The sequence below is a fragment of the Marinobacter sp. DS40M6 genome (assembly GCF_028581595.1).
Taxonomy (GTDB): domain Bacteria; phylum Pseudomonadota; class Gammaproteobacteria; order Pseudomonadales; family Oleiphilaceae; genus Marinobacter; species Marinobacter salarius.
Genome location: NZ_JAFCAE010000007.1, coordinates 1 through 114,405 on the forward strand (window position 1 = coordinate 1; position 114,405 = coordinate 114,405).

General features: G+C 57.6%; 103 protein-coding genes and 2 tRNA genes (1 of these 105 only partly in view). 55 read left to right on the top strand and 50 right to left on the bottom strand.

Annotation, left to right across the window (positions count from 1 at the left end):
* Positions 1-44 precede the first annotated feature (44 nt).
* Complete coding sequence (locus JJO78_RS16795; protein WP_273624182.1) at positions 45-344, top strand: RnfH family protein; 300 nt, start codon at positions 45-47, stop codon at positions 342-344.
* 14 nt (positions 345-358) lie between these two features.
* Here JJO78_RS16795 and JJO78_RS16800 read toward each other — a convergent pair whose 3' ends face one another.
* Positions 359-685, bottom strand: a complete 327-nt coding sequence (locus JJO78_RS16800) for an outer membrane protein assembly factor BamE (RefSeq protein ID WP_007153121.1) — start codon at positions 683-685, stop codon at positions 359-361.
* A gap of 122 nt (positions 686-807) precedes the next feature.
* On the opposite strand from JJO78_RS16800, the gene fur reads away from it, so the two are divergent.
* A complete protein-coding gene (fur, locus tag JJO78_RS16805) occupies positions 808-1,218 on the top strand; it encodes a ferric iron uptake transcriptional regulator (protein WP_007153120.1) in 411 nt (136 codons plus the stop codon).
* Between the two features lie 105 nt (positions 1,219-1,323).
* Here fur and recN read toward each other — a convergent pair whose 3' ends face one another.
* Complete coding sequence (recN, locus tag JJO78_RS16810; RefSeq protein ID WP_041333796.1) at positions 1,324-3,003, bottom strand: DNA repair protein RecN; 1,680 nt, start codon at positions 3,001-3,003, stop codon at positions 1,324-1,326.
* A 246-nt stretch (positions 3,004-3,249) separates the two neighbouring features.
* On the opposite strand from recN, the gene grpE reads away from it, so the two are divergent.
* The 7 genes from grpE (at position 3,250) to greA (ending at position 12,937) form a co-directional block, all read left to right on the top strand.
* The gene (grpE, locus tag JJO78_RS16815) at positions 3,250-3,855 is read left to right on the top strand and encodes a nucleotide exchange factor GrpE (protein ID WP_036212177.1); all 606 of its coding nucleotides are present in this window, start codon (positions 3,250-3,252) and stop codon (positions 3,853-3,855) included.
* Positions 3,856-3,965: 110 nt separating this feature from the next.
* Positions 3,966-5,891, top strand: coding sequence for a molecular chaperone DnaK (gene dnaK, locus JJO78_RS16820; protein WP_036212180.1), 1,926 nt, complete (start codon positions 3,966-3,968; stop codon positions 5,889-5,891).
* 78 nt (positions 5,892-5,969) lie between these two features.
* Positions 5,970-7,100, top strand: coding sequence for a molecular chaperone DnaJ (dnaJ, locus tag JJO78_RS16825; protein WP_041333797.1), 1,131 nt, complete (start codon positions 5,970-5,972; stop codon positions 7,098-7,100).
* Positions 7,101-7,111: 11 nt separating this feature from the next.
* Positions 7,112-7,912 carry a 4-hydroxy-tetrahydrodipicolinate reductase gene (gene dapB, locus JJO78_RS16830; RefSeq protein ID WP_075194311.1) on the top strand — a complete coding sequence of 267 codons (801 nt, stop codon included), beginning with the start codon at positions 7,112-7,114 and terminating at the stop codon, positions 7,910-7,912.
* A 201-nt stretch (positions 7,913-8,113) separates the two neighbouring features.
* The gene (gene carA / locus JJO78_RS16835) at positions 8,114-9,238 is read left to right on the top strand and encodes a glutamine-hydrolyzing carbamoyl-phosphate synthase small subunit (RefSeq protein WP_083637121.1); all 1,125 of its coding nucleotides are present in this window, start codon (positions 8,114-8,116) and stop codon (positions 9,236-9,238) included.
* Entirely contained in the window at positions 9,238-12,453 is a 3,216-nt protein-coding gene (gene carB / locus JJO78_RS16840; protein WP_075194313.1) for a carbamoyl-phosphate synthase large subunit, read from the top strand. Before carA ends, carB begins: the two co-directional genes overlap by 1 nt.
* A 4-nt stretch (positions 12,454-12,457) precedes the next feature.
* Entirely contained in the window at positions 12,458-12,937 is a 480-nt protein-coding gene (greA, locus tag JJO78_RS16845; RefSeq protein ID WP_082040532.1) for a transcription elongation factor GreA, read from the top strand.
* 90 nt (positions 12,938-13,027) lie between these two features.
* Here the strand turns inward: greA and yhbY are convergent, their stop codons facing one another.
* Positions 13,028-13,339 (bottom strand): ribosome assembly RNA-binding protein YhbY, encoded by a 312-nt coding sequence (yhbY, locus tag JJO78_RS16850; protein ID WP_007153111.1) that lies wholly within the window; start codon positions 13,337-13,339, stop codon positions 13,028-13,030.
* A 164-nt stretch (positions 13,340-13,503) separates the two neighbouring features.
* Here yhbY and rlmE point away from each other — a divergent pair, with 164 nt between their 5' ends.
* The 14 genes from rlmE to pnp all read left to right on the top strand — a co-directional run bounded on the left by rlmE (position 13,504) and on the right by pnp (position 28,924).
* Complete coding sequence (gene rlmE, locus JJO78_RS16855; RefSeq protein WP_041333801.1) at positions 13,504-14,124, top strand: 23S rRNA (uridine(2552)-2'-O)-methyltransferase RlmE; 621 nt, start codon at positions 13,504-13,506, stop codon at positions 14,122-14,124.
* Positions 14,125-14,277: 153 nt separating this feature from the next.
* The gene (ftsH, locus tag JJO78_RS16860) at positions 14,278-16,221 is read left to right on the top strand and encodes an ATP-dependent zinc metalloprotease FtsH (protein WP_228210114.1); all 1,944 of its coding nucleotides are present in this window, start codon (positions 14,278-14,280) and stop codon (positions 16,219-16,221) included.
* 93 nt (positions 16,222-16,314) lie between these two features.
* Positions 16,315-17,148 carry a dihydropteroate synthase gene (gene folP / locus JJO78_RS16865; RefSeq protein ID WP_085679072.1) on the top strand — a complete coding sequence of 278 codons (834 nt, stop codon included), beginning with the start codon at positions 16,315-16,317 and terminating at the stop codon, positions 17,146-17,148.
* Positions 17,145-18,488: a phosphoglucosamine mutase gene (gene glmM, locus JJO78_RS16870; protein WP_075194316.1), complete on the top strand. Its 1,344-nt coding sequence runs from the start codon at positions 17,145-17,147 to the stop codon at positions 18,486-18,488. Before folP ends, glmM begins: the two co-directional genes overlap by 4 nt.
* A gap of 75 nt (positions 18,489-18,563) precedes the next feature.
* Entirely contained in the window at positions 18,564-19,322 is a 759-nt protein-coding gene (tpiA, locus tag JJO78_RS16875; RefSeq protein ID WP_199480558.1) for a triose-phosphate isomerase, read from the top strand.
* Positions 19,323-19,371: 49 nt separating this feature from the next.
* Positions 19,372-19,752 (top strand): preprotein translocase subunit SecG, encoded by a 381-nt coding sequence (gene secG / locus JJO78_RS16880; RefSeq protein WP_036212204.1) that lies wholly within the window; start codon positions 19,372-19,374, stop codon positions 19,750-19,752.
* A gap of 7 nt (positions 19,753-19,759) precedes the next feature.
* Positions 19,760-19,844 (top strand) — tRNA-Leu (locus JJO78_RS16885).
* 330 nt (positions 19,845-20,174) lie between these two features.
* The gene (gene rimP, locus JJO78_RS16890; RefSeq protein ID WP_036212208.1) at positions 20,175-20,636 is read left to right on the top strand and encodes a ribosome maturation factor RimP; all 462 of its coding nucleotides are present in this window, start codon (positions 20,175-20,177) and stop codon (positions 20,634-20,636) included.
* 42 nt (positions 20,637-20,678) lie between these two features.
* Positions 20,679-22,172: a transcription termination factor NusA gene (gene nusA / locus JJO78_RS16895; RefSeq protein WP_036212210.1), complete on the top strand. Its 1,494-nt coding sequence runs from the start codon at positions 20,679-20,681 to the stop codon at positions 22,170-22,172.
* Positions 22,173-22,189: 17 nt separating this feature from the next.
* Positions 22,190-24,751 carry a translation initiation factor IF-2 gene (gene infB, locus JJO78_RS16900; RefSeq protein ID WP_228210115.1) on the top strand — a complete coding sequence of 854 codons (2,562 nt, stop codon included), beginning with the start codon at positions 22,190-22,192 and terminating at the stop codon, positions 24,749-24,751.
* Positions 24,752-24,776: 25 nt separating this feature from the next.
* Entirely contained in the window at positions 24,777-25,214 is a 438-nt protein-coding gene (gene rbfA / locus JJO78_RS16905; protein WP_036207858.1) for a 30S ribosome-binding factor RbfA, read from the top strand.
* Positions 25,211-26,131, top strand: coding sequence for a tRNA pseudouridine(55) synthase TruB (truB, locus tag JJO78_RS16910; RefSeq protein WP_273624189.1), 921 nt, complete (start codon positions 25,211-25,213; stop codon positions 26,129-26,131). Before rbfA ends, truB begins: the two co-directional genes overlap by 4 nt.
* A gap of 91 nt (positions 26,132-26,222) precedes the next feature.
* Positions 26,223-26,492, top strand: a complete 270-nt coding sequence (rpsO, locus tag JJO78_RS16915; RefSeq protein ID WP_007153099.1) for a 30S ribosomal protein S15 — start codon at positions 26,223-26,225, stop codon at positions 26,490-26,492.
* 308 nt (positions 26,493-26,800) lie between these two features.
* A complete protein-coding gene (gene pnp / locus JJO78_RS16920; RefSeq protein WP_075194320.1) occupies positions 26,801-28,924 on the top strand; it encodes a polyribonucleotide nucleotidyltransferase in 2,124 nt (707 codons plus the stop codon).
* 200 nt (positions 28,925-29,124) lie between these two features.
* Here pnp and JJO78_RS16925 read toward each other — a convergent pair whose 3' ends face one another.
* The 3 genes from JJO78_RS16925 to JJO78_RS16935 form a co-directional block, all read right to left on the bottom strand.
* Complete coding sequence (locus tag JJO78_RS16925) at positions 29,125-29,994, bottom strand: alpha/beta hydrolase (protein WP_151983026.1); 870 nt, start codon at positions 29,992-29,994, stop codon at positions 29,125-29,127.
* Positions 29,964-31,829, bottom strand: coding sequence for an Lnb N-terminal periplasmic domain-containing protein (locus JJO78_RS16930; protein ID WP_151983025.1), 1,866 nt, complete (start codon positions 31,827-31,829; stop codon positions 29,964-29,966). Before JJO78_RS16930 ends, JJO78_RS16925 begins: the two co-directional genes overlap by 31 nt.
* Positions 31,830-31,927: 98 nt before the next feature.
* A complete protein-coding gene (locus tag JJO78_RS16935) occupies positions 31,928-32,392 on the bottom strand; it encodes a DUF3015 domain-containing protein (RefSeq protein ID WP_007153094.1) in 465 nt (154 codons plus the stop codon).
* Positions 32,393-32,719: 327 nt separating this feature from the next.
* Between JJO78_RS16935 and JJO78_RS16940 the strand changes: the two genes are divergently transcribed.
* Complete coding sequence (locus JJO78_RS16940; protein ID WP_036208584.1) at positions 32,720-33,160, top strand: hypothetical protein; 441 nt, start codon at positions 32,720-32,722, stop codon at positions 33,158-33,160.
* Positions 33,161-33,263: 103 nt separating this feature from the next.
* Here the strand turns inward: JJO78_RS16940 and JJO78_RS16945 are convergent, their stop codons facing one another.
* From JJO78_RS16945 to JJO78_RS16970, 6 genes are all read right to left on the bottom strand, one after another.
* Positions 33,264-33,965, bottom strand: coding sequence for an ABC transporter ATP-binding protein (locus JJO78_RS16945; protein ID WP_007153092.1), 702 nt, complete (start codon positions 33,963-33,965; stop codon positions 33,264-33,266).
* A 9-nt stretch (positions 33,966-33,974) separates the two neighbouring features.
* Complete coding sequence (gene livG / locus JJO78_RS16950) at positions 33,975-34,730, bottom strand: high-affinity branched-chain amino acid ABC transporter ATP-binding protein LivG (protein WP_036208587.1); 756 nt, start codon at positions 34,728-34,730, stop codon at positions 33,975-33,977.
* Positions 34,731-34,736: 6 nt separating this feature from the next.
* Positions 34,737-36,008 (bottom strand): high-affinity branched-chain amino acid ABC transporter permease LivM, encoded by a 1,272-nt coding sequence (locus JJO78_RS16955; RefSeq protein WP_075194323.1) that lies wholly within the window; start codon positions 36,006-36,008, stop codon positions 34,737-34,739.
* Complete coding sequence (livH, locus tag JJO78_RS16960; RefSeq protein WP_036208593.1) at positions 36,008-36,931, bottom strand: high-affinity branched-chain amino acid ABC transporter permease LivH; 924 nt, start codon at positions 36,929-36,931, stop codon at positions 36,008-36,010. Before livH ends, JJO78_RS16955 begins: the two co-directional genes overlap by 1 nt.
* A 161-nt stretch (positions 36,932-37,092) precedes the next feature.
* Positions 37,093-38,205, bottom strand: a complete 1,113-nt coding sequence (locus JJO78_RS16965; protein WP_075194324.1) for a branched-chain amino acid ABC transporter substrate-binding protein — start codon at positions 38,203-38,205, stop codon at positions 37,093-37,095.
* A gap of 164 nt (positions 38,206-38,369) precedes the next feature.
* Positions 38,370-39,215 carry a TPR end-of-group domain-containing protein gene (locus JJO78_RS16970; RefSeq protein WP_075194486.1) on the bottom strand — a complete coding sequence of 282 codons (846 nt, stop codon included), beginning with the start codon at positions 39,213-39,215 and terminating at the stop codon, positions 38,370-38,372.
* Positions 39,216-39,527: 312 nt separating this feature from the next.
* Here JJO78_RS16970 and JJO78_RS16975 point away from each other — a divergent pair, with 312 nt between their 5' ends.
* The gene (locus JJO78_RS16975; RefSeq protein ID WP_085679084.1) at positions 39,528-40,022 is read left to right on the top strand and encodes a MarR family winged helix-turn-helix transcriptional regulator; all 495 of its coding nucleotides are present in this window, start codon (positions 39,528-39,530) and stop codon (positions 40,020-40,022) included.
* A 146-nt stretch (positions 40,023-40,168) separates the two neighbouring features.
* Here JJO78_RS16975 and lon read toward each other — a convergent pair whose 3' ends face one another.
* On the bottom strand, positions 40,169-42,619 hold the full coding sequence (gene lon, locus JJO78_RS16980) for an endopeptidase La (protein ID WP_151983024.1): 2,451 nt from the start codon (positions 42,617-42,619) through the stop codon (positions 40,169-40,171).
* Positions 42,620-42,831: 212 nt separating this feature from the next.
* Between lon and JJO78_RS16985 the strand changes: the two genes are divergently transcribed.
* Together JJO78_RS16985 and JJO78_RS16990 are read left to right on the top strand one after the other, a co-directional pair.
* Positions 42,832-43,701, top strand: a complete 870-nt coding sequence (locus JJO78_RS16985) for a thioredoxin family protein (protein WP_136633514.1) — start codon at positions 42,832-42,834, stop codon at positions 43,699-43,701.
* A gap of 408 nt (positions 43,702-44,109) precedes the next feature.
* A complete protein-coding gene (locus JJO78_RS16990) occupies positions 44,110-45,000 on the top strand; it encodes a helix-turn-helix transcriptional regulator (protein WP_169052497.1) in 891 nt (296 codons plus the stop codon).
* A 68-nt stretch (positions 45,001-45,068) separates the two neighbouring features.
* Here the strand turns inward: JJO78_RS16990 and JJO78_RS16995 are convergent, their stop codons facing one another.
* Complete coding sequence (locus JJO78_RS16995; RefSeq protein ID WP_136633120.1) at positions 45,069-47,048, bottom strand: hypothetical protein; 1,980 nt, start codon at positions 47,046-47,048, stop codon at positions 45,069-45,071.
* A 190-nt stretch (positions 47,049-47,238) separates the two neighbouring features.
* A complete protein-coding gene (locus JJO78_RS17000) occupies positions 47,239-48,603 on the bottom strand; it encodes a KamA family radical SAM protein (RefSeq protein ID WP_151983022.1) in 1,365 nt (454 codons plus the stop codon).
* Positions 48,604-49,122: 519 nt separating this feature from the next.
* On the opposite strand from JJO78_RS17000, the gene aceE reads away from it, so the two are divergent.
* The 3 genes from aceE (at position 49,123) to JJO78_RS17015 (ending at position 55,056) form a co-directional block, all read left to right on the top strand.
* A complete protein-coding gene (gene aceE, locus JJO78_RS17005) occupies positions 49,123-51,801 on the top strand; it encodes a pyruvate dehydrogenase (acetyl-transferring), homodimeric type (protein ID WP_085679091.1) in 2,679 nt (892 codons plus the stop codon).
* Positions 51,802-51,811: 10 nt separating this feature from the next.
* Complete coding sequence (aceF, locus tag JJO78_RS17010) at positions 51,812-53,497, top strand: dihydrolipoyllysine-residue acetyltransferase (protein WP_136633976.1); 1,686 nt, start codon at positions 51,812-51,814, stop codon at positions 53,495-53,497.
* Positions 53,498-53,799: 302 nt separating this feature from the next.
* Positions 53,800-55,056 (top strand): NADH:flavin oxidoreductase/NADH oxidase family protein, encoded by a 1,257-nt coding sequence (locus JJO78_RS17015; RefSeq protein ID WP_151983021.1) that lies wholly within the window; start codon positions 53,800-53,802, stop codon positions 55,054-55,056.
* Here the strand turns inward: JJO78_RS17015 and JJO78_RS17020 are convergent.
* From JJO78_RS17020 to JJO78_RS17060, 9 genes are all read right to left on the bottom strand, one after another.
* The gene (locus tag JJO78_RS17020) at positions 55,039-55,983 is read right to left on the bottom strand and encodes a biotin-dependent carboxyltransferase family protein (RefSeq protein ID WP_151983020.1); all 945 of its coding nucleotides are present in this window, start codon (positions 55,981-55,983) and stop codon (positions 55,039-55,041) included. The two genes, JJO78_RS17015 and JJO78_RS17020, sit on opposite strands and share 18 nt — an antisense overlap.
* Positions 55,973-56,665, bottom strand: a complete 693-nt coding sequence (gene pxpB, locus JJO78_RS17025; protein WP_151983019.1) for a 5-oxoprolinase subunit PxpB — start codon at positions 56,663-56,665, stop codon at positions 55,973-55,975. The genes JJO78_RS17020 and pxpB overlap by 11 nt, the downstream gene beginning before the upstream one ends.
* Positions 56,662-57,396 (bottom strand): 5-oxoprolinase subunit PxpA, encoded by a 735-nt coding sequence (locus JJO78_RS17030; protein ID WP_151983018.1) that lies wholly within the window; start codon positions 57,394-57,396, stop codon positions 56,662-56,664. Before JJO78_RS17030 ends, pxpB begins: the two co-directional genes overlap by 4 nt.
* Before the next feature lie 30 nt (positions 57,397-57,426).
* On the bottom strand, positions 57,427-58,734 hold the full coding sequence (locus JJO78_RS17035) for a TRAP transporter large permease (protein ID WP_273624200.1): 1,308 nt from the start codon (positions 58,732-58,734) through the stop codon (positions 57,427-57,429).
* Positions 58,734-59,252 carry a TRAP transporter small permease gene (locus JJO78_RS17040; protein ID WP_273624201.1) on the bottom strand — a complete coding sequence of 173 codons (519 nt, stop codon included), beginning with the start codon at positions 59,250-59,252 and terminating at the stop codon, positions 58,734-58,736. The genes JJO78_RS17035 and JJO78_RS17040 overlap by 1 nt, the downstream gene beginning before the upstream one ends.
* 66 nt (positions 59,253-59,318) lie before the next feature.
* A complete protein-coding gene (locus JJO78_RS17045) occupies positions 59,319-60,284 on the bottom strand; it encodes a TRAP transporter substrate-binding protein (RefSeq protein ID WP_273624203.1) in 966 nt (321 codons plus the stop codon).
* 53 nt (positions 60,285-60,337) lie between these two features.
* Positions 60,338-61,153: a putative hydro-lyase gene (locus JJO78_RS17050; RefSeq protein ID WP_273624204.1), complete on the bottom strand. Its 816-nt coding sequence runs from the start codon at positions 61,151-61,153 to the stop codon at positions 60,338-60,340.
* A gap of 80 nt (positions 61,154-61,233) precedes the next feature.
* Positions 61,234-62,151, bottom strand: a complete 918-nt coding sequence (locus JJO78_RS17055) for a LysR family transcriptional regulator (protein ID WP_126811574.1) — start codon at positions 62,149-62,151, stop codon at positions 61,234-61,236.
* Between the two features lie 139 nt (positions 62,152-62,290).
* A complete protein-coding gene (locus tag JJO78_RS17060; RefSeq protein WP_273624206.1) occupies positions 62,291-63,427 on the bottom strand; it encodes a DcaP family trimeric outer membrane transporter in 1,137 nt (378 codons plus the stop codon).
* A gap of 206 nt (positions 63,428-63,633) precedes the next feature.
* Here JJO78_RS17060 and JJO78_RS17065 point away from each other — a divergent pair, with 206 nt between their 5' ends.
* From JJO78_RS17065 to astB, 6 genes are read left to right on the top strand one after another with little or no spacing between them, the layout of a single operon-like run.
* Positions 63,634-65,085 (top strand): exonuclease domain-containing protein, encoded by a 1,452-nt coding sequence (locus JJO78_RS17065; protein ID WP_273624208.1) that lies wholly within the window; start codon positions 63,634-63,636, stop codon positions 65,083-65,085.
* 49 nt (positions 65,086-65,134) lie between these two features.
* Positions 65,135-66,352, top strand: coding sequence for an aspartate aminotransferase family protein (locus JJO78_RS17070; RefSeq protein WP_085679127.1), 1,218 nt, complete (start codon positions 65,135-65,137; stop codon positions 66,350-66,352).
* Positions 66,353-66,402: 50 nt separating this feature from the next.
* Complete coding sequence (locus tag JJO78_RS17075) at positions 66,403-67,419, top strand: arginine N-succinyltransferase (RefSeq protein ID WP_085679131.1); 1,017 nt, start codon at positions 66,403-66,405, stop codon at positions 67,417-67,419.
* Positions 67,420-67,456: 37 nt separating this feature from the next.
* Positions 67,457-68,503 carry an arginine N-succinyltransferase gene (gene astA / locus JJO78_RS17080; RefSeq protein WP_085679134.1) on the top strand — a complete coding sequence of 349 codons (1,047 nt, stop codon included), beginning with the start codon at positions 67,457-67,459 and terminating at the stop codon, positions 68,501-68,503.
* Positions 68,504-68,508: 5 nt separating this feature from the next.
* Complete coding sequence (astD, locus tag JJO78_RS17085) at positions 68,509-69,984, top strand: succinylglutamate-semialdehyde dehydrogenase (protein ID WP_273624211.1); 1,476 nt, start codon at positions 68,509-68,511, stop codon at positions 69,982-69,984.
* 13 nt (positions 69,985-69,997) lie between these two features.
* Positions 69,998-71,338, top strand: coding sequence for an N-succinylarginine dihydrolase (astB, locus tag JJO78_RS17090; RefSeq protein ID WP_085679136.1), 1,341 nt, complete (start codon positions 69,998-70,000; stop codon positions 71,336-71,338).
* 21 nt (positions 71,339-71,359) lie between these two features.
* On the opposite strand, the gene JJO78_RS17095 is transcribed toward astB, so the two are convergent.
* A complete protein-coding gene (locus JJO78_RS17095) occupies positions 71,360-72,001 on the bottom strand; it encodes a TetR/AcrR family transcriptional regulator (RefSeq protein ID WP_273624213.1) in 642 nt (213 codons plus the stop codon).
* A gap of 163 nt (positions 72,002-72,164) precedes the next feature.
* Between JJO78_RS17095 and JJO78_RS17100 the strand changes: the two genes are divergently transcribed.
* Both JJO78_RS17100 and JJO78_RS17105 read left to right on the top strand, forming a co-directional pair.
* Positions 72,165-73,244, top strand: a complete 1,080-nt coding sequence (locus JJO78_RS17100) for an efflux RND transporter periplasmic adaptor subunit (RefSeq protein ID WP_228210130.1) — start codon at positions 72,165-72,167, stop codon at positions 73,242-73,244.
* Positions 73,244-76,273, top strand: coding sequence for an efflux RND transporter permease subunit (locus tag JJO78_RS17105; RefSeq protein WP_273624217.1), 3,030 nt, complete (start codon positions 73,244-73,246; stop codon positions 76,271-76,273). Before JJO78_RS17100 ends, JJO78_RS17105 begins: the two co-directional genes overlap by 1 nt.
* A gap of 2 nt (positions 76,274-76,275) precedes the next feature.
* On the opposite strand, the gene astE is transcribed toward JJO78_RS17105, so the two are convergent.
* The 6 genes from astE to JJO78_RS17135 all read right to left on the bottom strand — a co-directional run bounded on the left by astE (position 76,276) and on the right by JJO78_RS17135 (position 81,388).
* Positions 76,276-77,295, bottom strand: coding sequence for a succinylglutamate desuccinylase (gene astE / locus JJO78_RS17110; RefSeq protein ID WP_273624219.1), 1,020 nt, complete (start codon positions 77,293-77,295; stop codon positions 76,276-76,278).
* A gap of 38 nt (positions 77,296-77,333) precedes the next feature.
* Positions 77,334-78,056, bottom strand: a complete 723-nt coding sequence (locus JJO78_RS17115; protein WP_075194359.1) for an ABC transporter permease — start codon at positions 78,054-78,056, stop codon at positions 77,334-77,336.
* 3 nt (positions 78,057-78,059) lie between these two features.
* On the bottom strand, positions 78,060-78,764 hold the full coding sequence (locus JJO78_RS17120; RefSeq protein WP_036208713.1) for an ABC transporter permease: 705 nt from the start codon (positions 78,762-78,764) through the stop codon (positions 78,060-78,062).
* Positions 78,765-78,815: 51 nt separating this feature from the next.
* The gene (locus tag JJO78_RS17125) at positions 78,816-79,568 is read right to left on the bottom strand and encodes a transporter substrate-binding domain-containing protein (protein WP_036208715.1); all 753 of its coding nucleotides are present in this window, start codon (positions 79,566-79,568) and stop codon (positions 78,816-78,818) included.
* Positions 79,569-79,705: 137 nt separating this feature from the next.
* The gene (locus tag JJO78_RS17130) at positions 79,706-80,476 is read right to left on the bottom strand and encodes an ABC transporter ATP-binding protein (RefSeq protein ID WP_036208721.1); all 771 of its coding nucleotides are present in this window, start codon (positions 80,474-80,476) and stop codon (positions 79,706-79,708) included.
* Positions 80,477-80,629: 153 nt separating this feature from the next.
* Positions 80,630-81,388 carry an FCD domain-containing protein gene (locus JJO78_RS17135; RefSeq protein WP_273624224.1) on the bottom strand — a complete coding sequence of 253 codons (759 nt, stop codon included), beginning with the start codon at positions 81,386-81,388 and terminating at the stop codon, positions 80,630-80,632.
* A 250-nt stretch (positions 81,389-81,638) separates the two neighbouring features.
* Here JJO78_RS17135 and dctP point away from each other — a divergent pair, with 250 nt between their 5' ends.
* The 8 genes from dctP to JJO78_RS17175 all read left to right on the top strand — a co-directional run bounded on the left by dctP (position 81,639) and on the right by JJO78_RS17175 (position 90,088).
* Positions 81,639-82,778 (top strand): TRAP transporter substrate-binding protein DctP, encoded by a 1,140-nt coding sequence (gene dctP, locus JJO78_RS17140; protein WP_085681955.1) that lies wholly within the window; start codon positions 81,639-81,641, stop codon positions 82,776-82,778.
* Positions 82,779-82,876: 98 nt separating this feature from the next.
* Complete coding sequence (locus JJO78_RS17145) at positions 82,877-83,590, top strand: TRAP transporter small permease subunit (protein WP_036208727.1); 714 nt, start codon at positions 82,877-82,879, stop codon at positions 83,588-83,590.
* On the top strand, positions 83,587-85,125 hold the full coding sequence (locus JJO78_RS17150; protein ID WP_075194363.1) for a TRAP transporter large permease: 1,539 nt from the start codon (positions 83,587-83,589) through the stop codon (positions 85,123-85,125). The genes JJO78_RS17145 and JJO78_RS17150 overlap by 4 nt, the downstream gene beginning before the upstream one ends.
* Positions 85,126-85,144: 19 nt before the next feature.
* The gene (locus JJO78_RS17155; protein ID WP_007153417.1) at positions 85,145-85,570 is read left to right on the top strand and encodes a GlcG/HbpS family heme-binding protein; all 426 of its coding nucleotides are present in this window, start codon (positions 85,145-85,147) and stop codon (positions 85,568-85,570) included.
* A gap of 39 nt (positions 85,571-85,609) precedes the next feature.
* Entirely contained in the window at positions 85,610-87,082 is a 1,473-nt protein-coding gene (locus JJO78_RS17160; RefSeq protein ID WP_075194364.1) for an FAD-linked oxidase C-terminal domain-containing protein, read from the top strand.
* Entirely contained in the window at positions 87,075-88,139 is a 1,065-nt protein-coding gene (gene glcE / locus JJO78_RS17165; RefSeq protein WP_091644236.1) for a glycolate oxidase subunit GlcE, read from the top strand. Before JJO78_RS17160 ends, glcE begins: the two co-directional genes overlap by 8 nt.
* 196 nt (positions 88,140-88,335) lie before the next feature.
* The gene (gene glcF, locus JJO78_RS17170) at positions 88,336-89,544 is read left to right on the top strand and encodes a glycolate oxidase subunit GlcF (RefSeq protein ID WP_273624226.1); all 1,209 of its coding nucleotides are present in this window, start codon (positions 88,336-88,338) and stop codon (positions 89,542-89,544) included.
* Between the two features lie 94 nt (positions 89,545-89,638).
* Positions 89,639-90,088: a DUF4124 domain-containing protein gene (locus tag JJO78_RS17175; RefSeq protein WP_151983008.1), complete on the top strand. Its 450-nt coding sequence runs from the start codon at positions 89,639-89,641 to the stop codon at positions 90,086-90,088.
* A 6-nt stretch (positions 90,089-90,094) separates the two neighbouring features.
* On the opposite strand, the gene JJO78_RS17180 is transcribed toward JJO78_RS17175, so the two are convergent.
* The 5 genes from JJO78_RS17180 to JJO78_RS17200 all read right to left on the bottom strand — a co-directional run bounded on the left by JJO78_RS17180 (position 90,095) and on the right by JJO78_RS17200 (position 95,112).
* On the bottom strand, positions 90,095-91,066 hold the full coding sequence (locus JJO78_RS17180) for a calcium/sodium antiporter (protein ID WP_151983007.1): 972 nt from the start codon (positions 91,064-91,066) through the stop codon (positions 90,095-90,097).
* A gap of 276 nt (positions 91,067-91,342) precedes the next feature.
* Positions 91,343-91,418, bottom strand: a tRNA-Phe gene (locus JJO78_RS17185).
* 106 nt (positions 91,419-91,524) lie between these two features.
* Positions 91,525-91,797: an oxidative damage protection protein gene (locus JJO78_RS17190; protein ID WP_036208753.1), complete on the bottom strand. Its 273-nt coding sequence runs from the start codon at positions 91,795-91,797 to the stop codon at positions 91,525-91,527.
* Positions 91,798-91,849: 52 nt separating this feature from the next.
* Positions 91,850-92,914 (bottom strand): A/G-specific adenine glycosylase, encoded by a 1,065-nt coding sequence (mutY, locus tag JJO78_RS17195; RefSeq protein WP_151983002.1) that lies wholly within the window; start codon positions 92,912-92,914, stop codon positions 91,850-91,852.
* The gene (locus JJO78_RS17200; protein WP_151983001.1) at positions 92,911-95,112 is read right to left on the bottom strand and encodes an AsmA family protein; all 2,202 of its coding nucleotides are present in this window, start codon (positions 95,110-95,112) and stop codon (positions 92,911-92,913) included. The genes mutY and JJO78_RS17200 overlap by 4 nt, the downstream gene beginning before the upstream one ends.
* Before the next feature lie 185 nt (positions 95,113-95,297).
* Here JJO78_RS17200 and JJO78_RS17205 point away from each other — a divergent pair, with 185 nt between their 5' ends.
* From JJO78_RS17205 to hisF, 5 genes are all read left to right on the top strand, one after another.
* Entirely contained in the window at positions 95,298-95,759 is a 462-nt protein-coding gene (locus JJO78_RS17205) for an SRPBCC family protein (protein ID WP_075194381.1), read from the top strand.
* 113 nt (positions 95,760-95,872) lie between these two features.
* Entirely contained in the window at positions 95,873-96,466 is a 594-nt protein-coding gene (gene hisB / locus JJO78_RS17210) for an imidazoleglycerol-phosphate dehydratase HisB (RefSeq protein ID WP_085679165.1), read from the top strand.
* Positions 96,467-96,516: 50 nt separating this feature from the next.
* Entirely contained in the window at positions 96,517-97,158 is a 642-nt protein-coding gene (gene hisH / locus JJO78_RS17215) for an imidazole glycerol phosphate synthase subunit HisH (RefSeq protein ID WP_085679168.1), read from the top strand.
* Entirely contained in the window at positions 97,152-97,889 is a 738-nt protein-coding gene (hisA, locus tag JJO78_RS17220; RefSeq protein ID WP_036208766.1) for a 1-(5-phosphoribosyl)-5-[(5-phosphoribosylamino)methylideneamino]imidazole-4-carboxamide isomerase, read from the top strand. Before hisH ends, hisA begins: the two co-directional genes overlap by 7 nt.
* A gap of 8 nt (positions 97,890-97,897) precedes the next feature.
* Positions 97,898-98,671 carry an imidazole glycerol phosphate synthase subunit HisF gene (hisF, locus tag JJO78_RS17225; RefSeq protein WP_075194385.1) on the top strand — a complete coding sequence of 258 codons (774 nt, stop codon included), beginning with the start codon at positions 97,898-97,900 and terminating at the stop codon, positions 98,669-98,671.
* A gap of 9 nt (positions 98,672-98,680) precedes the next feature.
* On the opposite strand, the gene JJO78_RS17230 is transcribed toward hisF, so the two are convergent.
* From JJO78_RS17230 to gpmM, 4 genes are all read right to left on the bottom strand, one after another.
* Positions 98,681-99,490 carry a divergent polysaccharide deacetylase family protein gene (locus JJO78_RS17230; protein WP_151983000.1) on the bottom strand — a complete coding sequence of 270 codons (810 nt, stop codon included), beginning with the start codon at positions 99,488-99,490 and terminating at the stop codon, positions 98,681-98,683.
* A complete protein-coding gene (locus tag JJO78_RS17235; protein ID WP_036208773.1) occupies positions 99,487-100,887 on the bottom strand; it encodes a S41 family peptidase in 1,401 nt (466 codons plus the stop codon). The genes JJO78_RS17230 and JJO78_RS17235 overlap by 4 nt, the downstream gene beginning before the upstream one ends.
* Before the next feature lie 104 nt (positions 100,888-100,991).
* Positions 100,992-102,098, bottom strand: coding sequence for a murein hydrolase activator EnvC family protein (locus tag JJO78_RS17240; RefSeq protein ID WP_036208774.1), 1,107 nt, complete (start codon positions 102,096-102,098; stop codon positions 100,992-100,994).
* Positions 102,099-102,124: 26 nt separating this feature from the next.
* Positions 102,125-103,672, bottom strand: a complete 1,548-nt coding sequence (gpmM, locus tag JJO78_RS17245; RefSeq protein WP_273624233.1) for a 2,3-bisphosphoglycerate-independent phosphoglycerate mutase — start codon at positions 103,670-103,672, stop codon at positions 102,125-102,127.
* Positions 103,673-103,833: 161 nt separating this feature from the next.
* Here gpmM and JJO78_RS17250 point away from each other — a divergent pair, with 161 nt between their 5' ends.
* On the top strand, positions 103,834-104,250 hold the full coding sequence (locus tag JJO78_RS17250) for a rhodanese-like domain-containing protein (RefSeq protein WP_007153393.1): 417 nt from the start codon (positions 103,834-103,836) through the stop codon (positions 104,248-104,250).
* A gap of 142 nt (positions 104,251-104,392) precedes the next feature.
* Positions 104,393-104,893 (top strand): protein-export chaperone SecB, encoded by a 501-nt coding sequence (gene secB, locus JJO78_RS17255; protein WP_007153391.1) that lies wholly within the window; start codon positions 104,393-104,395, stop codon positions 104,891-104,893.
* A 58-nt stretch (positions 104,894-104,951) separates the two neighbouring features.
* Here the strand turns inward: secB and JJO78_RS17260 are convergent, their stop codons facing one another.
* From JJO78_RS17260 to JJO78_RS17285, 6 genes are all read right to left on the bottom strand, one after another.
* Positions 104,952-105,698, bottom strand: a complete 747-nt coding sequence (locus JJO78_RS17260) for a substrate-binding periplasmic protein (RefSeq protein WP_159265596.1) — start codon at positions 105,696-105,698, stop codon at positions 104,952-104,954.
* The gene (gene trmL, locus JJO78_RS17265; RefSeq protein ID WP_036208783.1) at positions 105,676-106,140 is read right to left on the bottom strand and encodes a tRNA (uridine(34)/cytosine(34)/5-carboxymethylaminomethyluridine(34)-2'-O)-methyltransferase TrmL; all 465 of its coding nucleotides are present in this window, start codon (positions 106,138-106,140) and stop codon (positions 105,676-105,678) included. Before trmL ends, JJO78_RS17260 begins: the two co-directional genes overlap by 23 nt.
* Positions 106,141-106,147: 7 nt before the next feature.
* On the bottom strand, positions 106,148-107,326 hold the full coding sequence (locus JJO78_RS17270; protein ID WP_036208792.1) for an acetyl-CoA C-acetyltransferase: 1,179 nt from the start codon (positions 107,324-107,326) through the stop codon (positions 106,148-106,150).
* Positions 107,327-107,416: 90 nt separating this feature from the next.
* Positions 107,417-108,163: a pteridine reductase gene (locus tag JJO78_RS17275; RefSeq protein ID WP_085679174.1), complete on the bottom strand. Its 747-nt coding sequence runs from the start codon at positions 108,161-108,163 to the stop codon at positions 107,417-107,419.
* A gap of 7 nt (positions 108,164-108,170) precedes the next feature.
* Positions 108,171-109,280: a multifunctional CCA tRNA nucleotidyl transferase/2'3'-cyclic phosphodiesterase/2'nucleotidase/phosphatase gene (locus JJO78_RS17280; RefSeq protein ID WP_085679177.1), complete on the bottom strand. Its 1,110-nt coding sequence runs from the start codon at positions 109,278-109,280 to the stop codon at positions 108,171-108,173.
* A 133-nt stretch (positions 109,281-109,413) separates the two neighbouring features.
* Positions 109,414-110,673, bottom strand: coding sequence for a conjugal transfer protein TraF (locus JJO78_RS17285; protein ID WP_193216602.1), 1,260 nt, complete (start codon positions 110,671-110,673; stop codon positions 109,414-109,416).
* A 255-nt stretch (positions 110,674-110,928) separates the two neighbouring features.
* Between JJO78_RS17285 and JJO78_RS17290 the strand changes: the two genes are divergently transcribed.
* Both JJO78_RS17290 and JJO78_RS17295 read left to right on the top strand, forming a co-directional pair.
* On the top strand, positions 110,929-111,471 hold the full coding sequence (locus tag JJO78_RS17290; protein ID WP_036208805.1) for an LPP20 family lipoprotein: 543 nt from the start codon (positions 110,929-110,931) through the stop codon (positions 111,469-111,471).
* A 14-nt stretch (positions 111,472-111,485) separates the two neighbouring features.
* Positions 111,486-112,682 carry a flagella assembly protein FlgT gene (locus tag JJO78_RS17295; protein ID WP_151982998.1) on the top strand — a complete coding sequence of 399 codons (1,197 nt, stop codon included), beginning with the start codon at positions 111,486-111,488 and terminating at the stop codon, positions 112,680-112,682.
* A 10-nt stretch (positions 112,683-112,692) separates the two neighbouring features.
* Here the strand turns inward: JJO78_RS17295 and JJO78_RS17300 are convergent, their stop codons facing one another.
* The 4 genes in view from JJO78_RS17300 to JJO78_RS17315 are tightly spaced (at most 40 nt apart) and all read right to left on the bottom strand, a layout consistent with a single transcriptional unit that may run on beyond the window.
* Complete coding sequence (locus JJO78_RS17300) at positions 112,693-113,154, bottom strand: SufE family protein (protein WP_151982997.1); 462 nt, start codon at positions 113,152-113,154, stop codon at positions 112,693-112,695.
* Positions 113,154-113,696, bottom strand: a complete 543-nt coding sequence (sufT, locus tag JJO78_RS17305; RefSeq protein ID WP_007153380.1) for a putative Fe-S cluster assembly protein SufT — start codon at positions 113,694-113,696, stop codon at positions 113,154-113,156. The genes JJO78_RS17300 and sufT overlap by 1 nt, the downstream gene beginning before the upstream one ends.
* Before the next feature lie 40 nt (positions 113,697-113,736).
* Entirely contained in the window at positions 113,737-114,090 is a 354-nt protein-coding gene (locus JJO78_RS17310) for a HesB/IscA family protein (RefSeq protein ID WP_007153379.1), read from the bottom strand.
* Positions 114,091-114,103: 13 nt separating this feature from the next.
* Positions 114,104-114,405 carry the 3' portion of an aminotransferase class V-fold PLP-dependent enzyme gene (locus JJO78_RS17315; protein WP_273624239.1) on the bottom strand. 952 nt of this gene lie beyond the right edge of the window, so the window shows 302 of its 1,254 coding nt (coding positions 953-1,254); the start codon falls outside the window, past its right edge; it ends in the stop codon at positions 114,104-114,106.

Here is a 114,405-nt window from a genome sequence, read left to right on the forward strand (position 1 = left end):
GGCCTTGGTTACCGGACTCCGATAGAGTTCGAAGGAATCAATTAATGGGGCGTGTCCATTTTATTGGGGGAAGTCCAGTGGCCTTTGCCAGGCCAGACAGGCAGGAAATCATCAGCTTGAGTGTCGAAGAGGGCACCACGGCTGTGGAGGCTGTGAAGCGTTCCGGCATTGTTGCCATATTTCCTGAGGTCGATCCGGAAAATGGCGATATGGGAATCTTCGGTAAGGTGATCAAGAATCCGTCCGCCCACGAGTTGCGGGACGGCGACCGGGTTGAAGTTTACCGGCCGCTGCAGATCGACCCCAAGCAGGCCCGGCTTAACCGGGCAAAGAAGAAGGGTTAAGGCTTGAGGCTGGCTCAGTAGGCGGGCGTTTCTTCCAGCAGCTGGGCTTCGTAATGGGAATACTGGTCGTTATCGTAGTAGACGATGACCCGTTGTTCCTTGATATCGCCACCACTGCGCTGGAAGGTATACACATAGTACTCCCGGGACGGATCGGCGGGGTTGGTCATCAGCGGGGTGCCCAGCAAGGAGTGGACCTGGCTGCGGGACATGCCCTCGGCCAGTGATGTCAGCTCTTCGTCGGTCAGTATGTTCCCCTGTTGTACATTGATCTTGTATACGCCTGGGAAAACACAGCCAGCCATGATGAGAGTTAGAATGAGAGCTGTGAGCTTTTGCATCGCCGGGGGAAATCCTCTATCTTGAAATCGCCTGCCAGGGGCAGGTGTGACACGGTCTGACCGTTAACATGCGGCTTCATCATACCGGAAGCCGTGAGGCACACCAAAGAGTGAATCGTAACATGTCATCCGAAAACACCGAATTACGAAAAGTCGGTCTTAAAGTCACTCTGCCAAGAGTGAAGATCTTCAATATTCTGGAGAACTCCGAGGAGCATCACCTCAGCGCCGAGGATGTGTACAAAAAGCTCCTCGAACAGGGTGATGACGTGGGCCTGGCAACCGTCTACCGGGTGCTGACTCAGTTTGAGGCAGCTGGCCTGGTTCTGCGCCACAACTTTGAAGGTGGGCACGCCGTTTTTGAGATGGCCGGCGACGATCATCATGATCACATGGTCTGCACTCAGACCGGTGAGGTCATTGAGTTCGTCGATGAGGTAATCGAAGAGCGGCAGCAAAAAATTGCCAAAGAACGAGGCTATGAGATTGTCGATCACAGCCTGATTCTTTACGTCAAACCCCTCAAATCCTGATAACTCAGGATTTGTTCCGGAAAAAAGAAAAAAAGGGGGCGGGGTTTTAGCCCGCCCCAACAACTCTCAGGATCGAGAGGGGAATACGCTTACCTTTCAAACTGTTCAGTGATGCGTAGCCTGGCCTTTCGTGAACATTTCGTGGGCATGGGCAATGGTGTGTTCGGTCATATCCACACCACCGAGCATTCTTGCCACTTCGCTGACCCTGCCATTGTCGTCCAATGACTCGATCTTCGAGTAAGTGGCGTCTGATTCCGTAAACTTGCTGACGAACAGGTGCTGATGGCACTGGGCCGCTACCTGGGCAAGATGGGTGACGCACAACACCTGTCCATTACTGCCCAGGCTGCGAAGCAAGCGACCAACCACTTCGGCGGTGCCGCCACCAATGCCTACATCCACCTCGTCAAAGACCAGTGTTGGTGTGGTGGAAGTTTGCGCAACCACCACCTGAATGGCCAGGCTGATGCGTGAGAGTTCGCCACCCGAGGCTACCTTGGCTAGCGGACGTGCGGGTTGGCCCGGGTTCGCGCTGACCAGGAATTCAATGTCTTCCAGGCCGTGGGGCGCAGGCTCGTCGCCTTTGTTGCGGCTCAGGTGGGTTACGAACTGGACCGCTGGCATGCTCAGTTGGGCGAGCTCCTCCGCGATGCGCTGATCAAGGTTGGCAGCAGCCTGTTGGCGTGCGTTCGACAACTCGGTGGCCAGGGTATTGAAGTGGCTTCGCTGTTCTTCCAGTTCCGCCTCCAGCTTCTCAACGCTGCCCTCGCCGTCGTCCAGCGATGCCAGTTCGGCACTCAGGCTCTGGTGGAATTCCGGGAGAGTCTCCGGTGTGATGCGGTGCTTGCGGGCCATCTGGTAAATGGCACTCAGGCGCTCTTCCACTTCGGCCAGTCGGGCTGGGTCGGCGTCGTAATCTTCCACAAAGTGGCGCAGGTTGTCGCCAGCCTCGGTGATCTGAATCTGGGCTTCATTCAGCATCTGGATGGTTTCCGTCAGTGCCGGTACCTCCACCGGCAACTGCTCCAGTTGCTGTAAAGCCTGGCGCACCAGATCCGCTGCGCTATTCTCATCTTCCGTGCATAGCAGGGTAGCCTGATGGCTGTTGTGTAGCACCGTGTCGGCATGGCTGAGCCGTTCCTGTTCTTTCTCCAGCTCTGCCTGCTCTCCGTCTTCCAGCGCCAGGCGATCCAGTTCTTCCACCTGGTAGCGCAGTAGCTGCAGGCGGGCTTCTGTCTCATCGGCATTCTGCTGGCGTTCGGTCAGCCGCTGGCGGGTTTTGTGCCAGGCTTTCCATGCATCCCTGGTTTGCTCTCCCAACGCTTCTGCGCCAGCGAACTCGTCCAGCAGTTTGCGGTGAGTCTCCTTGCGCAGCAGGGACTGGTGCTGGTGCTGGCTGTGGATGTCCATCAGGGCGCTGCCCAGATCTTTCAGGTGGGCAAGGGGGCAGGGCTGGCCGTTGATGTAGGCGCGAGAGCGGCCATCCTTGCTGATCACTCGGCGCAGGATGCATTCGTTGTCATCGTCGAGCTCATGGTTTTCCAGCCATTGCCGGGCTTCGGCAATGCGGGACACGTCGAAAGTAGCGGTAATATCGGCGCGTTTGGCGCCATGGCGTACGGCGCCAGCGTCGGCGCGCCCGCCCATGGCAAGGCCAAGGGCGTCCAGGACAATGGATTTGCCGGCACCGGTCTCTCCGGTCAGCGCCGTCATACCCTTTCCAAACTGAAGTTCGACCCGCTCGGCAATGGCGTAATTGGAAACAGTGAGCTGTGTGAGCATGCAGAGGTCCTCCGCTCAATTCCTGAATACTGTGATTACATACAGTGACTGTGAATATATACAGGGTTTTTCCTGTTTGCAAACATCGGCTGGCGAATTTGTGAATGAATGAGGTGCGCAACGGTTGAAACATCCGATACGGGCCCCATATCCGTTCGCAAACATGTTTTTTTCGGCCCATGGCGGTCGGAAACCAAACGTTAACCGGCCGGTCGTCTGGCCGCCGACGATCAAGCAGGAGTAGTCATGAGCGCTGACGAGAATCGTAACGAACAGGTGGAAGAAGAGTTGAAAGACACTGCGGAAGCCGCTCCCGAGGAAGAAACGGCGACGGAAGACAGTGCCGAAGCCGCTCCGGAAAGCGAAGTTGAGGCCCTGAAGGCCCAGGCGCAGGAGTTTCAGGAGCAGATGTTGCGTTCCCAGGCGGAGATGCAGAATGTTCGCCGTCGCGCTGAGATCGATGTGGAGAAAGCCCACAAATTCGCGCTGGAGAAGTTTGTGAAGGAGCTTCTGCCGGTCGCTGACAGCTTGGAAAAGGCGGTTGAAAGCACTGAGGGGCATGAAAGTGCCGGCGAACTGGTGGCCTCTATTCGTGAAGGGGTCGAGATGACTCTTAATCTGTTCATGGGGAGTCTCGGCAAGTTCAATGTGGTTCAGCTTAACCCCGTGGGTGAGCCGTTTGATCCCCAGCAGCACGAGGCCATGTCCATGGTGCCGGCACCTGATGCCGAGCCCAACAGTGTGGTGGCTGTGGTCCAGAAGGGCTACACCCTGAACGATCGCCTTGTTCGTCCCGCGATGGTGGTGGTCGCCAAGGCCGAAGACGCGCCAAAAATCGACGAGCAGGCTTGAAAAGCAGATTAAAGCGCCAATATAGCCAGTAAACAGGCGGCGCACCGGGACTCCGGGGCAACTTTCAAGGCAGCCGGAACTGAATTGAACAACCGAATTGGAGTAATTGCATGAGTAAGATCATTGGTATCGACCTGGGAACCACAAACTCCTGTGTAGCCATTATGGATGGCGACAAGGTCAAGGTTATCGAAAACGCCGAGGGTGATCGCACTACCCCGTCCATCGTGGCGTATACCGAAGACGGTGAAACGCTGGTAGGTCAATCTGCCAAGCGCCAGGCGGTCACCAACCCGAACAACACCCTCTACGCCATCAAGCGTCTGATCGGTCGTCGCTTTGAAGACGACGTGGTCCAGAAAGACATCAAGATGGTGCCGTACAAGATCGCCAAGGCAGACAACGGTGATGCCTGGGTCGAAGTGAAAGGCGAGAAGATGGCGCCGCCGCAGGTGTCTGCGGAAATCATCAAGAAGATGAAGAAAACCGCAGAAGACTATCTGGGCGAGAAAGTGACCGAAGCGGTTATCACCGTGCCGGCCTACTTCAACGACAGCCAGCGTCAGGCCACCAAAGACGCCGGCAAGATCGCTGGTCTGGACGTGAAGCGGATTATCAACGAGCCAACTGCTGCTGCGTTGGCCTATGGTCTCGACAAGAAGAGCGGTGACCGTACTGTTGCTGTTTATGACCTGGGTGGTGGCACCTTCGACATCTCCATCATCGAGATCGCCGATGTGGACGGTGAGCACCAGTTCGAAGTGTTGGCCACCAACGGCGACACCTTCCTGGGTGGTGAAGACTTTGACATGAAGCTGATCGAGTATCTTGCCGATCAGTTCAAGAAAGACAGTGGCATTGACCTGCGTGGCGACTCGTTGGCGATGCAGCGACTGAAGGAAGCGGCTGAGAAGGCGAAGATTGAGCTTTCCAGCAGCCAGCAGACCGATGTGAACCTGCCTTACGTGACGGCAGACGCCAGTGGTCCCAAGCACATGAACGTGAAAGTGACTCGTGCCAAGCTGGAGTCACTGGTTGAAGAGCTGGTCGAGCGCAGTCTCGCGCCGTGCCGCACCGCGCTGGAAGATTCCGGTGCCAAGATCGGTGAAATCGACGAAGTCATCCTGGTCGGCGGTCAGACCCGCATGCCGATGGTTCAGGAAAAAGTGAAGAACTTCTTCGGTAAGGAAGCGCGTAAGGACGTGAACCCGGATGAAGCTGTAGCCATGGGTGCTGCCATCCAGGCGGCCGTGCTCTCCGGTGATGTGAAAGACGTTCTGCTGCTGGACGTTACCCCGCTGACCCTGGGTATCGAAACCATGGGTGGCGTGGCGACACCGCTGATCGACAAGAACACCACGATCCCGACCAAGAAGTCGCAGACTTTCTCCACTGCGGATGACAACCAGACTGCAGTGACCATTCACGTGGTCCAGGGTGAGCGGAAGCAGGCGACACAGAACAAGTCACTGGGTCGCTTCGACCTGGCGGACATTCCGCCGGCGCCCCGTGGTACGCCGCAGATCGAAGTCACCTTCGATATCGATGCCAACGGTATCCTGAACGTGTCGGCCAAAGACAAGGCGACCGGTAAAGAGCAGTCCATCGTCATCAAGGCGTCTTCAGGTCTGAACGACGACGAAATCGAGAAGATGGTTCAGGACGCGGAAGCCAACGCCGACGAGGATCGCAAGTTCGAAGAGCTGGTCCAGGCCCGCAACCAGGGTGACGCGATGGTCCATACCGTGCGCAAGACCCTGGCCGATGCTGGTGACAAGGTGTCCGACAGCGAGAAAGAGTCTATCGAGGCTGCGATCAAGGAGCTGGAAGAAGCCCTGGCTGGTTCTGACAAGGACGACATCGAGGCCAAGACTCAGAAGCTGACGGAAGCGTCTTCTGAAATGGCCCAGAAGATGTACGCGGATCAGGCAGAGCAGGCGCAGCAGGCCGGGGGCGAAGAGTCTGCCCAGTCCGGTTCCAGCGACGACGCCGTTGATGCCGAGTTTGAAGAAGTCAAAGACGACGACAAGCGATAAAACTTAAGATCATCAGGCAGTTGGAAAACGCGGGAGCTCTTCCGCGTTTTCCTCGTTTTACCAACAGGGTTTTAGAGCATGGCCAAGCGCGACTATTACGAGATTCTCGGGGTGTCCCGGGAAGCGGATGAAAAAGAGATCAAGCGAGCCTACCGCAAGCTTGCGATGAAGTATCATCCTGACCGGAATCCGGATGATGAGGACGCCGATCATAAGTTCAAGGAAGCCAGTGAAGCTTATGAAATACTCTCCGATTCCTCCAAGCGCGCAGCCTACGACCAGTTTGGCCACGCCGGTGTTGATGGCTCTGCCGGCGGCGGATTCGGAGGAGGCGGCGGTGGTGCCAGCTTCTCCGACATTTTTGGCGATGTGTTTGGTGATATCTTTGGTGGCGGCCGCGGTGGCCGCAATACGCGCGGGGCTGACCTGCGTTACACCCTGGAGCTGGACCTGGAAGAGGCGGTAAAAGGCAAAACCGTCCAGATCCGGATTCCTGGCCACACCGAGTGCAACACCTGTGACGGTTCCGGGGCCGAGAAGGGCTCACGGCCGGAGGCTTGTGGTACTTGTAATGGCATGGGCCAGGTGCGGATGCAGCAGGGCTTCTTCACTGTGCAGCAGGCGTGTCCTACCTGTCGTGGTTCCGGCAAGATCATCAAGAACCCGTGTAAGAAGTGTCACGGTGCCGGTCGCATCCAGGAAGAGAAAACGCTGTCCGTCAAGGTGCCGCCGGGCGTGGATACCGGTGATCGTATTCGTCTCTCCGGTGAAGGCGAGATGGGTGTTGAAGGTGGGCCTTCCGGTGACCTCTATGTGCAGGTCGCGGTTCGAGAGCATTCCATCTTTACCCGTGATGGTCGCAACCTCTATTGCGAAGTGCCTATCAGCATCGTGGATGCCAGTCTCGGTGGCGAACTTGAAGTGCCGACGCTCGATGGTCGCGTTAAGCTGAAGATTCCACCGGAGACTCAGACCGGCAAGCTGTTCCGTTTGCGGAACAAGGGCGTTAGCCCGGTTCGTGGTGGTCCGTCCGGTGATTTGCTGTGTCGCGTGGTTGTGGAAACTCCGGTTAACCTCACCAAGCGTCAGAAAGAGTTGCTGGAAGAATTCCAGAAGACCCTGGACGGTGGCGATGGCAACCAGCACGGTCCGCGAAAAACCTCCTGGTTTGAAGGTGTGAAAAGCTTCTTCGACGAAATGAAATTCTGAGGGCAGACGTGATGAGGGTAGCAGTCATCGGCGCCGCAGGGCGCATGGGCAAAGTGTTGATCGAAGCCGTTGACGGAACTGAAGGCCTGGAACTTGGCGCGGCAGTCGTCGAGCCTGGCAGCAGTCTTATCGGCGCCGACGCCGGTGAAATGACCAGCATTGGTAAGACTGGCGTCAAGATGGCTGGCAGCCTCGCCGAAGTGAAGGAGGATTTCGACGTACTCATCGACTTCACCTTCCCGGATCTGACCCTGGAAAATGCGGAATTCTGTAAAACCAACGGCAAAATGATTGTGATCGGTACCACCGGCCTGACCGACGCCGAGAAAGAACAGCTCGCCGTTGCCGCGGAAAAGGCCCCGGTAGTGTTTGCCCCCAACATGAGTGTGGGCGTCAACGTCACCCTCAACCTGCTGCGCACCGCCGCTGCAGCCCTGGGTGACGACTATGATGTGGAAATCATCGAAGCCCACCACCGCCACAAGAAAGACGCGCCGTCGGGCACGGCATTGCGAATGGGCGAAGTTGTCGCCGATGCCCTCGGTCGAGACCTTAAGGAATGTGCTGTCTACGGCCGTGAAGGCTTTACCGGGGAGCGTACCCGCAAGGAGATCGGCTTCGAAACCATTCGGGCCGGCGATGTGGTTGGTGATCATACCGTTCTGTTCGCCACTGAAGGCGAGCGCATCGAAATTACCCACAAAGCCAGCAGCCGGATGACGTTTGCCAAAGGTGCGATGCGTGCGGCATTGTGGTTGGAAGGTAAGCCGGCCGGGTTGTACGACATGCAGGATGTGTTGGGGCTGAAGTAGCGACGAGTAAGATTTCGCGTGGACACAAACTGCCATATTTCGTACAATAAGGCGGTTTAACTGCACCAAGCGTAGCTTTGACAACGCTCAACAGAAAAAGCGGGACGGAGTTCAACTCCCTCTCGCTTTTTTGCGACCTGAATTTGCGCTTGCGTTCCTGTTCGTGACGAACCTGTACGCCACTCGATGAGGATACAAGCCTTGAGTACACCTGCCATCCTTGCACTCGCAGACGGAAGCCTGTTTTACGGCACCGCCATTGGCGCTGAAGGGGAAACCAGCGGAGAGGTGGTGTTCAACACCGCCATGACCGGTTATCAGGAGATCCTGACCGACCCGTCCTACTCCCGCCAGATTGTCACCCTCACATACCCTCACATCGGCAGCACCGGTGTGAATGAAGAAGACATCGAATCTGATCGCGTCCAGGCCGCCGGCCTGATAATCCGTGATCTGCCCCTGCTGGTGAGCAACTGGCGCAGCACCGGCTCGCTACAGGACTACCTGCGCGACAACAATATCGTCGGCATTGCCGATATCGATACCCGTCGCCTGACCCGAATCCTGCGGGATAAAGGGTCCCAGAATGGCGCCGTGGTCGCCGGCGCAGACGCCACGGCCGAGCGTGCTCTGGAGCTGGCCAACGCTTTTCCGGGCCTGAAAGGCATGGATCTGGCGAAGGAAGTCACCTCGGAAAAAACCTGGACCTGGAGCCAGAGTGAGTGGGATATCGAAAGTGGCTATGGCGAGCGCACCGAATCAAAATTCAAGGTCGTCGCCTGGGACTACGGTGTGAAGCTCAACATCCTGCGCATGTTGGCCAGTCGCGGCTGTGATATCACTGTTGTGCCAGCCCAGACCCCCGCTGCCGATGTGCTGGCGATGAATCCCGATGGTATTTTCCTGTCCAACGGCCCCGGCGACCCCGAGCCATGTGACTACGCCATCAGCGCCATTCGCGATGTGTTGGAGACCGACATTCCGGTTTTCGGCATCTGTCTTGGCCACCAGTTGCTGGCCCTGGCCAGCGGGGCCAAGTCCATCAAGATGGGGCATGGCCACCATGGCGCCAACCATCCGGTACAGAACATCGCCGATGGTACCGTGATGATTACCAGTCAGAACCACGGATTTGCGGTGGACGAAACCAGCCTGCCGGACAATCTGGAGGCGACCCATAAATCCCTGTTCGACGGTTCTCTGCAGGGAATCCGCCGTACCGACAAGCCAGCCTACAGTTTTCAGGGTCACCCGGAGGCGAGCCCCGGCCCGCACGACGTAGCGCCGTTGTTTGATGAATTTATCCGCCTGATGGAGGCACGTTGATGCCAAAGCGTACCGACATTAAAAGCATTCTGATCCTGGGCGCGGGCCCCATCGTGATCGGGCAGGCGTGCGAGTTTGACTACTCTGGAGCCCAGGCCTGTAAAGCCCTGCGTGAAGAGGGGTACCGGGTTATCCTGGTGAACTCCAACCCGGCCACGATCATGACCGACCCGGTAATGGCCGATGCCACCTACATCGAGCCTATCACCTGGAAGACCGTTGCCAAGATCATCGAGAAAGAACAGCCGGATGCATTGCTGCCTACCATGGGTGGTCAGACAGCCCTGAACTGCGCTTTGGACCTCGAAAAGCACGGCGTTCTGGCTGAGCATGGTGTGGAAATGATCGGCGCCAACGCCGACACCATCGACAAAGCTGAAGACCGTGATCGTTTTGACAAGGCCATGAAGAAAATTGGCCTGGAGTGCCCTCGCGCCACGATCGCCCATTCCATGGCGGAAGCCTGGGAAGTGGCCAACGACATCGGATTTCCCTGCATCATCCGCCCGTCCTTCACCATGGGTGGTTCCGGCGGCGGTATTGCCTACAACCGCGACGAATTCGAGGAAATCTGCACCCGTGGTCTGGACCTGTCGCCGACCAACGAGTTGCTGATCGATGAGTCCCTGATCGGCTGGAAAGAGTACGAGATGGAAGTTGTCCGCGACAAAAACGACAACTGCATCATCGTCTGCGCCATTGAAAACTTTGACGCGATGGGCGTGCACACCGGTGACTCCATCACCGTCGCGCCGGCCCAGACGCTCACCGACAAGGAATACCAGATCATGCGGAACGCCTCTCTGGCGGTACTGCGTGAGATCGGTGTGGAAACTGGCGGTTCCAACGTGCAGTTCGGCGTAAACCCGGACAACGGCCGTGTCGTCGTCATCGAAATGAATCCCCGGGTGTCGCGTTCTTCGGCGCTGGCGTCCAAGGCAACGGGTTTTCCGATCGCCAAGGTGGCGGCCAAGCTGGCGGTGGGTTACACCCTTGATGAACTGCGCAATGAAATCACCGGTGGTGTTACTCCGGCCTCGTTCGAGCCCAGCATCGACTATGTGGTCACCAAGATTCCGCGCTTCACCTTCGAGAAGTTCCCCCAGGCTGATGCGCGCCTGACCACCCAGATGAAATCCGTGGGTGAGGTGATGGCCATCGGTCGTACCTTCCAGGAGTCGCTGCAGAAGGCCATGCGTGGTCTGGAAGTGGGCTCCGACGGTTTTGAAGAGAAGGTCGACCTGAGCACCACCGACGGCCAGGAAACCCTCACCCAGGAACTGAATGTGCCTGGAGCCGAGCGCCTTTGGTACATCGGCGATGCCTTCCGAGCCGGGATGACCGTGGAAGAAGTGTTCAACAACACGCATGTAGATCCATGGTATCTGGTACAGATCGAAGACCTGATCAAAGAAGAGACTGCCCTCAAATCCGCCGGCAAGGCGGATATTGATCGCGATACGCTGTTCCGCCTCAAGCGCAAAGGGTTCTCCGATGCGCGCTTGGCCAAGCTGCTCAGCATTTCTGAAGTCAGCTTGCGCAAGCTGCGCCATGACCTGGACATTCGCCCGGTCTACAAGCGGGTGGATACCTGCGCGGCTGAATTTGCCTCATCAACCGCCTACATGTATTCGTCCTATGAGGAAGAGTGTGAGGCGGGTGCCTCTGATCGCGAGAAAATCGTGGTCATTGGCGGTGGTCCCAACCGCATCGGTCAGGGTATTGAGTTTGATTATTGCTGCGTTCACGCCGCCCTCGCTATGCGCGACGATGGTTATGAAACCATCATGATCAACTGCAACCCGGAAACCGTTTCCACCGACTACGACACCTCGGATCGGCTCTACTTCGAGCCCATCACCCTGGAAGATGTGCTGGAAATCATCCACGTCGAAAAACCCAAGGGTGTGATTGTCCAGTACGGCGGCCAAACCCCGCTGAAGCTGGCCCGTGGCCTGGAAGCGGCGGGTGTGCCGATTATCGGTACCAGCCCGGATGCCATCGACCGCGCCGAAGACCGGGAGCGTTTCCAGCAGATGATCGGCCGCCTCGGCCTGATTCAGCCGGAAAATGCCACCGTGCGCAGCCACGAAGAAGGCATCCTGGCGGCTCGCGAGATTGGTTATCCGCTGGTGGTACGCCCCTCCTACGTGCTGGGTGGTCGGGCCATGGAAATCGTCTATGACGAGGATGAGCTGGTTCGCTACATGCGCAATGCCGTGCTGGTCTCCAACGACAGCCCGGTGCTGCTGGATCACTTCCTCAACGCCGCCATCGAGGTGGACATTGACGCCATCAGCGACGGCAAGGACGTGGTCATCGGTGGCATCATGCAGCACATTGAGCAAGCGGGCGTGCACTCTGGTGATTCCGCCTGTTCCCTGCCGCCCTACACCCTGCCGAAAGACGTGCAGGATGAAATGCGCGAAGCGGTGCGGAAGATGGCCATTGAACTGGATGTTATCGGCCTGATGAACGTGCAGCTGGCCTGGCAGGGTGGCGAGATCTACGTGATCGAGGTGAACCCGCGAGCGTCCCGTACCGTGCCGTTTGTGTCTAAGGCCATCGGGGTGTCCCTGGCCAAGGTGGCGGCCCGTTGCATGGCTGGAAAGTCGCTGGCAGAGCAGGGCTTCACCCAGGAAATCGTGCCGACTTACTATTCCGTCAAGGAATCGGTGTTCCCGTTCAACAAGTTCCCGGCGGTGGATCCCATCCTGGGGCCGGAAATGAAGTCCACCGGTGAGGTGATGGGGATTGGTGACAGCTTCGACGAAGCCTTCGCCAAGGCGGCCCTGGCCTCCGGTGAGCGTCTGCCGGCCAAGGGTACGGCCTTCATGTCCGTGCGGGACGTCGACAAGCCCGGGGCCGCGAAAGTGGCGCAGGACCTGATTGACGCTGGCTTCAAGGTGATTGCTACCACCGGTACCGCCAAGGCGTTGAAACAGGCCGGGCTCACTGTTGATCGGGTGAACAAGGTTCGTGAAGGGCGTCCGCATATCGTGGATGCCATTAAGAATGGTCAGGTGCAGCTGATTATTAATACCACCGAAGGTCGCAAGGCGATTTCCGACTCGGCACAGATTCGCCAGTCGGCCCTGCAGACCAAGGTGACCTATACAACGACACTGGCGGGCGGCGAAGCCTTCTGCAGGGCCATTAAATTCGGCCCCGAGCGCACTGTGCGCCGCCTCCAGGATCTACACGCAGGAAAGTAAGACTATGGCTGACAGAGTACCCATGACAAAGGCGGGTGAAATCCGCCTACGTGAGGAGCTTCAGAAACTGAAGTCCGAAGATCGTCCCCGGGTGATCGCGGCTATTTCCGATGCCCGCGAACACGGCGACCTGAAAGAGAACGCGGAATACCACGCCGCTCGGGAGCAGCAGAGCTTTATCGAAGGGCGTATCCAGGAGATCGAGGGCAAGCTGTCCGCAGCCCAGGTGATCGACGTTAACACCATCGAAAACACCGGCAAGGTGATCTTCGGCACCACGGTGCGACTGCTCAATGTCGATACCGATGAGCAGGTCAGCTACCAGATCGTTGGTGAGGATGAGGCAGATATCAAGGCCGGAAAGCTGTCCATTTCCTCGCCGATCGCGCGGGCGCTGGTGGGTAAAAGCGAGGGCGACGTGGTTGCCGTGCGAGTGCCTTCGGGGACCGTTGAGTATGAAATCGAGCAGGTAGAGCACATCTGACATTCGTCGGATGCGGATTCTGCAAACAAAAAGCCGGCTGCGAATAGCAGCCGGCTTTTTACATTGTGCGGCTTTAGCGTGCTGACAGCGTCAGTGTTTCTGGCGCAGCAGGTTGGACAGCTTGGGGTTGGGCTTTTTCGCCCGGCGCAGGATCACGGCGATCTTGCCGATGGTCTGCACCAGCTCGGCACCGGAGGCTTCGCACAGGGCGGCAACGGCTTCCTGGCGGGTTTCGCGGTCCTGGCTGGCAACTTTGATCTTGATCAGCTCGTGGTCGTTCAGGGCCCGCTCGAGTTCCTCCTGAAGCCCTTCGGTCAGGCCCTTGTCGCCGACTATGATAACGGGCTTCAGGTTGTGGGCGATGCCCCGGTATTCCCGGCGCTGTTCCGGCGAAAGACTCATTATGTGATCTCTTTATGGGTGCGATTAATAAAACGTCAGCGGCGAAATGCTCGCCAATTCCGTATAATCGCGGGATTGTATCAGATCAATCGGCCGGTGAAATCGCCGTTACCACGTACCCAGATGATTGGAGGTCCAATTGGAGCGCTTTATGGAGGTAGGTCTTGGCTCGCTCGAAAACCAGTGACCGCTGGCTGAAGGAACATTTTGATGATGTCTGGGTCAAAAAGTCCCGGGAAGACGGCTATCGTTCGCGGGCCAGCTATAAGCTGATTGAGCTCGACAACAAAGACCGCCTGTTTCGGCCCGGGCAGACCGTTGTGGATTTGGGGGCCGCGCCTGGTGGTTGGTCCCAGGTGGCGGTAGAGCGGGTTGGTGACAACGGCACGGTGGTCGCCAGCGATATTCTCGAGATGAGCCCGATTGCGGGTGTGGCGTTCGTTCAGGGCGATTTCACCGAGCAGTCAGTGCTGGACGAATTGCTGGATTTACTGGGTGATCGCCGCGCTGACGTTGTAATTTCGGATATGGCACCCAATATGAGTGGTATGGCGGCAGTGGATATTCCTAACGCCATGGGTTTGGTGGAGCTGGCGCTGGATATGGCGCAGCAAGTCCTGAAGCCCGGTGGCGTGTTTGTCGCCAAGGTATTTCAGGGAGAGGGATTTGATGCCCTGCTGGCTGAAATGCGTAAAAGTTTTGGCACCGTTGTCAGCAGGAAGCCTGACTCCTCCCGTGCAAGATCGAGGGAGATTTACCAGGTGTGCAAGGGATTTAAGGGCTGACCCCGCCCCGGAACGGAATGACCGTGGGATTGACACCCCCGCAGTGGTCGATACGGATAGGCCGATTCTGGTGGACGGGCGTACAATTGGTGTAAGGTGTCAGAAAAGGCTTTCTCCTGACGGGGCGATCCTTCAATTCACAGGTGACGATCCTTGAACGATATGGCAAAAAATCTGGTTCTCTGGCTGATTATAGCCGCCGTACTGCTGATGGTGTTTCAGAATTTCACACCCACCACCAGCGGACAACAGGTCAATTATTCGCAGTTTGTGGAAATGGTGCAGGACGGACAGGTCCGTCAGGTCACCATTGATGGTCTGCAGGTTCAGGGTACCCGTGGTGACGGCTCCCAGTTCCAGACTGTCCGCCCACAGGTGTCCGACAACAAGCTGATGGATGATCTGCTGGCCAACAACGTGGAAGTCATCGGTAAGGAGCCGGAGCGTCAAAGCCTCTGGACTCAGCTGTTGGTGGCTGCCTTCCCAATTCTTATCATCATCGCGCTGTTCGTGTTCTTTATGCGGCAGATGCAAGGCGGTGGCGGTGGCAAAGGCCCCATGTCCTTTGGCAAGAGTAAAGCCCGCCTGATGAGTGAGGATCAGATCAAAACCACCTTTGGTGACGTTGCCGGTGTCGACGAGGCCAAGGAAGACGTCAAGGAGTTGGTGGATTTCCTGCGGGATCCCAGCAAGTTCCAGCGTCTTGGTGGCAGTATCCCCAAGGGCGTACTGATGGTGGGTCAGCCGGGTACCGGTAAGACCCTGCTCGCCAAGGCGATTGCCGGCGAGGCCAAGGTGCCATTCTTCTCAATCTCCGGTTCGGACTTCGTGGAAATGTTCGTGGGCGTGGGTGCCTCCCGTGTCCGTGACATGTTCGAGCAGGCCAAGAAGCAGAGCCCCTGTATCATCTTCATCGACGAGATCGATGCCGTTGGCCGCCATCGTGGCGCTGGCATGGGTGGCGGTCACGACGAGCGTGAGCAGACACTGAACCAGTTGCTGGTAGAGATGGACGGCTTCGAAGGTAACGAAGGCGTTATCGTGATTGCCGCCACCAACCGTCCGGACGTACTGGATCCGGCGTTGCTCCGCCCGGGTCGCTTTGACCGCCAGGTCGTTGTCGGGCTGCCGGACATCATCGGCCGTGAGCAGATTCTCAAGGTTCACATGAAGAAAGTGCCTCTGGCCGATGGGGTGGAGCCTGTGTTGATTGCCCGTGGCACGCCCGGCTTCTCGGGTGCTGACCTGGCGAACTTGGTGAACGAAGCTGCGTTGTTTGCGGCCCGTCGTAACCAGCGTCTGGTTTCCATGGAAGAGTTTGAGCTCGCGAAAGACAAGATCATGATGGGCGCCGAGCGCAAATCCATGGTCATGAGCGAGAAAGAGAAGCGTAATACGGCTTACCACGAGTCCGGTCACGCCATTGTCGGGCGTTTGATGCCTGAGCATGATCCGGTCTACAAGGTCAGTATTATTCCTCGCGGCCGCGCATTGGGTGTCACTATGTTCCTGCCAGAGGAAGACAAGTACAGCCACAGCAAGCGCTTCCTGATCAGTTCCATCTGCAGTCTGTTTGGTGGCCGTATTGCCGAAGAACTGACCCTTGGTTTCGATGGTGTCACCACCGGTGCTTCCAACGATATCGAGCGGGCAACCAGTCTGGCGCGTAATATGGTCACGCGTTGGGGGCTGTCGGAGAAGCTCGGCCCGCTGCAGTACGATACAGACAGCGAAGAGCCTTTCCTCGGCCGGTCTGCCGGCCAGGCGCAGACGGTCTATTCTCCGGAAACGGCGCAGCGTATCGATGAGGAAGTTCGCAACATCATTGACAGCTGTTATGAAAAGGCGAAGCAGTTGCTCGTCGATAACCGTGACAAGCTCGACCTGATGGCGGACGCCCTGATGAAATACGAGACCATCGACCGTCACCAGATTGATGACATCATGGAAGGTCGTGAGCCCCGTCCGCCGAAAGGTTGGGGTGATAGCGGTCCCTCCGGTGGTGTTCCGGCTGATGAGCCTGAGCAGGCGCCTGCTCCGAAGGGTTCCGACGACGGTCGCCAACCAGGTGTTGGTCGACCGGCCGGTGAGCACTGAGCCAGGCTGGATACTGATCCGATGTAGTTGAAGACTGAACGCCGCCCCTGACGGGGCGGCGTTTGTTTTTGCGGGTTGCAGAAAAGGTTATTTATGCAGATAAATTTCGCGGGCAGGGTTCTGGATATGTCTGGCTGCCACGTCATGGGGATTCTGAACGTGACGCCGGACTCCTTTTCGGATGGAGGTCGGTACAATACCGTTGAGATTGCCCTGGCAAGGGCCCGCGAGATGGTGGCGGACGGTGCGGCTTTTATTGATGTAGGTGGTGAGTCCACGCGGCCAGGTGCCACGCCGGTGTCTGTCGAGGAAGAACTTGAGCGAGTGTGTCCGGTGGTGGAGGCGATTGCCCGTGATTTGGACGTTGTCGTTTCGGTTGATACCAGTTCTCCCCAGGTTATGGCAGAGGTGGTGAAGCTCGGTGCCGGGATGATCAACGACGTCAGGGCGTTGCAGCGGGATGGCGCGCCCGAGGTGGTGGCAAGCGCTGGAGTGCCGGTGTGTGTCATGCACATTCAGGGTGAGCCGGATACCATGCAGGATGATCCTCGCTACCGGAGTGTGCGGCGGGAGGTGAGTTCGTTTCTTACCGAGCGAATGCGGGTGATAGAGAAAGCCGGTGTGCGGCCAGACAACATCATCCTTGATCCCGGCTTTGGTTTTGGCAAGTCTCCGCAGCACAACCTGCAGCTCTTGGCCTCGCTGGAACAGCTGCAGTTGCTGGGGCACCCGATTCTGGTGGGCATGTCCCGCAAGAGCATGCTGGGCCATATCACCGGTCGTGATGTCAGTGAACGCTTGCCCGCAAGCCTCGCTGCCGCGACAATATCCGCCATGAAGGGCGCATCCATCATTCGCGTCCACGATGTCAGGGAAACAGTCGATGCCGTTAAAGTGGTGACGGCAATGGAGGAAGCTGGACGATGAGCGACAGAAAATACTTCGGCACGGACGGTATCCGGGGTCGGGTGGGCGAATTTCCAATAACCCCCGAATTTATGCTGCGCCTGGGTTGGGCTGCGGGGCAGGCCTTCAAGCGGGATGGGCAGCGCAACAGTGTGCTGATTGGTAAAGACACCCGTCTCTCGGGCTATATGTTCGAATCCGCCCTCGAGGCAGGTTTGTCCGCGGCCGGAGTGGACGTGAAGTTGCTCGGGCCCATGCCCACCCCTGCGATCGCCTACTTGACCCGAACCTTTCGCGCCTCCGCGGGTATTGTCATCAGTGCGTCCCATAATCCGCACCACGACAACGGTATCAAGTTTTTCTCCCCCGCTGGGACCAAGCTGGATGATGCTCTGGAAGCAGAGATCGAGAAGTGGCTTGATAAGCCCATTGAGGTCTGCGGCTCGAAAGAGTTGGGCAAGGCGTTCCGGGTTGATGACGCACCAGGCCGATACGTTGAGTTCTGTAAGAGTACGGTACCCAACGAGTTTTCACTCGAAGGACTTCATATTGTCCTGGATTGCGCTCACGGTGCTACCTACCACGTCGCCCCGAAAGTGTTCCGCGAGTTGGGGGCGAAGATTTCCGTGGTAGGGGGCGAGCCTGATGGTCTGAATATCAACCTTAATGTCGGTTCCACTCACATGGGATCATTGAGCAAGGCCGTTCTGGAGAAGCAGGCTGATCTCGGGATCGCCTTTGATGGCGACGGTGACCGGGTGCTCATGGTGGATCGTGACGGCTCGGAAGTCGATGGCGACGAGTTGCTCTACGTGATCGCCGCGCAACGTCATGCCGCCGGAACCTTGAAAGGGGGCGTTGTGGGCACCCTGATGACCAATCTGGGCGTTGAGTTGGCGCTCAGGGAGCAGGGTATTGATTTCGAGCGTGCCAAAGTCGGCGACCGGTATGTCATGGAGCGACTCATCGACCGGGGCTGGCTGCTTGGCGGTGAAGGTTCCGGCCATATGGTCATCCGAGATTGCACCAGCACTGGTGACGGTATTGTGTCTGCGCTCCAGGTATTGTTGGCCATTCGTCGCGCAGGCAGTTCCCTGGCAGACCTTCGCCAGGGTATGAGCAAGTTGCCTCAGAAAATGATCAACGTGCGTGTCGACCAGCGTTTTGATCCCCTCGGGCGTGACGATATTGTCAGGGCAGTGGAGTCGGCGGAGGCCAGGCTGGGTGGCGGTGGTCGCGTGCTGCTGAGGGCGTCGGGCACCGAGCCTCTGATCCGGGTAATGACGGAAGGGCAGGATGAGGCACAAATCGTGAAAATTGCCGAGGAACTGGCTGTTGTGGTTGAGAATTCCCGGGCATGATTTTGTGCTTAGGGGCAGTTGTCTGCTGTAAAAGACTGCTGTATAGTTCGCCCTCCCTTGAATCAGGGATTTTTTATGCGCCGTAAGATTGTCGCCGGCAACTGGAAAATGAACGGGTCGAAAGACTTGGTAAGCAATCTGGTTGGTCAAGTCCGGTCCGAATTAGCATCGTTTGATAATGGTGTGGAGGCTGTTATTATTCCTCCCGCCCTGTATGTTGGCGATGTTGCTGAGCAGGCTGGCGATAAGCTGGCTGTTGGTGTTCAGAATGTAGCGTGCTGGGATTCAGGCGCCTACACCGGGGAAATTTCCGCGGCGATGGCAAAAGATTGCGGCTGTGGTTTTACCTTGGTCGGGCATTCGGAGCGCAGGCAGCTCTTCGGCGAAACCGATGAGCAGGTTGCCACCAAGGTCGGGCAGGCCCTGACGTCAGGGTTGGTCGCTGTTGTTTGCGTTGGCGAGACCCTCGAAGAACGTGATGCGGGCAAGGCTGAAGGTGTCGTGTCGCGACAGGTTCGCAAGGCCCTCGTCGACGTTGGCAGTGAGTCATGGCAGCAGGTTGTGATCGCCTATGAGCCGGTTTGGGCCATAGGGACGGGTAAAACCGCCACCGCTGATGATGCTCAGGCCATGCATGCCGCTATCCGCGATGTGTTGAAGTCCCTTGGGGCTCCGGCGGATGAGATATCGCTGCTTTACGGCGGCAGTGTAAAAGCGGATAATGCCGCGGCGCTTTTTGCTCAGCCGGACATCGATGGCGGGTTGATTGGTGGCGCGTCATTGGATGCAAACGATTTTGTAAGTATTTGCCGGGCGGTGCCAGGCAAGTCCTGAGCGTTAAAGGTTCGCGAAAGCCATTAGCAAGAGTCATTAGAGAGTCATTATGGATTGGGTCGAAACACTGGTTGTCGTTCTGCACGTGCTCATTGCGGTGGCGCTGGTGACGCTGGTCCTGCTCCAGCAGGGTAAGGGTGCCAATGCCGGTGCTGCATTTGGTGGCGGCGCCTCCCAGACCGTGTTTGGCAGCGAGGGCAGCAGTAGCTTTCTGACCCGTGCCACAACTTTGCTGGCTATCGTATTTTTTGTAACGAGTTTTTCGCTGGCTGTATTTGCCAAGCAGCGTGCCGAAGTGGCAGGTGAGGCGGGTATTCCTGTAGTCCAGGAGTCACCGGCCGAATCGGATGCCGGGCAGGCTGAGGGTGAATCAGCGACAGAAGGCGAAGACGGGCGCGGGGATGAAAATAAACTCCCCGAGCTCGAGTAAAGGTGCTGCCCAGGTGGTGGAACTGGTAGACACGCTATCTTGAGGGGGTAGTGGCGAAAGCCGTGCCGGTTCGAGTCCGGCCCTGGGCACCATATAAGAAGAAAAACGGCTTGGATTTACCAGGCCGTTTTTTTTGGTCAGTCCTTGACCAGTAAGGCCGGCGTCTCTATACTCCGGCGGATATTGGAGCGGGCTCCGGGCACAGTTTGCCCTGCCGGTTCCAGGCAGGCCAGGTGTCTGTCAGCAGGGGGTGTTTAGATTGCTTTTCCCCTGTGAGTTCTTGCAACAAAGGGCCCCACTTTTTAGGGGCTTTTTGATTAAGGGGCCTGGCGCATCAGGCCCTGGTGCATAAAAAGGGCTGATCAACAGCCCTTTTTTTGTTTTTGGGGTCGGAAAAATCGAGTAACGGAGACGGGATAACCTTGTCAGCCAAGTTGAAGCAGCTGGAAGAATTGCTCAGGCCCATTGTGGAAGGCCTGGGTTACGAGTTTTGGGGCATTGAATTTCGCTCCCAGGGACACCATTCCCTGTTGAGAATTTTTATTGACGATGCTGAAAACGGCATCGGCATTGAAGACTGTGAGAAAGTCAGTCGCCAGGCCAGCGGCGTAATGGATGTGGAAGACCCCATTCAGACGGAGTATACCCTGGAGGTATCTTCTCCGGGCATGGACCGGCCGTTGTTCCGTCTGGAGCAATATGAGGCATTCGCAGGCCACCAGGTCCAGATCAAATTACGAATGGCATTTGAGGGGCGTCGCAAGTTTCAGGGCCTGATTAAAGGCATTGAAGGTGAAGACGTTGTCGTGGTTGTTGATGATCACGAATACCTGTTGCCATTCGATAGCATCGAGAAAGCCAACATCGTTCCGGTATTTGAGTAAGTCAGTGGACGCAAAGTTTATTTTTAAGGGCAGGGCAATCCAATGAGTAAAGAGATCTTGCTGGTGGTTGAATCCGTCTCGAACGAGAAAGGTGTCGAGAAGGACGTGATCTTCGAAGCAATCGAGCTGGCACTCGCCACCGCTGCCAAAAAACGCTACGACGACGAGGAAGCGGACATCCGCGTTTCCATCGATCGCCGCACCGGCGAATATGAAACGTTCCGTCGCTGGCTGGTGGTTGATAACGATGCGGTTCCTGCTTTGGGCACCGAGCTGACCATGCAGGAAGCGGAAGAAATCGACAAGAGTCTGCAGCCCGGCGATATCCACGAAGAGAAAGTGGAATCCGTTGCCTTCGGCCGTATTGGTGCCCAGGCAGCGAAGCAGATCATATTCCAGAAAGTGCGGGAAGCCGAGCGCACCAAGATTGTCGACAGCTACCGGGATCGCGTAGGTGAGCTCGTCTCTGGCACCGTAAAGAAAGTGACACGTGACAACGTCATCGTGGATCTGGGTGCCAACGCCGAAGCCTTGCTGCCCCGTGAACACCTGATTCCCCGTGAAACGTTCCGGATGGGTGATCGTGTGCGCTCTCTGCTGCAGGAAATCCGTACCGATCATCGCGGCCCGCAGCTGATTCTGAGCCGTACCGATCCGCAGATGCTGATCGAACTGTTCCGCATTGAGGTGCCGGAAATCGCGGAGGAGCTGATTGAGATTCGTGGCGCAGCCCGGGACCCAGGCTCCCGCGCCAAGATTGCGGTCAAGACCAACGACCGCCGGATTGATCCGGTGGGTGCCTGCGTGGGCATGCGTGGTTCACGAGTACAGGCAGTTTCCAACGAGTTGGGTGGCGAGCGTGTGGATATCGTGCTGTGGGACGACAACCCCGCGCAACTGGTCATCAATGCCATGGCGCCGGCGGAAGTGGCGTCCATCGTCATGGACGAGGATCGCCATACCATGGAAGTGGCAGTAGCTGAGGACAATCTGGCCCAGGCGATTGGCCGGAATGGTCAGAATGTTCGGTTGGCGACGGATCTTACCAGCTGGACGCTGAACGTCATGACAGAAGAGGAAGCGGGTGAGCGTCAGGAGCAGGAGTATAATTCTCTGCTCGAGCACTTCACCGGCAATCTGGATGTGGACGAAGAATTTGCAGGTGTCCTCATTGAGGAAGGGTTTACCTCCATTGAGGAGGTAGCGTACATCCCCATGGAAGAGATGCTTGCCATTGACGGTTTTGATGAAGAAACCGTGACCGAATTGCGTCGCCGTGCCAAGGATGCCCTGTTGAATCAGGCCCTGGCCAGTGAAGAGGCGCTAGAGGGCGCTGAGCCCGCAGAAGATCTTCTCGCAATGGACGGTATGGATCGTGGCCTGGCTTTCAAGCTGGCCGGTATGGGGATTCGTACCATGGAAGATCTTGCAGAGCAGTCGGTTGACGACTTGCTCGACATTGAAGGAATGGAAGAAGAGCGTGCCGGCCAGTTGATTATGGCAGCACGCGCCCCCTGGTTTGAAGACCAGGCTTAATCGGGAGGAGGACCAGTATGGCTGATGTAACGGTAAAACAACTGGCCGCAGATGTAGGCGCTCCCGTGGATCGTTTGCTGCGACAGATCGTGGAGGCTGGCCTGAAAGCCCGCTCCGAAGGGGATTCTGTTACCAGTGATGAGAAGCAGCAGTTGCTGACCTATCTGAAAAAGAATCACGGTGAGAGTGAGGCTGAGCCCAAGAAAATCACTCTTAAGCGCAAGACAACAACCACGCTGAAAGCGGGCCGTACCAAAACGGTCAATGTTGAGGTTCGCAAGCGCCGTACGTATATCAAGCGCGCCGAGCTCGAGCCGGAAGCGGCGAAGCAGGAAGAAGCTGCCGAGCAGGCGGCTGCGGCCCCGGAAGAGGCCCCAGCGACAGTCGCGGCTGAGCAGGCACAGCCTGCGGATGCGCCGAAGCCGGAAGCGCCGGTGTCAGATTCTCCGGCTGAAGAGCCGGCTGCTGACGAAAAACCGACTGAAAAAGCTCAGCCGGAAGTGGCTGCCGAGCCGGAACAGTCACCGGTTCCCGCGCCGGAAGACATGCCGATTCCGCCGCCTGAAGAAGGCGAAGGCAAGGATCGAAAACCGAAGAAGAAGAAGGAAAAGGCCCGCGAGCGCGGTGATGAGCCCGAAGAGGGTAAGCCCAAGAAGAAGTCCGCAGGGCATCGTGGGCCGCGCAGCCGTCCGGTGGAAGAGCCTCTGATTATCAATGAAGAGGAAGAAGACACCACGCTGCGCAAGCCGCTCCGTGCGAAAAAGAAACCCAAAGAAAAGCGTCATGCTTTCGAGAGGCCGACCAAGCCAATGGTACGAGAAGTCGATATTCCCGAGACGATCACAGTGGGTGATCTTGCCCAGCGGATGGCGGTCAAGTCAGCGGACGTCATCAAGAAACTGATGGGCATGGGGGTAATGGCGACAATCAACCAGGCTCTCGATCAGGAAACCGCTGTTCTGGTGACTGAGGAACTCGGTCACAAAGCCAACACGGTGAGTGAAGATGCGTTCGAGGAAGAGGTTCTGAGCGAATTCTCCTTTGAAGGCAAGGAAAAGACCAAGCGTGCGCCGGTTGTCAGTGTGATGGGTCACGTTGACCACGGTAAGACCTCGCTGCTGGATTACATTCGCCGCACCAAGGTGGCGTCCGGCGAGTCTGGGGGTATCACCCAGCACATCGGTGCGTACCACGTTGAAACCGACCATGGCATGGTGTCCTTCCTGGATACTCCGGGCCACGCCGCCTTCACGGCGATGCGTGCGCGGGGTGCCCAGTGCACCGACATCGTTATCCTGGTGGTGGCTGCCGATGACGGCGTTATGCCGCAAACCAAGGAAGCCGTGGATCACGCACGTTCCGCCGGCGTTCCCATCGTCGTTGCCATCAACAAGATGGACAAGGAAGAGGCCGACCCGGATCGTATCAAGACCGAATTGGCGGGTATGGAAGTTATTCCGGAAGACTGGGGCGGTGACGTTCAGTTTATCCCTGTATCCGCCCATACCGGTGACGGCATTGAAGACCTGCTTGAGGCACTGCTGCTGCAGGCTGAAATCCTTGAGCTCGAGGCCTCTCCGGATGCACCTGCGAAGGGTGTAGTGGTCGAATCCAGCCTTGAGCGTGGTCGCGGTTCCGTGGCTACCGTACTGGTGCAGAACGGCACGCTCCGTCAGGGCGAGATGGTGGTGGCTGGTTCCTTCTTCGGTAAGGTTCGCGCCATGACCGACGAGGCCGGCAAGCAGGTCAAAGAAGCCGGGCCTTCCATTCCGGTGGAAATCCTGGGCCTGAATGGCACGCCGAACGCTGGTGATGAGTTCTTTGCCGTGGCTGATGAGAAGAAAGCCAAGGAGCTGGCGGAATTCCGCCAGTCCCGCGAGCGGGAGCAGCGTCTGCACAGGCAGCAGGCTGCGAAGCTTGAGAACCTGTTCGAGAATATGGGCAAGGACGAGGTCAAAACCCTCAACGTGGTGCTCAAGACCGACGTTCGTGGTTCCCTGGAAGCCATCACCAAGTCGCTGCAGGATCTTGGTAACGACGAAGTACAGGTCAAGATCGTGTCCTCGGGCGTTGGTGGTATCGCAGAGACGGACATCAGTCTGGCCATGGCGACCAACGCGGTTATCTTCGGCTTCAACGTGCGTGCGGACACCGCGTCCAAGCGTCTGGTGGAGCAGGAAGGTCTGGATCTGCGCTACTACAGCATCATCTACAACCTGATTGATGATGTGAAAGCAGCTCTGACCGGCATGCTGGCGCCGGAATTCCGCGAGGATATCGTGGGCATTGCCGATGTGCGTGATGTGTTCCGTTCGCCGAAGTTTGGCCAGGTGGCTGGCTGTATGGTCACCGAGGGTAACGTTTACCGCAACAAGCCGATCCGTGTCCTGCGTGACAACGTGGTTATCTTTGAAGGCGAGCTGGAATCGCTGCGCCGCTTCAAGGATGACGTACCCGAAGTCCGCAACGGTATGGAGTGTGGTATCGGCGTTAAGGGCTACGACGTGAAGGTCGGCGACCAGATCGAGGTATTCGATCGCGTTCGGGTTGAGCGTAAGCTTGAGTCCACCGGCGCGTGATGCGCCTGAGATTAAAGGAAACCTGATGCCAAGAGAGTTCAGCCGGATTGATCGCATCGGCGATCAGATGCAGCGGGAGCTGGCCCAGCTCATCCAGCGGGAGGTCAAAGACCCGCGGGTGGGCATGGTCACGGTGAATGCCGTCAAGGTGAGCCGTGACCTGGGTTATGCAGACGTTTACGTATCGCTGCTGACCACCGAAGAGCTGACCGAGGAGTCGCCGCAGGTGCGGGATTCCCTGACAGTGCTGAATAAAGCGGCTGGCTTCCTGAAAGGGCAGGTCGGCCGTGCCATGAAATTGCGGGTGACGCCCCAGTTGCGTTTTCATTTCGATACGTTGCTTGGGCACAGCCGTCACATGGACAATCTGATTCGGGAAGCGGTTGGCGACAAGCCAGTGGTTGACCGTGACGACGACGCCCGCAACGACGGGGCGTCTGATGATCCGGAGCAAAAGGCTTGAGTCGACGTCGTAAAGGCCGCGATGTTAACGGCATACTGGTGATCGACAAGCCGATGGACATTACGTCCAACGGCATCCTGCAGCAGGTAAAACGCCTGTTCGGGGCGGCCAAGGCCGGTCACACCGGTGCGTTGGACCCGCTGGCCACCGGCGTGCTGCCGTTGTGCTTTGGTGAAGCCACCAAGTTTTCCCAGATGATGCTGGACAGCGACAAAGCCTACATCGCCACCGCTCGCCTGGGTGTCCGTACCGAAACCGGGGACAGCGAAGGTGCCGTGGTTGCTGAGAAACCGGTGCCCTCTGGGCTCGATGCCGATGCCCTGGAGCCGGTGTTGGAACGCTTTCGTGGCGATATCCAGCAGGTTCCCTCCATGTACTCCGCGCTAAAACACAAGGGCAAACCGCTCTATGAATACGCGCGCGAAGGTATTGAGGTGGAGCGTCCGTCGCGCCCGGTGACCATCTACGAGTTGACGCTGCTGGAGGTGCGCGAGACCGAGATTGATATCGCGGTAAGTTGCACGAAAGGCACTTACATTCGTTCGCTGGTGGAGGACATTGGCGAGGCGTTGGGTTGCGGTGCCCATGTGACGGCACTGCGCCGCACCATGGCCTCCGGCTTCACGCTCGCGGATGCCCGTGAGGTTCCAATGCTGGAGTCCATGCGCGAAGAAGGTGAAAGTCTGGATGGCCTGCTGGTGGCCCCGGATGCTGCTCTGTCCATGTTCCCGGAGCGGGATCTGGAAGGCAGTTCGCTGGTGTCGATATTGAACGGACAACCAGTTAGAATATCGGGTCAGCCCGCGGAAGGGTTCGTTCGCCTTTATGGCAACGGGCGTTTTGTCGGGCTGGCGGAAGGATTCCCGGAGGGGGAGGCGACCAAACTGGTGCCTCGTCGTCTGGTGAAGAGTGGCTGATAGCCCTTTGAGGGTTATTGCCAGTTAGCCGGGCTGTAGAGATGCGTGGTTCGGCCGAATTCGATAGCATCGCGACAATGAGGTGAGTTTTATGGCACTTTCTGCCGACGAGAAAGCACAGATCGTTAAGGATTTTCAGCAGGGTGATGGCGATACCGGTTCTCCTGAAGTTCAGGTTGCACTGTTGAGCCACAACATCAACAAGCTGCAGGATCACTTCAAGACCAACAAGCAGGATCACCATTCCCGCCGTGGTCTGATCCGGATGGTTAACCAGCGTCGTAAACTGCTGGATTACCTGAAGCGTAAGAACGCAGACCGCTACCTGGACCTGATCCAGCGTCTGAGCCTGCGTCGCTAATCCGGTTGTACTTAACGGCCGGCGGGGCTTTGATAGCCCCGCTGGTTGTGCCTCTCTCCTGCATCGTGTCTGTCTGTGAACCCTGAAGGAACTCCCTGTCGTAACGGAAAGCTGAAATTGATAGCAGGTTGTTGAAAAGCCCGGTTTAGCCAGGTGGCTTACGCCCCGGGGTTTTGCAACAGCCTGTTAGCTTTCAGACGGGCTACCCTTCAGTTCATCACTTCAGACGATGTTGCAGTTATAGCGGATAACTCGCAGGGGCGAGTTGTCCGGGTCAACCAATTGAAATGATGAATTCAGGAGTTACCGTGGATCTCAATCCCGTTAAAAAATCGTTCGAACTCGGCGGCAAGACCGTCACCATTGAAACCGGTCGCATCGCCCGCCAGGCCACCGGCTCTGTGCTGGTCACCGTAGACGACATTTCGGTACTGGGTACCGTGGTTGCGGCCAAGGAAGCCAAGCCGGGCCAGCCGTTTTTCCCGCTGACCGTCAACTACTTCGAGAAAACCTACGCTGTGGGCAAAATCCCGGGTGGTTTCTTCAAGCGTGAAGGCCGTCCGTCGGAGAAGGAAACCCTGACGTCTCGCCTGATTGACCGTCCGATTCGTCCACTGTTTCCCAAGGGATTCATGAACGAAACCCAGGTCATCACGACGGTCATGTCCTCCAGCAAGAACCAGGATCCGGATATTGCCGCCATGCTGGCCGCTTCCGCCGCCCTGTCCATCTCCGGTATCCCGTTCGATGGTCCTATCGGTGCATCCCGCGTCGCATACACCAATGAGCGTGGCTACTTCCTGAACCCGACCTTTGAAGAACTGGAAACCTCCCTGCTGGACATGGTGGTTGCCGGTACTGAAGACGCGGTTCTGATGGTTGAATCCGAAGCCAAGGGCCTGACAGAAGACCAGATGCTGGGTGCCGTGCTCTTCGGGCACCAGGAAATGCAGACAGCGGTTACCGCGATCAAGGAATTTGCCGCTGAAGTTGGCAAGCCTCGTTGGGAGTGGCAGCCAGAAGCAGAGAACACTGAGCTTCTGAACGCTGTAAAGGCTGACTTTTCGGCCGATATCGAGCAGGCCTATGGCATCCGTGACAAGATGGAGCGCTATGCCCGCTTGAGCGAGATCAAGTCCGCTGCCGTTGAAAAACTGGCCGGAGAAGAAGAAGGCCAGCCGGCGGAAGACGAAGTGAAGAAGTACTTCGCCAAGGTTGAGAAGACCATCGTTCGCCAGCAGGTTATCGATGGCAAACCTCGTATCGACGGCCGCGACAACAAGACAGTTCGCCCGATCGAAGTGGAAGTTGGCGTTCTGCCCAGCACCCACGGCTCCGCCCTGTTTACCCGTGGCGAGACCCAGGCCATCGTGACCACCACGCTCGGTACCGCGCGTGACATGCAGATCATCGATGCCCTGGAAGGTGAGCGTAAAGACCCGTTCCTGTTCCACTACAACTTCCCTCCGTACTCCGTTGGCGAAGCTGGCCGTGTGGGTACGCCGGGTCGTCGTGAAGTTGGTCACGGCCGTCTGGCCAAGCGTGGTGTGGCAGCGGTTATGCCCACCATGGAAGAATTCCCGTACACCATCCGTGCGGTATCTGAGATCACTGAATCCAACGGTTCCAGCTCCATGGCGTCTGTCTGTGGTTCCAGCCTGGCACTGATGGATGCGGGCGTGCCCATCAAGGCGCCGGTGGCCGGTATCGCCATGGGTCTGGTCAAGGAAGGCGACCAGTTCGCGGTTCTGACCGATATCCTGGGTGATGAGGATCACCTCGGCGATATGGACTTTAAAGTGGCGGGTACCTCTGAGGGTATCACTGCTCTGCAGATGGACATCAAGATTCAGGGCATCACCGACGAGATCATGGAAATTGCGCTGGATCAGGCCAATGCAGCACGTCTGCACATCCTGGGTGAGATGGCCAAGGTTATCTCTGCGCCGCGCAAAGAGCTTTCCAGCCGCGCGCCGAGCATTACGACCATCAAGATCAACCCGGAGAAGATCCGCGACGTTATCGGCAAGGGCGGTTCCACTATCCGCTCCATCTGTGACGAGACCGGTGCTTCCATCGATCTGGATGACGATGGCAACGTGAAGATCTATGCCGACAATCAGGATGCGGCCAATGCTGCGATGAAGCGGGTGATGGAAATCACTGCGGAAATCGAAGTAGGCGCTATCTACAGCGGTCGCGTTGAGCGCATCGTGGACTTCGGTGCCTTTGTTAACATCCTGCCTGGCAAGGATGGTCTGGTGCACATTTCCCAGATCTCCGAGCGTCGCATCGAGAACGTGACTGACGAGCTGAGCGAAGGTCAGGAAGTTCTGGTGAAGGTTCTGGATGTGGATAACCGTGGACGCGTGAAGCTGTCCATGAAGGAAGTGAAGGAAGGTGAGCAGCCGACGGATCTGTCCGCGCTGTAAGGCTCTGCCTTCGACAAAAGCCCGCCGCTCTCCGGAGTCTGGCGGGTTTTTTTGTTTTCAGGCCTTCAACTCTTGTGAAGCGCCCGTCGCAGACAGGCTTTCAAAACACGCCACGTAAATACGTCCCTGTAGGGCTCGGTCGCGCCATCCCTGGCGCTCCACGGTTTTGCAAGCCTATCTGCGACGGACGCCCAGGCTATTTACTCGCCTTCCATAAATTCCAGAACTTCATCCTGATAACCCGGAATCACAAATGTTGAGGCGTGGGGCGTATCCGTCTGCAAGAACGTTTTGGGTTCTTCTGCTGCCTCGTACAATCGCTCCCCGTGGTGAAACGGGATAATCCCGTCCCGAACACTGTGAATCACCATCACTGGAACCGGGCTGATATCACTGATGCGTTCGTAAGCCTCGTATTCGTCAGTGATCGTCCAGCTCAATGGAACCTGCAGTGGCCAGGTGAGCCAGAAGTCGCCGAGTTTTTCACGGGCAATGGCGCGGAAGCCGGAGAAGGTGCCGTCGAGGATCACGCCGTCCAGGGGTGGTTGTTCGTCTCGCTTTACCCATTCACTGGCCAGGGCGGTTCCCAGTGCGCCACCCAGACTCTGGCCCAGAAGGAACAGGGGCTGGCTCTGTACGTCCGGCTGGTCAACCAGCCATCGCAGGCCGGTCTCTGCGTCGTGCAGGGTGCCTTCTATGTCCGGTGCGCCGGTGGAGCGCCCATATCCCCGGTAGTCGATCAGGAAGACGTTGTAGCGTTTCTCAGGGAGCCAGGCGACGTTCATGATGTGGCTGCTGATGTTCTGGGCGTTGCCGTGAAGAAAGTAAACGGTACCTTTTGGTTCGGAGCTGGCGGGGAGCCACCAGCCGTGGAGGGTTTCTCCGTCGGGGGTTTCCACGAACACATCTTCGAATTCCAGGTTCAGGCGGTCGGGAGTGATGTAGGTGACCTGGTCCGGATAGAAGAACACGCTGCTGCAGCCGGTCTGCAGCAGCAGGGTAAACGCGGCGGTGAGGCCGGCCAGTGTTCTCAGAATTGTCAGAAGTAGGCGTGGAGTCCGAGTTGCCATGTGCTGCGGTACCTGTCGTAGTGGTCTTCACGGCTGAATTTTCCGAACAGACTAAAGTCCCGTTCGAGGTGCCAGTTGCCTTCCAGGTAGGCCTGATCCTGTCGGTGTTGGCTGCTGACGATCCAGGCTTTGGTTTTCACGCCGCCCAGAACGCTGAACTGGTTGTTCTGATGCAGTATACCCAGGTCGGCGCCGGGGGCGGCGTCGTAGCCGCGTCGCAGGTCGTCGTCGATTTCCAAGTCGGCAGTGGCCATGGCGAAGGCTTGGGTGCCGGGTGCCAGCTGCCAGCTGCCACCGGCGCCGCCCTCCAGATAGGGGGTGAATACGCGGTTGGTTTCGGTGTCAGTGCGGCGGCCGCCGAAGCCGACTTGCCAGGACAGCGGCGAGAAGAACTGGTTGCGCGGCGAGAGTGAGCGGATTTCCACGCCGGTCAGCTGTTCAATCTGTACTTCGTTGTTGTCCGTGTACAGGCGGGCATCCAGTCGTAGGAACTGGAGCTGTGCTCCGCCACGGTAGCCGGCGGGTGGGTCAAGTATATCGTGATAGGCGGGGCGTAACGTGAGTTCGCTGAAGTTGCGGTCACCCATGCGCCCGCCGCTGACGCTGGCGCGAAAGGTGTCATGGCCCTGGTCGTCCCGGATGGCAGGCTCAGGGGGGCTGTCCTTTATCGCGACTCCGCGGATCTTGCTGCGTTCCCTTAGCAGGTCATGGGAGAGTGGGGCTGCATGTTCCCTGGGCCAGCCCTCGGCTTCGCTTTGGTAACGAACATAATCGTAGGTGGCGTCCAGCACCCGCGCACGCGGTTCATCGTTCAATGCCTGTACCTCGGGTGCATCGGCATCCACATAGCCGTTGGCGATGGCGGCGGCGAGTGTCTGATGGTCGTCGGGCAGGGCGTCGATGCGGTGGCTGACGTTGGTCGCCGCAGACGGGCGGTAGTAGACGGAGTCGACAAGTCCCTTGTCGACAACCCATCGCACCGTGTCTGAGGGAATGGCATGGGTGCCGACTTCCCCCAGCAGGTCGGTGCCGGGCCGGGCGACGTCGATCAGGGCCAGCAGGCGGTAGGCGCAGTTCTCGTCAAAAAAATAGTAATCGAAATTGCGCTCGCGTATCTCCCAGGTATGGGCGAGCATCATGTCCACTTCCGACTGGGTGAGGTTGAGTGTGTACTCCCACAGGTCCCGGTGCTCAATGTCGGAATAGAGGCGAATTTTTTCATAGTAGGGCTGGATGGAGGTAATGCCCGGGTAGCCACCAAAAATGCCCTTATAGGCGAACAGAATTTCGCTATCGTGGGCGGCCGCATCGGCGGCGTAAGAGATGGTGTTGGCCAGGATCAGGTTCGTTTCCTCGTCTTCCCTGGGCGGGTCCAGTCGCAGGAACGTATGGCCAAACATGGACGACGGACTGTTCAGGTAGGACGCGGCAAATACCAGTGTCACGGTTTCGGTATTCAACTCGTCGCTCCACTCCTCGAAAGCGGGGCAACTTGCGGGTTGCCCGGGCAGGTCCAGTTGTGCCCTTAGCCAGCGGTCCCGTGCCGGGAAGCGGCAGCGCGCGTGCTCATTCCCGCCTCCGGGCTGGGTGATGGCCGCGACTGTGGCTTCCATTTCCGCCTTTGGTGAGGTTTTGCCATTATCGCTGAGGTAGAAGGCATCGTCGTCCGCCTGACCGGTGTAGCCGTCGCCGAAGCGGTCGGGTTGGTAATGGAGCAGGGTCAACCACGCAGGATTCTGATGTAGGTTTCCGGTGTCGGGGAGCGATGTTGCAAATGCATTGAAACAGGATGCCAGCCATATAGGGGCCAGCGCGAACCGAAGCAAAGTGCGCATGGATGGTCAGTCAATTCCGGGTTAGGCGACGGGTGGATGGTGAGAAATTCGTTGCGCCGTCCATGGCGCGCAAACTCCTTTTTCTTCGCGCCCGAAGATCAGGCGGCTACGTACTTGCTCAGCGTATCGTTCTGCTCCAGCAGGGCTACGATGGCATCGACAGCCTCGCCAGAGGTGGTGTCGGACGATGGGAAGATGGTTGCGAAATTATCCTGCAGAACTTTGCGGAAAGAGTCGCGATCCGCTTCGTCCACACCCAGCAGTACGGCCAGGGTGTCCAGGTTTTCGCCGGAGCCACGGGACATGTCGCGGGCAACTTTATCGATGTTGCTGTCCATGTACATGGCCATGGATTGCACGGACTGGTTGGTCTGACAACCCAAGGTACCGGTGGTCATACCAAACGTCTGGTTACCGAAAGTACCGTTGGTGGTTGCCGCCAGAACGTGGGGGGCGATGCCTGACTGTCCTTTCCAGATCATTGCACCAACGCCGCAACCAGGCTGAGCGAAGGCTAGGGTAGAAGCACCCATGAGCAGTGCACCTGCGATGAGTTTTTTCATTATCCACTCCTTGTTTGATTTAGCTGTCGTCGCAAACGCGCCATGCCCACCTGAAAGGGTCCCGGAGCCGGCGCGCTAACGGCCCTGACTGATTTCCCGTGGAGACAGGTCGACCGTTGACTCTGAGTATAGTTGAAATATCAGGAAGGCAAATTACAAAGGCGCTGAGTGATTGATTTGGCCCGCAAAGTCAAAAATGTGATCACGTGTTCATATTTCTAAATCGGCTAAAAAATGTTCTTTTGTAATGATCTTGTTATATAGAACTTGTTTGGGTATAGTGCGCGCGGCCATGAAGGCTTGTACACAACACATGGAGATTGAGTTTTGAAAAAAGTTCTTGTCGCATCATCACTGATTCTTGCTGGCGCACTGACTGGCTGTTCCTCACTGAACACCAGCGCTCCCTCCCTGCCGCTGTCTGGCTCCGTTGCTACCGACGTTAAGGCTGACATCGAAGTAGGCGAGAAGATCACCGGTCAATCCTCTGCAACCAAGGTTCTGTTCTTTACCCTGGGCGCTGAAACTGAATACGCTGATGGCGTTGCCTACTCTGCCGGTGGTAACGGTGGAAGTGCACTGCCTTTCGCTCTGCCGAACCCGGTTGAAGCTGTTAAGGCGGCTGCTGCCTACAACGCCATTCAGGAATCCGGTGCTGACGTGATTGTCGCTCCGCGTTACACCGTCAAGAAAGACGATTACGTGGTATTTGGAACCATCAACGTATCCGTTGAAGGTTACAAGGGCACCATCAAGAGCGTTAAGTAAGCGATTGCTTGATGCCAGGTGTTACAAAAAAGCCGGAACATGACACCATGTTCCGGCTTTTTTGCGTTTAGGTACGCCGTTCTAGCGGTGGGTGGCTATCTCATCAACCACCGAGGTAGGCATTCTGAACGTCCGGGTTGGCCAGCAGGTTTTTCCCGGTATCGTGCAGGCGGATACGTCCGGTTTCCAGCACGTAGCCTCGGTCCGCCAGGTTCAGGGCCTGATGCGCATTCTGTTCCACCAGGAACACGGTAATCCCTTCCTCGCGCAGCTTTCCGATGATCTCGAAGATCTGTTTGATCACCAGTGGAGCCAGCCCGAGGGAGGGCTCGTCCAGGATGATCATGTTCGGTTTGCTCATCAGCGCCCGCCCGATGGCCAGCATCTGCTGCTCGCCGCCCGACATGGTGCCGGCACGCTGATGTTCCCGCTCCTTCAGGCGCGGGAACAGTTCGTAGACGTGGTCCTGGCTTTTGCGGATTTCCGACTTGGTGTTGAAAAAACCGCCCATGTGGAGGTTCTCTTCAACGGTCAGGCCGGAAAACACGCGCCGGCCTTCGGGCACGATAGCAATGCCCGAGCGCATGATGTTCGATGTGAGATCACGGGTGATGTCCCGACCCTGGAGAATCACCCGGCCAGAGGTGGCCTGGGGATTCCCGCAGACGGTCATCAGCAGCGTGGTCTTGCCGGCGCCATTGGCACCGATCAGCGACACGATCTCACCTTTCTTTACTTCAACAGAGACACCGTGAAGTGCCTCGATCTTGCCGTAATGGGTATGGACGTCTTCTAGTACAAGCATGGTTATTCCTCAGGCCTCACCCAGATAGGCTTTAATGACATCATCGTTGCGGCGAATCTCATCCGGTGTGCCGCTGGCCAGGGGGCGCCCCTGGTTGATCACATTGATACGGTCAGAGATATCCATCACCAGGCTCATGTCGTGCTCAATCAGCACCACAGACACGTTGTAGTCTTCCTTCAGACTGATAATCAGCTGGTTCAGGTCTTTGGTTTCGGCCGGGTTCAGGCCTGCAGCGGGTTCATCCAGCATCAGTAGCTTGGGTTCGGTCACCATGCAGCGGGCGATCTCAAGACGGCGCTGCTGGCCGTAGGCCAGGTTGCCGGCTTCCCGGTTCGCCATATCCGTCAGTCCCACCCGGTCCAGCCAATAGGCGGCGCGGTCCAGCGACTTTTGCTCTTTCTCCCGATAGTTCGGGGTATTCAGTATGCCGGAGAGCAGATTGGTGTTGAGATGGCGATGTTGCGCCACCAGCAGGTTCTCCACCACCGTCATACGGCTGAACAGACGCACGTGCTGAAAGGTTCTGACCAGGCCAAGGCGGGAAATCTTGAAGTCCGGCTTACCCTGGATTTCACCTCCCTGGAACAGGATCTTGCCACCAGTGGGCTTGTAGAAACCGCTCATGCAGTTAAACACGGTGGTTTTGCCGGCTCCGTTGGGGCCGATGATAGCCACAATCTCATGTTCCTGTACGTCCAGCGACACCTGATCCACCGCCAGGAGCCCGCCAAAGCGCATCGACAGATTCTGTACTTCAAGCATTATCCGTCACTCCTGCTTTTTCAGTTCAATGTGGATGCGTCGCATGGGCAGCAGGCCCTGCGGGCGCCAGACCATCATCAACACCATGGCCGCGCCGAAGATCAACATCCGGTACTCGGAGAACTCCCGTGCCAGTTCCGGCAGTATGGTGACCGCGATCGCAGCGAGGATGACTCCCATCTGGGAGCCCATGCCGCCCAGTACCACAATCGCCAGAATGATGGCCGATTCCAGGAACACAAAGGATTCCGGGCTGATAAAGCCCTGCTTGGAGGCGAACACCGTACCGGCAAAACCGGCGAAGAAAGCACCGATGGTAAAGGCGGAAAGCTTCACCGCAGTTCGGTTCAACCCCAGGGATTTGGCTGCAATCTCGTCTTCGCGGAGGGCTTCCCAGGCGCGGCCTACCGGCATCCGCATCAAGCGGCGAATAGCGATAGCGGTAATGACGGCCAGTACCAAAGCGATCAGGTACAGGAAGATCACCTTGTGCTCACCGCTGTAGGCGATGCCGAAGGTTTCATGGAACGACGTATTGCCTTCCTCCTTCACCCGGCGGCCGAATTCCATGCCAAACAGAGTAGGGTCGGGAATGCCGCCGATGCCATTGGGGCCGCCCGTCAGGTTGGTCATGTTGTTCAGCAGGATGCGGATGATTTCGCCAAAACCGAGTGTGACGATGGCCAGGTAATCCCCTCGCAGTCGCAACACCGGAAAGCCAAGTACCAACCCGAACAGGGCCGCAAGCAGGGCACCGATCGGCAGGGCAAACCAGAATGAAACGCCGTAATACTGAGACAGCAGGGCAAAGGTGTATGCACCCACGGCGTAGAAAGCGACGTAGCCCAGGTCCAGCAGGCCGGCGAGGCCGACAACCACATTCAGGCCCAGGGCCAGCATGACGTAGATGAGCACCAGGGTAGCCAGATCCACCGCGCCACGGGAGGCGATAAAGGGCCAGATAAGGGCGCCTATGATCATCAGCGTGAGCAGGGCCGATTCCAGTTTCAGCCGCTTGCTCTGCTCCATGGGCTTGCGGTTGGCCAGCGGGTTTGCTGCGGGCAGCTGCCGCAGTGAGCCCATCAGATTGTCCCGGAACAGCTGGAACAGGAAGACAATAACCGCTGCCAGCAGTACGCCGATGACGGTAGACGTTTTGGCCCCTTCAAGGGTAACCGTAGTGCCTTCGCTGGCCAGGTTGAATCCCAGAATGGGGTACGAAATGATCAGGGTGACAATGGCGCAAAACAGCGCGTGTTTCAGGTTATGAGCAGCCATCAGATCTTTTCAACCTCCGGTTTGCCAAGCAGGCCGGTGGGTTTGAACAGCAGGATCAGGATCAGCAGTCCGAAGGAGACAACGTCCTTGTATTCGCCACTGAGGTAGCCGGAGGTCATGCTCTCGGCAACCCCGAGAATAAGCCCCCCAAGCATGGCACCCGGAATGCTTCCGATGCCCCCCAAGACGGCGGCCGTAAACGCCTTCAGTCCCGCAATGAAGCCAAACAGCGGATCGATGGAGCCGTAGTACATTCCCAGCAGAAGGCCTGCGACCGCGGCCAATGCAGCACCAATGACGAATGTGGCTGAAATGATGCGGTTGGTGTCTATGCCCAGCAGGTTGGCCATTCCAAGGTCTTGGGAAACGGCCCGGCAGGCGCGGCCGATGCGGGAGCGGGATATGAACAGGGAGAGTATTGTCATGCAGATCAGTGTGGTGATGAAGATGGTGACTTGCATGTAGGAAATCGAGGTCTGGAACGAATCTTCGGCACCGAACCGGAATCCGCCTTCAATCAGCGCAGGGAAACCGATGTTGCGTGATCCCTGGGCCAGGTGGACGTAGTTTTGGAGGAATATGGACATGCCGATGGCGGAGATCAGCGGAATCAGGCGGTGCTTTCCTCTCACAGGGCGGTAGGCCACCCGTTCCACGGCCCAGCCCATGGAGCTGGAAACGATCATTGCGCAGACCAGCGCCACGATCAGTATCAGTGGCAGCCAGGCGATACCCAGTGCGGCAAGGCCGGTAATGGCGATCAGGGCCGTGTAGGCGCCGATCATGTAAATTTCACCATGGGCAAAGTTGATCATGCCGATGATGCCGTAAACCATCGTGTAACCGATGGCGATCAGGGCGTAGGTGCTCCCGATCGTCAGCCCGTTAATGAGCTGCTGAATAAAATACAGGAGGTCTTGCATCTGTGTGGGACTCCGATAGCCTGCCCCTTCCTCTGCACACAGGCACAGCCCGGGGTACCGGGGGGACCGAATACAGGATCAACAGGGGCCTAGAAAAACACCTTCTCCCGGATCGCGGTGAGAAGGTGCTCTCATAATTACCGTTTGTTAACGATTGCGGCTTAGTTTACCGGAGTTTTGCTGCCATCTGAATGCCATTCGTAAACAACAAACTCAAACGATTCCATATCGCCTTTGTTGTCGTACTCAACGGTACCGATTGGCGTCTGGAATGTGCCTGCGCGCAGCGCTTCGGCCACATCGAACGGGTCCGTTGATTCGGCGGCTTCAATGCCATCGGCAATCAGCTGTACAGCGGTGTAGGAGGTCAGTACGAAAGGACCGGACGGATCTTCGCCTTTATCTTCAAAGGCCTGAACCAGTTCCTGGTTTTCGTCTTTTTCATCGAAGCTCGGCGGCAAGGTAACCAGCAGCCCTTCGGCTGCCTCGCCGGCGATGGTGTTGATGTCTTTGTTGCCCACGCCTTCCGGGCCCATGAACGTGGCGTCCAGGTCAGCCTGTTGCGCCTGGCGCAGGATCAAACCGAGTTCCGGATGGTAGCCGCCATAATAGACGTAGTCCACATCAGCCTGCCTGAGCTTGGTCACCAGCGATGAAAAGTCCTTGGCACCAGCGGTAATGCCCTCAAACATGGCCACTTCAACACCGGCTTCTTCGAGGGTGTCACGAACGGCGGTCGCAATGCCTTCACCGTACTGTTGCTTGTCGTGAACAACGGCAACACGCTCGGGCTTCTGGCTGATCAGGTAATTGGCGGCAACCGGGCCCTGCATGCTGTCCAGGCCGATAGTGCGGAACACCAGCTCATAGCCACGCTCGGTAATGTCCGGGCTGGTTGAGGCTGGCGTCACCATCAGGATGCCTTCGTCCTCGTAGATGTCGGAAGCGGGCTGGGTGGAGCTGGAGCAGAGGTGCCCGACCACGAAGCGCACGCCTTCGTTGACCATGTTGTTGGCAACTGAGACGGCCTGCTTGGGATCACACACGTCGTCCTGTTCGACGGCTACAAGTTTCTCTCCCATAACACCGCCATTGGCATTGATCTGTTCGATCGCCATGCGGGCGCCGGAGAATTGCATATCACCGTACTGGGCGACAGGGCCGGTCATAGGCCCCGCGATGCCGATTTTGATTTCGGCAGCGGCTTGGCCGGCGCCCATTACGGCAATGGATGTTGCAACAGCGGATACGAGTTTCTTGACTGGTGTTCTCATTGGGTCTGTCCTGTTTTGTGTCAGGGTTTTTCTTATGGTCTCAGCGATGTAAACAAACACCACACCTGCCGCCTTGTCAAGCAGGCAGTGCCAGTGAATGTGACGGAACGCCGACAGTTGTTTTTCCAATCATAGGCGAGCAAAGAGCGTGCCGGCCTGTCGTGTCAGACGTCAGACTGCTCCCCGTCGTCCGGGAAAATCAGTTTCCGGAAACTGTCGTGATCCCTTAACTGTTCAAAGCTGGGGTCAACGGAGGCGTCGTCCTTGTACGCTTCAGAGATATTAATCGCCTTTTGCAGCGTCGTCACGGCATCGTCCCAACGACCGATCTCGGCGTAGGCGCAGGCCAGCTGATAGTGCGCATGGCCGTTTTCAGGGGCCAGTTTCAGGGCGCGCTGGCAAAGACTGATGGCCCATAGTGGCTCCTGCATTTCCAGCACAGCATCGGCCTTGTAGCTCAGCGCTTCCACGTCGTCAGGCCGAAGATCCAGGATCGTATCGTAGGCAGAAATCTTATTCTGCTGGGAGGTTTCCTGGCTGGCCTTTAGCCAAAGGGAGTGCACTTCGTTGGTGCGTTCGATCTCGGCCTGGTTCTGATGAATGATGTCGGATTTCTGCCTTAACTGGTCCTCGATGAATTCCAGGCGCTTTTCATATTCAACGACGAGTTCATTGACCCGCTTCTCAGCAAGGCTGGTGAGCTGGTTGCGCATGTCGCGAATCGAATTCCAGCCAATGACCACGAGAATGGAGGTGGCGCCAGCGATCAGGTAGAAGAAGTAGGTAACGGTGTCGGTGGCGTACGACATGGTTTTGTCGGCCACCGAGAGTTCTTTGTCGACAACCTTCTCGATCAGCTCGGCGCGGGTGTTCATCATTTCCTTGCGCAGTGCTTTGGTTTCCTCCAATAGATACAGCTCAACAAACGGCGTGTACATGGGTTCTTCCGCAGTGTCGATTCGCTGCTGGACATCCTCGGCGGTAAGGTTATCGCCGGGCTCCTGAGCCATGGTGGCAGAACTGAATAGCAGTGCGATCAGGCATGAAGCGAGGGCGGTTGTCAGGCGCTTCCTGAAAGAGCTTTGCGGAAGAAAACTGTGTGCTCGGGTGTTCATTGGGTCGTGTCCGTTTTGCGGAAATTCAACAAGGGGGTGACCTTAGCATAGTGGTTGGCGGAAAAAATGCTGAAATTCGTAAAAGCACTGGCAGGTCAGATCTATACATGCTGAGGGACGTGGGTACTACTGCTTGCAATATTCTGAACAAAGACCTCTAATGCTTAGTGTTATAAATAATTTGGCAAATCGAAGCGGAGTGGTGCGTTGAACAATTACGAAGAGGTTTTGGTGGCGTTGCGTCGGGTGATTCGAGCGACAGACCTGCATTCCAAACGCCTTAGCAAGCATGCGGGGCTGACGGGGCCACAATTGCTGATTATGCGCAGCATCCGTGACCTGGGCGAGGTCACCATCGGAACCATTGCCGACAAGGTGAGCCTGAGCCAGGCAACCGTGACCACGATTCTTGACCGGCTGGAGCATCGTAAGCTGGTCTACCGTGTTCGCAGCACTCAGGACAAGCGTAAGGTTCACGCCCACTTGACGGAGGAGGGCGCGGATATTCTGGCCCGCGCGCCGCAGCCGCTGCAGGAGGATTTCATCAAGAAGTTTCAGAGTCTGGCTGAGTGGGAGCAGACGATGATTCTGGCGTCGCTTCAGCGGGTGGCCAATATGATGGACGCTGATGATATTGATGCGTCGCCGGTTCTGGATGTGGGGCCGGTGTTGCGTGAGGATGGGTGGAAGGCCAAGGCCTGAGTTTGGCGCTGGCCTCTGGGGTGCCTGGTTTGGGGGTGGTGATACATTTTCTTTGGAAAAAGAACTCGCTGCGCTCGGACACCTTTTTCTGGCAGAAAACGTATCACCACCCCCAAACCGATCTTACCTTTTGAATACCGCCGAATTTAGTGTACGGACGAGCCCTTGTTCGGCTTGTTCCCGAAACACACCTGGAATACATCGCTGTAGTGCTTGGCGAAGTTTACTGTCAGTCCTTCCTTCAGGTATTCAGGCAGTTCCTCGTAATCCCCCCGATTCGCCTCTGGCAGGATCAGGTTGCTGATTTTCTGGCGTCTGGCCGCGATGACTTTTTCACGGATGCCGCCAACCGGAAGCACCTGGCCGGTGAGGGTCAGTTCGCCGGTCATGGCGAGATTCTGCTGTGGTGATTCGCGGCGGGCGATGGACAGCAGGGCGGTGGCCATGGTGACGCCGGCGCTGGGGCCGTCCTTGGGGGTGGCGCCTTCGGGGACGTGCAGGTGCACGAAGGATTTGTCGAAGAAGGTGGGGTCACCCTTGAATCGCTTGAGGTTTGAAGAGACAAAACTGTAGGCGATTTCGGCGGACTCTTTCATCACGTCACCCAGTTGCCCGGTGAGTTTGAAGCCACGCTGACTGCTGTGGATGCGTGAGGCTTCGATGCTCAGGGTGGCGCCGCCCATGGCGGTCCAGGCCAGGCCGGTGACTACACCGGTGCCTTTCAGGGATTTCTCTTTGCGGAAGGCTGGCTGTCCCAGGTAGGTTTGCAGGTCGGAGACGCCGACCTTCACGGGCTCGTTCGGCTCTTCCAGCAACCTCACAATGCCCTTACGGATGACTTTGTGCAGCAATTTTTCCAGGCTGCGGACGCCCGCTTCACGGGCGTAGCCTTCGATGATCTGTTTAATGGCGGCATCAGTGATGTTCATCTGCTTTTTCAGCAGGCCGGCTCGTTTCAGTAACCGGGGCATCAGGTGATGCTTGGCGATGGCAAGCTTTTCTTCGGTGATGTAGCCGGACAGCCGGATGACGTCCATGCGATCCAGTAATGGCCTTGGGATCGTGTCAAGCTGGTTGGCGGTACAGATAAACAGGACCTTGGACAGGTCCATGCGCACGTCCAGGTAATGATCCAGGAATTCCCGGTTCTGTTCCGGGTCCAGTGTTTCCAGCAGGGCGGAGGCTGGGTCGCCCTGGAAGGAGGCACCGATCTTGTCGATTTCGTCCAGCATGATCACCGGGTTGGACACCTTCGAGTCTTTCAATGCCTGCACGAATTTGCCAGGCATGGCGCCGATATAGGTGCGGCGGTGGCCCTTGATTTCAGCTTCGTCACGCATCCCGCCCACGCTGAATCGATAGAACTCACGTCCGAGGGCGTCGGCGACGGAATGGCCGATGGAGGTTTTACCCACGCCAGGCGGGCCCACCAGCAGGAGGATGGAGCCGCTGACTTCGCCCTTGAAGGTGCCTTCGGCAAGGAACTCGACGATACGGTCTTTCACGTCGTCCAGGCCATCGTGGTCACGGTCCAGGATGCGGCGGGCTCCGGTCAGATCGAAATGATCCTCCGAAGTCAGGCCCCAAGGCACCTGGGTCAGCCAGTCCAGGTAGTTGCGGGTAACGCCGTACTCCGGTGAGCCCTGCTCGAGTACCTGCAGTTTCTGAAGCTCGTCGTCAAAGCGTTCCTGAACCTGTTCCGGTGGGTTAAGGCTTTCCATGCGCTCGCGAAAACGCTCGGCGTCGGCGGTTTTATCGTCCTTGGCCATGCCCAGTTCGCGCTGGATGACCTTGAGCTGTTCTTTCAGGAAGAACTCACGCTGGTGCTTTTGCACCTTCTCGTTCACTTCTTCGCTGATTTCGCTCTGCAGGCGGGCGACTTCCTGTTCTTTCGCCATCAGCAGAAGTACTTTCTCCATGCGCCTGAGCAGAGGCACGGTGTTGAGTACTTCCTGCAGTTCCTGGCCCGGGGCGCTGGTCATCGAGGCACCAAAGTCCGCCAGGGGAGAGCTGTCATCCGGCCCGAATCGGGACAGGTATTGCTTCACTTCCTCTCCGTAAAGCGGGTTTGTGCGCAGAAGCTCCTTGATGGAGCTGATGATCGCGAGGGTATAGGCTTTCAACTCGTCGGCGGCTTCTTCCGGCTCGTCCGGGTATTCCACTTCTACCAGGTAGGGCGGCCGGCGCCGAAGCCATTGGGTAATGCGAAAACGCTGCAGGCCCTGGGCAATGAACTGGACTTTGCCGCTTTCGCCCTGGGCGTGATGGACGCGCACAGCGCAGCCTACGGTTTCCAGTTCCTCGCTGCCGGGAATGCCCTGTTCAGGATCGCTGTCTTCCACAAAGCATATACCCAGTACCTTGTGGTCGGTTTCGCCTACACGCTTGAGGGTTTCCTGCCAGGGGTTCTGGTTAACCACAATCGGCTGCACCTGGGCGGGGAAGAACGGCCTGTTCGACACCGGTAACACGTACATGCGGCGGGGCATCTGCTGTTTCGGCAGCACCAGGCTTTTGCTGTTCTCGTCCTTGCCGATGTACTCGGTCAGATCTTCTTCGGGAGCATCAAAAGAGTCGTTGCGGTTGTCGTCGTTCATGCCGTACACGCATCCTCCAGGAAATTTGATCCGGGCTGTCGCCCCGGCCCTATTGCCTATGTAACGGCAAAGGGGATTATTTCAAGGCAGGTGGCGGTAATTGCCGTTATCGTGCAGAGCCTGCGGCAAAACCTTGAATTTCGGCTCTTAGCCCCCATCACCAACAACAATCCGTTAATGACATTTCAGGAAATCACTTTCAGGTGCCATCCATGAGCAACTCGCCGTACGTTTTCGAAGCCACCATGGACAACTTCCAGCAGGATGTGATGGAAGCGTCCTCCAAAACGCCCATATTGATTGACGTTTGGGCGGAGTGGTGCGCCCCCTGTAAGCAGTTGATGCCGTTGCTGGAAAAGCTGGCGGATGAGTATAAGGGCGGCTTCATGCTGGCCAAGGTGAACGCCGACGAGCAGCAGCAACTGACCGGCAGCCTGGGTGTGCGCAGCCTACCCACCGTGATCCTTGTGAAGGATGGTCAGGCAGTGGACGGCTTTAATGGTGCCTTGCAGGAGAGCGAGATCCGCAAGGTCCTCGACAAGCACATTGAAATGCCGGAAGACGAAGAGGCCCCTTACGATAAGGCTCACCGACTATGGGAAGAAGGTGATGTGGAAGCTGCACTGGCCGTGTTAACCGAGATGAATCGGAGCGACCCGGATGATCTGAAGGTACTGATCGACCTCGCGCAACTGAAGGCGGAGCTGGGTGATCTGGAAACCGCCGAGCAGGTACTGGAAAGCCTGCCGCCGGAAGAAAAGATGCAGCACCAGGCCAAGCAGCTTGCGGCCCGGCTGAAATTCCTCAGAGCGTCAGCAGAACTGCCCCCCATCCACGAACTGGAAGATGCACTGGACAAAGACCCGAAAGATCCTAATGCCCTGCACTTGCTGGCGTTGCATCACATCCTTCAGGAAAACAACGCCGAAGCGATGGAATTGCTGATTCGCCTGATGCGGGTGGACAGTAAGTACAAGGATGAAGTGGCGAAGACTACGTTGATTGAGCTGTTCGACAAGCTGGGAAATAATAACCCGGATGTGCGTACCTATCGGCGCAAGCTATATACGTTGATGCATTGATTACGGTCTTTGCTGAATCGGGCATTCGCACGAAAATGGCCTCCTTCTCATGGCTGAGTGCCCGTTTTCACTACACATTTTCCTGCGATCTTCCTATAGTGATTGTTGCTGGATTGACCAGAACAATCCTACCAACGGAGAAAGCAGGAAAGCTTGATGTCCCTTCAACAGCAAGAAAGAACGTCAGCGGCAGACACGTTTCTAGCAAATGAAGCTGCTCTGATTCACTGCCTTTATCAATCACTGCAGAATCAGACCGGATTTCATGATTTCCTGGCGATGCTGATGGTCTCTGTGAATGGTTGTGCAGCCCAACTCTCGTTTGTACGCAGGTCGCCCCGAGCAATTGAGCATATCTGGTATGCTGGATTGTCCGATGAGTTCATCGGATGGTATCTGGATAACAATATGATTGCCCACGATGCCGTGACCAACTTTGCCATTACTCAGGCACCCGGCACTTTCCACTCGGCCCTGCCCCTTATTGAAGACGGCCCGCCGGGCGATCAGTACGACCGCTGGGAGTCCGATCACAGCATGCTCGATTCTGCATGGCTGGTTGTCGATGCCTCAGATACACACATCGTGATGCTGACTGTGCAGCGCACAATCGCTCAGGGGGCTTATCTTCCGTCCGAGCTTGAGGCGATGGATCGTCTGATTCCCTTTATCCGTCAGTCCGTCAGCCTGGCTGAGACCTTTCATCAGAATGTACATTCCGAAAAGGCGCTGTCGACGTTTATTGAGCTAGTGTCGGGCGCTGCGTTTGTTCTGAACAGTCGTGGGCGCCTGATGGTGTCGAATCAACGGGGGGAGGAATTTCTGGCTACGGACCGAACCATCATGTTGCGGCAGCAGCGCTTTACGTTCGACGACGAGATTGCCCAGAAAACCTTTTTCCGAACCATTACACGGGTCGCCCGAGCGGACCTGGATGGCAATACCTACGAGCCGGAAACACTCGTTGTCCCTCGTTTGGAGAGAGCGCCTTTGCTGATGACTCTGCGTCCTCTTGAGCACAGCGAGTTCCTGACAGGCGGTGTGCTGGTATCCGTGATTGATTCAGAGTCGAGAGCGTTTCCTGATGAGGCGACGATTCGGCAGTACTTCTCTCTGACCGGAGCGGAAGCGCAGTTGTGCAAGGATTTGATTACAGGCATGAGCTTGAAGGATATTGCGCACCGGCGCCACAAAAGTGAGGCAACGGTCCGAAGCTATCTGAAGCAGGTTTTCCTGAAAACTGGGCAGAGTCGGCAGGGCCAGCTCATCAGCACTATTCTGTCATCGCTGCTGCGGTAAGGTAGGCGGGGGAGTCGGTTGTAGTCGCTGGTGAGGGCAGGAAGGCCCCGCCCTACACCAGCACTTGATCATTCGCTGGTTTTGATCAGAACAACCAGGCCAAGTTCATCTGGGTCTTCGTTGGTTTCCTGCCACTTCAGGGTGAAGATACCGAGGCTGGCGTCTTCGTTGAAGAAGCCGTCCAGAACGGTGGTTCCATCAGCGCCGGCAATCGTTATTGAGGTTTTTCCGGCGCCGCCGAGAGACACGACTGCCTGCGTTTCGACGGTATCTGTGGTGACGTTGATGTCGCCGGCCAGGCCGGATTTTCTAACTTCGAAGAACGCACCGCCGATGGTGCCGGCCGTTTCTGATGTCATTGTGAGGTAGGTGTTGAACTTACTGGAGGACATCAGAAAGTCTTCACCACTGCCCAGTTTCATGGACGTCAGAAGCATGCGGTACTGGTTGCCGGTAACCGTCGGTGCTGTTTCTGGCAGCTTGACCAGGAGGGTTTGGCTGGCCTCCGCGTTGTATTGGTCGCCTTCGGCCTCGGCGAAGGCCATGAAGTTAAACGCGTCGTTGATGAAGCCGTCTGCGGGCTCGCCACCTGCTGATGTAATGTCTCCATTTGCGGTAATTGCCAAGGGTTGGTCAACCTCCGCAGCTTCAGACAGGGAGCTGTATGTCGGGCCAGTAGCCTCCAGGCCGATCTGGTGGCCGCTGACCTGGCCATAGTCGTACGTACCGTCGCCGCCGAAACTGAGGATGTTGGTCTCCGTTGCCAGTTCCGTGACCCCTCCGGCCAACCAGGATTCCACAAATACCCGACCAAAGTTTCCGGTCAGATCCGAGTTCTGGAAAGCCTCGGGCTGACGGCTGAATACCTCAAGTGAACGGAATACTTCGTCACCCGTTTTTTGTTGGGGCTCGACGGCATCCTTTTCGCCATCACTGTTTGAGTCGACAGTTGCGTAGCGCACAGCCGCTTCATTGGATAGTACGAAGAAGAGGCCGGTATCTGTCACTTGCTGCAGGTTATAGGTATGGGCGGGATAGCGCCAACCATGGTCGCCACTGATTTCCTCCTCGAATTCGCCGGAGATCGACAGAATGCCGCTGTCGGTGAGGGTCGCAGGAAAGCTTTCGTCAATGTCTTCCGAGCCAACTTCGTAATAGACGCTGCTCTGGTTCAGTGCCGAACCAGACAGGCTGCCATAGGAGCTATCCTCGGCGATGTGGGTCACCGAAATGCTTCCGTTCCCGTTGTTGGTGAAGCTGAAAGTGCTGGTCCACAAGTCGTTGGCGTAGGTGCCAATCTCATTGTTCTCGCTGTCGTGGAGCGCGAAGGAGAAGGCGGCACTACGATAATTGCCGGTGATAGCAGAGCCATCGCCTTTGTCGGATTTGGCAACCGCCACTTCGTTCTCGACGAAGTCACCGATAACGTCTTCCAGTGCAGCAAAAGCCTGTTCAAGGTTTGCCGAGTCAGACAGTGAGAGATCAAATTCTTCGACACTGCCTTCAAGTTTTACAACGTCGGTCACCACCAGTTGATCCAGCTCAGCGCCCTGGCTGATGAACTTTCGGAGTACAAATTCGGAAACTGGAGAAATATCAACGTCCTGATCCACTACCTGTGCTCGAAGGGCGGTGTCGTTCTGCCCGGTGATCCGAACAATCAGGTTTCCGGCCAGGTTGACGTTTTGAGGTAACGTAAGTTCGTAGTCGCCGGTGATTGAGGTCACGGATGTTGCCAGCACTTCTCCAACCTGGTTTCCTTCGTTATCCACACGAATAAGTTCAACCGTCGCACCTTCAATCGGGTCCAGGCCTGTGACGGCGGCTGCGGCCGGTGAAATAAAGAAACTCAGGGCGAATTCGATGGCACCGGGTGGGCTCTCGAATGCAACTGTTGCGGCGGGTGCCGAGGCAGTACCAGAAATTGAAACGTCGGAAGTGTTGCTATTCTCTGATGCATCGCTGTCACTTGATGACCCGCCACAACCGGCGAGCAGGAGTGAGGAGGAAAGAGCGCTTGCAAATGCAATGTGGTTTATTTTTTTCACTGAAGACTCCTAAACAAACAGCCAGTTTGGTGAGGCTTGAGACTAGCATTAGGCTTGTCAGGAAAACGCCCTCATATGGGGGTAATTCGGTGTTCGAAGGTAGTGCAGAGTTATGGAGGTGCGGGGAGGGCTAATGGTTTATGTCCAAGGCGCCGGCACGGCGACGCCTTGGCTCGGTGAGAGAAAGATGTTAACCGTTTCCCTTCTTCATTTCTTCATACTCATCCTCAAAGAAGAACTTATCTTCCCCAAGGGCTGGTTCCAACTCATGCAGCCAGGTGGCGGTTTCGCTGTACTTGGCAAAGAACGGGCGCTGCACCCAGTCCGGGTTGCGGGCCTGGATGAACCGGAGCACGAACACTTTCTCGCCGTTGATCTCGGTGATGCCCTGTACCTCAACCTTGCCGGGGCCAGCGCTCATTGACGGGCCGCGGGCGGTGCGAGCCAGGCCTGAAACCTGCTTGATGGCTTCGCGGTAGATATTGAACGCTTCTACCAAAGGCACTTCGAAGTAGTTCTTGGCGCCGGTGTCCCGCTCCACAAACATGTAGTAAGGGATGATGCCCAGCTGTACTTCCTTGTCCCACAGTTTTGCCCAGTCGTCGGCATTGTCGTTCACATGCTTGATCAGTGGGCCCTGGGCGCGGATTTCAGCACCGGTGGCACGCAGGCGGCGGATGGCTTCTTCCGCGATATCGGTGGTGATTTCCTGCCAATGGTTGTAGTGCGCCATGATGGCCACGTGCTTGCCGGCATCCACAAGGCGGGCAAACAGATCAATCAGTTCGTCTGCATCCTTGTCGGTCACAAAACGGTATGGCCAGAAGGTCAGGGCCTTGGTGCCGATGCGAATGGTCTGGATGTGATCAAACTCCGGCTGCAGAAGAGGCTCCAGGTACTGGACCAGATTCTTGGTTTTCATCACCATGGGGTCGCCACCGGTGACCAGCAGGTCACTGACTTCGGTATGCTCCTGCAAGTAGCCGTGAAGCTTTTCTGCTTCGGTGCTGGCCATCTTCAGGTCCTTGTCGCCCACGAACTGAGCCCAGCGGAAGCAGAAGGTACAGTAGGAGTGGCAGGTCTGGCCCTGGGCCGGGAAGAACAGAACGGTTTCACGGTATTTGTGCTGAACGCCGTCCAGGACTTCGCCGTTCAGTTCCGGCATGTTCATTTCCATCTGGCCGGCCGGGTGCGGGTTCAGCTCGTCGCGAATTTCTTTCGCCACTGCCTGGATTTCTTTCTTCTCCGCGCCTTCACGATGCATCTTTGCCATGCGCTCGTAATGCTCGTCCTTCAGCATGCCCTTCTGGGGAAACACCAACTGGTAAAGTGGGTCGTTCGGCACCTTGTTCCAGTCAATCAGCTCATTGATCACGTATTCGTTAACGCGGAAGGGGAGTACGCTGGCTACCACCTTCATTTCAAACAGGGTCTCTTCAGGGAGATTCTGGATAACGTCAATTTTATCGAGCTGGCGGTCTGTGTAGACCTTGAAGCGCCGCTCTTCGAACTCGGCGGTTGGAATCCGGTTCGGGAACGTGACGATGGAGTTCATAGATCGCCCTCTTTGGTTGTGAGCCATATTCTGGAGGGGTGGAGATTGCCACCACTCCGCTGGTCAAAAAACGGGCAGGCGAGTATACATAAATCTAAAAGTATTTTCAGGTCTAATCAAATTGATAGGAAACCTACGACCTTGGTCTGAATATGCTTGTTTGGGAGAGAAAAAGGCGCCATTCTTACGTAAGTAACCGAAATAGTCCGACAGGCAATGGTGAATTTTCCTCAAAAATTGAATTTTCATACCGAAATGTAGTAAAAATACTACTTAATCGTCGGTGTGGTTTGTGCCGGTGTGTGAGTGATACCTGAATTCGCTGACCAAAAGCCAAGTGACTCAAGGGCGCTTCACGCAGTAAAACTGGCGATCGTGTTCTATGCTTGTTCAAGGTAACGGGCAGGCAGATACCCATAATAAAACGCTCTGCATTCCATCGCAGCTTATCGATATTGCAAGGCGCTCAGCCGCTGATCGTGGCGCGCTCTGCACTTTTTAATGCCAAGGGGAGGTTTGATGTACCAGGACGATGATCCCATAGAGACCAGTGAATGGCTGGATGCGCTGGAGTCTCTGATCGAACAGGAGGGCGTTGATCGCGCCAAGTACATTCTCGAAAGGCTCTCCGAACGAGCCAGCCGCGACGGCACTGAGTTGCCTTATTCCATCACGACGCCCTTCCGCAATTCCATTCCGGTGACCCAGGAAGCCCGGATGCCGGGCGATTTGTTCATGGAGCGCCGTATTCGTTCGTTGATCCGTTGGAACGCCATGGCCATGGTGCTGCGGGCCAATCAGCGCCCGGGTGATCTGGGCGGGCACGTGTCATCCTTCTCTTCGGCGGCGACATTGTACGATGTTGGCTTCAACTACTTCTTCCACGGTGGGGATGAGAAGCGCGAATCGGATCTGGTGTATTTCCAGGGTCACTCCTCACCAGGTATTTACGCCCGCTCCTACCTGGAAGGGCGTTTTAACGAAGATCAGTTGGATAAATACCGGGAAGAGGTGGACGGTGAAGGTCTGTCTTCCTACCCCCACCCCTGGCTGATGCCGGATTACTGGCAGTTCCCAACGGTGTCCATGGGCCTTGGGCCGATCCAGGCCATCTATCAGGCTCACGTGATGAAGTATCTACATAGCCGCGAGCTGATCGACATGGGCGACCGCAAGGTCTGGTGCTTTGTCGGGGATGGCGAGTGCGACGAGCCCGAAACCCTGGGTTCCATCTCTGTGGCTGGCCGCGAAAACCTGAGCAACCTGATCTTTGTCGTTAACTGTAACCTGCAGCGCCTCGACGGCCCTGTGCGTGGTAACGGCAAGATTATCCAGGAACTGGAAGGCGTATTCCGGGGAGCTGGCTGGAACGTGCTGAAAGTGGTCTGGGGCCGCATGTGGGATCCGCTGTTCGAGAAGGATCAGGACGGCCTGATGCAGCGCGTCATGGACGAAGCCGTTGACGGCGACCTGCAGAACTTCAAGAGCAACGGCCCGGCCTATACCCGTAAGCACTTCTTCGGCAAATACCCGGAGTTGTCCAAGATGGTGGATAACCTTACCGACGAGGACATCAACAAGCTTAACCGCGGCGGCCATGATCCTTACAAGGTCTATGCGGCCTATCATCACGCTATCCATAACAACGGTGGACGGCCGACGGTGATTCTGGCCCATACCATCAAAGGTTATGGCTTTGGTAACGCCGGCGAAGCGCAGAACACAGCGCACTCGCTCAAAAAACTCGATATCGAGCAACTGAAAGCCTTCCGTGACCGCTTTGCGGTGCCGCTGAAGGACGAAGAGCTCAAGGACGTGCCCTATTACCGGCCGGCGCCGGACAGCCCGGAAATCGTTTACATGAACAAGCGCCGGCAGGAACTGGGCGGTTTCTATCCCAAGCGCCGTAAGGACTGTCAGCCACTGCAGACGCCGCCGCTGGACACCTTCAAGAACTTGCTGGAAGGCTCCAATGGTCGTGAAATCTCTACGACCATGGCATTCGTGCGACTGCTGACGGCTCTGACCAAGGATAAGCGCATCGGTAAACGGGTGGTTCCGATCGTACCGGACGAGGCCCGTACCTTTGGTATGGAGGGTATGTTCCGTCAGTTGGGTATCTACACCTCTGAAGGCCAGAAGTATGTGCCGGAAGACCGTGACCAGATTATGTACTACAAGGAAGACAAGAAAGGTCAGGTGCTTGAGGAAGGGATCAACGAAGACGGTTCCATGGCAGCCTGGATGGCAGCAGCGACCTCCTACAGCACCAACAACTTCCCGCTGATACCGTTCTACATCTTCTACTCCATGTTCGGTTTCCAGCGCGTGGGCGACCTGGCCTGGGCGTCGGGTGACATTCAGGCCCGCGGTTTCCTGGTGGGTGGTACCGCCGGGCGAACAACGCTGAACGGTGAAGGCCTGCAGCACCAGGACGGCCACAGCCATATCCTGGCCCAGACCATTCCCAGCTGTAAGGCCTATGACCCGGCTTACGGTTACGAAATGGCCGTGGTGGTTCAGCATGGCATCAAGGAGATGTTTGAAGACAATCAGAACGTCTTCTACTACCTGACCATTGAAAATGAAAACTACGAGCAGCCCGCCATGCCGGAAGGCAAGGACGGCAAGAGAGTTGAAGACGGCATCATCAAGGGTATGTACCTGCTGGATTCCGTTGAAACCAAGGGTCGTAAGAAAACGCCACGGGTTCAGCTGATGGGCTCCGGTGCCATCCTTAACGAGGTGCGCGCGGCTGCGGAACTGCTGAAAGAAGACTTTGGTGTTGCCTCTGATATCTGGAGCGTGACCAGCTTCAACGAACTGGCCCGTGACGGCCTGCACATCGAGCGCTGGAATCGCCTGCACCCGGACGATACGCCCAAGAAGTCGTACATCACTCAATGCCTGGAGAAGCAGCAGGGGCCGGTGGTGTCGTCCACCGACTACATCAAGCTGTTGTCTGAACAGGTGCGGGCGTACATTCCGAAAACCTACCTGACCCTGGGCACCGATGGTTTCGGCCGCAGTGATACCCGCGAGAAATTGCGGAGTCACTTCGAGGTGGATCGTTACTACGTGGCGGTGACCGCGCTGGCAGCCCTGGCAAGGGATGGCGAAGTCAAAAACGACGTGGTTCTCGAGGCTATGCGCAAGTACGGAATCGATCGCAACAAAACGAACCCGGTGCTGAGCTAAGGAGACCGCCATGAGTGAACAGGAAATCAAGGTTCCGGATCTCGGCGGTGCAGACGAGGTCGAGGTTATCGAAGTGCTCGTCAGTAAGGGAGATTCGGTCGAGGAAGAAGATCCGATACTGACGGTGGAGTCCGATAAAGCATCGGTAGAACTGCCGTCACCGGGTGCCGGAAAAATTACCAAGATCACCGTCAAAGTGGGTGACAAGGTCAAGGAAGGCGATGTCGTTGGCATGATGGAAGTCAGTGGCGACACTGGTGGCTCGGATGACGACAAGGATTCTGGCGAAGACGCCAAGTCCGATGAGAAAGACGAGGCGGAAGCCAAGTCGGACGACAAAGAAGCCAAGTCTGAAGAGAAAAAGCCGGCACCGAAGAAATCCGGCGGTTCCCGTAAGGAAACCGTGAAGGTGCCCGCGCTGGACGGCTTCGACAATGTGCCGGTGATCGAGATCAACGTCAGCGAAGGTGATGAGGTTGAGGCGGACGATGCACTGGTGACCGTGGAGTCCGACAAGGCCACCATGGAGATTCCGTCTCCCTATGCCGGCAAGATCGGCAAGATTCTGGTGTCCGAGGGCGACAAGATCTCCGAAGGTCTCGATCTGGTTGAAATGACCATCGTGGAAGAGGGTGGCGACGAAGGCGAAGAGGACGCGTCGTCCGAGGCGTCTGAGTCTTCCAGCAAGGAAAAGCAGGAAGGTGAGCCTGAATCGAAAAGCAAGCCTTCCGATCCCAAGCCGGTGCAGCCCTCGGCAACCTACGAGCCACCGGCTCCGGGTGCCAAGGTTCATGCTGGACCGGCGGTGCGCAAGCTGGCCCGTGAATTCGGCGCGGATCTGACTCGCATCAAGGGTTCCGGCCCGAAGAGTCGCATCCTGAAAGACGATGTCCAGGCCTACGTGAAAAGCCAGCTGCAGCAGACGCAGCAGGGCAGCACGGTGGCTGGTGGCGGTGGCGCCGGTATTCCTGGCGTGAAACTGCCGGACTTCAGCCAGTTTGGTGAGATTGAGCGTGAATCCATGTCGCGCATGATGTTTGCCACGGCGAACAATATGCAGCGTAGCTGGCTGAACGTGCCCCACGTCACCCAGTTCGAGGACGCGGATATCACCGATATGGAAGACTTCCGCAAGGCCCAGAAGGCGGCCGGCGAGAAGAAGGGGGTGAAGATGACACCGCTTCCGTTCCTGCTAAAAGCCTGCGCCACGGCGCTGGCGGAGTTACCGCAGTTCAATGTGTCGCTGGATATGGACCGCAAGGAAGTGATCCACAAACAGTACATTCACATTGGTATTGCAGTGGACACGCCTCACGGGCTGATGGTGCCGGTGATCAAGGATGTCGACAAGAAAGGGCTCTGGGAGCTCGCGGCGGAAAGCGCGGACCTGGCGCAGAAGGCGCGGGACAAGCAGCTTAAACCGGCCGAAATGCAGGGTGCCTGCTTTACCATCACCAGCCTGGGTGGTATCGGTGGCACGGCGTTCACGCCTATTGTGAATACGCCGGAGGTGGCGATTCTTGGTGTCTCAAAAGCGGCGATGAAGCCGGTCTGGGATGGCAAGGATTTCCAGCCGCGGCTGATGCTGCCCCTGTCGCTGTCCTATGATCATCGAGCGGTGAACGGGGCAGATGCGGCTCGGTTTACCTCGGTGTTGAGTCAGTTGTTGGGGGATATTCGGTCCCTGCTTCTTTAAGGCTGGCAGTTCTGTTCCGTGGCCTTCGGGCTGCGGAGCGGTCGCGAGGCCGGTCAGGTTATTCAGAACACGCCCGTGGATACGTCCCTATAGGGCTCGGTCGCGCCATCCCTGGCGCTCCACGGTTCTGAATAACCTGACCGGCCTCGCTTGTTTTGGCTTTGTAGACATCTTCTGTTTTCTTACTGACTTGTATGTCACCGCAACTGGTGCGGCATTCCGGCCAATGCAGCCATTCTGTTTACTCGCCATGATCGGATCTCGTCCTTGGAAAATTCCAGGCATCCTACGGAGACCGATCAATGAATCCTGCCGAACTGCTTTCCCAGCCTCTAGCCCTGAAAAACGGGGCGGTGATACCCAATCGATTTGCCAAATCGGCCATGAGCGAAACTCTTGGAACCATGGATAACCGTGTGACGCGGGATCTGCCACGGCTTTATGGCACTTGGGCGGATGGCGGGATCGGGTTGTCGATCACCGGGAATGTGATGATTGATCGGCGACATATTGGTGAACCAGGGAATGTGGTGCTGGAGGATGAGCGGGATCTGGACCTGTTGCGGGAATGGGCGGGGGCTGGCTCACGCAATGGGTGCCAGCTGTGGATGCAGCTCAACCATCCCGGTAAGCAGAGCCCGAAAATGCTGAACAAGGCGCCGGTGTCGCCCAGTGCGGTTCCGTTCCGCAAGGAGTTACAGGTCATGTTTGCCACGCCTCGGGCGCTGGAAGTGTCGGAGATTGAGGAGATTATCCAGAGGTTCGCCAACAGTGCGGCGATTGCAGAGAAGGCGGGCTTTTCCGGGGTTCAGATTCACGGCGCGCACGGATATCTGGTGAGTCAGTTTTTGTCGCCCCACCATAACGTTCGGGAGGACGAGTGGGGTGGTAGTCCCGAGAATCGGATGCGGTTTGTGGTGGAAGTGTACAAAGCCATCCGCGCGGCGACCGGCGAGCAGTTCAGTGTGGGCATCAAGCTAAATTCGGCGGATTTTCAGAGGGGCGGTTTTACCGAGGAAGAGTCGTTAAAGGTTATCGAGACCCTGGCGGAGCTCGGCATTGATCTGGTGGAGATTTCCGGTGGCAATTACGAAAACCCGGCGATGGCGAAAGGTGCCAAGGGTGTGAATGGCGCGAAGGCCAGCACCGTCGCCCGGGAGGCGTATTTCCTGGAATTTGCGGAGAAGGTGCGCAAGCGGGTGGACGTGCCGTTGATGGTAACCGGTGGTTTCCGCACCGAGTCAGGCATGGCGGAAGCTGTGGCATCGCGGGCTACAGATCTGGTGGGCCTGGCGCGGCCACTGGCGGTGGAGCCGGACTTCCCGAGACGCATTATGGCAGGGCAGGCATTTACCAGTTCCGTGAAACCCATTCGCACCGGCATTCGCTTGATTGATGAGATGGCGCTGATGGAAGTGAGCTGGTACACCCGGCAACTCGGGCGCATGGGTAAGGGTAAGGCACCAAAGAAGCACGACCGGGGTGTGCTGTCTTTGATGGAGGTGCTGGCGGTGATGACGTCGCGGGGCGTGCGTACCCGGCTACGGGCCGGCGAGTGATGTTTTGAAGGTTTCCAGCTTGTGGTTGAAAATCGCGCGTTGGGCTTCGGCCTCTGCGACGTCCGCAAGATAAAAACGGATCCGTGTCCCGGGCCCACGTTGCGCCAGTCGGCCAGCATCCAGGGCGCTCAGGCAGCCTATTTTTGGGTAGCCGCCGATGGTTTGCCGGTCTTTCATCAGGACGATCGGCTGGCCGTCACTGGGCACCTGAATGGCACCATAGGCGATGCCTTCGGAGATGATGCCGTCCAGCTCAGAGTGTATAGGGTCGCCGGTTAACCTATAGCCCATGCGATCGATTCGCTGGCTGACCTCGTAACAGCCCGTGAAGAATTTCATACGCTCACCAGCAGAGAAGTGCGCGTATTGGTAGCTGGGTATCACACCGATGTGGAGGTCCTGGTTATAGTCCGGAATTTCCCCGGCTGGCAGGCTTGCCATGGTCTTTGGATGGCTGCGGTCAAAACCGATGCAGTCGCCTTTGGTCAGCTTTTGCCCACGTCCATCCAGTCCTCCAAGGCCTTCGCGCACGACGGTGGCGCAGCTACCCAGTTTCACGGTGGGCTTCAGTCCCCCGGCGATGGCAAGGTAGGCCCTTAGTCCGGCCACCGGCATGCCGAATTCGATACGGTCTCCCCGGTGGATTTGATAGGTATGCCAGGGTGCTGCCGCCTCTCCATTGATCTGTGCTCCGAGGTCCGCACCCGTGAGCGCGATGCAGGTATCCTCATGGGCCAGCAGGCTCAGTTTTCCAATATTGATCTCGATCTGCGCTGCCTCCGGTGGATTGGCGAGCAGGCGGTTGGCCCAACGAAAGGCATGCTCGTCCATGGGGCCGCCGGTGGTCACGCCAATGTGTTGATAGCCGTACCGGCCAGGGTCCTGCAATAAGGCCAGCATACCGCCATCCAGAACTTCAAAACTCATCGAGGTTGCCTCCGAGGTCCAGATACTCCTGGCGGTCAATCGACCGGAACCGCACCCTATCCCCTACTGATACCAGTGCCAGGGAATCGCTGTCCCAATCGATCATTCTTTGAGGTGTGCGACCGACTATCTGCCACCCGCCCGGCGTGGCGCTGGGATAGATGGCGGTCTGCGAGCCGGCAATGCCAACGCTCCCGGTGGGTATTTTCTGTCGGGGCGTGGCTTTGCGGGGCAGGGCAATTCGTTGGTCGGTAATGCCAAGGTAAGCGAACCCCGGGCTGAATCCGATGGCGTAAACGCGGTAGGTCTGCTCACTGTGGATGCGCACCACTTCGTCCCGGCTCAGCCCGGAATAGTCACACACCTCGTCCAGGTCCAGGCCTACTTCGTCGCCGTAGTAGACCGGCAACTCAATGGTGCTGGAAGCGCTTTCATCCGGTGCCTCCTGTTCGCCCTGGCTCAGTGCCTTGCGCAGCCGGGATGCGATGCCGAAGCGGTCGGTCCTGTCGGCGTCATAGCAAACCAGCACGGAGGTATACGAAGGCACCAGGTCAATCACCAGGTCCGACAGGTTCTGGCGAATGGCCTCCGTGGCCCGCTTGACCTGGCCGGCGATGTCATCGCTGATACGGTCACCAAAATAGACGATGCACGTACTTTCGTTGACGGCTTCAATGATCATAGTGACTCAACGACCTGCCGCATGTGCCTGGCCGCCTCTACAGCATGCTGGCTGTCACCATGAATGCAGAGAGTGTCGGCCTTTATCGGGATACGTTTGCCGGAAATCGACGTGACGCTGCCTTCGGTGATGATCTGTGTTACCTGCCTTTCTATGGCTTCCGGCGTGTCGTGAACCGCGTTCTTCACCGAGCGTTTAACCAGACGGCCTTCGTCGCTGTAGGCACGGTCGGAAAACGCCTCGAACCACACGTTGATGCCAGCGTCAGCGGCCAGCGCCAGAACTTCGTCGGCATCGGGTGTTGCCATGACTACCAGGGGGCAGTGGGGTGCATAGTTGCGTACCGCAGCCATCACCGTTGCCAGGGTTGTGCGGTCTACTGCCATTTTGTTGTAGAGCGCGCCGTGGGGTTTGATGTATTCGATGGCTGTGCCGTGGGTGCGGCAGATGCCGTCCAGCGCAGCGATCTGATACACCAGCAGGGCCTGGAGTTCTTCGGGTGCAAACTCCATGTCGCGCCGGCCGAAACCCAGCAGGTCCGGATAACCCGGGTGCGCGCCGATGGTGACCTTCTCGGCAATCGCGGTTCTGACGGTGCGGTCCATGGTCAGCGGGTCTGAGGCATGGAAGCCGCAGGCAATATTGGCCATATCAATGTAGGGCATGACCTCGGCATCCATGCCTTTGGTCCAGCTACCGAAGCTCTCGCCCATATCGCAGTTGAGTTTCATTGGTTGTCTCCAGAAACAAGTGAACGTGCGCTAGCCTCGGCTCATGGTCTGAGGGAGGTAGGTGACAATTTCCGGGAACCAGCCGATCAGAAACAGTGCCGCCATGATCAGCAGGAAAAAGGGTAGCGCGGCCCGGGCAACGTAGAGGATGTCTTTCCCGGTCAATGCCTGGATCACGAACAGGTTAAAACCCACCGGCGGTGTGATTTGTGCCATCTCAACCACCAGAACGATAAAGATGCCAAACCAGAGCATGTCGATGCCGGCCTGCTGGACCATGGGCATGACCACAGCGACGGTAAGAACCACCACGGAAATGCCATCCAGGAAACAGCCCAGTAGAACGAAGAGGGCCGTCAGGCAGACAAGCAGTTCGAAAGAAGAGAGCGACATGCTGCCAATCCATTCCGCCAGCTCTCTTGGAATGCCGAGAAAGCCCATGGACAAGGTGAGAAAGTGTGCGCCCACCAGAATCAGGCCAATCATGCAGGAGCTTTTGACCGCGCCCAGCAGGCTTGCCTTGAAACTGTCGGCGTTCAGGGACCCGGTGACAGTCGCCAGCAGCAGGGCGCCAAAAACGCCGAGTGCGGCAGCCTCGGTGGGTGTGGTAAAGCCGGCATAAATCGAACCAAGCACAAATACAATCAGGCCCACAATCGGCAGCAGCATTCGCAGCGCCTTGATCTTGGCTGAGAACGAGATGTGCTCTTTCTTATGCTTGGGCATCTCATCCTTGTTCAATGCTGCCCATACCATGGTGTAACCCATGAACATGACCACCAGCATGAGGCCGGGCAGGGCGCCGGCGATAAACAGGCGGCCGATGGACACCTCAGCCGCCACGCCGTAAACAATCAGAATGATGGACGGCGGTATCAGCAGCCCAAGGGTGCCCGAACCGGCAAGGGTGCCAACGGCCATGCGGTCACTGTAACCCTGAGCCTTGAGCTCGGGCAGGGTCATGCGGCCAATGGTGGCTGCCGTGGCGGCAGACGAGCCGGACACCGCGGCGAATATACCGCAGCTGAGAATGTTTACGTGCAGCAGCTTGCCCGGTAAACCACCCATCCAGGGTGACAGTCCCTTAAACAGGTCCTCGGACAAGCGAGTACGGAACAGAACCTCGCCCATCCAGATGAACATCGGCAGTGCGGTCAGAGACCAGCCGGTGCTTGCGCCCCAACTGGAGGTTGCGAACAGAAGGCCGATCTGGTCGTTGCCGGACAACAATAGCCCGAGGACGCCAATGCCGACCAAGGTCAGTGATACCCAAACACCAAGCGCGAGCATCAATATCATGGAGGCAGCGAGGGCGATGGAAAGCAGCGTGGTATCCATCAGATTTCCTCCAGATTGACGTCACTTTCGTGTTGTTGGTAAGAAGGCACACGTTTTCGTAGTACCGCGATCAGGTCGTCCAGGATCGCGATAGTAAGCGCTAACGTGCCCAGCCCAACCGGGATCTGAGGGATCCAGAGCGGAATGGGAATGTAGCCGTGTGAGACCTCCTCGAAAACGTAGGACTCCCAAACCATGTGCCAGCAGTAGAAGGTCATGAAGCACGCAAGGCCGAGGCCAAGGATGAGTACCGCCAGTTCCTGAACGAACCGCGCCCGGGGGGACCATTTCTGGATAACCAGGGTTACCCTGATATGGCCACCTTCATGGAAGGTGTAGGCAAGCCCGAAAAACGTAGAAGCAGCGAGAGCATACCCGGACACGTTTTCAGCGGAAGGAATGATGAAGCCGAACAGCCGGCCGACAATCTGCACCAGGATCACAACCATGATCAGTGCAATGCAGAACCCCGCTGCGTAACCAGATGCCAGGTAAAACTTGTTTCGAAGGGTACTCATGGAAGATGCCTCCCAAGGCGGCTTTCCCGCTGGAATGCCAGGGGAAAGCGTCTTGTGAATGGATCGTTAACGGTAGTTTTGCAGAATAGCGCCAACTTCCTTCGGAGCTTCTTCTTCCCATTCCTGGATCATGATGTCGCCGATCTTCTGGAATTCCTGCATCAGCTGTTCGGATGGCTCGGATACTTCAATACCATTCTCTGCCAGCGTCGCCGTGTCTTCGGCGGCGGTTACACGAACGCCCTCCCAGCCCTTCATTTCGGCTGCCGCGGCGGCGTCGAGAATGACCTGCTGTTGTTCTTCGCTCAGGCGGCGAAAGGCGCGCTTGTTGACGACGACAACGTTCTTGGGAATCCAGGCTTTGATGTCAGTGTAGTGAGAGAGGTAATCCCAGGCCTGGCCGTTGGCGCCGGTGGATGGCGAGGTAATCATCGCGTCAATGATGCCGGTACTGAATGCCTGGGGGATCTCAGGTACCTGAACGGTGGTCGGGGTGGTGTTCATGAGATCAGCCAGCCGTGAAGTGGACGGGCTGTAAGCGCGCATCTTCAGACCTTCCAGGTCGCTCATGGTGTTGACCGGAGCCTTTGTGTACAGGCTCTGGGCGGGCCATGGCACCGTGTAAAGCAGCTTCATGCCCTCTTTGTCGAGTTGTTTTTCCACCTCGGGTTTTGCGGCTTCCCAGAGCCGTTTTGCATCCTCAAAGCTGGTTGCCAGAAACGGAATGTTGTCGTGTTTGAACACCGGATGGGTGTTGCCCATGATGCCGATGAAGATCTCCCCCAGCTGAACCTGTCCTGTGCGGACGGCCCTCGGGATTTCCGGATGTTTAACCAGTGAGGCGCCGGAGTGGACGGTGATGGCTATGTCGCCGTCGGTGCCTGCCTTGATGTCTTCAGCAAACTCATAGGCGATTTTGGTTGGCAGGTTCGCATCGCCGTAGGGCGTTGGCATGTGCCATTGGGCAGCGTTGACTGCGGTGGTGAAGAAAATCCCTGCCATCAGGGTGGCTGTCGCAAGTTGTTTGAACATATCGATTCTCCCGTTCTTTTGTTGTTGTTGCTTTGGTCATCAATTGGCAGTTGCTAAAGCACCGCCAGTTCTTCGTTGAGCCGCTCGGTGAGCAGCATTTTTCCCGGTACGTGAGTGATCGCGATCGGGGGGCGTGCGTTCTCCAGGGCAACCTGCGGCGTCACGCCACAGGCCCAGAAGACGGGTATCTCGTCACGGCCGATGGTGACGGCGTCGCCAAAATCCGGAGCGTGGATATCGTTGATTCCTATCAGGGCCGGATCCCCGATGTGCACCGGCGCCCCGTGCGCTTTGGGTAGCCGGGTGGTGATCTGAATCGCCCGGATAGCATCGGCAGCTTTGAACGGCCTCATGGAGACCACCATGTCGCCGTGGAACCGGCCGGCCGTTTGGGTGGCAATGTTCGAGCGATACATGGATACGTTCTGCCCCTGCTCGACGTTCCTGATGGACAGGCCGGCACGGACCAGCGCATCTTCGAACGAGAAGGAGCAGCCGAGTACAAACGTCACAAAATCGTTGCGCCACACATCACGAATGTCAGTGGCGGTCTCAGCCCGTTCACCATTGCGGAAGATCTGGTACTCGGGGATGTCGGTTCGGATGTCCAGATCACGCCCAAGGCCCGGCAGCATGGGGTCACCGGTCTGGGAGACGCCAATCAGGGGGCAGGCGACAGGATTGTTCTGGCAAAACAGAAGAAAATCGTTCGCCCAGTCCGCCTGCAGGATGACGACATTGCCCTGAACCAGGCTCTGTGCCTTGCCGCTGGTGGTTCCGGTATGGGAACCGGAACGTATGTGCGCGCGTAGTTCAGATACCTGGTCAAGCAGGCCTGTTTTGAAGTCTGAATAATCGCCGGTCTGCATCTCGGCTACCCCTGATTGAATTTGTTATGTGGTTATGGATCAGGTTATTCCTATTGGCGAAAAAGTCTAATTATGGTTTTTTACGTTTGGTGATAAGTTTCGGTGATGTCAGGTTCCACGTACTGTTTCGAAACGTTGACCGCCAGGTTGGCGGCCAGTTCGGCTATCGGGTTAAACGGCACGCTGGGGTACGAGGCTGTGAATGCCAGTTGTGATGGTGTCCAGGCGGCATCCAGAGTGATCAGGCGCCCGCTTTTCAGGCCGTCAGATATCACGCTCATCGGTAGTGCCGACACACCAATGCCATCCAGCGTCAGCCGGCGACATGCTGCCAGTGAACTGGATGAATAGAAGCGTGCGGGCAGTTCGTCCAGTTCGCTGAATTTCTGGCTGATTTCGGCAAACGGCTTGGTGTTTCTGGCGTAGGTAATGATGGGCCACTGGGCCAGTTCCTCGAGCTCCAGTTTTCGGTCTGGCAGTTTCAGCGAGGGACTTGCGACCCAGATCAGCGGGAAGCTGCACAGGTCCAGGTTTTCAATTTTGGGTTCGGAAACCGGACCCATCAGGAAAGCGAGATCGAAGGTCCGGTCCATCAGGCCGGTGCGGAGGTTCCCGGTGACGTCGACCGTGATCTCCACGTCCAGGTTTGGCGTGTTTTCGTTCAGCTTGCGGAAAAAGTATGGCAGCCAGGAGTGAACGATGGTCTCGGAAACGCCAAGCCTCAAGATGCCGGACAGCAATGCGACCCTGTCGGCTCGTTTGCGCAGCTGCTGCGACATGGAGACGATTTTTTCGGCGTAGGGCAACAGCTCCTGCCCCCTGGTCGTCAACATGGTGCGGCCGGAATCCCGCTCAAAGAGCTGAACGCCCAGTTCTTCTTCAAGCGCTGCTATTCGATTGGATATCGCGGGTTGCGTGGTGTTTTGCCGCTCTGCCGCCTTGCGAAAACTTCCGAGGGTGGCTACCCAGATAAAAGTTTCCAGGCGTTTAAAGTTCATGGGCGCCCTTTGTGTTGGATAGCGGAATACCTTTCGACGTTGAGTGGGGCTGCTAGCTGAAGTTTAGTTCAGAATACGAAAGGCATAAAAAAACCCCGGCACGTGGCCGGGGTTTCCGTGTTGCTAACTTCTGATTAAATCAGAAGCTGTATTGCGCAGCGAACAATACTCGGCTCGCGTCAGTTGAATCGCCTGCTACGGTTTCCTGATCGAAGTAGCCGTATTCGACGCCCATCATCACGTTTTTAACCGGCATCCACATGTAGTTAAGGAACATGTTCTGGTTTGTTTCCGCATCTGCATTGGTCGTAGCGCCGTCTGCAATTGCGTCATCAAGATCCAATGTGGTGGTGCCGTAGCCAAGGTTAATGTTGCGACCACCGCCGAGTTCCATGCTAACGCCGAGAGAGCCGCCGTAACCTGTGATAGTTTCTAGGCTGTTTCCGTCAACATAAGCACTTGGGCCAAAGTAGTTGCTGCCTGAGCGCCAAAGGTAACCGTTTGCACCATCGGTGTAGTTAATCGCACCTTGTACGGAGAACATGTCGCTCAGTGCGAGTTTTGCCGCACCGAAAACTGCATAACCCACGGCGCTATCATCGTTGTTGCCATCATCAGCAGTTACTTGGCTTACAAGTGCAGCTGCCGAGTATGAAAGCGCGTCTGCGGAGTCTTGAAGGCGGGCGGTAAACGCTGGGGCTGAGGTGCGAGTGTTGCCACCGGCACCCAGGACACCTTGCGAACTAGGGTCTTCGAGGGAGAACGAAAGTGCCCCAGTGGTATAGCGAATCTGCTCTGTGCGATCTTGGCTACCTGCCGTACCCGCAAGGCTATCGAAGTCAAGTGTCGGGGTGTTGCCTACGAAACTTGTGAAGTTAGACCAGTTGCGACCCGCCATCAAGCCTTTATACTCGCCATAGGCATGGCGCATGCGCAGACTGCCGGCTCCATTACCTGAACCGCGGAAGTCACCTTCAACGGTAATAGAGACTCCAGAGGAGTGCTTAACTTTGACACCCAAGCGACTTTGTTGAACGTCAGCGCCGAAGTGACCGGTTACATCCTCATTACTTGATTGCGCAAATGTACCAGCTCTGGTTGATACAGCGCGATCGGCGTCAAAGTCATAGCTCATGTTGAGTCGAGCGTAACCATAAAGGCTAGCTTCAACGTCATCACCCGCATTTAAAGTGAGTGCATTCGCCTGCGCAGCTACCCCCAGAATTGCTACCGCAGCCGTTGAACGAATTGCCATTCTTAATTTGTTGCTTTGCATCTTTGTTGTCTCCACACATTATTTTTGTTGGACCCACTTCAAAGTAGTTACGAACTCATGACATTTCAAATAAATTCTTGCATTAATTAGACGAATGTCTATGCAACGAAATCGCCGGTTTAGGGGAACTTTTTGAGGGTTGTGTTTATTTCCTTCTTCCAGTAAGGCAGAACATCGGTTATTTCCAGCGGTGCGTACCTGGTGCTATGACGAAAAATACTCAGATTCTCGGCTCGGCCACGTTTGCCTTTCTTGATATTGAAACCACGGGCGGCAACTCCTCCCACGATCGAATCACGGAAATTGGTATCCGTTTCTGGCGAGCGGGGGAGGTGGTTGGCGAGTGGCAAACCCTGATCAATCCGGAAACCCGGATTTCCCCCTTTATAGAGAGCCTGACCGGTATTTCCGACGCCATGGTGGCGGATGCGCCAGTGTTTGAAGACATTACCGGGGTGTTAGAAGAGCAACTGAAAGACACCATTTTCGTGGCCCATAATGCGCGGTTTGATTACGGATTTATCAAGGCCGAGTTCCGGCGGCTGGGCTTGCTGTTCTCAGCGAAAGTGCTCTGTACCGTTAAATTGTCCCGCACGCTGTACCCCGGTTTCCGGCGCCACAATATGGACGCGTTGATTGAGCGTCATCATCTGGAACAGGTGCAACGACATCGCGCGTTGGGGGATGTCTCCGCGATGATGGCGTTTTTCGAGCATGCCTTGGCTGAGAAAGGAAACGATGCCATGGAAGCGGCCATCCGCAATTTACTCCAGAGGCCCAGCATTCCGTCCAACCTGCCCACCGATGTGCTTCAGGATCTTCCGCGTGGGCCGGGAGTGTATCGATTCTACGGTGAAAACGACGCTCTTCTGTACGTAGGTAAAAGTACTAACATTGCCCAGCGTGTGGCCTCTCACTTCTCTGGTGACCACAATTCCAGCCGCGGCATCCGCATGTCTGAGAGTCTGCGACGGGTGGACTGGACAGAAACCGCTGGCGAGCTGGGCGCGTTACTGCTTGAATTGAAGCAAATAAAGCAGTTGAAGCCACTGTTTAACCGGCGTTCCCGGGCAGCGAAGAATCTGGTGAGCATTGAGCTGGCGGAGAATTCGTCGGGGTATCTGCAGGCGCGCCTGGTGTGGGAGATTGAACCGCACCGGCTGGGTGACTATTTTGGTTTGTTTCGCAGCAAGAAAGACGCCGAAAAGGCACTCAGTGGCATCGCCGCGAAGAACGATCTTTGCAACAAGTTACTGGGGCTGGAACCCGACGGTGATGGCCCTTGTTTTCAGCGTAGCCTGGGTCGCTGTAGAGGCGCCTGTGACGGCGGTGAGGATGTTGTCCGCTACAATTTGAGAACCCAGATTGCGTTCCACGGACTACGGTTGAAAACCTGGCCCTGGAAAGGGCCGGTCGGAGTTGTGGAGCACAATGTCAGAACCGGCAGGACCGATATCCTGGTGGTGTACAACTGGATGCACGTGGCCACGCTGCAGGGGATGGACGAGATTGACGGACTTTCTTTGCGCGACCAGGCCGTCAATTTCGACCTGGATTCCTACAAGCTGGTGGTCAAAGCCCTGATGGGGCAGGATGGGCGCTCGCTGAAAGTGATAGAGCTGGATGCGGTGGGCGCGCCGGATGTGCTCATGCCCTGAGTGGCGTATGATTAACTGTATCTTTTCACGTTTTGTTTGAGAGACACCGATGAACAGAGAACCTGTCAGCCGTGAGTTATTCGATGAGGTAATGGTCCCCAACTATGCACCCGGGTCTGTGATTCCCGTCAAGGGTGAAGGCTCCCACGTTTGGGATCAGGAGGGTAAGGAGTACATCGACCTGGCGGGTGGTATTGCGGTGACCTGCCTCGGTCATAATCACCCCGGCCTTGTGGGCGCGCTGATGGAGCAGGCCGAGAAAATCTGGCACCTGTCCAATGTCATGACCAACGAGCCCGCCCTGCGGTTGGCCAAGACCCTGTGTGATCTGACCTTTGCCGAGCGTGTGTTCTTTGCCAATTCCGGTGGCGAGGCTAACGAAGCCGCGTTCAAGCTGGCCCGTCGCTATGCCTGGGAACATTTCGGCGCGGAAAAAAATGAAATCATCTCCTTCAAGAGCTCGTTCCACGGCCGCACCCTGTTTACGGTCAGCGTCGGTGGTCAGCCCAAGTACCTTGAAGGTTTTGAGCCTGCGCCAGGAGGCATTCATCACGCCGATTTCAACGATCTTGAGTCGGTCCGGAAACTGATCTCCAAGGACAAGACCTGTGCGGTGGTGGTAGAGCCTATTCAGGGCGAAGGTGGCGTCATGCCCGGCGATCCTGAATTCCTCAAAGGCCTGCGCCAGCTCTGTGACGAAAACGATGCCTTGTTGGTGTTCGATGAAGTTCAGTCCGGCGTAGGCCGTACCGGGCACCTCTATGCCTACCAGATGTATGGCGTAACGCCGGATATCCTGTCCACGGCCAAGGGGCTTGGCGGTGGCTTCCCGGTGGCGGCCATGTTGACCACGGAGAAGGTAGCGAAAAGCCTGGGTATCGGTACCCATGGCAGTACTTATGGCGGCAACGCCCTGGCGTGTGCTGTTGCCCAGCGGGTAATTGATACGGTGAGCCAGCCGGATATCCTCAAGGGCGTTGCGGCGCGTTCGGAGCGCCTGCGGAAGGGGATGATGGACATTGGTGAGCGCTACGGCATCTTCAGCGAGGTTCGTGGTTCTGGCTTGCTGCTCGGCTGTGTACTGACGGAAGAGTGGAAAGGCAAGGCGAAGGAGTTTCTCAATGCCGGCCTGAACGAAGGTGTGATGGTGCTGATTGCCGGCCCGAATGTCGTGCGTCTGGCGCCGTCACTGATCGTTCCAGAGCCTGATATTGATGAAGCGCTGGCGCGGTTTGAAGCTGGTGTGAAAAAGGTTTGTGGTCAGTAGCAGACGTTAATCCGCGACAGTAACCACAAGCATGATGACAGGAGCCGCCTATGTGGCTGGTACGTCCGGCTCAGCCGGGTGACCTGAACGACATACTCGACATCGCCGGGGGCCAGGGCCCCCGGATGTCATCCACCCTGCCCAAAAAAGAGGACGCACTGTCCACCAAGATTGATCAATCCACCCGCTCCTTTACCGGCACAAACAAACCCGACGAACCCAAGCGGTTCCTGTTCGTACTGGAAGACACCCGTACAGGTAAGGTGCAGGGCGTATCGGGTATCGATGCCCGGGCGGGTAATGGGCAGCCGTTCTACAATTACCGTCAGGACGCACTTATCCATGCCTCCCATGAGCTGGGCGTTTCGCGCCGGGTGGAGGTTCTGTACCCATCCCATGCGCTGACCGACCACACGCTGTTGTGCTCCTTCGCCATCAGGCCGGAGCTGCGTGGTACTGACGCCTTCGAGCTGCTGTCCCGTGCCAGGATGCTGTTTATCGCCAGCCATCGCTCGCTGTTCACGGATAAGGTGGTTGTGGAGATACAGGGTGTGCAGACGGAAGACGGCGAGGTGCCGTTCTGGGACAGTCTGGGGCGGCATTTCTTTAATATGGATTTTGAAACCGCGGACCAATATTCCGGGTTGTTGAGCAAAACCTTTATTGCAGAACTGATGCCACCCAACCCGATCTACGTCACGCTGCTCAGCCAAGCCGCTCAGGATGCGCTAGGGCAGCCTCACTCACAAACCCAGGCGACGTACGAGTTACTTCAGCGCGAAGGGTTCCGGGCGGGATGCTATCTCGATATCTTCGATGCCGGGCCGGTACTGGAAGCTCGCACCGATGCGCTCAGGTCTGTTGTGACCAGTCATCCGAAAACCCTGCATGCCGCCCATACTGACGATGGCGAAACCTGCCTGATTTGTGGTGGTGAGGGCGGGGATTTTCGTAGCACACTGACCCCGCTCGCGGAGAGCCTGCAGGACCAAGTGAAAGTGTCGCCGAAAACCTGGGAATACCTGGGCCTGAGCTCCGGTAACACGGTACGGGTGACACCATTATGAACAGGGCAAGCACAGCAAGCACAGACAGGAGGCCGGAATGCTGGTAATCCGACCCTTGCAGGAGAACGACCTCGACGCCCTGTACGCCATGGCCCAGGGCGCCGGAAAGGGACTGACGACATTGCCCGCGGATAGGGCACTGCTGGCAAGGAAGATCCAGCATGCGCAGGAAACCTTCAACCAGCGCTGCGCACCAGAGGCTGGCTTGTACCTGTTCGCTCTCGAGGATACCGAGCTCAAACAGTGTGTGGGCATCAGCGGCATACAGGCGCGAGTGGGCCTGGATGAAGTGTTCTATAATTACCGACTGAGCGTGACGGTGAATGCGTCCCGCGAGCTGGACGTGCATGTGCGCACCCCGACGCTGCACCTGTCCAATGACATGACCGGTACCACAGAGGTGTGCTCTCTGCTGCTTTCGAGCTCCCATCGGGGCGGTGGCACCGGCCTGCTGTTGTCCCGCTGCCGATTCATGTTCCTGGACGACTTCCGCTCGCATTTCTCCGAAAAAGTCTTCGCTGAAATGCGGGGAGTGTCCGACAGCAACGGCCAGAGCCCGCTGTGGGATGCTCTTGGGAGCAAGTTTTTTGACATGGAGTTTAGTGAGGCAGACATGTTGTCGGGCCTTGGCAATAAATCGTTCATTGCTGAACTGATGCCCAAATACCCCATCTACCTGCCGATGTTACCGGACGCTGCACGGGCCGTGATTGGTCGCGTGCATGAAAACACCGCGCCGGCGCTGAAAATGCTGCAGGCGGAAGGCTTCAACTTCAATGGCATGGTGGACATCTTCGATGGTGGCCCGGCGGTTGAGGCTTTTATTCACAGTATTCGTACCGTGCGCGAAGGTATAAACCGCCACGTTATGATCCGTAAGAAGCCGCAGGTGACGGATGTCCCGGCGGAGCAACAGGTAATGATATCCAACCGCTCGTTCCGGGACTTTCGGGTAACCACCATACCGGCCGAGTGCATAGGACTCGATACTGTCAGTATTCCGGCCGATGTGGCCGAGGCGCTGGAAGTAGAATCCGGAGACCTCGTGCGGCTGGCCCCTTTGAAAGATACCGGAAGGAGGTAATGACAATGGCAAACCTGACAGGTCAACTCTTTATTGATGGACTCTGGCTGGAAGGCCATGGCGACTTTTTCGAATCCCTCCAGCCGGTCACCGGAGAGACGGTCTGGGATGGCGTCAGCGCCAGCATTGAAGACGTGGACGCCGCCGTGCGTGAAGCCCGTTCAGCGTTTATCCACTGGCGCAAGCGCCCATTCAGTGAGCGCCAGGCCCTGGTGGAAAAGTTTGGCACGCTGCTGGAGGAACACAAGGAAGAGCTGGCGCACCAGATCGGCTCGGAAACCGGAAAGCCCCTGTGGGAGTCCCGCACCGAAGTGGCAGCGATGATAGGCAAGATCGGAATCTCCGTTGCCGCCTATCACGACCGCACCGGCCACTCCGAATCCGACGTTGCTGGCGGCCATGCTGTATTACGGCATCGCCCCCATGGCGTGGTGGCGGTGTTCGGCCCCTATAATTTCCCCGGGCACCTGCCCAACGGGCATATCGTGCCGGCGTTGCTGGCGGGCAACACCGTGGTGTTCAAACCCAGTGAACTGACCCCCGGTGTCGCCGAGCTGACCGTGAAGTTGTGGGAAAAGGCCGGCCTTCCTCCCGGCGTCATCAATCTTGTGCAGGGGGCAATGCCGACCGGTAAATCCCTGTCGTCGCATCCGGGCGTTGACGGGCTGTTCTTCACCGGCAGTTCCACGGTAGGGCACCTGCTGCACAAGCAGTTTGGTGGTCAGCCCGAGAAGATCCTGGCGCTGGAGATGGGCGGCAACAATCCGCTGATCGTCCAGAATGTGCATGACCTGGATGGCGCGGTGCATCACGCCCTCCAGTCCGCCTTCTTGTCAGCGGGTCAGCGTTGCACCTGCGCACGTCGTTTACTGGTACCAAAGGGTACCAAGGGCGACCAGTTTCTGGAGCGCTTTGTTGAAGTGGTCAGCCGCATCACCGTGGGCGATTTCGATGCGGAGCCGCAACCGTTCATGGGGTCGGTAATTTCGAAAGAAGCGGCCGACAAGCTGTTGGCGGCTCAGAACAGCCTGGTGACGAAGGGTGGGCAATTGCTACTGGAGATGCAGAGTCTGCGGGAAGGCACCGGCCTGTTGTCACCGGGCATTGTGGACGCAACCGGCCTGGACCTGGTGGATGAGGAATTCTTCGGACCGTTGCTGACAGTTTACCGCTACAAAAGCTTTGACGAGGCCCTGGAGCTTGCGAACAACACCCGCTATGGACTCTCTGCGGGCATCCTGACCGATGACCACAAACTCTACGAGCGACTGACGGACGAAGTGCGCGCGGGCATCGTCAACTGGAACCGGCCGTTGACGGGCGCCAGCAGTGCCGCGCCGTTCGGTGGTGTCGGGGCCAGCGGCAACCATCGCCCCAGTGCCTACTACGCCGCCGATTACTGTGCCTGGCCGATGGCCTCACTGGAGGCGAAGAAGAGCGAAGTGCCGGACAGCCTGGCACCCGGGTTAAATTTCGACTGACGGAAGACGAGTCATGGCCAAGCACGCAGTAGAAGCCAATTTTGATGGCCTGGTAGGGCCTACCCATAACTACGCCGGGCTTTCGTGGGGCAATGTGGCGTCCAAGTCCAACGTTCGCTCGGTGTCCAATCCGAAGGAAGCCGCCCTGCAGGGACTGGCGAAAATGAAGCGTCTGGCGGATCGCGGTTTTGTCCAGGGTGTTCTGCCGCCCCATGAACGCCCGCATATTCCGACCTTGCGGGCATTGGGGTTTACCGGTTCGGACCGCGACGTTCTCAGCGCGGCCGCCAAACAGAGCCCGTCTATCCTGGCTGCTGCCTCGTCGGCGTCTACCATGTGGACGGCCAATGCCGCTACGGTTTCGCCGAGTGCGGATACCTCCGATCACCGCGTACATTTTACGCCGGCGAACCTAAGCGCCAAGTTCCATCGCTCTATTGAGCATGTGGTCACCGGCCGGGCACTGAAATCCATCTTCGCGGACGACGCCTGGTTTGCACACCATCCGGCGCTGCCGTCGGTCAGCCAGTTTGGTGACGAAGGCGCCGCCAACCACACCCGTCTGTGCGGCGGGTATGGTGAGCCGGGCGTTGAACTGTTCGTTTACGGCCAGATCGCCTTCAACGAACAGGCCCCGGCCCCGAAGCTGTATCCTGCACGCCAGACACTGGAGGCCTCCCAGGCCATCGCCCGCCTGCATGGCCTGAAAGACAGCCATGTGGTGTTCGCCCAGCAAAACCCGGCCGCGATTGATGCCGGGGTGTTCCACAACGACGTTATCGCCGTCGGTAATGGCAACGCCCTGTTCTACCACGAGCTGGCGTTTCTGGATGAAGAAACCGTGCTGGCTGATATCCGCTCGCGCCTGACAGGTGCGGAACTGGAAGCTGTTCGTGTCACCAGTGAGCAGGTGCCACTGGAGGATGCTGTGGCCTCCTACCTGTTCAACAGTCAGTTGCTGAATACGCCTGATGGCATGATGCTGGCGGTGCCGGGTGAATGCCGTGAAATTGCGTCGGTCAGCCGCTATCTGGACGAGTTGGTGAACGACTCGGGGCCGATTACGTCGGTGGAGGTCTTTGACGTCAAACAGTCCATGCGCAACGGTGGCGGGCCGGCATGTTTGCGTTTGCGGGTGGTACTGAACGACGACGAACTCAAGGCCATGCACCACGGCGTATTGCTAACCGACTCCCTGTATGAACGCCTGACTACCTGGGTCGAGGCGCATTACCGGGAGGAGTTGTCGCAGGAGGATCTGGGCGACCCGATGCTGCTTGACGAAGTCCGTAAGGCTCTGGATGAGCTGACCGGGATTCTTGGGCTTGGGTCTATCTACGATTTTCAGCTCTAATCCGGTTATCGTCCTCTTTTCTCAGGACGAGATAGAGGACGTCAGCATCTCCATAGTATGACGGATCAGTGATTCCTCAGAAAAGTTGTCCTCAAGGTCGCTCTCAGTTATTTCGCTCTGGCATAGCATGATGACGCCATGGAGGGCGCCACGGAGGTAGAGCGCGGTTTCAACTGGATTGTGGATACGCTCGCGGTTCATGGTGCCGTCTTCCAGCCCCAGGTGTATCGCACCGACCATCAGCTCCATGGTTTCTGCCTTGCAGCCAAACATCTCGCCTGCCAGCTCATCATCTGCGTCTGCCATCGTCGTGGAGGCTGTTGTCAGTGCGGAGAAGTAATCCGGCTGCTCGCGGTAGAAGTTGTAATAGGCCACTCCCATGGCGGATATCTGAGCCAGCCCGGTGTCCGCCGTCTGGCGAGCCTCCTCGAAGCGGCGGCAAAGGCTGTGGCCGGCACGAAGCATGATGCCGCGCTGGATCGCCGCCTTGTCCTTGAAGTACACGTACAGCAATGCACGGCTGAGCGCGGCCGTGCGCGCGATGTCGTCCATGGATGTGCGCTCGTAGCCCTTCTCCGAAAACACCAGTTCCGCAGCATCCAGAATGCTGTCGTACCTGGCCTGCTTCTCTTTCTCTCTACGGGTTTTTAACGGCTCACTCATAGGGGGTTCCGGGTAATGGAGACTGCCATCTCATGATACATGGTTAGGGATGAAATCCGATTATTGACAAATTGTCAAAGAATGACATTATGTCTGATAATGAACTTTTGTCCACCGGATGGATGATGAAAAACACCGTGACCATGGAAGAGAGGACTTCTCAATGAACATCGCCCGGCGCTCCGCCATCGTTTCCCTCTTGGCCGCTGCAAGCCTCCTTGTCAGCGCCTGTAAATCCAGTGAACCGGCGCCTGAACAGGGTGCTGCCCCGGTAACAGTGCGTGCTGCCGAGGTGACGGGCGGCCAGACGGAGGGCGTTTCGCTGCGCTTTTCCGGTATCGTCCGGGCGGCCCAGCGGGCAACGCTGACGTTCCAGGTGAGCGGCACCCTTCGAGAACGCGCGGTTGAACTGGGGCAGACCGTCAAGACCGGTGACCTGCTGGCGCGGGTATATAACCCTGCACTGGAACCGGCGCGGGATTCCGCAGCCGCCCGGCTGGACGAACTGAGAACCCAATATGATCAGGCCAAACGGGAATGGGAACGCTCCCGTCAACTGCACGAGCGCGGGGTCGTTTCGGAGCAGGGACTTGAGCAACTGGCTTCCCGGCGGGACAGCCTGAAAGCCAGTATGGCAACGGCCGAAGCATCTCTTGCCGAGGCCACACGCTTACTGCGAGAGAGTGAACTGAGGGCGCCGTTCGACGGCCGGGTTGAAGCCTTGCTGGTGGAGCGGGATGAGTTTGTGGCCTCCGGCCAGCCGGTGATGCGTCTGTCGTCCCCGGAGGGACGCGAAGTGGAAGTGCGGGTACCGGCGTACATGCTCAACCATGTGTCGCTGTCGCAACTGCTGCCGGTCTGGTCGGTGCAGGATCGCAACCGTGCGCCAGTCACCGGCTCCATTGTGGAAATTGCCCAGCCCGGAGGTGTTCGCGGCGAGCTCCATCCGGTATTGGTCAGCCTGCCGGCAGATACCCTCGAACCCGGGGAGCCGGTGGAAGTGGGTATTACGCCCCGTGAAACCGTGGCCACGACGGTGCCGTTGTTGTCGGTGATGAAATCCAACGGAGGCGCCAGCGTGTTCCGCATTTCCGATGGCGTTGCCCGCCGTGTGCCGGTGACGGTGCAGCGGATTATCGGTGAGCGTGTAGTGGTGGATGCCTCCGATCTTAGCGCTGGTGATCAGGTGGTCTTTGCCGGCATGACCCGTATTTCCGACGGTGATGCCGTGGAGGTGCGCTGATGTCACTGCGCCTGCTGAACTTTCAACGCTTGCTGGGCATGGTGGTGACCATGCTGTGCCTCCTGGGGATTGCGGCCTACAGCACCATGCCGCGCCAGGAAGATCCTTCATTTCCCTATCGCGCCGGTCTGATTAGCATCAACTACCCAGGCGCCAGCGCCGAAGCCGTTGAGCGGTTGGTACTGCAGCCATTGTCGGACGAGTTGCGCCAGGTGGAGGAGGTCGATTACACCCAGGCCACTGCCCGCACCGGTGTGGCGATTTTCAACGTGCGCCTGAATGACACCATCTACGATACCGATTCCGCCTGGGATCGTGTCCGCCAGGCCATGGATCGGGCGCGCCTGGATTTTCCCGATGACGTCGGCCAGATGGTGCTGGACGACCGCCTGATTGATATTCCTGCCATTATTCTTGCGGTCAGCGGTTCTGGTTCGGTTACCGAACTGAGCGACGTGTCAGAGCGCCTGAAACAGAATCTGGCGGACATTTCCGGCGTGTCCCGTATTGAACTGGAGGGTGACGCGGACGAACAGATCACCCTGGCGCTGGACGACGCAGCTATGTACCGGCTGGGCATTTCCCCCGCGCGCGTGCTGGACACGTTGGCGCGCCGCAACCAGACCACGCCGGGCGGTTTTGTTATCGCCGACGGTCGTCGTCTGTCGGTGTTGCCAAACAGCGAATTCACCAGTGTGGATGCCATTCGCGCGACGCCCATTGAACTGCCGGACGGCTCCCAGGTGCCCCTCGCCGCGGCTGCTGAAGTCTGGCGTGGCCCAGCGGAGCCCCGGCAACCGGAAGCCTGGTACGACGGTGAACGGGTGGTGCTGGTTTCCATGATCATGGAGGAGGGCAGTACCGACGCCATTCGGTTTGGCGAACGTGTGCGGGAACGGCTATCGACGATCCGTGACGAGTTCGCTCCTTACGACATCCGGGAGATGTTCTTTCAGCCCGATAAGGTGGAAGAGCGGCTCGACAACCTGGCCTGGAGCCTGGTGATGTCCGTTATCATCATTGTGGCCGTGGTGTTCACCGGTATGGGAATCCGCATGGGGTTGCTGGTGGCGTCGATCCTGCCGATGGTGGCGTTGATCAGTATCGGCCTTTATGACTTGGGGGGTGGTGTACTGCACCAGATTGCTGTCATCGGCATGGTGATTTCCCTCGGTATCCTGATCGACAATGCCATTGTGATTGTCGAGAGCATCCAGGGATACCTAGATGACGGCATGCGACGGTTGGACGCCCTGAAGCAATCTGTAAAAGAGCTGGCGGGGCCGTTGGGAGCCTCCACGGGTACTACCATTGCGGCGTTCATGCCGTTGTTGCTGTCCAAGGGTGGGACGGCGGATTTCACCCGTGGTGTGCCGGTGATGATCATGCTCACCCTCTCCGTCAGTTACCTGCTGGCTGTGTCCGCTGTACCACTGCTGGCGGCCCGCTTCCTGAAACCCCGCAAGACAGACGCGCGCGAAGACAAGCTGGTTGGGCTTTCTCGTTTTCTCGGCGCCCTGGTGGCGAGGCGTCCGGGCACTTTGATCCTTGCGGGTACGGCGCTGGTGGTGTTCAGCCTGTCACTCACGCCATTCATGAAACAGCAGTTTTTCCCCAACGCGGATCGTCCCCAGGTGGTGGTTGAGCTTTACATGCCCGAAGGCACGGACCAGGAGCGCACGTCCAGTGTGGCGGCCGACCTTGAGCGTGCGATCCGCACCCGACCGGAGGCCCTGGAGGTGCATCGGTTTGTTGGTTTTACCGGCCCCAGCTTCTATTACAATCTGCAGCGCGAGCCCCAGGCGCCGAACCGCGGGCGAATCGTGGTATCAACGCCCACCCTGGAAGACACCACCGGCCTGGTACAGTGGATTCGCGACTACGCTGGGCACGAAATGCCGGAGTTGCAGCTAACGGCGGGAATCTTGGGGCAGGGGCCGCCACGGGCAGCGCCGGTGGAAGTGCGGGTTTATCATGCCAACGACGACACCCGCGCGCGTGCCGTGGAACAGGTGTTCTCGGCGCTACGCAGCGTTAAGGGCACAGTAGATGTGCGCCACAACCTGGATATCGGCGTACCGAGCATTGCCATCAATGTGGACGATGCCAGCGCGGCCCGTTACGGCCTGAACCGTGCCGATGTTGCCCAAAGCCTCTATGGTCAGAGCTTTGGTGTGGTGGCTGAACAGTATCGCCAGGAGGAGGATCCGATTCCCCTGGTGTTGCGTTCCCGGGAAGGCACCAGCCTGTCATTGCCACGCTTGTTGTCGGTGAATATCTACAACGATCGGGGCGACGCGGTGCCTCTCTCCGCTATTGCCTCGGTGGAAACCTCCTGGCAATCGGCAGCCCTGTTCCAGCGTAATGGCACCCGAATGAACACCGTCTGGTCGAACCTGATGGCAGGTTACAGCTTCAGTCAGGTCCTGGAAGGACTGGAAGCAAGGCTTGCGGAAAACCCCTTGCCCCCGGGCACACGGCTGGACATGGGCGGTGACGCTGAGGGCTCCGGCGATGCCAACAACGCCTTGCTGACCACGGCGCCTATTGGTGTGCTGTTGCTGCTGTTCTTCCTGCTTATTCAGTTCAATTCCTTCCGGCGTGTCGGCATTATCCTGCTGACCGTGCCACTGGCCACTGTGGGTATCTTCCCGGGGTTGGTATTCTCCGGCTCGCCGTTTGGTTTCCAGTCGCTGCTGGGCGTCATCGCCCTGGTGGGAATAGTGGTGAACAATGCCATCGTACTGCTGGATGTGATGGATCGACAGTTGGAGAAGGGGGATGATATTCGGGATGCGGTTCGTAAGGCGGTGGAGCAGCGCACACGGCCTATCCTGCTGACCACTGCGACCACCGTTGCCGGCTTGTTGCCGTTGGCGTTCTCCAGCTCCACCCTGTGGCCACCAATGGCCTGGGCCATTATCTCGGGCCTGCTGGCCTCTACGGTACTGACGTTACTGGTGGTACCGTCGGTCTGCACCCACGTGATCAGCTGCAAGGTGGCAGAGCCAGAGAACGCTCCGGCCTGACGCTAGCGGGTGGGTCTGATCATCAGGCCTACCCGCTGGCCAACGGGTACGTCGCGGTTCGGGAACACAATGCCTTCGGGTGTGTCGCCTACCGTGTAGCGGGTGTTACTGTCTTCCCAGATGACCGTGCCCGGGTCGTACATGGTGAAGTTGGCGACGTCGTCTGGCACGTGGAATTGGAAGCTGTCGCCGGTGTTCAGGATTTCATGCACCACTTCAAACACTGTTATCGGTGCTGCCCCCTTGTCCCTTTTCGGCGGTTCCTCGCCTTTCAGTCGGCGCCGCAAGGCATTGGCAATGCCCGTGAAGCGGCTGAGGTCGTTCTGCCCGAAAGGCCGTACCTTGCCAAGTTCCACAGTGAAGCTTTCTGCTCCCAGTTCGGACGAGGAAAACGAGGCAAAGGTGGTGCCTTCACGATGCTGCAATAGCAGGGTTTCCACCTCTGCCTCCAGCAGGAAATCAATCTGCCCATCCGGAATGTCCCGTCCCTCCACAAACGGATAGAGTGCGAACTTCTCCCGCAGTGACGGGCGAATGGCGGTGTGCAGGTCGTAGTGGCACACATTGGCAGAGTGTTTGGTGGCGAAGGCTCTGCAGGCGTCCTCCAGCAACCGGGCCCGCTCTGCCTCGGGAAAGTTCCGGTATTCCGGTTTACGGTGGGCGCCACCGAACAGGCGGTTGAGGTTCACGTCAATAAAGCGCTGGCCAGCATCCATCGCCATTGGGTTGCCAAGTATCAACAGCGCCGGGCAGGCCAGTTGCCATTGGCCGTCGATCAGTTCATTCAACAGATGGTTCAGAACCTCAATGGGCGCGGTTTCATTCCCATGGATGCCAGCGGAAACAATCAGTGATTCATTGTTGGGGTTGGCTCGACCAGTAGGGGGTTCCAGATAGAGGAGCCCGGAGTCCTGCAGCTGCAACCCCGTGCCGTCGTCCAGAACAACGATCTTTTCCGATGTTGCGTGCTCTGTTCGCGTGAGCGTGTGAGAAAGCCAATCAAGGCCAGGACCAAAAATCATTTCAGCTGCGCTCCGGACTTCCCTGCACTGTGGATTTGTCAGCCACTCACCGGCCGTTGATGTTGCAACAGATAGTTTTCCAGCTTGCGGAAGGCGAACACCAACATAAACGTCAAAACCATGTAGAGCAGCGCCACAAAGATAAATGCATCAAAGGGGGCGTAGAATCGGGAATAAATGTTCCGCGCCGCCCCGGTCAGGTCCACCAGGGTCACCACGCTGGCAATGGCACTGGCGTGAAGCATGAAAATGACTTCGTTGGAGTATGCCTGCACACCCCGCCTCGCCGCGCTCGGCAGGATAATCCGGCGCATCCGCAGTGCCCAGCTCATGCCATAGGCCTTTGCCGCCTCAATCTCCCCACTGGGTGTGGCTACAATGGCACCACGGATGATCTCCGTGGTGTAGGCGGCGGTATTCAGTGTGAACGCCAGCAGGGCCGGGTAGAAAGCTTCACGGAAGATGTCCCACCAGAAGGTTTGCTGGATACCCTCTATCTGGGCCAGGCCGTAGTAAATGATGTACAGCTGGATCAACAACGGTGTGCCCCGGAAAATATAGGTATAGAACCAGACCGGGCCGTTGATCAGTGGGTTCTTCGAGGTGCGCATGATCGCCAGGGGAACAGCAACCAGCAGGCCCAGGATCAGCGACAGAAATACCAGTTGAACAGTGGTGACCAGCCCGCCCCAGTATTCCATGATGGTGGGGGCGGTGAAGATATCGTTCTGGTTAAGCAGTTCAGCAAGAAATTCAGGCATGGTTCAGCTCCCCTGTACCACGCCAATATTGGCGCGCTTGTTGAGCCACTTGATAAACAGCTCGGAACCGGCTGTCAGGCTGAGGTAAACAAACGCCACCGGAATAAAGAAATGGAACGGCATGCGCTCGGCCTTGGCGGCTTCTTCGGCGACCCGCACCATATCGGTCAGACCGATGATGGAGACCAGTGCGGTGGTTTTGAGCAGTACTTGCCAGTTATTGCCGATGCCAGGAAGGGCATGGCGCAGCATCTGCGGCAATATGATTCGGTGAAACGTGCGCCAGCGGCTGAAACCGTAGGCACGGGCCGCCTCAATCTGTCCGCTCTCCACGGCGAGAAAGGCGCCACGGAACGTCTCCGCCATGTAGGCACCGAAGATCAGGCCAATGGTGATGACGCCGGAGATAAAAGGGTCAAACTGGAAGAAGAAGTCTATGTCGTAGGCGTCGTAGAGGTAATCCGACAGGTTATTAACCGCGACCTGGCCGCCATAATAAAACAGCAGCATCATGACCAGATCCGGTACGCCACGGATCAGGGTGGTATACGTGGTCGCAATCCCAATAGCTACCCGGCTTTTGGACAGTTTGGCGGAAGCGCCAATCAGCCCCAGAACCAGCGCGAGAGCAAGGGAAAAGAAGGCCAGTTCAATGGTGACCACAGCCCCTTCCAGCAGGGCCGGGCCGTAGCCTTTCAAGTCAATCATGGGTACATCCGGTAAGCGGGGGCAGCAACAAACGCTGCCCCCCGGCCATTTTTACATCTTGATGTCGTAAGCGAAGTACTTGTCCATGATGGTGTTGTAGGTACCATCTTCCTTCAGGGTGGCAAGCGCCTCGTTGACTTCCTGCGCCAGCTCCTCGTCACGCTTGCGCATGGCAACGCCCACGCCCTGGCCGAGTTTGACCGGCTCGCCAACTTCCTTGAAGCCATCCTTGCTCAGGACGGTCTGCTCGCCAACCGGGTAGTCCACAAAGACCACGTCCAGGCGCTGGCCTTCCAGGTCAAGGACCATGTCGTCAGCGGTGGTGTAGCGCTTGATGGTCACAACGCCACCCATTTCTTCGGTCACAAAGGTGTCCATGGTGGTGCCGCGCTGTACGCCAACGGTCATTCCTTCCATGGCGGCCATGTCAGTGACGTCGGTGTTGAAGCTCTCGGGGCCGAACCAGCCACCCGGAGTGTTGTAGTACGGCTCGGAGAACAGCACACGCTCAGCACGCTCGGGCGTAATGGACATGGAGGACATGATCAGGTCGAACTTGCGCGCCAGCAGGCCCGGAATCATACCGTCCCATGCCTGGATGACGAATTCGCAGTTGGCGTTCATCTCTTCACACATGGCTTCGGCCAGTTCCACTTCAAAACCGGTCAGCTCGCCGTTTTCATCCTTGTATTCAAACGGCTCATAGGGCACGTCGAAGGCGATGCGAAGGTTACGTTCCTGGGCGTGGGCGACACCGGCCATCATGGCCAGGGCGACGCTTGCTGCAACAATCAGTTTTCTCATGAGTCACTTCTCCAGTAGTCAGCCTTGTGGGCATTATTATCGGCAATGATTTGCCTTATTTTGCTGGTTTTGGCGTTTTCTTCCGGGGCGGATATATGCCCCGATAAGGAAACATGGTTTCAAGATAGCATTGCACGTCAGAACTTGGGAGCCAGAAACTGCTTCATCCGTTCCGAGTCCGGATTGTCGAAGACTTTGTCCGGTGTGCCTTGCTCCTCGATCACGCCCTGATGCAAAAACAGGACCTGGGATGACACGTCCCGCGCAAACGACATCTCATGGGTCACCACGATCATGGTTCTGCCTTCTTCCGCGAGGTTCTGCATAACCTTCAGCACTTCGCCAACGAGTTCGGGATCAAGGGCGGAGGTGGGTTCGTCGAACAGCATCACTTCCGGTTCCATGGCCAGGGCCCGGGCAATGGCCGCCCGCTGCTGCTGCCCGCCTGACATCTGGGCCGGGTAGTAATCCTTGCGCTCATAGATGCCCACCTTCTCAAGATAGGCTTCGGCCCTTTCGATGGCTTCTTTCTTGGGCACCTTGAGCACGTGAATAGGAGCTTCAATGATGTTTTCCAGAACGGTCATGTGGGACCAGAGATTGAAGCTTTGGAAGACCATGGAGAGCCGAGCGCGAATCAGTTCCACCTGCTTGTTGTCCGCCGGAATGCGCTCGCCTTTGCGATTGGTGGTGAACCGAATCGGGTCGCCATGCACGATAATGTCGCCGGAGGTGGGCGTTTCGAGCATGTTGATACAGCGCAGAAACGTACTCTTACCGGAGCCGGAGCTGCCGATCAGGGAAACGACATCCCCTTTCTTTGTTTCCAGTGAAATGCCCTTGAGGACTTCCAGTTGATCAAAGGTCTTGTGGATGTCCTTGCAGATCAGAGGCGCTGAATCCGCCATAGGTGGCTCCCGAGGCTATATAACAAAGGCGCAAGTTTTACGGGCTGTGGATGCGGAAATCAATCCCCCTAAAGCGGGGTTTTGCCGTTTTTTACCACACATACCGCGTGTTAATTGTGGATTATTGAACGTTTGATGCAAGCTTTTTGCCGTTTACGCCCGTTGTGAGGGTTTTTCCGGTGTTGCCGATGCGTGCAGGGAAACCCGGATGATGGCCGTTCCCTGTTGCTCGATCATGCGCATGGCGTCACTGACAAAACGCACATGGGCCATGGCGATGCGCTTTGCCGCCTCGGGCTTTCCCGCCATCACTGCCTGATAGATTCTCTTGTGCTGCCGGGAAATCTTGTTGCGCATTTCTTCACGCGGGTTCAGGTTGGCCACGGAGGCTTCCACCGTCAACAGCATGAGGTTCTTCAAGCCATTCAGAACATGCACCAGGACCGGATTGTGGGACGCTTCCACGATAGCCTGATGGAAACTGTGATCCGGCCGGGCGTTGGTGAGTGGGTCGGTCTGTTCGAGTGCGGAGTAGGCCTTGGTGATGCGATGAAGGTCCAATGCAGTGGCACGTTGCGCCGCCAGGTAGGCGGCCTGGCCCTCCAGCTGTTCTCTTACTTCCAGCAGGTCATACAGGGTTCGCGGGTGGCCGGTAAACATCTGCAGCAGCGGGCTGTCCTCGCCGTCCTCTTCACCGCCGGGCACAATTCGAGCTACGAAGGAGCCCTTGCCATGCCGGGTCTCAATCACGCCCCGCCCCTGCAACTCGTGCAGGGCCTCGCGGATGATGGCGCGGGACACGCCAAGCCGGGTAGCCAGTTGTCGTTCCGACGGCATTTTCTGTTCCGGCGCCAGCCCGCCGTCGAGAATGAGCCGTTCGAGTCGATAGGAAATTTCCTGTGCGATTGCCATGATGTTTCCTGCCAGGAGCCACTGGTCGGACCAGTTGTTTTTATCGTGCCTTGAATTAAAGAAACCCTTTCGGGACCAGTAAATATGGCTCATTACAGCGTTTTCGTCTATCTGACATTTACAAAACTGGTCTGACCAGTTGGCAATCTTCTGGACTAAACCCGGCAGGACTACGAATATCGATTTAATGCCAGCTGTTGCTGGTGTTGACGTGACCCCCGATAAAAACAATGTCAACGGAGATGTGGCGATGAATACCAACAAGAACAGCGAGCAATTAAGCGCTCCGGATACTCAGGCTGGAAACGTTGCCCCGCGGCGAGGTTTCCTGAAGTCATTCGCACTTGCCGCTGCCTTCTGCGGTGTGGCCATTGCAGGCGCTGGCCAGGCCCAGGCTGCAACCACCTGGAAGATTCAGTCAGTATGGGATGCTGGCACTGTAGGCTATGACCTGTTCGAGGAATGGGCCAACAGCATGGAGGAGAAATCCGGTGGCGAGCTAATCATCAAGCCGTACCCGGCCAAGTCGGTTGCCGCGGATAACAACGCCCTTTTCGAGGCGGTGCGCAACGGCGTTCTGCAGGGCATGAATCCCTTCACTCTGTACTGGTCCGGAAAGATTCCGGCCTCCGTTTTCCTGTCGTCCTACCCAGCCGGTCCCGATCAGCCGCACCAGTGGGACATCATGTTCTATTCCATGGGCATGCTGGAAAAGACCCGTGAGATCTACAAGAAATTCGGTCTGTTTTACGTGGGCCCAATCCAACACGACGCCAACATCATTCACTCCAAGAAGCCGGTTAACAGCCTGGCGGATATGGAAGGCATGAAGATGCGTGTGCCCGGTGGCATGGTCGCTGAGGTGTTCCAGCAGTTTGGTGTGTCCACGGTGAGCCTCCCGGGGTCGGATATCTTCCCGGCTTTGGAGAAGGGCACCATCGACGCAGCTGACTACGTCGGCCCTGCCGTGAACTACGAGCTGGGTTTCTCCCAGGTGACCGACTACATCATGTTCGGGCCTCCTGGTGTTATGTCCATCTACCAGCCGGTGGACCTGATGGACCTGACCGTCAACCTGCGTGCGTGGAATGCGCTGGACCCAGAGCTTCAGCAATTGGTTGAGGACGAGGTTCGTATCTACTCACAGAAGCACTACCTGACCATTCAGAAGCGCAACATTGAAGCGATGGAGAAGTTCAAAGAGGATGGCTCGAAGGTGACACGTCTGAGCCAGGAAGACCTGGAAAAGTTCCGGAAGGCTGCGATCCCGATCTGGTTCAACTGGGCCGGAAAGAACGAGGATGCCAGGGCGATTCTGGATATCCAGCTTGAGTACATGATGAACGAGACCGTTGGCTACCTCAACGAGGAAGACATCAAAGGCATGTAAGCCGGCATAACCATAATAAACCGATCACGGGGAAGGCAGGGAGTGCGCCGATGGCACGCTCGCTGCCTTCCCCGCTCTGTGATTAAAGGTGATAAAACATGTCTGACCTGAGTGCGTTCGGCTTTGTATTGCCTCACTGGTTCTACTGGGGCTGGCTGGCGGTCATGCCGCTGATCATGATGGCGCTGGACCGTTGGTTGTCCCAACGGGGTGTGAAAGCCATCGACAAAAATGCCGAGGCCAACCAGAAGCTTCAACAGATTGAAGCGGAACTGAAAAAAAGCGTTGATTACAGTGATGCGAGTAACTGGTTCACCAAGGCGGTGGACTGGATCAGCGAGAAATCCGGTGTCTTTATTTCCTTCTGGACCGTGAACGCGGTGGTGTTCTATTTCTTCGAAGTGGTGATGCGCTATCTGTTCAACCAGCCCACCATCTGGGTACACGAGGCCAGTTTTCTACTGTTCGGCATGCAGTATCTGATGGCGGGTGCGTTTGCATTGCTTCACGGTGCCCATGTGCGGGTTGACGTGGTTTACAACTTCCTGCCACTTCGGGGCCGCGTGGGCATGGATATTTTCACGTCCATGTTCTTCTTCATGTTCGCGATTGCGTTGATGATTACCTCCTGGACCTTCCTTGAGAACTCTTATTCCATGGACGAACGAACCGTTGAGACATGGGGCATTCAGTACTGGCCGGTGAAGGGCGTTATGCTCCTCGGGTCGACGCTGCTGTTCCTGGCGGGCCTGTCCAAACTGCTCAAGGACATCACTATCTTCATTAAACTCGGCCGGGAGCAACACGCATGAGCACAGAAACCATGACCAACCAGGGCACGGGTTCGCTGATCGGCAAGCTCGGCACCTGGCTGATGATCATCGCCACGATTGCCCTTGCTTTTGTCGTGTTGGTGGAAGTCATCAATATCCTGTTTTATGACCCCTGGAGCGACGAAAAATTCCTGTTCAAGCTCTCCGGCCTGCTGTCGGATGTGAAGATTGGTCCGCTGACCTACATCATGTTTGGCTCCCTGGCGGTGCTGTTGATGATGGGGCTGCCGCTGGCCTTTGTGACCGGTGGCCTGGGCGTGGCGTTTATCTATCTGGTGGGCGACTCGATGATGCTGAACATCATCCCCAGTCGAATCTTCCCGATGATGACCAACTCGGACCTTGCAGCGATCCCCCTGTTCATCTTCATGGCCTCCATGCTGGAACGGGCCGGCCTGATCGAAGAGATGTTCAACGTGGTCTACAAGTGGATGGGCGGCCTGGGTGGCGGCCTGGCCATTGCCACCATACTGGCCTCCACGATTCTGGCCGCCATGGTCGGGGTTATTGGTGCGGCCGTGGTGACCATGGGCATTATTGCGCTACCGGCGATGCTCAAACGCGGGTACGACCAGAAGATCGCGTTGGGCTCGATCATGGCCGGGGGCACACTGGGCATCCTGATCCCGCCTTCCATCCTGGCGATCCTTTATGCGGTTGTGGCGCAGCAGTCAGTAGGTGAGTTGTACCTGGGCTCAGTGATTCCGGGGCTGATTCTGGCTGGCCTGTACGTGATTTATGTGGGTACCCGCGCGTGGCTCAATCCGGAACTCGGGCCGCCAGTGCCGGAGGAAGAGCGGATTGGCCTCAAGGAAAAACTCCTGCTGCTGAAAGACCTGATCGCCCCACTGGTACTGGTATTCCTGGTGCTGGGCTTGCTGTTTGGCGGTGTTGCGACTCCCGTTGAGGCGGCCGGTATCGGTTCTTTCGGGGCGATCCTGGTGGCCATGAAACACAAGGTATTCTCTGTCGCCACACTGCGTGATGCGTCGGTCACCACCGCCAAGGCTTCGGCGATGGTGCTGTGGATCATGTTTGGTGCATCGGTGTTTGTCGGGTTCTACATCCTGCAGGGTGGTCAGGACTTCATTACCGAAACCATCCTCGGTATTGGTCTGTCGCCCTACGCCGTTCTGCTGTTGTTGATGGTGTTGCTGGTGGTGCTGGGCATGTTCCTCGACTGGGTGGGTATTCTGCTGCTGGCTGTGCCCATTTTCATTCCGATTGTCGAGGCGCTGGAATTCCCTGGCCTGCTGGGTTTCCCGGCCGTGCCCGGTGAAGACGTGGTGCTGTGGTTTGGTGTGCTCTATCTGGTGAACATGCAGATGTCGTTCCTGAGCCCGCCGTTCGGCTACGCACTCTTCTACATTCGGGGCGTGTGTCCGCCGGACATCACCATGGGCACAATCTTCAAGTCGTCACTGGTATTTCTTGCTATTCAGGCATTCGGTTTGTTTATCTGTGTGCTCATTCCGGGCGTCGTTACCTGGCTGCCCAATCTGGTTTATGGCTAATAAAGAGGAGTAATTGCTCATGTTGACGGTTAAACGACTTGATCTGGCGGATGCCAGAATACTCATCGAAGGCGCGGCGGAGAAGGCGCGCGAGATTGGCGTACCTATGTGCATCGCCATCACCGACGAGTCCGGCAATTTGATCGCGTTCGAACGCATGGACGGCGGCAAGATCACCAGCGTGACCATTGCCCAGGACAAGTCCTTCACCGCATCAGCGGCGAAAAAGGCGACACACGATTACAACGCCGTGAACGTACCCGGCAAGCTGGCTTTCGGCATTCATACCGAAGTGGGTGGGCGTATCAGTTCTGTCGGTGGTGGCCTGCCGGTGATGGTCGATGGCGAGGTTGTTGGCGGTATCGGTATCAGCTCTGGCACCCCCCAACAGGATATGGACTGTGCCCAGGCAGGGATTGATCACTTTGAAACCAAACGCGGTTGATGGCTGTCTCACTGAAAGCCATGACTCCCAGAGAATGATATGAACAGCAAACCGAAAATCAGCGCAGCGGAGCTGGCAGAACAGTTCCGTGCGTTCATAGACCCGGACTTCGTCATTACCGATGACGAAACCATGAAGCCCTATGAATGCGACGGTATGTCGATGTACTGCGAGATGCCGATGCTCGTGGTGCTACCGGAGACCGCCGAACAGGTGCAACGGGTGATGCGCATCTGCAACGAGCACGAAGTGCCCGTTGTGGCCCGTGGTGCCGGAACCGGCCTGAGTGCCGGTGCCATGCCGCACAAGGAAGGCGTGGTGTTGTCGCTGGCCAAGTTCAACCGCATCCTGGACATCGATCCGTTGGCGCGAACGGCCTTACTGCAACCGGGTGTGCGTAACCTGGCGATCAGCGAGGAGGTTGCCCAGTACGGTCTCTATTACGGGCCGGATCCTTCCTCCCAGATTGCCTGTACCATTGGCGGCAACGTGGCGGAAAACTCCGGCGGCGTGCATTGCCTGAAATACGGTTTGACCGTTCACAACATTCTCAGCGTGGAAATGATCACCGCCGAGGGAGACCGGGTGACCGTCGGCAACGACGCTCTGGACGCCTGTGGAATGGATCTGCTGGCGTTGATGACCGGCTCTGAAGGGTTGCTGGGCATCGTCACCAAAGTGAAAGTAAAACTGCTGCCGAAACCGGAGATAGCCCAGGTGGTGATGGCCGGCTTCGACAGTGTGCAGAAAGCCGGCGATGCCGTCGGCGGAATTATCTCCCATGGCATCATCCCCGGCGGCCTGGAAATGATGGATGGTCATGCGATTATCGCGGCTGACGATTTTGCCCAGGCAGGTTACCCGCGCGAGGCGAAAGCATTGCTTCTGTGCGAGGTGGACGGCACCGAGGAAGAAGTCCATGAACACATCGAACAGGCGGAGAATGTGTTCCGAAAACTGGGCGCTACCTCGGTCAAAACCTCCCAGAGCGAAGAGGAGAGGGCGCTGCTCTGGAAAGGCCGTAAATCGGCCTTCCCGGCAGTGGGTCGTATCTCGCCGGATTACTACTGCATGGACGGCACCATTCCGCGTCGGCATCTGGCGCACGTGTTGCTGGAAATGGAGAGAATGTCCGAAGAATTCGGCCTGCGGGTAGCCAACGTATTCCACGCCGGCGACGGCAACCTGCACCCGCTGATCCTGTTTGATGCCAACGTGCCCGGCGAATTTGAGCGCACTGAGGCCTTTGGCAGCAGCATTCTCAACCTTTGCGTGGAAGTGGGGGGCTGCATCACCGGTGAACACGGCGTGGGTGTGGAAAAAATCCGCCAGATGGCCGTGCAGTTCAACGACGAGGAACTGCAGCAGTTCCACGACGTCAAAGCGGCGTTCGACCCGGCTGGTATTCTCAACCCTGGCAAGGGCGTTCCCGCCCTGCGTTTCTGTCAGGAATACCGCTCGCTCGAGCACAAACAACACAAGCACGACACGGTGGACGCGGCGCATGGCTGATCTGTCTCAAAAGCTGCAGGAGCAGGTTCTCCAGGCCCGCAAGACGGGCCAGAAACTGAATATCGAAGGCGGTGGCACGAAGGCCTTCATGGGGCGGGCCGCCGACGCCGATGCAGGCTCTCTGAACATGGGCGAGCACACAGGCATCGTTGAATACCATCCTGTGGAACTGATATTGACCGCACGTGCCGGCACCACCCTTGCGGAAATCGAAGCCACCCTGGCCGAAGAAGGCCAGTGCCTGCACTTCGAACCGCCCAGGTTTGGTGATGGTTCCACGCTCGGAGGCACGCTCGCGTGCAATCTCTCCGGCCCCGCACGGCCCTGGTCCGGCTCGGTACGGGACCAGGTGCTGGGCATCCGCCTGCTCAACGGCAAAGGTGAACACCTGCGCTTTGGCGGCCAGGTAATGAAAAACGTGGCCGGCTACGACACCTCCCGGCTACAGGCCGGTGCCATGGGCACATTGGGTGCGATCACCGAGATCAGCCTCAAAGTCATGCCCAAACCGGCGATGTCTCTCACCCTGGTGCAGGACGTGGCGATGGACGAAGTCATCCACTACATGAACAGCCGCGCCAAAGAGCCCAAGCCCATCACCGGTGCTGCCTGGGTGGACGGCAAAGTCTATCTGCGCCTCGCTGGCGCCAAATCCGCCGTGGAGGCCACCGCCGAAAAGTGGTCCGGTGAAGTCATGGAGCAGGGTGACCAGTTCTGGCAACAGCTACAACACATGCAGCACGAATTCTTTGCCGGTGATGAACCGCTTTGGCGCTTCTCCGTCGGCTCCACCGCCGAAAACCCGGACCTCGACGGCCCCTGGCTGATCGACTGGGCTGGCTCCCAGCGCTGGTATCGGGGCGAAGCCGACATCGCCAAACTGGAAACCATGGCGCAACGCGCCGGCGGCCAGGTAAGCCTGTTCCGCGGCGGGGATCGCACCGATGAGGTAATGCACCACCAGCCGAGGGCGCTAAAAGAAATTCAGCAACGGCTGAAAAAGTCGTTTGATCCCGACGGTATTTTTAACCCGGGCCGACTTTATAGCTGGTTGTAACAATCAGCTCCGGTATCTCACAGGAAACTGAGCGGGCCTTCTGAGATGCCGGGGAAGTGAGTGGTGGCCCCTTTTCTGAAACTGTACGGAGCCATGGATGGCGGAGTCCAAGCGTCACATGGATGTGCCGAAGGAGCGTGTTTCAGAAAAGGGGTTACCGCTCACTTGTGCTCCAAATCAAAAAAGCAGGTAAACAATGCAAACCAATTTAGTCCAACAATTCGCCAACACCCCAGAAGGCCAGGAAGCCGAATCCATCCTGCGTGCCTGCGTACATTGCGGCTTCTGCACCGCCACCTGCCCAACGTACCAGGAACTGAACGACGAACGCGACGGCCCCCGCGGCCGCATCTACCTGATGAAAATGTTCCTGGAAGGCGAAGAAGTCACCGAAAAATCCCGTGAACACCTCGACCGCTGCCTCACCTGCCGCAGCTGTGAAACCACCTGTCCTTCCGGTGTGAAATACGGCCGCCTGGTCGACATCAGCCGAGGCCTGATGGAACAGGAAATGCCACGGCCACCCAAAGAGCGCTGGATACGCTGGTCGCTGGCCCGGGTACTTCCCAACCGTCGACTGTTCGGCTTCCTGCTACGCATGGGCCAACTGTTCCGCCCGGTACTGCCATCCGTATTGCGCATCAAAGTACCGCCCAGAAAAAAGGCCAGCCCCTGGCCGGCTGCCAGCCACGACCGCATTGTGCTGGCCCTTGCCGGTTGTGTTCAGCCCTCCGCCACGCCGAACACCAACGCCGCTGCCGCCCGGGTGCTTTACAAACTGGGTGTCACCATGGTGGAAGCTCCGGAAGCCGGATGCTGCGGTGCGGTGAACCATCACCTCTCGGAACATGATCAAGCGCTCAACGCCATGCGCCGCAACATCGACGCCTGGTGGCCCGCCATCGAAGCTGGCGCCGAGGCCATCATCATGACTGCTTCCGGTTGCGGGGCGATGGTTCAGGAGTACGGCCACCTGTTAAAGGATGATCCGATGTACGCCGCCAAGGCGCAGAAAGTCAGCGACATGACTGTCGACCTGGGCGCTTTCCTGCTCACACAGGACCTGGAAAAACTGAAGGTGCCCCAGGGTGCCGGCAAGGTTGCTTTCCATTGCCCCTGCACCCTGCAACACGCCATGCAGCAGAACGGCGTGGTAGACCAGGTATTGCGCAGGGCCGGCATTGATCTGGCTGAAACCAAGGAGAAGCATCTGTGCTGCGGCTCCGCCGGCACCTACTCCATTCTCCAGCCCAAGCTAAGCCAGCGCTTGCTGAACAACAAGCTCAAGGCGCTGACTGTAGACAATCCTGACCGCATCGTCACCGCCAACATTGGTTGTCAGATGCATCTGGAAACCAAGGCCCAGGTGCCGGTTCAGCACTGGATCGAACTACTGGATGCGTGATCTGTGGGCCAGCCGTCATACTGGCCCTCTCACTCGCACGCGGTTTTGTTTATAATGCCCGCGCCGACACACAAACCACAGGGAGTGGAAACCAATGCCATGGAGGCAGGTCGCAGTCTTTGTATTGCTCGTTATCCCCGCCATCTCATCAGCCCAAAAAATGTACACCTGGGTTGATGAACAGGGGGTTGCTCACTTTACCGACATAAAGCCCGGTGTACGCGAACACAAACGCGTTGAGCTGAGGACGCCCTCGCTGATTCCCATGCGGGAGAACATCACCCGGGGCAAGCGGGTTAGCACCATCAACCAGCAGGTGAATCGTAGCCTGGAAGCGGGCAGCGGTGGCGGGCGAACGTTATCCGACAAACAGGAAGCCCGCGAGCGTGAGCGTAAGAACGCCCGCTGTAAGGAGTATCGGGAAAAGCTGGACCGCATCCAGAAGCAACTGCGGGCCGGGTACTCCAACGACCAGGGCAACCGCCTGCGGCGACAGCGCCGGGAAGTCAGCCAGAAACTCTCGCGGGAGTGCCTGCTTGGCTAGGCCCGGTCAGGACGTGAACGTGGTTGAGATCAGGTAGACGGTGTAGCCTACGAAACAGGCGAGCAGAAGTCCGCCCTCCAACCGGTTAATCCGTCCCGGCCCGCGAAAGCCATAGCCCAGTATAAACAGCGACAGAGTCAGCGCTGACATCACCGCGATATCCCGGTAGAACACCTCTGGTGCCACCGCCATCGGGCTGATGGTGCCGGCAATGCCCACAACCGCCAGGGTGTTGAACAGGTTGGAGCCGAGAATGTTGCCAAGGGCAATGTCATGCTCACCCTTGCGCGCCGCGATAACCGACGACGCCAGTTCAGGCAGGGAAGTTCCTACCGCCACAATGGTCAGCCCGATGATCAGGTCGCTTACGCCAAAGCCAAGCGCCAACTCAACGGCGCCCCAGACCAGAATCCGCGAGCTCACGATCAGCAGCAACAGGCCCGCAATCAGCCACAGCACCGCGTTGCGAAGCGGCATGGAGCGGTGGCTCATTTCTTCCGCAACCTCCGTGCCCAGGGCATCGTTTTTCTGCGTCATACCCTGGCGGATGGACCAGGCCAGCAACAGGAGAAACACACCCAGTAGCGCCAGCGCATCCACAAACGTCAGCTCACCGTCCCACACCTGCCAGGCTGCCAGTGCCGTCACAGCGGTGAGTATAGGCAGCTCCTTGCGCATCACCTGCGAGTGAACCGTAATCGGGCTGATCAACGCCGTAATACCCAGGATCAGGGCGATGTTGGTGATGTTTGAGCCATAGGCGTTACCCAGTGCCAATCCCGGATTCCCCTGAGTGGCGGAAAGGGCAGACACCACCATCTCCGGCGCCGATGTACCAAAACCAACCACCACCATGCCGATCAACAGCGGTGGCATGCCAAAGTATCCGGCCGTGGCCGCAGAACCCTCAACAAACTTGCCGGCGCTCCACACCAGAACGGTGAGGCCGATGGCGATAGCCAGAAACGAAAGAAGCATGGACGGTTCCCTGAAAAATGGCGCTGTTGGCAGTGGTGTTAATGATGTATGTCATTCTGGTTTCAGAGAATGTTAGACGCAAATATGAGCGTTGTTATCTCAGCAGTTATGCGGATGGAGCGGTAGAGGATAAAAGCAGGTATTTTCCCGTGTGTGGCAACACGCATTCGGGTTCGGCGAGAAAAAGGCACCGGTCTCGTTTAAGCCGGCGGAGCAAAAGTAGGGCGGCAGAAACAACAAAGCCCGCACAATGGCGGGCTTTGTCAGAATTCTTAATGGTGCCCGGAGGCGGAATCGAACCACCGACACGGGGATTTTCAATCCCCTGCTCTACCGACTGAGCTATCCGGGCGTGTTGCGGTGCTGCTGCAACGGGGCGCTATTAAACCGGTTTAGGTTGCCTGAGTCAAGGCCGTTCCGGGAAAATTTTGATAGGCGCTTCCACAAGTTGGGTGCGCCTACTTTTCTGGCGGTACATAGCCCTCAGCCTTGTCGAACGGCTCGTTGTTGAAGAAGCGTTCCATCTGCGCCTGCAGGTACTTGCGGGTGTTGGGATCCATCAGGCTCAGGTGTTTTTCGTTGATGAGCATAGTTTGCTGGGCCTGCCACTCTTCCCAGGCTTTCTTGCTGACGTTTTCGTAGATGTCTTCGCCTTTCTTGCCGGGCATGGGGGGGAAGTCCAGCCCTTCGAGTTCTTCCTGGTATTTGCGACAGAATACGGTGCGGCTCATGTCTGCTCCTGTTTGGAGGTGGTGTTGCTGAATCTGCTGGGATGATAACAGATCAAAGCAAGAGGGTTTGTTCCGGCGCGGTCAGCAGTGTGCGAATGGGGGCCGGCAGGCCGAGGGTAAGGGCCTGGTCCCGGTGGACCCATTTGTAGCTGTCCCGATCATTGATGTGAGCGGGGCTTTGTACGGTGAGCCGTGCCGGCTGGATATGAAGGTGGTAATGGCTGAAGGTGTGCCGAAAGCCGCTGGTAAGTTCCGGTTCGCCACAGTGGAAGCCGAAGGCCTGTTCGCAGGCGTCTGGCAGTTCTTCCGGGCCGTAGGCCGGGTCCAGTTCCGGCAGGCTCCAGAGGCCGCCCCAGATGCCGCTGGGAGGCCTGCGTTCCAGCAGGATACGACCTTGGTGATCTTCCAGTATCACCATCCAGGTGGTTTTTTCGGGCTTGGCTTTCTTCGGCTTTGAGTCGGGGTAGAGGCTGGTTTCGTTGTTGGCATAGGCGTCGCACCCGTTCTGTAGTGGGCAGCTGTCGCACGCTGGACGGCTACGGGTGCAGACCATGGCGCCCAGATCCATGATGGCCTGGGTGTAGTCGCGGATGCGTGCATCGGGCGTGTGTTCTTCAGCGCGCTCCCAAAGTTGGTTGAGCACGTCGGTTTTACCCGGCCAGCCGGGGATGGCGTGGTAGCGGGCCAGTACCCGTTTCACGTTGCCGTCCAATATGGCTGCCCGTTGCTGGAAGGCCTGGGCAAGGATGGCCGCCGCGGTGGAGCGGCCAATGCCGGGCAGGGCCTGGAGTTGTTCCAGGTTGCCGGGAAACTCGCCTCCGTGCTCGTTGGCCACCTGTTGCGCCGCTTTCTGGAGATTGCGGGCGCGGGCGTAGTACCCAAGGCCGGACCAATGGCTGAGCACGTCATCCACCGGTGCAGAAGCGAGCGCTTTCACGTCTGGAAAGCGCTGCATAAAGGCTTCGAAGTAGGGAATAACAGTGGTCACCTGGGTTTGCTGCAGCATGATTTCCGAAACCCACACGCGGTATGGGTTCCGGTCATGATGCCAGGGCAGGTCGTGCCTGCCGTTTTCGTCGTACCAGGCGAGAAGCTTTTGGGCAAAACCGTCGTTCATTGACCGAACAGGCCCTTGAGGGCGTCTTTCACCTTTTCGCCACTCTCTTCACCCAGCTTCTCTTTCAGTTTTTCGGAGACTTTGTCTTCCGCTTTGGATTTGGCTTCGTCCACTTTTTCGCGCGCCTTGGTTTTGGCAGCGTTGGCGGCAATGGTCTTCAGGGTGTCGCGGAAGCGTGAGCCGTCGAAGGAGCAGAGGCCGGCCGGGTCTTCCGCGAAGTCGCCGCGGCACTCAACCGGGATCACCACGTTCTCCACGTATTCGGTCACTCGGCAAGCTTCGTCCCGGTGGATCTCGCCCACGATCCGCAGGCCAACTTCGTAATCCAAGTCGGAAGCAGCCAGGTCCACCGTGCCGTCGCCTTCCAGTCTCATGCCGGCGAGGGCAGCCACAAGGTCCGTGTTGTTCAGGGTGTTGCCGTCAATCATGAGGGTGCCCTTCATGTCGTTGAACGGCGTGCTGGTACCCCAGTCTGATGTAGAGAGGCTTTCCTGGTTGGCCAGTGCAATGCCCTGGCACGCCATGCGCGTGAGGTTCATGCGGGTGAACTCACCCTCGGCCAGGTTGAAGTTGATGTCGCCTTTGGCGTTGCTACGCAGGGCGGAAATGCGATTGCCTGTGGTATTCACATCCACGGACAGGTTGGCGCCACCGGCAAGCATGTCCACTTCGGCAAGGTCGGTCAGCAGTGGCAACGTCTGTACGTTGTTGACCTTGGAACCGATGCTCCACTTCGGATTGTCGGTGCGGGCATCCAGGGTCACTTTGGCGCCGAAGGAGCCTTCGTACAGTTTGCCGCTGAAGTCCTGCACTTCCAGCACACCATTGCGTGCGGTGATCACCGATTTGATTTCCTTGATGGTGAGATTGCTGACGATCAGTTCGCCCAGCCCGAGATTGATATCCAGCGCTAGCGAACGGAGTGTGTCCAGGGGCAGCAAGTCGCCTTCTTCCGCCGGGGCGCCACCACCTTGCGGGGCTTCCTCGGCGGCGGCATCGGTTTGTTCCTCACTGGCAGGCGGCAGATAGCGGTCGGCATTGATCGCGTCGCCCTGGAGGTTCAGGCCAATACCGCTGTTGGCCAGGGCGTAACTGGCATTGCCCTGGAAGGTGGTGTCGTCCAGGCTGATGGTCAGGTCGCTGAGTTCCAAGGTGCCGGCGGGGCCACCGATGTTGGTGGAGAAAGCGACGGCCTTCATGACGTCAGGGTCTTCTGTTTCGATGGCGGGTTGGCCAAGGGCCGCCAGAAGCGCTTTGAGGGAAAATTCGTCAATGCTGAGACTGCCTTCGAGTTTCGGCTTGTCGCCGAAGCCGTTCACCGTCAGGTCTGTGTTGAGCGTCAGGTCGGCCAGGCTGGCGGTAAAGCCATTAAGCGTGGCGGTTTCGTTTTCCAGATTGGCTTCCAGGGAGCCAGCTATTTCGGCGCGAACGGATTCGCCGCCAAAAGGCTCGCCGTTCATGTCGAAGATGGCTTCCAGGTCGGACACGCCAAATTCGTTTAACGCTTCATTGGCGGCCAGGCGGGCACTGATGTCGCCCTGAACTTCAAACTGCGGCTGGTTGGTGGCGAAGCGGAACGAGACGTCCAATGGGAAGCTTGAACCCAGGGTGATCTCGCTGGCGTTTACGGTGAAATCTTCCAGGGTAAATGCCTGGCCCGTGCCCTTGTCTTCGTAATGAACGCGGGCGTTGCTGATTTCCACGCTCTCCACGTTGAAGTTCAAGGGCTCGCTGGCGCCGCTGCTCTCTGGCTGTTCTTCAGCGGTTTCGGCTGGCGCGGCGGGTTCTTCCTGCTGCGGCTGTTCTTCCCCTTCCGGCATGATGCGGGTCCAGTTACCGGTGCCGTTGGCATCAACGGACAGGTTGGCGTCCAGCCCGCTCAACAGGAAGGTATCCACCCGGGGCGACATGGTTATCAGGGACCAGAAGCTGACCTGCGCCACCAGTTGGTCAAGCTTGACCAGGCGTTCGTCTTCCAGGGTGGCCTCAACGTCGTTCAGTTCCAGGCCTAGTGGGATGAAAGACCAGCCAATATCCCCGGCCAGTATCAGGTCCAGATTGGTCTTACTCTCGACCACTTTCTCAATCTGTGGCTTGTAGGTGTTTGGGTCAATAACGGCGACCGCGATAGCGACGGCGGCAACGGCAAGAATGAGCAGGCCAACGATGGCAAGAGCCACATAGCGAACAGCTTTCATGATTTTGGCGTCCTTCCGTTAATTCGTGTCCGGTAACTGGGCTTGTGATTAGCCCAAGGATAACCCAGGGGTAACAAAATAAAAGCCTGAGTGTATGACAATACGTTAGTGATCAGCCAAAATAGGCACCTTATTTCTACACAACGATATAAAGCGCGTCTTACAACGATAAAAAGGAGCAAACAGTGGCTATTACTGTCTCTATTGAGCTTAACCGGGAACTGGATCTGCCCGCCGGATATGACGAAGTATTCGAGCTGCTGGCGGACGTGCCCGCATCGGCAAGCCATTTCCCCAAGGTGCATAACCTGGTGGATCTGGGTGACAACGCCTATCGCTGGGAAATGGAAAAGGTGGGCGTGGACAAGCATGCCATCCAGTCTGTATACGCGTGCAAGTACTTCGCGGACAAGGACAACGGCAGGATTACCTGGGAGCCGGTGAAAGGCGAGGGTAACGGTGTGGTAAAAGGCTCCTGGACTCTCAAGAAGAAAGACGACAGCACTACTTCGGTGAAATTCCAGACCAGCGCCGAGTTGACCGTTCCGCTGCCGAGCCTGTTGAAACTGGCCATCAGCCCCGTGATCAAGCACGAGTTCAACAGCCTGGTCGATACCTACATGAGTAACCTCAAAAAAGCGTTCTGATGGTCGTCGCTATCAAGGCTATAAAGGCCATTGCGGGACGCGGGGAATCATAAAAGGTATAATGCGCACAGACACTTTTCCGGCATGTGCCGACTGATGACTTTGGAGTCCCCATGGCCGAACGCAAGGCTCGGGTAGAAAGAAATACCCTGGAAACACAGATCACCGTCGAGATCGATCTCGACGGCACCGGCAAGTCCAGCTTCGACACGGGCGTGCCTTTCCTTGAGCACATGATGGATCAGATTGCCCGCCACGGGCTGGTGGACCTGAACATTGTCTCGAAGGGCGATCTGCACATTGATGACCACCACACGGTGGAAGATATTGGTATCACCCTGGGCCAGGCCTTCAAGCAGGCGGTTGGCGACAAGAAGGGCATCCGTCGTTACGGCCATTCCTACGTGCCGCTTGACGAAGCACTGTCCCGCGTGGTGATTGACCTGTCTGGTCGTCCCGGCCTGATGATGGATGTGCCCTATACCCGTGGTGCTGTAGGAGGCTTCGACGTCGACCTGTTCGAGGAGTTCTTCCACGGCTTTGTGAACCACTCCATGGTCACCCTGCACATCGATAACCTGAAAGGTAAGAACACCCACCACCAGATCGAAACCGTGTTCAAGGCCTTCGGTCGTGCCCTGCGCATGGCCATTGAAATGGACGAGCGAATGGCGGGTATTACCCCGTCCACCAAGGGGTCGCTGTAAGCGGCCCTGGGCTCAACTAAAGAACCACGATTCAGGAAGTTTCTCTTCGCATGAAAACCGTTGCCATTATCGACTACGGCATGGGTAACCTTCATTCCGTCAGCAAAGCGGTGGAGCACGTTGCACCGGACACCCGTGTTCTGGTCACCGACAACGCCGAGCAGATCCGCAGCGCGGACCGGGTGATCCTCCCTGGCGTGGGCGCCATCCGCGACTGCATGGCGGAAATCCGCCGCCTGGGAATTGATGAGTTGGTGCGGGAAGTCTCCGCTGACCGTCCGTTGCTCGGCATTTGCGTAGGCATGCAGGCGCTGATGTCCCGCAGCGAGGAAAACGGCTGGGTGGATTGTATCGACCTGTTCCAGTCGGAGGTGCGCTTCTTCGGTGACAATCTCACCGAGAACGGCGAACGTCTGAAAGTGCCTCATATGGGCTGGAACGAAGTGCACCAGACCATGGATCACCCGCTTTGGCACGATATTCCCGACGGCGACCGCTTCTATTTCGTGCACAGCTACTACGCTGAAGCCGAGGGCAACCCGGATATTGCCGGCCGTACCCATTACGGCGTTGACCTGGCTGCAGCAGTAGCGAGAGATAACATCTTTGCGGTGCAGTTCCACCCTGAAAAAAGCGCTCGGGCGGGGCTGCAGTTACTGAAAAACTTTACCAACTGGACTGGAACATGCTGATCATCCCGGCCATAGATCTTAAAGACGGCAAATGCGTAAGACTGCGCCAGGGCCGTATGGACGACTCCACCGTTTTCGGTGACGATCCTGTTGATATGGCAACCCGCTGGGTGGATGCTGGCGCCCGCCGCCTGCATCTGGTGGACCTGAATGGCGCCTTCGCCGGTGAACCCGTCAACGGCGAAATCGTCCAGGCCATCGCTCGCAAATACCCGGATTTGCCCATCCAGATTGGCGGCGGTATTCGTTCGGCGGAAACCATCGAGGCCTATCTGAAAGCCGGCGTACAGTGGGTCATTATTGGTACCAAGGCGGTGAAAGAACCGGAATTCGTTACCGAGATGTGCAAGCGCTTTCCCGGCCACATTATCGTGGGCCTGGACGCCAAAGACGGCCGCGTTGCCACTGACGGCTGGGCGGAAGTGTCTGAAGTCATGGCGACCGACCTGGCGAAACGTTTTGCCAACGACGGTGTCGAGTCCATTGTTTACACCGACATCAGCCGCGACGGCATGATGCAGGGCGTGAACGTGGAAGCCACCGCGGCACTGGCGGAAGAAGGCGGCATCCCCGTGATCGCTTCTGGAGGCGTTACCAACATGGACGATCTCAAGCGCCTTGCTACCGTGGCTGACAAGGGCATCCTCGGTGCGATTACCGGCCGAGCCATCTATGAAGGCACCCTGGATGTGGCCGAGGCCCAGGCCTTCTGCGACAGCCTGAAGGGGTAGCACGAATTATGGCTCTGGCAAAACGCATTATTCCCTGCCTGGATGTCGATAAAGGCCGCGTTGTAAAAGGCGTGAACTTCGTCGATATCCGCGATGCTGGTGACCCGGTGGAAGTGGCCCGCAAGTACAACGAACAGGGCGCCGACGAAATCACCTTCCTGGACATCACCGCCAGTCACGAAAGCCGCGATACCACCTATGAAACTGTGGAGCGCATGGCGGCTGAAGTGTTTATCCCGCTGACGGTGGGTGGCGGCGTGCGCACCGTTGAGGACATCCGCAAGCTCCTGAATGCAGGCGCGGACAAGGTGTCAATCAATACTGCGGCGGTATTCAATCCGGACTTCGTGCGTGAGGCCGCCGACCGTTTTGGCAGTCAGTGTATCGTTGTCGCCATTGATGCCAAGCGTGTCAGTGGTGAAGGAGAGGAGCCCCGGTGGGAGATTTTCACCCACGGTGGGCGCAAGCCGACAGGGCTGGATGCGGTTGAGTGGGCTCGCAAGATGACCGCGATGGGTGCCGGCGAGTTGCTGCTGACCAGCATGGACCGGGACGGCACCAAAATCGGATTCGACCTGGGGCTGACCCGTGCCATCAGCGACGCTGTATCGGTGCCGGTCATTGCTTCAGGGGGAGTGGGCGAGCTGCAGCATCTGGCAGACGGTGTGACCGAAGGTCGCGCGGATGCCGTGCTGGCGGCGTCCATCTTTCACTTCGGTCAGCATACGATTCCCGAAGCAAAGGCATTTATGAAGGCCCAGGGGATTGTGGTGCGGGATTGAGGTCGGGCCTCATTCCTGCTTCGCCAGCGCGGGCCGAATCGCCCGCTTTTCCCCTTCCGCAAACATTGGCCGGTTGCCATTCCTCATCGCCCATACGCCGCTGACGGTCGCTACGGCAATTCCCTGCTCGTCCAGCTCTGGCAGACGTTTCTCTAGATAGTCCACCGTTACCTTGTGAGGATGGCCAATGCCGATGGCGCTGCCGTTTTCCTTTGCCCGCTTGATAAGAAGCTCGAACTGCTGATTCACGAATTCCTCGGTTTGCTCGTGATCCAGGAACACGTCGCGGGTGAGGGTGGGTATGCGGTAAGCGGCTGCGACTTCGCCCGCAATGGAGGAAGCGATGGTGCGGCTGTCCACGAAATAGACCGGGTAGTGATCGAGTTCAGACATCACCCAGTCCATCGGCTGAAGTTGTTGAGTTAGCAGGCTGCCCATATGGTTGTTCACGCCCTGCACATGGGGAATGGACTGGAGCGCTCGCCGCAAGGTAGTGGCTATGCTGTTCTGGTCCATATCCGGGTTCAGGCCGCCGGGCCCAAGGCCGATGTTACGGGTATTGGCCATTGGCGCATGCAGCATGATTTCCTTGTGCTTTTGGTGGGCCAACTCCGCCAGTCTGGTGGTGTATCTGCGGTAGGGCAGGAAAGCCAGGGTGATGGGCTGATCCAGGGCGATCAGTCGCTCACCTTCCACCAGGTTATGTCCCATGTCATCGATGATGATGGCGATAGTGGGCGGGAGTTGCCCCTCATGCTCCCCGGCAACAACCGGGGAGGTGGTCAAAAGGGCGGCAATCAGTGTTGCTAGAACTTTCAATCCGCGCTTTCCTGTGTCGGCTTGTTACGCTTGTTGAGAATGCTCATGCCTTTCAGCAGGTTCAGTGCAGAGCGTAGCTGGAAGTCCTTGTTCGCCGGCGACGTGCTTTGTGCGTCCTCCTGCTTTTGCGGTTCTTCCTGCTGCCCCTCATCCTGCCCCTCAAGGTGGCCGCTGAGATCCGCCTCGGTAAAGAACGGCTGACTGTCGAGCTCAGTCAGCTGCGCCGGCTTCACTTCAATATCCGGTTTGATCCCCTTGGCCTGGATGGAGCGCCCATCCGGGGTGTAATAGCGGGCGGTGGTCATCTTGATGGCGTGAGTCTCATCCAGGGGGATGACAGTTTGCACGCTGCCTTTGCCGAACGACTGGGTGCCCATGACCACGGCACGCTGGTGATCCTGAAGCGCGCCCGCAAGAATCTCGGATGCAGAGGCTGAACCGCCGTTAATCAGAACGACAATGGGCGTATCCGGCATCACATCTCCGGGTTTGGCATTGAAGCGCAGGCGCGAGCTCTGGATGCGGCCTTCCGTGTAGACGATCAAGCCGCTATCCAGCAGGGCATCGGCCGCTTCAACCGCCGCCTGGAGAATGCCGCCGGGGTTGTTGCGCAGGTCGATCACCAGGCCGTCCAGGTCGCTGCCATGTTCTTTCTCCAGGGCTTCCAGTGCCTTGGTGAACTGAGTGCCGGTATCCGCCTGGAACTGGGTTATGCGGACGTAGCCATAGCCGTTCTCGATGATGCGGGATTTGATGCTGGTGACCTTGATGATGTCGCGTTTCACATCAATCTCGATCGGCGCTGATTCTCCCTCACGCATAATGGTCAGGGTGAGGACGGTTCCTGGCTTGCCGCGCATCAGTTTAACGGCTTCTTCCAGCGACATGCCTTTCACCGGCTGGTCACCCAGTTTGATGATCAGGTCGCCCGCCTGTACACCGGCCTTCTGAGCAGGGGTGTCATCGATGGGAGAGATAACTTTTACGAAGCCATCTTCCATGCCTACTTCGATGCCCAGGCCGCCAAACTCGCCGGAGGTGCTCTCTTCGAGCTGTTCGTAGTCTTTCGGGGCCAGATAGGTGGAGTGCGGGTCCAGGTCAGATAACATGCCTTTGATCGCGCTTTCGAGGAGCTGGCGGTCGTCCACCTCTTCCACATAGGCATCCTTGATTCGGCCAAACACTTCAGCGAATTTGCGAAGGTCGTCCAGTGGCAGCTGTTCTTCCGGATCAGGCAGCTGTATTTCCACCTGCTCACCGTGCTGGATGCCTTCCAGCAGGCGTCGGGTTTCTTCATCGGCTTCCTGGGCATGAATAAGGCCGGGCAGAACGGTTAAGCAGGTGGCAAGGGCGAGTGCGCGTGTGCTGGCGTGGTGTAGACTTCTTACCCGTCTCATTCACATGTCCTGTGTTAATCCGATGACTGGTTGTTCCCAAGTATTGCCGGACAGTATGGCGTTACCGGGCTGATTTGTCAGCCTTTGGGGTAGCGTGAACCCGTTCAGCGGTTGCCGAGCCAGCGTCGGGGATTGTCCGGTTTTCCATTGTGGCGGACCTCAAAATACACCGCGGGGTCATTGGTCCCGCCGGTTCGGCCAGCCTGGGCAATTGCCTCGCCCGCTTCAACCCAGTCTCCGGGGCTGGTGAACAGACTACTGCTGTGGCCGTAGAGCGTCATGTAGCCGTCGCCGTGGTCGAGGATGGTGATCAGGCCAAACCCGCGCAGCCAGTTGGCGAAAACAACGCGGCCATAGTGAACGGCTTTTACGTCGCCTTCCTCGGCGGTGTTGATCAGCAGTCCGTTGTGCTTGAGTTTTCCGCTGGCGTAGCTGTCTCCGAAGTTGCGAACGATTTTGCCTTCCGCCGGCCACGGCAGTTTGTTCTTGAGTGATCCGAACGGATCTGACTCATTGGGCGTGGGGATGTTGGCGATGGCCTCTTCGACCTCCCGCAGCAGTTTTTCCAGGCGCTTGCGATCCTCTTCCAGTTCCTCGCGTTCGCTCAGTCGATTGCTGATGTCGGTTTTCAGGGCCGCCAGGGTCTGTTCCCGTTCCTTTTTGCTGCTGCTCAGCTTTTGTTGGCGGTCGGCGACATTCTCTTCCAGTTCTGCCAGCCGCATCCGCCCGGCCTTGACCTGCTTCTGCGTTTCTTTCAATTGCCGGAGATTGGCAGCGAACGCCTCGAGGCGGTCAATGGTGTCCCGGCTGAGGTACTCGTAGTAGGTCATCGTGCGGGCGACCTTGTCCGGGTCGATCTCGTTGAGCAGGACTTTGACGGCGGGCGCGTCGCCTTCCATCCAGGCGGCGCGGATCTGTTTCTTCAGGCTGTCGCGCTGGCTTTCCAGCACGCGGGTGAGTTCGGTCTCTTCCTTGCCGAGCTCGGTCAGGCGCAGTTGCTGTTCCCGTGCCTGTTGGCGGAGCTCCCGGCGTTCGCGGGTGAGCCGGCCTATTTCCTGTTCGAGCCCGGAGAGCTGTTGCTCCAGCGAGGAACGGTCTTCCTCGGCGTCGGCAAGCCACTCATCAATATCGGCAATCTCTTCCTTGAGATCTTCTATCTGGCCAGGTGTGACCTGTTGCTCCGCCAGTGCTGGCGTGACGACTGCAAGCATCGCCACCGCCAGCCAAAGACGCAGAATCAACCGATCTCCACCAGGCTGTGCCCGGTCATTTCAGCCGGTTGTTCCAGGCTCATCAGGCTCAGCAGGGTGGGCGCCACGTCGCTGAGGCTACCGTCGTCCCTGAGGTTGACCTTGCGTGGGCCAACGTAGATAAGCGGCACGGGGCCGATCGTGTGGGCCGTGTGTACCTGGCCGGAATTGGGGTCGGTCATCTGTTCGCAGTTGCCGTGGTCAGCGGTGATCAATGCTTCACCACCCACTTCCTGCAAGGCTTCGGTAATACGGGCTACGCACTGGTCGATGCATTCCACGGCCTTGATGGCGGCATCCAGCTTGCCGGTGTGGCCCACCATGTCGCCATTGGCATAGTTACAGACAACCAGGTCGTATTTCCCGCTCTTGATCGCCTCGACCAGCTTGTCAGTGACCTCGGGCGCACTCATTTCCGGTTGCAGGTCGTAAGTCGCCACTTTGGGCGAAGGAACCAGGATTCGGTCCTCACCTTCAAACGGTGTTTCGAGACCGCCGTTAAAGAAGAAGGTAACGTGTGCGTACTTCTCGGTTTCGGAAATCCGCAGCTGGGTTTTGCCGAGGTTGGCCACATACTCGCCCAGACCATTGGTCAACTGCTCCGGGGGATAAGCGCACGAGGTGTTAATGTCGGCTGCGTACTCGGTCAGCATGACGAAGTCAGCCAGTTCCGGATGCTTGCGACGTTCAAAACCGTCGAAGTCCTTTTCCACGAAGCAGCGTGTCATCTCGCGGGCGCGATCAGCGCGGAAATTCATGAATATAACGGTGTCACCGTCGTTGATGGTGCCTTCGTTATCGCCGCTGGCCATGATACGGGTGGCCTTTACAAACTCGTCGTTCTCGCCGCGCTCGTAGGCTTGCTCCAGCGCGGACACCGGATCAGCTGAAGTGAATTCTGCTTCGCCCAGGGTCATAACGTTGTAGGCTTCTTCCACGCGGTCCCAGCGATTGTCGCGGTCCATGGCGTAGTAGCGGCCAACAATGGAGGCTACCCGGCCCACGCCCAAGTGCTTGAGTTTGGTGGCAGCTTTTTCCAGTGACGCTTTTGCACTGCGGGGAGGCATGTCGCGGCCATCGAGGAAGGCGTGGATATAGACTTCCTTTGCGCCGCGCTTGGCTGCCATTTCAGCGGCCGCCAGTACGTGGTCTTCATGGCTGTGAACGCCGCCGGGGGAAAGCAGGCCCATCAGGTGCACAGCACGGTTGCTGCTAACGGCTTTATCAATGGCGGCGCAAAGTACGGAATTTTCCGTAAAACTACCTTCTTCTACATCTTTGTCGATGCGTGTCAGGCTCTGATAAACCACCCGGCCAGCGCCCAGGTTCATGTGCCCAACCTCGGAATTACCCATCTGTCCCTGGGGCAGGCCGACAAACATGCCGGAGGTGTTGATGAGTGTTTTCGGCTGATTTTCCCAGAGCTTATCCCAACACGGGGTGTTGGCATTGCTGATGGCGTTGTCTTCAGCCGGGTCACGGTGGCCCCAGCCATCAAGAATGATCAGTGCGGTAGGCTTACGCGTGGCAGTCATCACTTAATCCGATGGTAGTTTGGTAAATTTACTAAAACGAACATTGATTCTAAACATTTTCGCACCCTCCGGCCAGTGGCGTCACCTTCGGCCTGGTCACCTTCTGTCCTTGGGGAAGGGTGTGTATAATCCCGCCACAAACTATTCAGCAAGGTGTTTTCATGGAAAGGGTGTTCGAGTTCGCGGTTAACCATTACATTCTGGTATCTCTGTTTGTCGCTTTCCTGCTGGCCATATTGGTGCTCGAGTCTCGCCGTGGCGGCAAGAAAATCTCTGCGCAGGGAGCCGTGAATCTGATTAACCGCGACGAAGCTGTCGTCGTCGATATCCGTGATCGCAAGGATTTTAACGAGGGCCGGATAACCGGTTCAATCAATATTCCCCTTAATAGTATCAAAAGTCGTGCGTCGGAACTGAAGAAGTTCAAGGACAAGCAGATTATTGTGGCTGACAAGATGGGGCAGCATTCCGCCATGGCGGTCAAGCAGTTGAATGCGGAAGGCTACGCCAATGTGGTTCGCCTCAACGGTGGCGTTGCGGACTGGAAGGGCAGCAATCTGCCGTTGGTGAAGAAGTAACGGCCCTGCCAGGCCTTGAACTGAACGGTAAACTGTCGCACTGTTTCACATCGGCCGGCGGAGCCAGGCATTACACTGTTCCGGCAGCACTGATATAACAACGGGCCCTGGTTGCCCCTTATCGAGAATGAAAGGATTGAACATGGCTGAAAATGAGCAGGCCGCAGCAGGCAACGAAAACCAGAATCAACCACAGTTCGCGCTCCAGCGTATCTATGTGAAGGATCTGTCGTTCGAGTCGCCGAATTCCCCGACGGTTTTTCAGGACCAGTGGAAACCCCAGGTTAATCTGGATCTGAACACCTCCCACAACAAGATCAGCGATAACCAGTACGAAGTGGTCCTGTCTCTGACTGTGACCGCGAAAGTCGATGAAAAAGTGGCTTACATCGTCGAGATTCAGCAGGCGGGCGTTTTCCTGGTGAAAGGTATTGAAGGCCCGCAGCTTGGCCAGATGCTGGGTGCCTATTGCCCCAACATCCTGTTCCCCTACGCTCGGGAAGCCATTGACGGCGTGGTCGGTCGGGGTAGCTTCCCGGCGCTGATGCTGGCACCGGTTAACTTTGATGCCATCTACGCACAGGCATTGAAGCGCAAGCAGGAAGAGGCGTCAGGGGAAGCGAAGGAAGAGCAGACTCACTGATACGCTGCCGTCACAAGCGCCAGAAAACCCCGCCAACGGTTCAGGTTCGCGGGGTTTTTTATTGGGCGGTTTCCTGCCCGATACCGTCACTGATTATCTGGTCGATCTCGCCGGATGCCTTCATGGACTCCAGCGCCCGGGACAGGCAAGGGATATCGTCTTTTCGGGATTCATGAACCCAGTGATAGAGGGGGGCTTGCAGCAGTGGCTCGCCAATGGACAGGTTTAGGTTCTTGCGTTTGGCGGCCAGGGCGTCCCACTCCAGGGTCAGTGCCACGTCGATACGGCCTCGTTCGAGCAGATCGATCAATTGAAAGGTGTCGCTGGTGGCTACCTGTGTCGCATCCTCGGGCAGCACCCGCGCGATCATTCGATAGCCATTGAGGAAACCAATCCGTTTTCCCTTCAAAGAGGCCTTTGAATCGCCGGCCTTGCCGTTGAGAGCCACCGAAACCAGGCGTGCCTCCTGGATAGGCGTCGCCAGCGGTAGCAACGGAGCATTGTCATTGACGGCCATCGGGATTCGGGCAAGCTCGCCGTCTGACTGGCCTTTCTCTGCCATAAGCACGGCCCGTGCGGCCGGGACATCCAGATATCTTATGTCCAGCCCGCAGCTGTCATAGAGCTTTCTGATGATCTGTTTGCCAAGGACCACAGACACTTCTGACGTTGTCGAGGGCGTGGTGATAACACGGGTAGCCTGCGTATTATTATTGGGCCAGGCGTTGCTGGTAGTCAGCATGAGCAAAACGGCAATAATGGGCCATCCGCTGTGGCGAGGGTTACTGCGACCCTTCAAATCCAAATTGCCTCCACGCTTCATAAACCACCAGTGCTACCGTGTTGGATAGGTTAAGGCTGCGACTTTCCGGTCGCATGGGCACTCTCAGGCGATGGTGCTCCGGCATCGCCTCTCGGATGTCCTGTGGCAGCCCGCGGGTTTCGGGGCCGAACATCAGATAGTCACCATTCTGGTATTCGACATCATGATAGCCGCGGCTACCTTTGGTGGTCAGCCCGAAAAGCCTTGAAGGTTGCTCACTCTCCAAAAAGGCCTGGTAGTCGGAGTGTACCGTTACCGTTGCGTATTCACTGTAATCCAGGCCTGCCCTGCGCATCTGTTTGTCTTCCAGGGTAAAACCCAGGGGTTCAATCAGATGCAGCCGGCAGCCGGTGTTGGCGCAGAGCCGGATGATATTGCCGGTATTCGGCGGTATCTCCGGCTCGAACAGCACCACGTTCAACATCCTGTGATCAACGCTCCACGGCGAGGGCAACACCCATGCCGCCGCCAATGCACAGGGTGGCAAGCCCCTTCTTTGCATCCCGGCGAGCCATCTCGTGCAGCAGGCTGACCAGGATCCGGCAACCGGAAGCCCCGATTGGATGGCCCAGTGCGATAGCACCACCGTTCACATTGACCTTCGCGGTATCCCATCCCAGGTCCCGATTAACGGAAATGGCCTGGGCGGCGAAGGCTTCGTTCGCTTCCACCAGATCCAGATCGTCCACCGACCAACCGGCCAGTTTCAGGCAGCGCTGGCTAGCAGGGATCGGGCCGGTGCCCATAATGGCCGGGTCGACACCGGCATTGGCATGAGCCCTGATAGTGGCCAGAGGCTCAAGTCCAAGTTCCTTGGCCTTGTCGGCGCTGCACACGATGACGGCCGCCGCGCCGTCGTTAAGGGAAGACGCATTGCCGGCGGTGACGGTTCCATCCTTTTTGAACGCGCCACGAAGCTTGCCCAGGCTGTCCGCGGTTACGCCAGCGCGCGGGTTCTCGTCCGTGTTGACGATCAGTGGTTCGCCCTTGCGCTGAGGAATAGTGATGGGAACAATCTGGCTTTCGAAGTAGCCAGCGTCGATCGCGGCGGCCGCCTTCTGTTGGGACGCAGCAGCAAACTCATCCTGCTCTTCACGGGTGATGCCGTACTTCTCCACGATGTTTTCTGCGGTGACGCCCATGTGGTAGTCGTTAAAGGCGTCCCAAAGGCCATCGGAAATCATGGTGTCCACCATGTTCCAGTTACCCATGCGTTGGCCGTTGCGGCTGTTGGGCAGCACGTGGGGAGCCTGGCTCATGCTCTCCTGACCACCGGCAATCATCAGCTCGGCATCGCCGCAGCGAATGGCCTGGACCGCCATGTGCACCGCCTTCAGTCCCGAGCCACATACCTTGTTGATCGTCATTGCCGGTACAGAGGCGGGGATGCCGGCGTTGATGGACGCCTGGCGTGCCGGATTCTGTCCGCAACCGGCCGTCAGAACCTGGCCAAGGACCACTTCGTTGACCTGATCGGCAGCAACGCCGGTTTCTTCAAGCAGGGCTTTGATAACGGCGCTGCCCAGCTTATCGGCACTCAGGCTGGACAGCCCGCCGCCGAAGCTGCCGACGGCGGTACGTTTGGCGGCTACGATAACTACATCACGCATGGAGTCTCTCCGGTTTGCACGCAGATTTTAAAAGCTGGCTTCATTGTATCGGAAAGCGAGAGTGGGCCAAAGCAGGCAACTGCGATGGTTTTACATATTGAGGCTGCGTCCGCCATCCACCGCGAGGATCTGGCCGGTGACAAACGGGGCGTCGCACAGCAGGAAGGCGATGGCGCCAGCAATGTCCTCCGGCTTGCCGGTGCGGGCCAGGGGCGTCTTGGCCAGTATACTTTGCTGGTAACCTTCGTCGATCGCCGCGTCACCCTCTGGCCAAAGGATCGCGCCTGGTGAAACCCCATTTACACGTACCTCCGGTGCCAGGTCCTTCGCCCAGGACAGGGTCAGTGAAGCGAGCCCGGACTTGCTGGCGCAGTATAGTGGATGGTCGGCCAGCGGCCGTTGGCTGTAGATGTCGATAAGATTCACGATGGCGCCCTGTGACAGTTTCAACGCTGGCAGGCAGGCCTGGCCGAGAAAAAAAGGCGCCCGCAGGTTGGTGTTCATGATCGCGTCCCAGTCACCTGGGCTGGCGTCCTGTGTAGGGTTCGGGTAGAACACCGAGGCATTGTTCACCAGGCCATCAAGTCGACCCCAGGTGGAAACTGCCTTGCGGGCCAGCAGTTCTGTCTGATCCGGGGCGGCAAGATCGGCCTGGATGGCAACCGCCGATTTCTGTCGGATGCTGTTGAGCTCGTCACGAAGGGCGTTTGCGTCCGCCTCCCGCGAACGGTAATGAATGACCAGGTTCCAGCCGCGTTGGTGGAGATGTCTGGCGGTATGGGCGCCAAGCCGATGCGCTGCGCCGGTAATGAGCACTACAGGTGTTGAGGATGCCATCGCGTGTCTACTCTTTGTTGAGGAATGCGAGGATACGCCGTAACCGCTCTTTGCGGATTGCTTCACCCAGTTCTTTTCCACGAAACCCTTGTTCCATCAGGGTTTTCGCCTGTACCCCGGTGGCGGCGTGTTGCGCGGATTTCAGCCAATCCACCCTGTGCCGCTCTGGCTCCGGCAGCGCGCATTTCAGAGCAACCAATAGGCCGGAAAATCGGTCTGCCCGACGCCACACGTCTGCTCCATCCAGCATGTCCAGCAACAGGTCGGCGTCATGAGACGTTATAGTGTGAATCTTTGGTATCACGTCGGTGATGAGGCGGGTGAGATCCTGGCAGTCGTTGGGGGCTTTCATTGCCCTGGCTCGATTCCGGGCTTCGGCTGGCGCCAGGGGGGAAAGCAGCGCGGCGAAGCGGACACTCGTATCATCGCTGCTTTCGTGGGCACGGCGCAAGGCGCCGATGGCGCCTGAAAACGCCTCGAGTGGCTCAAGCTCCGGTATAAGGACGGCCAGTGCGCCGCATTCACGCAGGACTTCGAAAAAGGTGCCGGGTTCCTGCTCATGCAACGCTCGCTGGATTTCCTGCCATACCCGCTCCGGCACCAGGTCGCCGACCTCGCCCTGGTCCACCATCTGCCGCATCAGCGCCATGGTGGGTTCGGCAATGGTGAATCCCTGGGGCTGCAGGCGGGCAGCAAAGCGTGCGGTGCGCAGTATGCGCAGCGGGTCCTCGGCGAAGGCCTCGGAAACGTGGCGTAGTTTGTGATCCTGCAGGTCCTGGCGGCCGTGGAAGGGGTCGACAATTTCACCTGCGGTGGACTTTGCCATGGCGTTGATGGTCAGGTCACGGCGCTTCAGATCGTCCTCAAGGGGCACGTCCGGGGCGCTGTACACGGTAAATCCGTGGTAGCCTCGCCCCTGCTTTCGTTCCGTTCGTGCTAATGCGTACTCCTCTCGGGTGTCTGGGTGAAGGAATACCGGAAAATCCGCGCCTACCTGCTTGAAGCCCTTTCGCAACATGTCTTCCGGCGTTGCACCGGTGACCACCCAGTCCCGGTCTTTGACCGGCAGACCAAGAAGTTCATCACGGACGGCTCCGCCCACCAGATAGGTTTTCATGGATTGGGTTCTGCTCCTTGAGGGATGTTGCTCTGGGGATTATCCCGGCAAGGCTGGCCACAGGCAAACCGGTTGGCCACAAAAAAAGCCCGGTATCAAACCGGGCTTGGTGGACTGCTTCTATACAACAGGCTTAGAACGCAGCGCCGAACTCAATCGCCGCGCCCAGATCGGCATCGCTGATCAGGCCGCCGATATCGAGGCGGGCACCGAAGGGCGACAGGCCGATACCGGCCGTAAACTGGGTGTCTTCCTCGATGCCATCGTTGTCGTCATTGCTGGCCAGGTTCTGGCGCACGCCGAAGCGAAGTTGCGCGTAGCGGAAAGCGTCGAATTCCGCGCCGAGGGCAACCCACTGGGTGTCATCCTCATAGCCGAAGGCTTTCTTTTCCGTCAGGTCAACTTCTGCGGTCAGCACGTGGAAGTCGCCTTTATGGGCGATGCCCGCAGTTACCATCGGCTCAAGTTCCAGAGTGCGCTTTTCCTCGTCGGGGCGGCTGGCTGCAGAGTCCAGCTCCATCGGGATCAGGTTCTTGACCGCAATGCCGGCATTCCACTGGTTGCGGGATCCGAAAGCGTAGGCGGCGCCCACGTCCAGGTTGAACCCGCTCTTGTCGGTCTGGTATTCGTCGCTGTCGAACTCGTCGTCCTCAAACCCGGAGACGGTTTCGGTGTATTGGAAGGTGCGCAGTTGAACGTATTTTGGCGATACGCCGAGTTGCAGCCGTGAGCTGTCCTGAAGCTCTATGGAAGTGGCAATGGAAAGGCCTACTTCGGCGACGGCAGAGGCCAGGATGCGGCCGCGGGACTCCAGGTCACGGTCGAGATCGGCGGCAATCAGGTCGACGATGCTTGCCGTTTCCAGGTCGGCCAGAAACTGCTCGTCGTCCTCGTCGAACTCCCCGCGGACGGTGGCGCGGACGTTGCCGTTGGTGAAAAAGCCGACGGCAAAAGACTCGGTGGGCACGGCCAGGGCGAGTCCCAGGCCGCCGTCAATCCGGACGGTGTCGCGGTCAAAGTCATTGAGCTGGCGTCTCAGGTCACCGGCGGCTTGGCGGGCATCTTGCGGGTTGGACGTCTTATCCAGTTCCTGGAAGCGATCAATCGTGTCCTGAATATCGTCGATCTGATCAACGGTTTCCTCTTCGTCCGCAAAGCGGGCGTTGACGGAGGGCAGCATCAGACCAAAATCGTTGGACCATTCATGGTGGTCGGCAGCCATCATCGCCGGATTGGTGGCGCCCGCCGCAGCCGGATGGGCGACGGCAACACCGGTGCCGCCCATGGCGAAGGAGCGTGACGACATGAACGCCTGCGGGCTCGCGATGGCGGAGGTGGTGGCGATGGAAAGGCCGATGGCTAGCGATAGCTTGGTCAGACGATATGGGGTCATGATGTGTCCTGATGAAGCGATGATACTGCTAATTTAAAAATGACATTCAGTTCAGGTTAATTCAGTTGCCACCGTGACTCACCGGTGATGCGGTAACGGTTTGTTTTTTTACTGTAAATAGCGGTAGTTTTTTGCCGCCTGGTTTCTGTGTGGCGGGCCCGGTGGGAGATGAAATTATGGAATTCAGTCGGTTACAAAGGTTGGCGTGAATTTTTCATAAGGGCAGTGAACAGATGTTTTTTGCGGAGAACCAACATGACCCTGCGGCGGATACTGATACCTGCGCTGGTGGTAACAATGATCGGCTGCGCCCCCGTGGGCCAGCACCGGAACGCCAGTGCCGACCGGCAGCAGACCGAACTGGACCCGATTACGGTGAGGGTTAGCGGCTTCGGAACCTATGAGCAAGTGTCGAAAGATCGCCTGAACACGCGTAAGCGCCTGCTTGCTCGGCGTGCGTCCCAGTTGGATGCCTATCGCAACCTGGCGGAACGGGTTTATGGCACCGTGATCTACGGCAGCTCAACGGTTAACGATTTCGTATTGCAGAACGATATGTTCCGCACCTACGTTGATAGCTACATCCGTGGCGCCAAAATGGTTGCCGTGAATGAACACAGTGACGGCGTGGTGGAAACCGTTATGGAACTCAAGCTGGAGCCCAGGTTCCGTGCCTGTGTTTCCCGCGTAACCGATCGGGAAGTGCAGGACCTGTGCCCAATTCCGATGCCCAGAGGCAATGACAGCACCGGAGATTTCCAGAGCCGGGGCGTTGATTCCCTCTACTACCTCGAATAAGAGAACGATTTCCCATGAAGCTGGCTATTTCCGTTGTCACAGCACTGTTGGTAATTGCGTGTGGCGGTGCCCAGGCAGTGGTGCTGGAGGGCGTCGGCCACGCCACCATTTACAACGATGACGTCGACAGCGCACGGCAGGAGGCTAAGAAGGCGGCGTTAAGGGATGTTTCCCTGCAGTACGAAGCCAGGATCAGTAGCCGCGACACCATGGAAAACGGTGTGGTGACGGAATCTCGCCTGCAGGTTGCCTCGTCAGCGCGGGCAAAGTCCGTTGAAGTGGTGGACGAGTACCGGCGGGGCAATCTGTTACGTGTCACGGTTCGCGCCGACATGTCGGCTGGCGGCCAGTGCCAGGCCGGCGATGCCGCAGAGTTGAGAAAGCGCGTGGCCGTGACCGGTTTCCCCATGGTGTATCCGGATCAGGCCCGGATAGGGCGCATAGGGGATGCCGGCGAAGTCTTGCCGCAATTGTTGCAGGCAGATCTACAGAGAGGTGGCCAACTCCAGGTTTTTGGTGCGACCACCCAGCGCCTGTTTGATGACCTGCTTAATGCCCCAACGCACCAGAAATTCAACAATCGATTGAGCAACGTGATCCAGGTGGCTCGCGAGCTTGGGGTGCAGTTTGTGGTTACCGGTGTCATCCGTGATGTTGGCGTGTCTGATCCGGACGCCTGGGGAAGTTCTGTTATCGACCGCCTGCAACGGGGCATTGGTGCGGCGAACCAGAACCGGCGGTTTGTGGTGGACATGATGGTTTATGACGGCTTCAGCGGCGCACCTGTCTATCAGGAGCGGTTTTCGGCGGAGGCACGTTGGAATGCTGGGCCGGGGTCTTCTGATGGGTTCGGGTCGGCGGGTTTCCGGGAAACCGAGTACGGACAGGCTGTTGCGGGATTGATGAACAGCATGGTGTCTGCGGTCAATGATGCGCTTGCTTGTCAGCCATTCATCACGCGGGTGACGAGAGTCGACGGCAACAAGGTCACGCTGGATTCCGGAGCCACGGCAGGCTTGCGCCCGGGGGATGAGCTGAAACTCTATCGCAGTGCCAGTTTCTTCGATTCACCCGGGGCGACCCCGGAACTGGTGGACAGCCGCGCCACCATGACAGTGAACAACGTTCACCCGGATTTCAGTAACGGCAGCATTCCTGTCTTTGGCGGGCTGATCAATATACAGCGGGATGACGTGGCTATTGTCTGGTAGGGCTGCTCAATCAGGCTGCGGCGGTTTCCGCAGCCACATCCCGGATCTTGCCAACCATGGCTCTCAGGCCGTTGCCCCGTGTGGGCGAGATGTGGCGGAACAGATCCAGTTGCTCGAACAGTTCGTCGATGTCCGTGGCCAGCAGGTCCCTGGGAGACTTGCCATTCAGGGCCACCAGGATAATGGCGGCAAGGCCGCGAACGATGATGGCGTCAGAGTCAATCAGCAGGTACAGCTTGCCACTTTGCTCATCGTAATGATGGATCAGCCACACCTGGCTCTGACAGCCGTGAACGTAATTCTCTTCCCTGCGCTCGTCGTCCGGAAATGCCGGTAGCTGCTTGCCAAGGTCGATAATGAACGCGTAACGCTCTTCCCAGTCGTCCAGGAATTCAAAGCCATCGAGGACATCATCCAGAGTGGTGTCTTTCCCGAGCGGATTGTTCAAAAACTCCTGTTCAGCGGCAGTCATTACAGCATCCCCAATTCAAGCTTGGCTTCGTCGGTGAGCATGTCATTGTTCCAGGGTGGATCGAAGGTCAGTTCGACGGTCACCTTGTCCACATTGGGTACATGCTCAAGCTTGGTCTTGACGTCTTCAGTGATCACCGGGCCCATGCCGCAGCCGGCGGCCGTGAGTGTCATCTTGACGTACACATGGTTGCCGTCTTCCGTGCCATTCTGTATTTCACACTCGTAGATCAGGCCCAGCTCCACCACGTTGACCGGAATTTCCGGGTCGTAGCAGTTGCGCATCGCTTCCCACACCTGGTTTTCGTTCACCGTACCGTCTTCGGGGGTGTCGAAGCTGCTTTCAAGGGGCTTCTTGCCCAGGGCATCGGCATTGTGGCCTTCAATACGAGCGAGGTTGCCGTTCACGGCCACGGTGAAGCTACCACCCAGTGACTGTGTAATGGTAACGAAGGTGTCCGACGGAATCATGATTTCGGTTCCGGCGGGCACCAGGCGCGCCTCTACTTCGCGTTTGGTCAGGACCACTTCCCGTTCTTGCATGCCTTAATGGGCCTCGTATTCGCTATCTGGTTTGTCGGGTTCAGGCGACTGTAAAGCTCTCGCCACAACCGCACTCTGCCGTCGCATTCGGATTCCGGAACTGGAACAGGGAGTTCACCCCTTCGGTCACGAAATCAATTTCAATGCCGTTCACCAGAGGCAGGTGCTCTTCCTTTACAAAGACGTCCACACCGTCGATGTGAAACACCTTGTCGTCCGCTGCGGCTTCTTCCACCCACTGGGTTTCATACTTGAAGCCGGAACAGCCGCTTTTCTTGATCGCCAGGCGGATACCTTTCGCCTCAGGCTTCTTGTCCAGTTGTTTGCGTACGTGTTTCACCGCTGTCGGGGTCATGGTGACCGCCACGGTTGGTGTGAAGACTTCGGCTGTCATATTTCCACCTCCATCAGGCAAACAGACGCTGGATTTTCTGCAGGGCAGTGAATAATTGTTCCACTTCCTCCAGCGTATTGTAAAACGCAAAGGACGCCCGGGCTGTACCGGGAACCCCGTAAAAGTCCATCAGCGGCATGGCGCAATGGTGGCCAGTGCGGATCGCGATGCCCTGCTGATCCAGCAGTGTTCCTATATCACTGGGGTGCAGGCCGGCGATTTTAAAGGACATGACCGGCACCTTTTGGCTGGCCGTACCGATGATTTCCATGCCCGGGACCGACTCGACCAGTTCGTTGGCGCGGGTGAGAAGCG

What these genes read in the sequence shown, in the direction of transcription:
- JJO78_RS16795 (WP_273624182.1), top strand. Translation starts at nt 45, where the DNA reads ATGGGGCGTGTCCATTTTATTGGGGGAAGTCCAGTGGCCTTTGCCAGG.
- JJO78_RS16800 (WP_007153121.1), bottom strand. Translation starts at nt 685, where the DNA reads ATGCAAAAGCTCACAGCTCTCATTCTAACTCTCATCATGGCTGGCTGT.
- fur (WP_007153120.1), top strand. Translation starts at nt 808, where the DNA reads ATGTCATCCGAAAACACCGAATTACGAAAAGTCGGTCTTAAAGTCACT.
- recN (WP_041333796.1), bottom strand. Translation starts at nt 3,003, where the DNA reads ATGCTCACACAGCTCACTGTTTCCAATTACGCCATTGCCGAGCGGGTC.
- grpE (WP_036212177.1), top strand. Translation starts at nt 3,250, where the DNA reads ATGAGCGCTGACGAGAATCGTAACGAACAGGTGGAAGAAGAGTTGAAA.
- dnaK (WP_036212180.1), top strand. Translation starts at nt 3,966, where the DNA reads ATGAGTAAGATCATTGGTATCGACCTGGGAACCACAAACTCCTGTGTA.
- dnaJ (WP_041333797.1), top strand. Translation starts at nt 5,970, where the DNA reads ATGGCCAAGCGCGACTATTACGAGATTCTCGGGGTGTCCCGGGAAGCG.
- dapB (WP_075194311.1), top strand. Translation starts at nt 7,112, where the DNA reads ATGAGGGTAGCAGTCATCGGCGCCGCAGGGCGCATGGGCAAAGTGTTG.
- carB (WP_075194313.1), top strand. Translation starts at nt 9,238, where the DNA reads ATGCCAAAGCGTACCGACATTAAAAGCATTCTGATCCTGGGCGCGGGC.
- greA (WP_082040532.1), top strand. Translation starts at nt 12,458, where the DNA reads ATGGCTGACAGAGTACCCATGACAAAGGCGGGTGAAATCCGCCTACGT.
- yhbY (WP_007153111.1), bottom strand. Translation starts at nt 13,339, where the DNA reads ATGAGTCTTTCGCCGGAACAGCGCCGGGAATACCGGGGCATCGCCCAC.
- folP (WP_085679072.1), top strand. Translation starts at nt 16,315, where the DNA reads ATGCAGATAAATTTCGCGGGCAGGGTTCTGGATATGTCTGGCTGCCAC.
- glmM (WP_075194316.1), top strand. Translation starts at nt 17,145, where the DNA reads ATGAGCGACAGAAAATACTTCGGCACGGACGGTATCCGGGGTCGGGTG.
- tpiA (WP_199480558.1), top strand. Translation starts at nt 18,564, where the DNA reads ATGCGCCGTAAGATTGTCGCCGGCAACTGGAAAATGAACGGGTCGAAA.
- secG (WP_036212204.1), top strand. Translation starts at nt 19,372, where the DNA reads ATGGATTGGGTCGAAACACTGGTTGTCGTTCTGCACGTGCTCATTGCG.
- nusA (WP_036212210.1), top strand. Translation starts at nt 20,679, where the DNA reads ATGAGTAAAGAGATCTTGCTGGTGGTTGAATCCGTCTCGAACGAGAAA.
- infB (WP_228210115.1), top strand. Translation starts at nt 22,190, where the DNA reads ATGGCTGATGTAACGGTAAAACAACTGGCCGCAGATGTAGGCGCTCCC.
- rbfA (WP_036207858.1), top strand. Translation starts at nt 24,777, where the DNA reads ATGCCAAGAGAGTTCAGCCGGATTGATCGCATCGGCGATCAGATGCAG.
- rpsO (WP_007153099.1), top strand. Translation starts at nt 26,223, where the DNA reads ATGGCACTTTCTGCCGACGAGAAAGCACAGATCGTTAAGGATTTTCAG.
- JJO78_RS16925 (WP_151983026.1), bottom strand. Translation starts at nt 29,994, where the DNA reads ATGGCAACTCGGACTCCACGCCTACTTCTGACAATTCTGAGAACACTG.
- JJO78_RS16930 (WP_151983025.1), bottom strand. Translation starts at nt 31,829, where the DNA reads ATGCGCACTTTGCTTCGGTTCGCGCTGGCCCCTATATGGCTGGCATCC.
- JJO78_RS16935 (WP_007153094.1), bottom strand. Translation starts at nt 32,392, where the DNA reads ATGAAAAAACTCATCGCAGGTGCACTGCTCATGGGTGCTTCTACCCTA.
- JJO78_RS16945 (WP_007153092.1), bottom strand. Translation starts at nt 33,965, where the DNA reads ATGCTTGTACTAGAAGACGTCCATACCCATTACGGCAAGATCGAGGCA.
- livG (WP_036208587.1), bottom strand. Translation starts at nt 34,730, where the DNA reads ATGCTTGAAGTACAGAATCTGTCGATGCGCTTTGGCGGGCTCCTGGCG.
- JJO78_RS16955 (WP_075194323.1), bottom strand. Translation starts at nt 36,008, where the DNA reads ATGGCTGCTCATAACCTGAAACACGCGCTGTTTTGCGCCATTGTCACC.
- livH (WP_036208593.1), bottom strand. Translation starts at nt 36,931, where the DNA reads ATGCAAGACCTCCTGTATTTTATTCAGCAGCTCATTAACGGGCTGACG.
- JJO78_RS16965 (WP_075194324.1), bottom strand. Translation starts at nt 38,205, where the DNA reads ATGAGAACACCAGTCAAGAAACTCGTATCCGCTGTTGCAACATCCATT.
- JJO78_RS16970 (WP_075194486.1), bottom strand. Translation starts at nt 39,215, where the DNA reads ATGGCTCAGGAGCCCGGCGATAACCTTACCGCCGAGGATGTCCAGCAG.
- lon (WP_151983024.1), bottom strand. Translation starts at nt 42,619, where the DNA reads ATGAACGACGACAACCGCAACGACTCTTTTGATGCTCCCGAAGAAGAT.
- JJO78_RS16985 (WP_136633514.1), top strand. Translation starts at nt 42,832, where the DNA reads ATGAGCAACTCGCCGTACGTTTTCGAAGCCACCATGGACAACTTCCAG.
- JJO78_RS16990 (WP_169052497.1), top strand. Translation starts at nt 44,110, where the DNA reads ATGATTGCCCACGATGCCGTGACCAACTTTGCCATTACTCAGGCACCC.
- JJO78_RS17000 (WP_151983022.1), bottom strand. Translation starts at nt 48,603, where the DNA reads ATGAACTCCATCGTCACGTTCCCGAACCGGATTCCAACCGCCGAGTTC.
- aceE (WP_085679091.1), top strand. Translation starts at nt 49,123, where the DNA reads ATGTACCAGGACGATGATCCCATAGAGACCAGTGAATGGCTGGATGCG.
- aceF (WP_136633976.1), top strand. Translation starts at nt 51,812, where the DNA reads ATGAGTGAACAGGAAATCAAGGTTCCGGATCTCGGCGGTGCAGACGAG.
- JJO78_RS17015 (WP_151983021.1), top strand. Translation starts at nt 53,800, where the DNA reads ATGAATCCTGCCGAACTGCTTTCCCAGCCTCTAGCCCTGAAAAACGGG.
- JJO78_RS17020 (WP_151983020.1), bottom strand. Translation starts at nt 55,983, where the DNA reads ATGAGTTTTGAAGTTCTGGATGGCGGTATGCTGGCCTTATTGCAGGAC.
- pxpB (WP_151983019.1), bottom strand. Translation starts at nt 56,665, where the DNA reads ATGATCATTGAAGCCGTCAACGAAAGTACGTGCATCGTCTATTTTGGT.
- JJO78_RS17030 (WP_151983018.1), bottom strand. Translation starts at nt 57,396, where the DNA reads ATGAAACTCAACTGCGATATGGGCGAGAGCTTCGGTAGCTGGACCAAA.
- JJO78_RS17035 (WP_273624200.1), bottom strand. Translation starts at nt 58,734, where the DNA reads ATGGATACCACGCTGCTTTCCATCGCCCTCGCTGCCTCCATGATATTG.
- JJO78_RS17040 (WP_273624201.1), bottom strand. Translation starts at nt 59,252, where the DNA reads ATGAGTACCCTTCGAAACAAGTTTTACCTGGCATCTGGTTACGCAGCG.
- JJO78_RS17045 (WP_273624203.1), bottom strand. Translation starts at nt 60,284, where the DNA reads ATGTTCAAACAACTTGCGACAGCCACCCTGATGGCAGGGATTTTCTTC.
- JJO78_RS17050 (WP_273624204.1), bottom strand. Translation starts at nt 61,153, where the DNA reads ATGCAGACCGGCGATTATTCAGACTTCAAAACAGGCCTGCTTGACCAG.
- JJO78_RS17055 (WP_126811574.1), bottom strand. Translation starts at nt 62,151, where the DNA reads ATGAACTTTAAACGCCTGGAAACTTTTATCTGGGTAGCCACCCTCGGA.
- JJO78_RS17060 (WP_273624206.1), bottom strand. Translation starts at nt 63,427, where the DNA reads ATGCAAAGCAACAAATTAAGAATGGCAATTCGTTCAACGGCTGCGGTA.
- JJO78_RS17065 (WP_273624208.1), top strand. Translation starts at nt 63,634, where the DNA reads ATGACGAAAAATACTCAGATTCTCGGCTCGGCCACGTTTGCCTTTCTT.
- JJO78_RS17070 (WP_085679127.1), top strand. Translation starts at nt 65,135, where the DNA reads ATGAACAGAGAACCTGTCAGCCGTGAGTTATTCGATGAGGTAATGGTC.
- JJO78_RS17075 (WP_085679131.1), top strand. Translation starts at nt 66,403, where the DNA reads ATGTGGCTGGTACGTCCGGCTCAGCCGGGTGACCTGAACGACATACTC.
- astA (WP_085679134.1), top strand. Translation starts at nt 67,457, where the DNA reads ATGCTGGTAATCCGACCCTTGCAGGAGAACGACCTCGACGCCCTGTAC.
- astD (WP_273624211.1), top strand. Translation starts at nt 68,509, where the DNA reads ATGGCAAACCTGACAGGTCAACTCTTTATTGATGGACTCTGGCTGGAA.
- astB (WP_085679136.1), top strand. Translation starts at nt 69,998, where the DNA reads ATGGCCAAGCACGCAGTAGAAGCCAATTTTGATGGCCTGGTAGGGCCT.
- JJO78_RS17095 (WP_273624213.1), bottom strand. Translation starts at nt 72,001, where the DNA reads ATGAGTGAGCCGTTAAAAACCCGTAGAGAGAAAGAGAAGCAGGCCAGG.
- JJO78_RS17100 (WP_228210130.1), top strand. Translation starts at nt 72,165, where the DNA reads ATGAACATCGCCCGGCGCTCCGCCATCGTTTCCCTCTTGGCCGCTGCA.
- JJO78_RS17105 (WP_273624217.1), top strand. Translation starts at nt 73,244, where the DNA reads ATGTCACTGCGCCTGCTGAACTTTCAACGCTTGCTGGGCATGGTGGTG.
- astE (WP_273624219.1), bottom strand. Translation starts at nt 77,295, where the DNA reads ATGATTTTTGGTCCTGGCCTTGATTGGCTTTCTCACACGCTCACGCGA.
- JJO78_RS17115 (WP_075194359.1), bottom strand. Translation starts at nt 78,056, where the DNA reads ATGCCTGAATTTCTTGCTGAACTGCTTAACCAGAACGATATCTTCACC.
- JJO78_RS17120 (WP_036208713.1), bottom strand. Translation starts at nt 78,764, where the DNA reads ATGATTGACTTGAAAGGCTACGGCCCGGCCCTGCTGGAAGGGGCTGTG.
- JJO78_RS17125 (WP_036208715.1), bottom strand. Translation starts at nt 79,568, where the DNA reads ATGAGAAAACTGATTGTTGCAGCAAGCGTCGCCCTGGCCATGATGGCC.
- JJO78_RS17130 (WP_036208721.1), bottom strand. Translation starts at nt 80,476, where the DNA reads ATGGCGGATTCAGCGCCTCTGATCTGCAAGGACATCCACAAGACCTTT.
- JJO78_RS17135 (WP_273624224.1), bottom strand. Translation starts at nt 81,388, where the DNA reads ATGGCAATCGCACAGGAAATTTCCTATCGACTCGAACGGCTCATTCTC.
- dctP (WP_085681955.1), top strand. Translation starts at nt 81,639, where the DNA reads ATGAATACCAACAAGAACAGCGAGCAATTAAGCGCTCCGGATACTCAG.
- JJO78_RS17145 (WP_036208727.1), top strand. Translation starts at nt 82,877, where the DNA reads ATGTCTGACCTGAGTGCGTTCGGCTTTGTATTGCCTCACTGGTTCTAC.
- JJO78_RS17150 (WP_075194363.1), top strand. Translation starts at nt 83,587, where the DNA reads ATGAGCACAGAAACCATGACCAACCAGGGCACGGGTTCGCTGATCGGC.
- JJO78_RS17155 (WP_007153417.1), top strand. Translation starts at nt 85,145, where the DNA reads ATGTTGACGGTTAAACGACTTGATCTGGCGGATGCCAGAATACTCATC.
- JJO78_RS17160 (WP_075194364.1), top strand. Translation starts at nt 85,610, where the DNA reads ATGAACAGCAAACCGAAAATCAGCGCAGCGGAGCTGGCAGAACAGTTC.
- glcE (WP_091644236.1), top strand. Translation starts at nt 87,075, where the DNA reads ATGGCTGATCTGTCTCAAAAGCTGCAGGAGCAGGTTCTCCAGGCCCGC.
- glcF (WP_273624226.1), top strand. Translation starts at nt 88,336, where the DNA reads ATGCAAACCAATTTAGTCCAACAATTCGCCAACACCCCAGAAGGCCAG.
- JJO78_RS17175 (WP_151983008.1), top strand. Translation starts at nt 89,639, where the DNA reads ATGCCATGGAGGCAGGTCGCAGTCTTTGTATTGCTCGTTATCCCCGCC.
- JJO78_RS17180 (WP_151983007.1), bottom strand. Translation starts at nt 91,066, where the DNA reads ATGCTTCTTTCGTTTCTGGCTATCGCCATCGGCCTCACCGTTCTGGTG.
- JJO78_RS17190 (WP_036208753.1), bottom strand. Translation starts at nt 91,797, where the DNA reads ATGAGCCGCACCGTATTCTGTCGCAAATACCAGGAAGAACTCGAAGGG.
- mutY (WP_151983002.1), bottom strand. Translation starts at nt 92,914, where the DNA reads ATGAACGACGGTTTTGCCCAAAAGCTTCTCGCCTGGTACGACGAAAAC.
- JJO78_RS17200 (WP_151983001.1), bottom strand. Translation starts at nt 95,112, where the DNA reads ATGAAAGCTGTTCGCTATGTGGCTCTTGCCATCGTTGGCCTGCTCATT.
- hisB (WP_085679165.1), top strand. Translation starts at nt 95,873, where the DNA reads ATGGCCGAACGCAAGGCTCGGGTAGAAAGAAATACCCTGGAAACACAG.
- hisH (WP_085679168.1), top strand. Translation starts at nt 96,517, where the DNA reads ATGAAAACCGTTGCCATTATCGACTACGGCATGGGTAACCTTCATTCC.
- hisA (WP_036208766.1), top strand. Translation starts at nt 97,152, where the DNA reads ATGCTGATCATCCCGGCCATAGATCTTAAAGACGGCAAATGCGTAAGA.
- hisF (WP_075194385.1), top strand. Translation starts at nt 97,898, where the DNA reads ATGGCTCTGGCAAAACGCATTATTCCCTGCCTGGATGTCGATAAAGGC.
- JJO78_RS17235 (WP_036208773.1), bottom strand. Translation starts at nt 100,887, where the DNA reads ATGAGACGGGTAAGAAGTCTACACCACGCCAGCACACGCGCACTCGCC.
- JJO78_RS17240 (WP_036208774.1), bottom strand. Translation starts at nt 102,098, where the DNA reads ATGCTTGCAGTCGTCACGCCAGCACTGGCGGAGCAACAGGTCACACCT.
- gpmM (WP_273624233.1), bottom strand. Translation starts at nt 103,672, where the DNA reads ATGACTGCCACGCGTAAGCCTACCGCACTGATCATTCTTGATGGCTGG.
- JJO78_RS17250 (WP_007153393.1), top strand. Translation starts at nt 103,834, where the DNA reads ATGGAAAGGGTGTTCGAGTTCGCGGTTAACCATTACATTCTGGTATCT.
- secB (WP_007153391.1), top strand. Translation starts at nt 104,393, where the DNA reads ATGGCTGAAAATGAGCAGGCCGCAGCAGGCAACGAAAACCAGAATCAA.
- trmL (WP_036208783.1), bottom strand. Translation starts at nt 106,140, where the DNA reads ATGTTGAACGTGGTGCTGTTCGAGCCGGAGATACCGCCGAATACCGGC.
- JJO78_RS17270 (WP_036208792.1), bottom strand. Translation starts at nt 107,326, where the DNA reads ATGCGTGATGTAGTTATCGTAGCCGCCAAACGTACCGCCGTCGGCAGC.
- JJO78_RS17275 (WP_085679174.1), bottom strand. Translation starts at nt 108,163, where the DNA reads ATGGCATCCTCAACACCTGTAGTGCTCATTACCGGCGCAGCGCATCGG.
- JJO78_RS17280 (WP_085679177.1), bottom strand. Translation starts at nt 109,280, where the DNA reads ATGAAAACCTATCTGGTGGGCGGAGCCGTCCGTGATGAACTTCTTGGT.
- JJO78_RS17285 (WP_193216602.1), bottom strand. Translation starts at nt 110,673, where the DNA reads ATGACCCCATATCGTCTGACCAAGCTATCGCTAGCCATCGGCCTTTCC.
- JJO78_RS17290 (WP_036208805.1), top strand. Translation starts at nt 110,929, where the DNA reads ATGACCCTGCGGCGGATACTGATACCTGCGCTGGTGGTAACAATGATC.
- JJO78_RS17295 (WP_151982998.1), top strand. Translation starts at nt 111,486, where the DNA reads ATGAAGCTGGCTATTTCCGTTGTCACAGCACTGTTGGTAATTGCGTGT.
- JJO78_RS17300 (WP_151982997.1), bottom strand. Translation starts at nt 113,154, where the DNA reads ATGACTGCCGCTGAACAGGAGTTTTTGAACAATCCGCTCGGGAAAGAC.
- sufT (WP_007153380.1), bottom strand. Translation starts at nt 113,696, where the DNA reads ATGCAAGAACGGGAAGTGGTCCTGACCAAACGCGAAGTAGAGGCGCGC.
- JJO78_RS17310 (WP_007153379.1), bottom strand. Translation starts at nt 114,090, where the DNA reads ATGACAGCCGAAGTCTTCACACCAACCGTGGCGGTCACCATGACCCCG.